61 protein-coding genes, 1 pseudogene and 1 riboswitch (1 of these 63 running past the window's edge) are annotated in these 81366 nt (G+C 71.3%); of the genes and pseudogenes, 39 read left to right on the top strand and 23 right to left on the bottom strand.

Annotated features, from left to right (window positions below; translation table 11 throughout):
- Window positions 1-91: 91 nt before the first annotated feature.
- Window positions 92-2392: a beta-xylosidase/alpha-l-arabinosidase gene (locus tag ACWDAG_RS25805; protein WP_450697930.1), complete on the bottom strand. Its 2301-nt coding sequence runs from the start codon at window positions 2390-2392 to the stop codon at window positions 92-94.
- Between the two features lie 152 nt (window positions 2393-2544).
- On the opposite strand from ACWDAG_RS25805, the gene ACWDAG_RS25800 reads away from it, so the two are divergent.
- The 6 genes from ACWDAG_RS25800 (at window position 2545) to ACWDAG_RS25775 (ending at window position 9519) form a co-directional block, all read left to right on the top strand.
- The gene (locus tag ACWDAG_RS25800) at window positions 2545-3606 is read left to right on the top strand and encodes a LacI family DNA-binding transcriptional regulator (protein ID WP_450697929.1); all 1062 of its coding nucleotides are present in this window, start codon (window positions 2545-2547) and stop codon (window positions 3604-3606) included.
- 111 nt (window positions 3607-3717) lie between these two features.
- The gene (locus tag ACWDAG_RS25795) at window positions 3718-5067 is read left to right on the top strand and encodes an endo-1,4-beta-xylanase (protein ID WP_450697928.1); all 1350 of its coding nucleotides are present in this window, start codon (window positions 3718-3720) and stop codon (window positions 5065-5067) included.
- A 155-nt stretch (window positions 5068-5222) separates the two neighbouring features.
- Complete coding sequence (locus ACWDAG_RS25790) at window positions 5223-6185, top strand: LCP family protein (protein WP_450697939.1); 963 nt, start codon at window positions 5223-5225, stop codon at window positions 6183-6185.
- Between the two features lie 106 nt (window positions 6186-6291).
- Window positions 6292-7707, top strand: a complete 1416-nt coding sequence (locus tag ACWDAG_RS25785) for an FG-GAP and VCBS repeat-containing protein (protein ID WP_450697927.1) — start codon at window positions 6292-6294, stop codon at window positions 7705-7707.
- Window positions 7708-7843: 136 nt separating this feature from the next.
- Window positions 7844-8200: a YciI family protein gene (locus tag ACWDAG_RS25780; protein ID WP_450697926.1), complete on the top strand. Its 357-nt coding sequence runs from the start codon at window positions 7844-7846 to the stop codon at window positions 8198-8200.
- Window positions 8201-8244: 44 nt separating this feature from the next.
- Complete coding sequence (locus ACWDAG_RS25775) at window positions 8245-9519, top strand: RNA polymerase sigma factor (RefSeq protein WP_450697925.1); 1275 nt, start codon at window positions 8245-8247, stop codon at window positions 9517-9519.
- Here the strand turns inward: ACWDAG_RS25775 and ACWDAG_RS25770 are convergent, their stop codons facing one another.
- A complete protein-coding gene (locus ACWDAG_RS25770) occupies window positions 9520-10683 on the bottom strand; it encodes a class I SAM-dependent methyltransferase (protein ID WP_450697924.1) in 1164 nt (387 codons plus the stop codon).
- An 89-nt stretch (window positions 10684-10772) separates the two neighbouring features.
- Between ACWDAG_RS25770 and ACWDAG_RS25765 the strand changes: the two genes are divergently transcribed.
- The 3 genes from ACWDAG_RS25765 (at window position 10773) to groL (ending at window position 14155) form a co-directional block, all read left to right on the top strand.
- The gene (locus ACWDAG_RS25765) at window positions 10773-11705 is read left to right on the top strand and encodes a polysaccharide deacetylase family protein (protein ID WP_450697923.1); all 933 of its coding nucleotides are present in this window, start codon (window positions 10773-10775) and stop codon (window positions 11703-11705) included.
- A 380-nt stretch (window positions 11706-12085) separates the two neighbouring features.
- The gene (groES, locus tag ACWDAG_RS25760; RefSeq protein WP_055493212.1) at window positions 12086-12394 is read left to right on the top strand and encodes a co-chaperone GroES; all 309 of its coding nucleotides are present in this window, start codon (window positions 12086-12088) and stop codon (window positions 12392-12394) included.
- 129 nt (window positions 12395-12523) lie between these two features.
- Window positions 12524-14155: a chaperonin GroEL gene (gene groL / locus ACWDAG_RS25755; protein ID WP_450697922.1), complete on the top strand. Its 1632-nt coding sequence runs from the start codon at window positions 12524-12526 to the stop codon at window positions 14153-14155.
- 75 nt (window positions 14156-14230) lie between these two features.
- Here groL and ACWDAG_RS25750 read toward each other — a convergent pair whose 3' ends face one another.
- The 3 genes from ACWDAG_RS25750 to ACWDAG_RS25740 form a co-directional block, all read right to left on the bottom strand.
- Window positions 14231-14938 carry an ester cyclase gene (locus ACWDAG_RS25750; protein ID WP_450697921.1) on the bottom strand — a complete coding sequence of 236 codons (708 nt, stop codon included), beginning with the start codon at window positions 14936-14938 and terminating at the stop codon, window positions 14231-14233.
- Window positions 14939-15136: 198 nt separating this feature from the next.
- Window positions 15137-15910 carry an SDR family NAD(P)-dependent oxidoreductase gene (locus tag ACWDAG_RS25745; RefSeq protein WP_450697920.1) on the bottom strand — a complete coding sequence of 258 codons (774 nt, stop codon included), beginning with the start codon at window positions 15908-15910 and terminating at the stop codon, window positions 15137-15139.
- 96 nt (window positions 15911-16006) lie between these two features.
- Window positions 16007-16675: an MOSC domain-containing protein gene (locus tag ACWDAG_RS25740; RefSeq protein WP_450697919.1), complete on the bottom strand. Its 669-nt coding sequence runs from the start codon at window positions 16673-16675 to the stop codon at window positions 16007-16009.
- Window positions 16676-16755: 80 nt separating this feature from the next.
- Here ACWDAG_RS25740 and ACWDAG_RS25735 point away from each other — a divergent pair, with 80 nt between their 5' ends.
- On the top strand, window positions 16756-17661 hold the full coding sequence (locus ACWDAG_RS25735; protein WP_450697918.1) for a LysR family transcriptional regulator: 906 nt from the start codon (window positions 16756-16758) through the stop codon (window positions 17659-17661).
- A 62-nt stretch (window positions 17662-17723) separates the two neighbouring features.
- Here ACWDAG_RS25735 and ACWDAG_RS25730 read toward each other — a convergent pair whose 3' ends face one another.
- The gene (locus ACWDAG_RS25730) at window positions 17724-18050 is read right to left on the bottom strand and encodes a WhiB family transcriptional regulator (protein WP_450697917.1); all 327 of its coding nucleotides are present in this window, start codon (window positions 18048-18050) and stop codon (window positions 17724-17726) included.
- 381 nt (window positions 18051-18431) lie between these two features.
- Between ACWDAG_RS25730 and ACWDAG_RS25725 the strand changes: the two genes are divergently transcribed.
- The 4 genes from ACWDAG_RS25725 (at window position 18432) to ACWDAG_RS25710 (ending at window position 22985) form a co-directional block, all read left to right on the top strand.
- Complete coding sequence (locus ACWDAG_RS25725) at window positions 18432-19043, top strand: response regulator transcription factor (protein ID WP_003948568.1); 612 nt, start codon at window positions 18432-18434, stop codon at window positions 19041-19043.
- Between the two features lie 455 nt (window positions 19044-19498).
- A complete protein-coding gene (locus tag ACWDAG_RS25720) occupies window positions 19499-20086 on the top strand; it encodes a sigma-70 family RNA polymerase sigma factor (RefSeq protein ID WP_030930346.1) in 588 nt (195 codons plus the stop codon).
- A gap of 153 nt (window positions 20087-20239) precedes the next feature.
- Window positions 20240-21742, top strand: a complete 1503-nt coding sequence (gene guaB, locus ACWDAG_RS25715) for an IMP dehydrogenase (protein ID WP_450697916.1) — start codon at window positions 20240-20242, stop codon at window positions 21740-21742.
- Window positions 21743-21860: 118 nt separating this feature from the next.
- Window positions 21861-22985, top strand: coding sequence for a GuaB3 family IMP dehydrogenase-related protein (locus ACWDAG_RS25710; RefSeq protein ID WP_450697915.1), 1125 nt, complete (start codon window positions 21861-21863; stop codon window positions 22983-22985).
- Between the two features lie 681 nt (window positions 22986-23666).
- On the opposite strand, the gene ACWDAG_RS25705 is transcribed toward ACWDAG_RS25710, so the two are convergent.
- The gene (locus tag ACWDAG_RS25705; RefSeq protein WP_450697914.1) at window positions 23667-24071 is read right to left on the bottom strand and encodes a hypothetical protein; all 405 of its coding nucleotides are present in this window, start codon (window positions 24069-24071) and stop codon (window positions 23667-23669) included.
- A 188-nt stretch (window positions 24072-24259) separates the two neighbouring features.
- Entirely contained in the window at window positions 24260-25468 is a 1209-nt protein-coding gene (locus tag ACWDAG_RS25700) for a nucleotide sugar dehydrogenase (RefSeq protein ID WP_450697913.1), read from the bottom strand.
- A 272-nt stretch (window positions 25469-25740) separates the two neighbouring features.
- Between ACWDAG_RS25700 and ACWDAG_RS25695 the strand changes: the two genes are divergently transcribed.
- A complete protein-coding gene (locus ACWDAG_RS25695) occupies window positions 25741-27447 on the top strand; it encodes a glycerol-3-phosphate dehydrogenase/oxidase (RefSeq protein ID WP_450697912.1) in 1707 nt (568 codons plus the stop codon).
- Window positions 27448-27541: 94 nt separating this feature from the next.
- Here ACWDAG_RS25695 and ACWDAG_RS25690 read toward each other — a convergent pair.
- Window positions 27542-28261 (bottom strand): annotated as a pseudogene (locus ACWDAG_RS25690) (hypothetical protein).
- A 137-nt stretch (window positions 28262-28398) separates the two neighbouring features.
- Here ACWDAG_RS25690 and ACWDAG_RS25685 point away from each other — a divergent pair.
- The 5 genes from ACWDAG_RS25685 (at window position 28399) to ACWDAG_RS25665 (ending at window position 38806) form a co-directional block, all read left to right on the top strand.
- On the top strand, window positions 28399-30666 hold the full coding sequence (locus ACWDAG_RS25685; protein WP_450697938.1) for a serine/threonine-protein kinase: 2268 nt from the start codon (window positions 28399-28401) through the stop codon (window positions 30664-30666).
- Window positions 30667-30830: 164 nt separating this feature from the next.
- The gene (locus tag ACWDAG_RS25680) at window positions 30831-33605 is read left to right on the top strand and encodes a protein kinase (RefSeq protein ID WP_450697911.1); all 2775 of its coding nucleotides are present in this window, start codon (window positions 30831-30833) and stop codon (window positions 33603-33605) included.
- Window positions 33606-33765: 160 nt separating this feature from the next.
- Window positions 33766-35445, top strand: coding sequence for a protein kinase domain-containing protein (locus tag ACWDAG_RS25675; protein WP_450697910.1), 1680 nt, complete (start codon window positions 33766-33768; stop codon window positions 35443-35445).
- A gap of 73 nt (window positions 35446-35518) precedes the next feature.
- Window positions 35519-37141: a serine/threonine-protein kinase gene (locus ACWDAG_RS25670; protein WP_450697909.1), complete on the top strand. Its 1623-nt coding sequence runs from the start codon at window positions 35519-35521 to the stop codon at window positions 37139-37141.
- A gap of 99 nt (window positions 37142-37240) precedes the next feature.
- Complete coding sequence (locus ACWDAG_RS25665) at window positions 37241-38806, top strand: serine/threonine-protein kinase (protein ID WP_450697908.1); 1566 nt, start codon at window positions 37241-37243, stop codon at window positions 38804-38806.
- A 7-nt stretch (window positions 38807-38813) separates the two neighbouring features.
- Here ACWDAG_RS25665 and ACWDAG_RS25660 read toward each other — a convergent pair whose 3' ends face one another.
- Entirely contained in the window at window positions 38814-39716 is a 903-nt protein-coding gene (locus tag ACWDAG_RS25660) for an AraC family transcriptional regulator (protein ID WP_450697907.1), read from the bottom strand.
- 72 nt (window positions 39717-39788) lie between these two features.
- Between ACWDAG_RS25660 and ACWDAG_RS25655 the strand changes: the two genes are divergently transcribed.
- From ACWDAG_RS25655 to ACWDAG_RS25640, 4 genes are all read left to right on the top strand, one after another.
- On the top strand, window positions 39789-40700 hold the full coding sequence (locus tag ACWDAG_RS25655) for an MBL fold metallo-hydrolase (RefSeq protein WP_450697906.1): 912 nt from the start codon (window positions 39789-39791) through the stop codon (window positions 40698-40700).
- A 49-nt stretch (window positions 40701-40749) separates the two neighbouring features.
- Complete coding sequence (locus ACWDAG_RS25650) at window positions 40750-42495, top strand: protein kinase domain-containing protein (RefSeq protein ID WP_450697905.1); 1746 nt, start codon at window positions 40750-40752, stop codon at window positions 42493-42495.
- A gap of 136 nt (window positions 42496-42631) precedes the next feature.
- The gene (locus ACWDAG_RS25645; protein ID WP_450697904.1) at window positions 42632-44245 is read left to right on the top strand and encodes a succinic semialdehyde dehydrogenase; all 1614 of its coding nucleotides are present in this window, start codon (window positions 42632-42634) and stop codon (window positions 44243-44245) included.
- Between the two features lie 28 nt (window positions 44246-44273).
- A complete protein-coding gene (locus ACWDAG_RS25640; protein ID WP_450697903.1) occupies window positions 44274-46055 on the top strand; it encodes a GMC family oxidoreductase N-terminal domain-containing protein in 1782 nt (593 codons plus the stop codon).
- Window positions 46056-46157: 102 nt separating this feature from the next.
- Here ACWDAG_RS25640 and ACWDAG_RS25635 read toward each other — a convergent pair whose 3' ends face one another.
- A complete protein-coding gene (locus tag ACWDAG_RS25635) occupies window positions 46158-47147 on the bottom strand; it encodes an LPXTG cell wall anchor domain-containing protein (RefSeq protein ID WP_450697902.1) in 990 nt (329 codons plus the stop codon).
- A 295-nt stretch (window positions 47148-47442) separates the two neighbouring features.
- Here ACWDAG_RS25635 and ACWDAG_RS25630 point away from each other — a divergent pair, with 295 nt between their 5' ends.
- Window positions 47443-48576, top strand: a complete 1134-nt coding sequence (locus ACWDAG_RS25630; protein WP_450697901.1) for a hypothetical protein — start codon at window positions 47443-47445, stop codon at window positions 48574-48576.
- A gap of 549 nt (window positions 48577-49125) precedes the next feature.
- On the opposite strand, the gene ACWDAG_RS25625 is transcribed toward ACWDAG_RS25630, so the two are convergent.
- Window positions 49126-49428: a chorismate mutase gene (locus ACWDAG_RS25625; RefSeq protein WP_450697900.1), complete on the bottom strand. Its 303-nt coding sequence runs from the start codon at window positions 49426-49428 to the stop codon at window positions 49126-49128.
- 409 nt (window positions 49429-49837) lie between these two features.
- Between ACWDAG_RS25625 and guaA the strand changes: the two genes are divergently transcribed.
- A complete protein-coding gene (gene guaA / locus ACWDAG_RS25620; protein WP_450697899.1) occupies window positions 49838-51418 on the top strand; it encodes a glutamine-hydrolyzing GMP synthase in 1581 nt (526 codons plus the stop codon).
- Between the two features lie 3 nt (window positions 51419-51421).
- Here guaA and ACWDAG_RS25615 read toward each other — a convergent pair whose 3' ends face one another.
- Window positions 51422-51895, bottom strand: coding sequence for a pyridoxamine 5'-phosphate oxidase family protein (locus tag ACWDAG_RS25615; RefSeq protein WP_450697898.1), 474 nt, complete (start codon window positions 51893-51895; stop codon window positions 51422-51424).
- Between the two features lie 177 nt (window positions 51896-52072).
- Between ACWDAG_RS25615 and ACWDAG_RS25610 the strand changes: the two genes are divergently transcribed.
- Window positions 52073-52882: a class II aldolase/adducin family protein gene (locus ACWDAG_RS25610; RefSeq protein ID WP_450697897.1), complete on the top strand. Its 810-nt coding sequence runs from the start codon at window positions 52073-52075 to the stop codon at window positions 52880-52882.
- An 18-nt stretch (window positions 52883-52900) separates the two neighbouring features.
- Here the strand turns inward: ACWDAG_RS25610 and ACWDAG_RS25605 are convergent, their stop codons facing one another.
- Window positions 52901-53785, bottom strand: a complete 885-nt coding sequence (locus ACWDAG_RS25605) for a DUF4429 domain-containing protein (RefSeq protein WP_450697896.1) — start codon at window positions 53783-53785, stop codon at window positions 52901-52903.
- A 186-nt stretch (window positions 53786-53971) separates the two neighbouring features.
- Between ACWDAG_RS25605 and ACWDAG_RS25600 the strand changes: the two genes are divergently transcribed.
- Window positions 53972-55261 (top strand): hypothetical protein, encoded by a 1290-nt coding sequence (locus ACWDAG_RS25600; protein ID WP_450697895.1) that lies wholly within the window; start codon window positions 53972-53974, stop codon window positions 55259-55261.
- Window positions 55262-55415: 154 nt separating this feature from the next.
- Complete coding sequence (locus ACWDAG_RS25595; protein WP_450697894.1) at window positions 55416-55946, top strand: DoxX family protein; 531 nt, start codon at window positions 55416-55418, stop codon at window positions 55944-55946.
- Between the two features lie 355 nt (window positions 55947-56301).
- Here the strand turns inward: ACWDAG_RS25595 and ACWDAG_RS25590 are convergent, their stop codons facing one another.
- Together ACWDAG_RS25590 and ACWDAG_RS25585 are read right to left on the bottom strand one after the other, a co-directional pair.
- Complete coding sequence (locus ACWDAG_RS25590) at window positions 56302-56550, bottom strand: hypothetical protein (protein ID WP_450697893.1); 249 nt, start codon at window positions 56548-56550, stop codon at window positions 56302-56304.
- Entirely contained in the window at window positions 56537-57976 is a 1440-nt protein-coding gene (locus ACWDAG_RS25585) for a PspC domain-containing protein (RefSeq protein ID WP_450697892.1), read from the bottom strand. The genes ACWDAG_RS25590 and ACWDAG_RS25585 overlap by 14 nt, the downstream gene beginning before the upstream one ends.
- 179 nt (window positions 57977-58155) lie before the next feature.
- On the opposite strand from ACWDAG_RS25585, the gene ACWDAG_RS25580 reads away from it, so the two are divergent.
- Both ACWDAG_RS25580 and ACWDAG_RS25575 read left to right on the top strand, forming a co-directional pair.
- Window positions 58156-59445: an ATP-binding protein gene (locus ACWDAG_RS25580; RefSeq protein ID WP_450697891.1), complete on the top strand. Its 1290-nt coding sequence runs from the start codon at window positions 58156-58158 to the stop codon at window positions 59443-59445.
- Window positions 59445-60170, top strand: a complete 726-nt coding sequence (locus ACWDAG_RS25575; RefSeq protein ID WP_390666104.1) for a LuxR C-terminal-related transcriptional regulator — start codon at window positions 59445-59447, stop codon at window positions 60168-60170. Before ACWDAG_RS25580 ends, ACWDAG_RS25575 begins: the two co-directional genes overlap by 1 nt.
- Before the next feature lie 17 nt (window positions 60171-60187).
- Here the strand turns inward: ACWDAG_RS25575 and ACWDAG_RS25570 are convergent, their stop codons facing one another.
- Window positions 60188-61249, bottom strand: coding sequence for an NlpC/P60 family protein (locus ACWDAG_RS25570; RefSeq protein WP_450697890.1), 1062 nt, complete (start codon window positions 61247-61249; stop codon window positions 60188-60190).
- A gap of 413 nt (window positions 61250-61662) precedes the next feature.
- Between ACWDAG_RS25570 and ACWDAG_RS25565 the strand changes: the two genes are divergently transcribed.
- Window positions 61663-62016 carry a hypothetical protein gene (locus ACWDAG_RS25565; RefSeq protein WP_450697889.1) on the top strand — a complete coding sequence of 118 codons (354 nt, stop codon included), beginning with the start codon at window positions 61663-61665 and terminating at the stop codon, window positions 62014-62016.
- Here the strand turns inward: ACWDAG_RS25565 and ACWDAG_RS25560 are convergent.
- Both ACWDAG_RS25560 and ACWDAG_RS25555 read right to left on the bottom strand, forming a co-directional pair.
- Window positions 61994-62968 (bottom strand): tellurite resistance/C4-dicarboxylate transporter family protein, encoded by a 975-nt coding sequence (locus ACWDAG_RS25560; RefSeq protein ID WP_450697888.1) that lies wholly within the window; start codon window positions 62966-62968, stop codon window positions 61994-61996. The two genes, ACWDAG_RS25565 and ACWDAG_RS25560, sit on opposite strands and share 23 nt — an antisense overlap.
- Before the next feature lie 99 nt (window positions 62969-63067).
- A complete protein-coding gene (locus ACWDAG_RS25555) occupies window positions 63068-64222 on the bottom strand; it encodes an NlpC/P60 family protein (RefSeq protein ID WP_450697887.1) in 1155 nt (384 codons plus the stop codon).
- Between the two features lie 8 nt (window positions 64223-64230).
- Window positions 64231-64402: riboswitch (cyclic di-AMP (ydaO/yuaA leader) on the bottom strand.
- A 479-nt stretch (window positions 64403-64881) separates the two neighbouring features.
- Between ACWDAG_RS25555 and pcrA the strand changes: the two genes are divergently transcribed.
- The gene (pcrA, locus tag ACWDAG_RS25550) at window positions 64882-67368 is read left to right on the top strand and encodes a DNA helicase PcrA (protein WP_450697886.1); all 2487 of its coding nucleotides are present in this window, start codon (window positions 64882-64884) and stop codon (window positions 67366-67368) included.
- Between the two features lie 85 nt (window positions 67369-67453).
- Here pcrA and ACWDAG_RS25545 read toward each other — a convergent pair whose 3' ends face one another.
- Window positions 67454-68890 carry a M23 family metallopeptidase gene (locus ACWDAG_RS25545; RefSeq protein WP_450697937.1) on the bottom strand — a complete coding sequence of 479 codons (1437 nt, stop codon included), beginning with the start codon at window positions 68888-68890 and terminating at the stop codon, window positions 67454-67456.
- 310 nt (window positions 68891-69200) lie between these two features.
- Window positions 69201-70067: a lipase family alpha/beta hydrolase gene (locus tag ACWDAG_RS25540; protein ID WP_450697885.1), complete on the bottom strand. Its 867-nt coding sequence runs from the start codon at window positions 70065-70067 to the stop codon at window positions 69201-69203.
- A gap of 353 nt (window positions 70068-70420) precedes the next feature.
- On the opposite strand from ACWDAG_RS25540, the gene ACWDAG_RS25535 reads away from it, so the two are divergent.
- Complete coding sequence (locus ACWDAG_RS25535; protein WP_030930230.1) at window positions 70421-70837, top strand: cobalamin B12-binding domain-containing protein; 417 nt, start codon at window positions 70421-70423, stop codon at window positions 70835-70837.
- A gap of 209 nt (window positions 70838-71046) precedes the next feature.
- Here the strand turns inward: ACWDAG_RS25535 and ACWDAG_RS25530 are convergent, their stop codons facing one another.
- On the bottom strand, window positions 71047-72666 hold the full coding sequence (locus tag ACWDAG_RS25530) for a DUF5691 domain-containing protein (protein ID WP_450697884.1): 1620 nt from the start codon (window positions 72664-72666) through the stop codon (window positions 71047-71049).
- 64 nt (window positions 72667-72730) lie between these two features.
- Entirely contained in the window at window positions 72731-74086 is a 1356-nt protein-coding gene (locus ACWDAG_RS25525; protein ID WP_450697883.1) for an SWIM zinc finger family protein, read from the bottom strand.
- Window positions 74087-74231: 145 nt separating this feature from the next.
- Here ACWDAG_RS25525 and ACWDAG_RS25520 point away from each other — a divergent pair, with 145 nt between their 5' ends.
- The 5 genes from ACWDAG_RS25520 to ACWDAG_RS25500 all read left to right on the top strand — a co-directional run.
- Window positions 74232-75371 (top strand): ATP-binding protein, encoded by a 1140-nt coding sequence (locus ACWDAG_RS25520; protein WP_450697882.1) that lies wholly within the window; start codon window positions 74232-74234, stop codon window positions 75369-75371.
- Window positions 75372-75578: 207 nt separating this feature from the next.
- Entirely contained in the window at window positions 75579-78254 is a 2676-nt protein-coding gene (locus ACWDAG_RS25515; protein ID WP_450697881.1) for a DUF5682 family protein, read from the top strand.
- A 151-nt stretch (window positions 78255-78405) separates the two neighbouring features.
- The gene (locus tag ACWDAG_RS25510) at window positions 78406-79581 is read left to right on the top strand and encodes a VWA domain-containing protein (protein ID WP_450697880.1); all 1176 of its coding nucleotides are present in this window, start codon (window positions 78406-78408) and stop codon (window positions 79579-79581) included.
- 289 nt (window positions 79582-79870) lie between these two features.
- Entirely contained in the window at window positions 79871-80998 is a 1128-nt protein-coding gene (locus ACWDAG_RS25505) for a hypothetical protein (RefSeq protein ID WP_450697879.1), read from the top strand.
- 261 nt (window positions 80999-81259) lie between these two features.
- Window positions 81260-81366, top strand: partial view of a hypothetical protein gene (locus tag ACWDAG_RS25500; RefSeq protein WP_450697878.1) — the 5' end (the start) only. The gene runs 1978 nt beyond the window's last position; 107 of the gene's 2085 nt are visible here — the first part of the coding sequence; the start codon lies at window positions 81260-81262; the stop codon falls past the right edge of the window.

Raw genomic sequence — 81366 nt, 5'->3', positions numbered from 1 at the left:
TCCGGTCCGGCAGCAACGGCTCGATGCGTGCCCACTGGGCGTCAGTCAACGACACACCAGACCAACGATCCGATGATCTGAAGGAAACGGCCTAGGGCCGGTGGACCCGTGCCTCGCAGCGGAGGCGGCGGTCGGGGCCGAGGACACGTACCGGTCCCGTCAGGTTCAGTCGGGCCGTGTGGCGTACGTCCGCGCTCGATGCCGCCAACCGCAGTTCCAGGGCGCCGGGTTCGACCACCCGGGCTCCCGAGCGGTCGGTGAAGGCCGACAGGTCGGCGTGGAAGGAGAAGGTGACGTCGGCCGACTCGCCCGGCTCCAGCTCCAGCCGCCGGTAGCCGATCAGGCGGACGTCCGGGCGGGTCACCGAGGCCACCGGGTCGTGCAGGTAGAGCTGTACGACCTCCGCGCCCGCGCGCTCGCCCGTGTTGCGGACCGTGACCGTCACGTCGTACGAGCCGTCCGTGCCGATCTCCGCCCCGGTGGACCCGGACTCCCACGCGAAGGTCGTGTACGAGCGGCCGTGGCCGAAGGCGTACAGCGGGGTCGGGTCGAGGTTGCTGACCTCGCCCGCCAGGCCCAGCGGGGGCTGGAGATACGTCCACGGCTGACCGCCCGGGACCCGCGGGACGCTCACCGGGAGGCGGCCCGAGGGGTTCACGCGGCCCGACAGCACTCCCGCGACCGCCGGGCCGCCCTCCTCCCCGGGGAAGAAGGCCTGCACCACCGCGGCCAGCCGTCCGTGCCAGCGGCCCAGGGCGTACGGCCGCCCGGTGAGCAGGACGAGGACCACGGGCACCCCGGTGGCGACCAGCGCGTCCAGCAAGTCGCCCTGCACGCCCGGGAGTCGGAGGTCCGTCACATCGCAGCCCTCGCCCGAGGTGCCCCGGCCGAACAGGCCCGCGCGGTCGCCGAGGACCGCCACGCACACATCCGCCTCCGAGGTCCGCGCCACCGCCTCCTCGATCCCCGACGGGTCCGGGTCCGAGGTGTCGCAGCCCTGGGCGAACGTCACCTTGGCGTCCGGGAGTTCGGTCCGCAGCGCCTCCAGGACGGTCGGGATCTCCACGCGCATGGGAACGTCGGGGTGGTGGGCCAGGACGTGGGAGGGGAAGGAGTAGCAGCCGAGCATCGCCAGCGCGTCGGCCGCGCGCGGACCGACCACCGCGATACGGGTGTCGGGCGCGAGGGGGAGGGCGCCGTCCGGGTTGTCCAGGAGCACCACCGACTCCTCGGCCAGCCGGCGGGCCAGGGCCCGGTTCGCGGCCGAGTCCAGGTCGATCGTGGTGGCGGGCTCGGGGTCCCAGTCCTCGTCCAGGAGGCCCAGCTCGCACTTCTGGAGCAGCACCCGGCGGGCCGCGCGGTTCACCAGCGCCTCGGGTACCGCGCCCGCCCGCACCGCCTCCAGCAGCGGTTTTCCGTAGCACTTGAGCGTCGGCAGCTCCACGTCGATACCGGCCGCCAGCGCCGCGTGCGCCGCCTCGGCGGGGGAGCCCGCCACCCGGTGCAGGGTCTCCAGGAAGCCGATGCCGAAGTAGTCCGCCACCACCGTGCCGGTGAACCCCCACTGCTCGCGGAGGAGTCCGGTCAGCAGGGACGGGTCCGCGGAGGCCGGGATGCCGTCCGTGTCGGTGTACGCCGCCATGACCGAGCGGGCGCCGCCCTCGCGCAGCGCCAGCTCGAACGGCGGCAGGGTCACGTCCGCGAACTCGCGGATGCCGGCCCGGACGGGCGCGAGATTGCGGGCGCCCGCCGAGGACGCGTACCCGGCGAAGTGCTTGAGCGTGGCGACGATCCCCGCGGACTCCAGACCGCGCACATAGGCCGACCCGATGGTGCCCACCAGGTACGGGTCCTCGCCGATCGTCTCCTCGACCCGGCCCCAGCGCGGGTCCCGTACGACGTCCAGGACCGGGGCGAGGCCCTGGTGCACCCCGGCCGCGCGCAGGTCGCCGCCGATGGCGCGGGCCATCTCCTCGACCAGCGGCGGATCGAAGCTGGCGCCCCAGGCCAGCGGGACGGGGTAGGCGGTGGCGCCCCAGGCCGTGAACCCGGCCAGGCACTCCTCGTGTGCGACGGCCGGGATGCCGAACCGGCCCGCCCCGGCGATACGGCGCTGGGCGCGGGCCAGTGCCTGCGCGCCCAGCGCCGGGTCCACGGGGGCGGTGCCGTAGGAGCGGGTGAGCTGGCCCAGGCCGTGGGTGATCAGCTCGTCCCAGTCGTAGTCGGCGGTCATCTCGCTCTGCAGGGGGGCGACTCCGTCGCCGTCCGTGGCGGCGCCCACCCACACGCCGTACAGCTGGGCGGTCTTCTCCTCCAGGGTCATCCGGGAGAGGAGGTCGTCGACGCGGGCGGCGGCGGGCAGGGCGGGGTCACGCCAGGGGGCGGTGGTCATGAAACTCCTGCTCTGGTCGAGTGGGGGTGGCCCTCTCACGGACGCTGGCAAACTCTGGCGACGAATGTTTCGTTATGTATATCGAATGTTCCGGGAACCTAGGCCGGTCCGGAGGCTTCGTCAAGAGGTCGCGCAGGGATACGATCGCCGCCATGACACCCCCGGAGCCCGTTGAAACGCGGACGACAGCCCCGACGACGGGCCGGTCGACACAGACCGCGACGCTCGCCGAGATCGCCCGCGAGGCCGGCGTGTCCGCGCCGACTGTTTCGAAGGTCCTCAACGGCCGCGCCGACGTGGCCCCCGCCACCCGCGGCCGCGTCGAGGCCCTGCTGCGCGCCCACGGCTACCGGCGCAGGCGCGCCGAGGCGAGCCGCTCGCCGCTGATCGACCTGGTCTTCCACGAGCTGGAGAGCGCGTGGGCGATGGAGGTCATCCGGGGCGTGGAGAACGTGGCCCGGGACGCGGGGCTCAGCGTGGTGCTGAGCGAGAGCGCCGGGCGGCTGACACCGGGGCGGACCTGGGCGGACCAGGTCGCCGCCCGCCGCCCGCACGGGGTGATCCTGGTGCTGTCCGGGCTCGACGAGTCCCAGCGGGCGCTGATGACCAGCCGGTCCATCCCGTTCGTGGTGATGGACCCGGCCGGTGACCCCGGCGTCGACGTCCCCTCGATCGGCGCGACCAACTGGCAGGGCGGTCTCGCCGCCACCCGGCACCTGATCGAACTCGGCCACACCCGCATCGGTGCCATAACGGGGCCGTCCCGCATGATGTGCAGCCGCGCCCGCGTCGACGGCTACCGCGCCGCGCTGGAGACCGCGGGCCTCCCGGTCGACCCGGCGCTGATCGCGACCGGGGACTTCCACCACGAGGCCGGCTACCGGCAGGGCCTTCAGCTGCTGCGCCGCCCGGACCGGCCCACCGCCGTCTTCGCCCTCAACGACCTCCAGGCGCTCGGGCTGTACGAGGCCGCGCGCGAACTGGGCCTGCGCATCCCCGAGGACCTGAGCGTGGTCGGCTTCGACGATCTGCCCGTCGCCCGCTGGGTGGGGCCGCCGCTGACCTCCGTACGGCAGCCGCTGACGGAGATGGCGGAGGCGGCGGCCAGGCTCGTCCTCGACCTGGGGCGGGAGGACCAGACGCCCGCGGCGACCCGGGTGGAGCTGGCGACCAGCCTGGTGGTGCGCAGCAGCACGGCACCGCCGCCTGCGTGATGTACGTGTCCTGGGTGGCCGGAAGTTGATGTATTGACGGGTGATGCGGGCGCCCCCACACTCCTCCGAAGCCAATCGGTTACACGACCGAAACTTTCGGAGGCGGCCGCGATGAGATCTCTGAGAACCGGCTCAACCCTGGCGGCACTCGTCACCGGCGCAGCGCTGCTGTTCACGGCGCCCGCGGCACACGCCGCCGACACCCCGCTGCGCGACCTCGCCGCCGCCAAGGGCAAGGTCATCGGCACGGCGGTGACCGGCTCCAAGCTCACCGGGACGTACGGCGACCTCGCCGGGGCGCAGTTCAACTCGCTGACTCCCGGAAACGCCATGAAGTGGGGCTCGATCGAGCCCGCCCGGGGCAGCTTCGACTGGACGGAGGCCGACCGGATCGTCGCCTTCGCGCAGGCCCACAACCAGCAGGTGCGCGGCCACACCCTGGTCTGGCACAACCAGAACCCCAGCTGGCTGACCAACGGCTCCTGGACCTCCGCCCAGCTCAGCAGCCTCCTCCAGAACCACCTCAGCACCGAGGTCGGCCGCTACAAGGGGAAGATCGCCGCCTGGGACGTGGTCAACGAGCCCTTCAACGAGGACGGCACCTACCGCTCCACCCTCTGGTACAACGGCCTCGGCGCCGACTACATCGCGAACGCCTTGACCTGGGCACACGCCGCCGACCCGGCCGCCAAGCTGTACATCAACGACTACAACGTCGAAGGCGTGGGCGCGAAGTCGACCGCCCTGTACAACCTGGTGAAGGACCTCAAGAGCCGGGGCGTCCCGATCGACGGCGTCGGCCTGCAGGCGCACCTGATCCTCGGTCAGGTGCCGTCCTCGTTGCAGCAGAACATCCAGCGCTTCGCCGACCTCGGCGTCGACGTGTCGATCACCGAGCTGGACGTGCGCATGGCGCTCCCGGCGGACAGCACGAAGCTCGCCCAGCAGGCCGCCGACTACAAGTCGGTGCTGAACGCCTGCGTGGCGGTCACCCGGTGCGCGGGCGTCACCGTCTGGGGCTTCGCCGACTCCGACTCCTGGGTGCCGAGCACGTTCCCCGGCTACGGCGCGGCGACGCCGTACGACGAGGACTACGCGCCGAAACCGGCGTACCACGCGATCGCGGAGGCGCTCGGCGGTACGACGACCCCGCCGCCCAGCGGTGCCTGCACGGCGACGTACAGCGTGACGAGCCAGTGGAACACCGGGTTCACCGGCCAGGTGACGATCGCCTGCTCGGGCGCCTCGCTGTCGTCCTGGAAGGCGAACTGGACGTTCGGCGCGGGCCAGCAGATCACCCAGGCCTGGAACGCCACCTGCAGTCAGTCGGGTACGGCGGTGACGTGCACGAACGCTTCCTACAACGGCTCGGTGCCGGACGGCGGTTCGGTGAGTTTCGGGTTCAACGGGTCCTGGAGCGGCAGCAATCCGATCCCGGCGGTGACGCTGGGCGGAGCGTGAGAATTTCCGAAGAAAACCGTTTCACGCCGTCGTCACTAACAATCCCCTAATAATTCGGACTTACGTTCCTGCCCGTGACGGGACACGACGACAGGGCAGACGCGGGCAGACCCAGGGGCCGGCGGTCGACCGTACTGAAGATCGCCGGCCTCACCATGGCGGGCCTGCTGGTGCTGGGCGGGGGCGCGGCGGGCTGGGCGTACTGGCATCTCAACAACAACATCAAGAGCGTCGACATCAACCAGGCGCTCGGCGACGACCGCCCGGCGAAGGCGGTGATCACGCCCTCGCCGTCCGCGTCCCCCCTTCCGACCGGCTCCCTGAACATCCTGGTGCTGGGCTCGGACTCGCGCAGCGGCAAGGAGAACAAGGCGCTGGGCGGGGGCAGCAGCTCCGGCGCCCGCTCCGACACGGCGATGGTCGTGCACATCGACGCGGGCCGTAAGCAGGCCACAGTCGTCAGCATCCCGCGCGACACGCTCGTCACCCGTCCGTCCTGCCCACTGAAGTCCGGCGGGTCGACGGCGGTGGCGTACCACTCGATGTTCAACAGCGCGTACTCGGTGGGCGGCGCGGTGTGCGCCGTGAAGACCGTCGAGTCGATCACCAACGTCCGTATGGACCACTACATCGAGATCGACTTCTCGGGCTTCGCGAAGCTGGTGAACGCACTGGGCGGTGTGACGGTGACGACCGATCAGGACATCAATGACGACGACAGCCATCTGCATCTGAAGGCGGGCACCCACACCCTGAACGGCAAGCAGGCCCTGGCCCTCGCCCGCACCCGGCACGGCCTGGGCGACGGCAGCGACCTCGGCCGCATCGGCCTGCAGCAGAAGCTGGTGAAGGCGCTGCTGGAACAGATCTCCGCGACGAACCTGTTCACCGACCCCGCCAAGCTGTACACGGTGGCCGAGGCGGTGACCAGCAGCCTGACCACCGACACCGGCCTGGACTCGCTGAGCGAGCTGGTCGGCCTCGGCGAGAGCCTGAAGGGCCTTTCCGCGGACCGGGTGAGGACGGTGATGATGCCGGTGGTGACCGCGCCCTCGGACCCCAACAGGGTGGTGGCGAAGGAGCCCGCGGCGAGCGAACTCTGGGAGTCGCTCCGCTGAACTCTCGCTGACGTGTCCACCGAAAAACTGGACGACTGCTGCAACCAGCGGGCGTCCAGGGGTGTCTGTTGCGGTGACCACACTGCAGTAACCAGGGGGAACACCGATGTCCAACTCGCGTTCGTACAAAGCTTGGTCCGTGCCGCTGATCGCCGGAGTGCTCGCGCTCGGCGGGATCCCCGCCCTCGCGGGCAGCGCCGCGGCCGCACCGCAGTCCGTCCACAGCGTCAAGGACGACTTCAACGGCGACGGCTACAAGGACCTCGCCGTCGGCGCCCCGATCGCCACCATTGACGGCAAGCAGGGGGCGGGCTACGTCACCGTCATGTACGGCGGCCCGCACGGACTGACCAAGGACCACCGCACCGTCATCAGCCGCTCCACCAGCGGAATCCCGGGCGATCCCGCCGCGGGCGAGAACTTCGGCTACCAGCTGTCCACGGGGGACCTGGACGGCGACGGGCGCACCGACCTGATCATCGGGCAGGCCTCCTCGACCCGGGACGCGGTCGTCGTCTGGGGCGGCCAGAACGGCCTGTCCGGCGGTGTGTCCGTGCCGGCCGCGACCACCCAGGCAGGAGACTTCGACGGCGACGGCAAGCAGGACCTGGTCCTGTTCCGCGGTGGCCGCGCCTCGGGCGACGACCCGCTCGGCACCAAGGCCACCGTGTGGCGGGGCCCGATCTCCCGGGCCGGGAAGCCGGCTGCCACGCAGGACTTCGGCTCGACCAGGGTGGACCCCTTCGACGTGATGTACGCGGCCGCCGGAGACGTCAACGGCGACGGCCGCGACGACCTCGCGCTGACCGTCTACACCGGTGACGGCGGCATCGGCTCCCAGCTCTACCTGGCAGGCGCCTCCCAAGGAGCCTTCACGTTTGCCGCCTCCCCCGAGGGCAGCGGCCAGGTGGCCTTCGGCGATGTCAACGGCGACGGCTTCGACGACATCGTCCGGGGCGTCCCGAACGACTCCACAGTCACCGTGGCCCTCGGCTCGGCCTCCGGTCTGAAGCCGTCGTCGACCTGGAAGTCGTACAGCCAGGACACCGAAGGAGTCCCCGGCGCCAAGGAGGAGGAGGACGCCTTCGGCTACGCGGTGACCGCCGGTGACGTCAACGGCGACGGCTACGCCGATGTGGCCGTGGGCGCGCCCGGCGAGAAGCTCGGCGACAAGGACGGGGCGGGCATGGTCGACGTCCTCTACGGCGGCCGCGACGGTCTGACCGGCACCGGCGCCCAGGGCTTCAGCCAGGACACCGACGGCGTTCCCGGTGCCGCGGAGGCCGGCGACAACTTCGGTGACGCGGTCAGCCTCCTCGACATCAACGACAACGGCTACGCGGACCTCGCGGCCGCGGCGTCCCGCGAGAACCAGGTCGAAGGCGGGAACAGCGGTGAGGGGGCGGTCTGGTCGCTGCGGGCGCGTCCGACGGGCATCGTGACGGACGCGGCGTTCACCTTCGGACCCCGCACGGTCGGGGCACCGGTCGAGAGGGCGTCGTTCGGCAGCTCGCTGTCGTAGCAGGTCAGGCCCACACGTGAGGGGCCGGGAAAAATCTCCGAAGAAATCCGCGGGGTCTGTCGATCCCGGCCTCTCCCGATCGACGCACTGGTGAGAGGCCGGAACGGACCGGCCCCGTAGCGATCGAGGAGTCACCATGCCGCGTTACCTGTCGCTCGTGAACATCGACGAGAAGACCGCGCCCGCGGAGGGCCCCAGCCCCGAGCTGATGCAGCGGATGGGCGAGCTGATCGAGGAGATCACCAAGGCCGGAGTCATGCTCGACACGGCCGGGCTGACCCCGTCCTCCCAGGGCACCCGCGTGCACTGGGAGGACGGGCAGATCTCCGTGACCGACGGCCCCTTCACCGAGTCCAAAGAGGTCATCGGCGGCTACGCGATCATGCAGTGCAAGGACATGGCCGAGGCCCTGGAGTGGACCAAGCGGTTCCTGAAGGTGCACGAGGAGTTCTGGACGGTGACCTGCGAGGTGCGGGAGATCGCCGAAGGCTGAGCGATCCTTGGCCCGGGGGCGCCGGGGGTGTTGCATGGTGGGCCGTGGAACCACAGCCCACCGCCCCGCACGCCACCGCCGACCCCCGCCACGCCATCGAGACCGTCTTCCGTCTCGAATCCCCTCGCATCATCGCCGCCGTCGCCCGCCTCGTCCGCGACGTCGGCATCGCCGAGGAGCTTGCCCAGGACGCCCTGGTCGCCGCCCTGGAGCAGTGGCCGCGCGACGGTGTGCCCGACAAACCGGGCGCCTGGCTCATGGCCACCGCCCGGCACCGCGCCGTGGACCTGATCCGGCGCCGGGAGAACTACGCCCGCAAGCTGCAGGAGATCGGCCGCACCCTCGAAACCACCGCCCCGCCCGAGGAACCCGCCGACCCCGACGACATCGACGACGACCTGCTCCGCCTGGTCTTCACCGCCTGCCACCCGGTGCTGTCCGCCGAGGCCCGCATCGCCCTCACCCTCCGGCTCCTCGGCGGCCTGACGACGGCCGAGATCGCCCGCGCGTTCCTCACCCCCGAGCCGACGGTCGCCCAGCGCATCGTCCGCGCCAAGAAGACCCTCGCCACCAGGAACGTCGCCTTCGAGGTGCCCTACGGCCCGGAACGCGAGGCCCGGCTCGGCTCCGTCCTGGACGTCATCTACCTGATCTTCAACGAGGGTTACGCCGCCACGGCCGGCGACGACTGGCTGCGCCCCGCGCTCTGCGAGGACGCGCTGCGCCTGGCGCGCGTGCTGTCGTCCCTGATGCCCAAGGAGCCCGAGGTGCACGCCCTGACCTCCCTCCTGGAGTTCCAGACGTCCCGCGCGGCCGCCCGCACCGGCCCGGACGGCGAACCCGTCCTCCTCAAGGACCAGAACCGCCGCCGCTGGAACCGCATGCTCATCGCCCGCGGCATCACAGCCCTCCACCGCGCCGAGGCCACCGCCGTGGGGGCGCCGGGCCCGTACGCCCTCCAGGCCGCCATCGCCGCCTGCCACGCGCACGCCTACACGTACGAGGAGACCGACTGGACGAGCATCGCCACCCTGTACGGCCTGCTCGCCGCCCGCGCCCCGTCCCCGGTCGTCGAACTCAACCGCGCCGTCGCCGTGTCGATGGCCGAAGGCCCGGCGCAGGGACTGGCGATCGTCGACGCCCTCGCCGCCGAACCCGCCCTGCGCGACTACCACTTGCTGCCCAGCGTCCGCGGCGACCTGCTGGCACGGCTCGGGCGCACGGCCGAGGCGCGCGAGGAGTTCGTACGGGCGGCGGGGCTGGCGCGCAACGAACGGGAGCGGGAGCTGCTGCTGCGCCGTGCGGCGGATCCGTCCTGATCAGGCGGGACGCCCGAGGAGCATGGTCGGCGCTCCCGCCACACGGGTCAGGAACACGGTGGCCGAGCCCGGCCCCTGCGGCTTCACTTTCCTCCGCAGCTCCTCCGGCTCGACGGCCGACCCCCGCTTCTTCACGGTCAGCGTCCCGACCCCACGCTCCCGCAGCAGCGCCTTCAACTTCTTCACGTTGAAGGGGAGTTGATCGGTGATCTCGTACGAGTTCGCATACGGCGTCGGCCGCAACTCGTCGGCGGTGATGTACGCGATGGTCGCGTCGACCAGCCCGCCGTCCAACTGCTCGGCCACCTCGGCGACCAGATGGGCACGGATGACGGCGCCGTCGGGCTCGTACAAGTACCGTCCGACTGGCCGGACTTGAGGGTCCGGCAGCCCCTTCCCCAGCAGCGTGCGCGGCCCCGGGAGCAGAGTCGCCCGCACCGCCTCCGGCTCCGTCCCGAACCACAGCACGGCCTCTTTCACATCCCCGCCGTCCGAGATCCACTCGGCCTCGGCGTCGGCGGGCACGGCCTCGTGCGGAATGCCGGGTGCGACCTTCAGCGCGGCGGCGCGGGACGCCTTGCGGGCGGCCCCGACCGCCCACGACAGGGGCGGCGAGTAGGCCTCCGGGTCGAAGATGCGACCCCGCCCGCCGCGCCGGGCGGGGTCGACGAACACGGCGTCGTAGCCGGACGTGTCCACCTCCGTGACGTCCGCCTCCCGCACCTCGATCAGCTCGGCGAGCCCGAGCGCGTCGGCGTTGGCGCGCGCCACGGCCGCGGTCGCCGGATCCCGGTCCACGGCCAGCACCCGGATCCCGGCCCGCGCCAGCGCGATGGCATCGCCGCCGATCCCGCAGCACAGGTCGGCGAGAGAGGTGACGCCCAGCGCCTTCAGCCGCTCGGCCCGATAGGTGGCGACGCTCGCCCGTGTCGACTGCTCCACCCCGTTCGGCGTGAAGAACATCCGCTCCGCGTCCTCGGCGCCGAACTTGGCCGCCGCCCGCTGCCGCAGCCGCGCCTGTCCGAGGGCCGCCGACACCAGCTCGGCGGGGTGTTCGCGGCGCAGCCGGGTGGCGACGGCGAGCTCGTCCGCAGGGGCCGTGCCGCGCACCTCGTCGAGGAGGGCGCGGCCTTCGGGGGTGAGCAGGTCAGCGAGGTCGTTCACCGGCCCATTGTGGGCCAGTCGGTGGACGGTGCGCCTCCGGCCGCGTGGCGGACCGGGATCCGGGCAGTGGCCTGCGATGATCCGGCACCATGCGAGCAGTAGTACAAAACGATAAGAATCGCGCTTATGGGGTGACATGGCTCCGCGGTGGCATCGCCGTGCTCGCCGTCGCGGCCATCGCCTCGGGCTGTGCACAGTTCGGCGGCCCGCCGGTGCGCCCGGCCCCCGGCCAGGAGCAGCCCCTGCATGCGCCCCCGGCCCGCGCCCTCGACTCGTACGCCACGAAGCTGCGCAGCGCGTACATCGCCCGCGCTGCCGCGGCGCGCCACTGGGACCTGGCGAGGGTCCCGCTGACGGCTCCGCCCCCACCCGTGAAGAAGCCGAGGATCAAGGCCCGCAGGGGCTTCGAGGTGGACGACCAGGAGGAGCTGAGGCTCCCGCCCGTCTTCACGACCGTCCCCACCAGGCAGAAGGTCGTCTTCCTGACCATCGACGACGGAGCCGAGAAGGACCCGGCGTTCCTGCGGATGATGAGCGACCTGAAGATCCCGTACTCGGCCTTCCTCAGCGACTTCCTGATCAAGGACGACTACGCCTACTTCCGCCGGATGCAGTCCGAGGGGGTGACCCTCAACAACCACACCCTCACCCACCCGTACCTTCCGGCGCTGTCGTACCGGGAGCAGAAGCACGAGATCTGCGGCATGCAGGCGATCATGAAGAGGCAGTTCGGCAAGGCCCCGACCGTCTTCCGCCCACCCTTCGGCAACTACAACCAGGACACCCTGCGCGCCGCCAGGTCCTGCGGCATCAAGTACGCGCCCATCTGGGACGAGGAGGTCTTCGTCGACCACTGGGAGTACCGCGAGGACGACCGGGACCTGCACCCCGGCGACATCGTCCTCACCCACTTCCGCGGCCGTGACGAGTGGAACGGCACGATGGTCGACGACATGCGCCGCTTCCTGAACAGGGTCACGGCCGACGGCTACGCGGTGGCCCGCCTGGAGGACTACCTGTGAGCCCGAGGGACCTGGCGGCCGGGACATTCGAAGCCCCGGGCGGCAACCCCAGCCCGTCATGGAAGTCCCCCCGCTCGAGCGAAGCCGAGAGCGGGGGAGTTTGAGGACGAGGCCGTTCAGGCCGATAGCGGGGGCCTGGGGGCGGCAGCCCCCAGGACGTTCACAGCCCCCCGGCCGACCGAAAACCCCGCCGACGCGCCGCAGGCATTAGCAGTCCGCTTGACCGAGTGCTAATCACGGTCATAGTCTCGGCTCTGGCACTCCCCACTGGAGAGTGCCAACTACGCGACGGGCAGGTCCGGCACCCGCGACGACGGATCCACCTGGTCGCCACCTCAGACAGTTAACCCCGTGAGATCTCCGAAGGGGGAGGTCGGATCGTGACGACCGCCAGCTCCAAGGTTGCCATCAAGCCGCTCGAGGACCGCATCGTGGTCCAGCCGCTGGACGCCGAGCAGACCACGGCCTCTGGCCTGGTCATCCCGGACACCGCCAAGGAGAAGCCCCAGGAGGGCGTCGTCCTGGCCGTGGGCCCGGGCCGCTTCGAGAACGGCGAGCGCCTGCCGCTCGACGTCAAGACCGGCGACATCGTGCTGTACAGCAAGTACGGCGGCACCGAGGTGAAGTACAACGGCGAGGAGTACCTCGTCCTCTCGGCTCGCGACGTGCTCGCGATCATCGAGAAGTAGTTCACCCGCTTCCTCGAGAAGCACATTGCTTGACGCTGCGCCCCTGGCCCCCGCGACCACATAAGAAGCCGGGCGCCCGGGGCGCAGTGCCTTTTTCACCCACAGATTTCCGAGAGGGCTCCCGCTGTCATGGCGAAGATCCTGAAGTTCGACGAGGACGCCCGTCGCGCCCTCGAGCGCGGCGTCAACAAGCTGGCCGACACGGTCAAGGTGACGATCGGCCCCAAGGGCCGCAACGTCGTCATCGACAAGAAGTTCGGCGCGCCCACCATCACCAACGACGGCGTCACCATCGCCCGTGAGGTCGAGGTCGAGGACCCGTACGAGAACCTCGGCGCGCAGCTGGTGAAGGAGGTGGCGACCAAGACCAACGACATCGCTGGTGACGGCACCACCACCGCCACCGTGCTCGCCCAGGCGCTGGTGCGCGAGGGTCTGAAGAACGTCGCCGCGGGCGCCTCCCCGGCGCTGCTGAAGAAGGGCATCGACGCGGCCGTGGCGGCCGTGTCCGAGGACCTCCTCGCCACCGCCCGCCCGATCGACGAGAAGTCCGACATCGCCGCCGTGGCCGCGCTGTCCGCGCAGGACCAGCAGGTCGGCGAGCTCATCGCCGAGGCGATGGACAAGGTCGGCAAGGACGGTGTCATCACCGTCGAGGAGTCCAACACCTTCGGTCTGGAGCTGGACTTCACCGAGGGCATGGCCTTCGACAAGGGCTACCTGTCGCCGTACTTCGTGACGGACCAGGAGCGCATGGAGGCCGTCCTCGAGGACCCGTACATCCTGATCAACCAGGGCAAGATCGCCTCGATCGCCGACCTGCTGCCGCTGCTGGAGAAGGTCATCCAGACCAACTCCTCCAAGCCGCTGCTGATCATCGCCGAGGACGTCGAGGGCGAGGCCCTCTCCACCCTGGTCGTCAACAAGATCCGCGGCACCTTCAACGCCGTCGCGGTGAAGGCCCCGGGCTTCGGCGACCGCCGCAAGGCGATGCTGCAGGACATGGCGATCCTCACCGGTGCCACCGTCATCTCCGAGGAGGTCGGCCTCAAGCTCGACCAGGTCGGCCTGGACGTGCTCGGCTCCGCCCGCCGCGTCACGGTCACCAAGGACGACACGACCCTCGTCGACGGCGCCGGCAACTCCGAGGACGTCGTGGGCCGCGTCGCCCAGATCAAGGCCGAGATCGAGAACACGGACTCCGACTGGGACCGCGAGAAGCTCCAGGAGCGCCTCGCGAAGCTGGCCGGCGGCGTGTGCGTGATCAAGGTCGGCGCCGCCACCGAGGTGGAGCTGAAGGAGAAGAAGCACCGTCTGGAGGACGCCATCTCCGCGACCCGCGCCGCGGTCGAGGAGGGCATCGTCTCCGGTGGTGGTTCCGCGCTGGTCCACGCCGCCAAGGTGCTCGAGGGCTCCCTCGGCAAGACCGGCGACGAGGCCACCGGTGTCGCCGTCGTCCGCCGCGCGGTCGTCGAGCCGCTGCGCTGGATCGCCGAGAACGCCGGCCTGGAGGGCTACGTCATCACCTCCAAGGTCGCCGAGCTCGAGAAGGGCCAGGGCTTCAACGCCGCCACCGGCGAGTACGGCGACCTGGTCAAGGCCGGCGTCATCGACCCGGTCAAGGTCACCCGCTCCGCCCTGGAGAACGCCGCCTCCATCGCCTCCCTCCTGCTGACGACCGAGACCCTGGTCGTCGAGAAGAAGGAAGAGGAAGAGCCGGCCGCCGCGGGCCACGGCCACGGCCACGCCCACGCCCACTGACATCGGTCAGTAGTCGCAGCGAAGGCCCGGCACCCTTGGGGTGCCGGGCCTTTCGCCGTCCTCCTGCTGTCCCTCCTACTGCTCCAGACCCTCCAGCGCGCCCAGTTGCGCCATCAGCCCCAGCCGGTCGTACTCCCACCAGGCCTCGACGATCTTCTCGTGCTCGCCGTAGCGGTGAATGGTCGTGCCGGTCATGGTGACCTGCTTCCCGGTCGACGGGATCCCCATGAACTCGGCCTTCTGGGTGGCGTTCCAGGTCCACCGGTTGCACACCCGGTCGCCCTGGGCGAACTGGTCGTCGAGGGTGAACGTGAAGTCGAAGGCCCCGCGCCACATCTCGACCTCGCGCCGCAGCGCGTCCATGCCGATGGTGTCCTGCTCGTTGGCGGGATCGTGGTCGTGGTAGTTCTCGGCGACCATGTCGTCGAGCGGAGCCAGCTCGCCCGGTGCGGCGATCGTCTGGAAGAACCGCCGCGAGGTGTCCGTGTTCAGCTGCTCGTCGCGTACGACGTCCAGGTCGGTGAAGGTCGGCATCTCGTCACAGAGAGCCACCATCTCGCGGAAGATCTTGTCGGTCTCGGGCAGGTTGGAGTTCCGCATCGCCTCCTCGTACGACGGGAACTCCACGATCTCGATGAAGTGCGACGCGTCCGACCGGTCCTTGCCGATCACACTGTGCGTCGCGGTCCGCTTCCCCTTGGTCTGTTCGACCCACGTGTCCATCAGCCGGTTGATGTCGTCGAACCGGCTGGTCTTGCAGTCGATGATCTGAACGAAGGTCATGGTCTCGCCTCCGGTCCCCGGGGTCCGGTTACTGCACTGTTCCGGGGGCTGTGACCTCAGCGGCTTCGCCGCGGGCCCCCGGACCCCCAGCAGAAAAGCAGGTCAACAGAGGTGGCCGACGCGAAGCTCGCGAGGCGAACCTCTGTAACAGCACCATTCTCCCACCGGGGCTCCGCGGCGCCCCTTGACGCCGGGAGGCTACTGCGGCCCGTACTTGCGCCCGGTCCGGGAGGTGATCCCGCCCAGCAGCCCCCGGGGCGTCACCTTCACGATCCCCATCAGCGCCTTGTACCGCGCATCCGGAATGGAGAGCGACTTCCCGCGCGCCAGATCCGACAGCGCCGCCGACACCAGCTTGTCGGCATCGAGCCACATCCACCCCGGGATGTTGTCCGTGCCCATCCCGGCCCGCTGATGGAACTCGGTCCGCACGAACCCCGGGCACAGCGCCATCAACCGCACGCCACTGCCCGCCAGGTCCTTCGCCGCCCCCTGCGTGAACTGCACGACCCACGCCTTGGAGGCGCCGTACGTGCCGCGCGGCACGAAGGCGGCCACGGACGCGACGTTGACGACCCCGCCGCGGCCGCGCTCGCGCATCGCCTCGGTCGCCGCCGCCGTGAGGCGCAGCACCGCCTCGCAGTGCACCTTGAGCATCGTCAGTTCGTCGGCCATCGCCACATCGAGGAAACGGCCCTTGTTGCCGAAGCCGGCGTTGTTGATCAGCAGGTCGACGGGGTTCTTGCGGTCGGCCAGGCGCGTGGCGACGGCTTCGATGCCCTCGTCGGTGGCGAGGTCGGCGGTGAGCACCTCCGCCTCGATGCCGTGCCGGTCGTGCAGTTCGGTCGCCTGTTCCTGCAATCGCTTGGTGTCGCGGGCGACGAGCACCAGGTTGTGCCCGTCGGCCGACAGCCGCCGCGCGAACGCGGCGCCGATGCCCGCGGTCGATCCCGTAATCAGAGCCGTTGTCATGGCCCAAGGGTAGTGACCCGGACTGTGGGGATCCGATCTCTGCACAGGGCCCGACGACAGTGAAGCTCCTGGGTGCGGCGCCGAGTAGAGGGCATGTCAGGAGCCGTACGTCTCCAGGTACTTCCGCGCCGCCGCAAGGCTCTCGGGATGCAGCGCCGCCCCGGCGGGCAGCAGGCGCGGCAGCAGCTCCCGCTCCGTCGTCGACGCGCGGAACTGCAGTGCCACCGTCACCTCGTGCTCCGGCCGGTGCACGATCTCGATCGGGTCGCCGGACCGTATCTCGCCCGGCTCGATCACTCGCAGGTACGCACCCGGCGCACCCTTCCGCGTGAACCGCTTCACCCACCCCTGCTCACCCAGATGGCCCTGGAAGGTACCGCAGGGAATCCGGCCGCAGGTCACCTCCAGGACCACTTCCGGGCCCACGCGCCAGCGCTCGCCGATCAGCGCGCCCGAGATGTCCAGGCCCTCGGTCGTGAGGTTCTCGCCGAAGGAGCCGTTGGCCAGCGGGCGCGCCAGCTCGCGCTCCCAGTCGTCCAGGTCCTCGCGCGCCATCGCGTACACGGCCTGGTCGTTCCCACCGTGGTGCTGTCTCTTGCACACCGCGTCCCCCGCCAGCCCGCTCCCGCCGATGCCCTTCGGCCCGGGCGCGGCCACCCGCACCGGCCCGTCCACCGGACGCTTGTCTATACCGGTCAGACCCTCGGGGTTGTCCGTGTACGGCACGGCTTTCGCACGGCCGAGATTCACCGACAGAAGCTTCATGGCTGCACGGTAGGCGACGACTCCTCAAAGCGGCGACGCATTATTCGGCGCACCATCAAAGCCTCGCTTATCCTCGAACGGTGATCGAAGCCCGCCATCTGCGTGTCCTGCGCGCCGTCGCCGCCACCGGCTCCTTCTCGGCCGCGGGGCGCGAACTGGGCTGTACGCAGCCCGCCGTCAGTCAGCAGATGAAGGCCCTGGAGGCGTCTGTCGGCACGCCGCTGCTCGTCCGTGGCGGGCGCGAGATGCGGTTGACCCAGGCCGGTGAGGCGCTGGTGCGGCATGCCTCGGGGATCCTGGCCGGGCTCACGGCGGCGGAGGAGGAGGTGGCCGCCATCGCGGGGCTGCGCGCCGGACGCGTACGGCTCGTCTCGTTCCCGAGCGGCAGCTCGACGCTCGTGCCCACCGCCCTCGCGGCCCTGCGCGCCGCGCATCCCGGCACCCGGGTCTCCCTGGAGGAGGCCGAACCGCCCGCCTCCGTCGAGCTGCTGCGCGAAGGCGACTGCGATGTGGCGCTGGCCTTCCGCTACCAACCGGCGGCGGGCGCGGAGGAGTGGGGCGACCTCGTCGTACGACCGCTGCTGAGCGACCGGCTCGTCGGGCTCGTGCCCGAGCGGCACCCGCTCGCACAGGCCTCGGCCGTGTCCATCGGGGACCTCGCGCACGAGCCGTGGATCGCCGGATGCCCGCGCTGCCGGGGGCAGTTGGTCGAGGTGTGCGAGAGCGCGGGGTTCACGCCGCGCATCGACTTCGCCACCGACGACTATCCGGCCGTCGTCGGCCTGGTCGGCGCGGGCCTCGGCGTCGCGGTGCTGCCGCAGCTCGCCATCGAGTCGGTACGGCCGCGGCACGCGCGCGTGCTGACGCTGGAGCCGGCAGTGCGGCGGGAGATCGTGGCGCTGACACTGCCCGACCTGGCACAGGTGCCCGCCGTCGCGGCGACCCTGGAGCACCTCGGGCGGGCGGCCGCCCGCCGGCAAAAATGATGGGCACGCGTGCGCGTGCCCATCGCAGAGGGATGAAGAAACGTTCCTTCAGGTGTTCGAGTTCAGGCGTTCGAGCCGCCGTCCCCGCCAGTCGCCGCCGCCACCAGCCGGTTGCGTGCCCGTCCCATGAGCTCCTCGCGTTCGTCCTCGGTCAGGCCGCCCCACACGCCGTACGGCTCTCTCACCGCCAGCGCGTGCGCCGCGCACTGCGCGCGCACCGGGCACCTCATACAGACCTCCTTGGCCGAGTTCTCGCGAGCGCTCCGGGCCGCACCGCGCTCACCCTCCGGATGAAAGAAGAGCGAGCTGTCCACCCCGCGGCAGGCGGCCAGAAGCTGCCAGTCCCACAGGTCCGCGTTCGGTCCGGGAAGGCGGGAGAAATCTGCCATTGCGTGACCCCTTGTAGCCGTTCTGAGCGGATACGGTGCCCACGACCGTATATCTACGATCTAAGGAGATGAAAATATGACTCATTGCGAATCTAGCCTCAGACACCAGTAGATGGGAAGAAAAAGGGCTAAATGGGGCATGGGTTGTGATGAAACGTTGAGGGTCCGCCCTGCATGTCTGCACCGTGTCCGTGCCCTCACGTAGAGTGCCGAAGATGGCACACGGCCCCGTAACTCTTTCGAGTGACCATCGTTGAGAGTGCGGAGGCGGTTGAAGCAACAAGTGCTCGGGCAGGCGTCCGAGACGGTCGACCGCACAGGTGACGATTTCGTACCAGCCTGGAGGCTCAAGGTGACGTGCATCAGCTGCGGAGGGCGGCCATGACATCCGTCCTCGTCTGCGACGACTCCCCGCTTGCCCGAGAGGCGCTCCGCCGCGCGGTCGCGACCGTGCCCGGCGTCGAGCGCGTGACGACCGCGGCCAACGGCGAGGAAGTCCTCCGCCGCTGGGGCGCCGACCGTTCGGACCTGATTCTGATGGACGTACGCATGCCCGGACTGGGCGGCGTCGAGACCGTGCGCCGGCTGCTGTCCGCCGACCCCGGCGCGCGCATCATCATGCTCACCGTCGCCGAGGACCTGGACGGCGTGGCCCTCGCGGTCGCCGCGGGTGCCCGCGGCTATCTGCACAAGGACGCTTCGCGCGCGGAGTTGCGCGCGACCGTCACCCAGGCGCTCGCCGACCCGACCTGGCGGCTGGCCCCGCGCCGACTGCGCTCCGCCGAGATGGGCGCCGCGCCCACGCTCACCGCGCGTGAGATCCAGGTCCTGGAGGGCATGAGCCACGGCCGCTCCAACGCGGAGATCGGCCGCGAGCTGTTCCTCTCCGAGGACACCGTCAAGACGCACGCCCGGCGGCTCTTCAAGAAGCTCGGCGCCTCGGACCGGGCGCACGCGGTGGCGCTCGGCTTCCGCTGGGGCCTGGTTCGCTAGGCCGGTCGGGTGTGTTGCAGCGGGGGTTCGAGAACCCGCCCACCGCAAGGTGGGTGGGGCCGAGGGACCCCGAGGAATTTCGGGCACGCCCGCACCCCGTCCGGCACGCGCGTCCTTCGTTGCATCGGTCAAAGGCCCTGGCAGCTGTGCTGCGAGGGCCTTCGTCCGGCATGTCGGGAGCGCGCACTGGCCTCGGCGCCGACCGCTGCCGTGGTGCGCGGGGAACGGCACCCGCACCCCCTCGCAGCCGCTTGGCAAGAGGACCCGCCGGGTGCCCGATGCTCGTTTCGGCGCGGATGCCGCATCCTTGAGGTGTGGAGTCTCTCGGGGACGAGTCGGTCGAGCGGAAGGGGAGGGCGCAAGGGATGAGTTCCGGCGCACCTGCTCATAACGCTTCGGTGCACAACATCGGACACGGTGCCACGGCCCGCGCGGCCGCAAGGCACCATGGACCGATGCGCGACGACGAGGCGGCGAGTGCCGCAGGGGCGATCGGTGCACTCGTCCATCGCGCCGTGGACGGGGACGAGCAGGCCACACACGACCTGCTGGCCCATGTCCACCCCCTGGCGCTGCGCTACTGCCGCACCCGTCTGTCGCGTCTGCCCGGTGATGCCCGGCACTTCGTGGAGGACCTCGCGCAGGAGGTCTGCGTCGCCGTCCTCCTCGCGCTGCCGCGCTACAAGGACACCGGCCGGCCCTTCGAGGCGTTCGTCTTCGCCATCGCCGCGCACAAGGTCGCGGACCTGCAGCGGGCGGCGATGCGGCACCCGGGGTCGACGGCGGTCCCGTCCGACGAGATGCCGGAGCGGCCGGACGACTCGCTCGGCCCGGAGGAGCGGGCGCTGCTCAGCAGCGACGCCGAATGGGCCAAGAAACTGCTGGCCAACCTGCCGGAGAACCAGCGCGAGCTGCTTCTGCTGCGGATCGCGGTGGGTCTCACGGCCGAGGAGACCGGACAGATGTTGGGAATGTCACCCGGAGCGGTGCGGGTCGCACAGCACCGGGCACTGAGCCGGCTCAGGGCGCTCGCGGAGCAGTGACCCCACTGCCGAAGCGCCTTCCTTGAACAGGTCTCTCGACAATTCCGTACGAACATACGAAGCCCAGAGTCATGCGGAACCGTGGAATTCGAGAGCCGTGCTTCCCGTTAGCATGGACATCCGCACCGATCAAGGCCATTTGGGGAAGGTGTCATGACTGCGAACGTCGACGGAGTGCCCGGTAAATTCGCGACACTCGGGCTGACCTACGACGACGTGCTGCTGCTGCCGGGAGCGTCCGAGGTGCTCCCCAACGCGGTCGACACCTCGTCCCGCATCTCCCGCAACGTCAAGGTCAACATCCCGCTGCTCTCCGCGGCGATGGACAAGGTGACCGAGTCCCGGATGGCGATCGCGATGGCCCGCCTCGGCGGCGTCGGCGTGCTGCACCGCAACCTGTCCGTGGAGGACCAGGTCAACCAGGTCGACCTGGTCAAGCGGTCCGAGTCCGGCATGGTCACCGACCCCATCACGGTGCACCCGGAGGCGACGCTCGCCGACGCGGACGCCCTGTGCGCCAAGTTCCGCATCAGCGGTGTCCCCGTCACCGACCCGGCCGGCAAGCTGCTCGGCATCGTCACCAACCGTGACATGGCCTTCGAGTCCGACCGCAGCCGCCAGGTGCGCGAGGTCATGACGCCCATGCCGCTGGTCACCGGCAAGGTCGGCATCTCCGGTGTGGACGCCATGGAGCTGCTGCGCCGCCACAAGATCGAGAAGCTTCCCCTGGTCGACGAGGCGGGCATCCTCAAGGGCCTCATCACGGTCAAGGACTTCGTCAAGGCCGAGAAGTACCCGAACGCCGCCAAGGACGCCGAGGGCCGGTTGCTCGTCGGTGCCGCCGTGGGCGCCAGCCCCGAGGCCCTGGAGCGCGCCCAGGCGCTCGCCGAGGCCGGTGTGGACTTCCTGGTCGTCGACACCTCGCACGGCCACAACAGCAACGCGCTGAGCTGGATGTCGAAGATCAAGTCGAGCGTCTCCGTCGACGTGATCGGCGGCAACGTCGCCACCCGCGACGGCGCGCAGGCCCTCATCGACGCAGGTGTCGACGGCATCAAGGTGGGCGTGGGCCCCGGCTCCATCTGTACGACCCGAGTGGTCGCCGGCATCGGCGTCCCGCAGGTCACCGCCATCTACGAGGCCTCCCTCGCGGCCCGTCCGGCGGGCATCCCGCTGATCGGCGACGGCGGTCTGCAGTACTCCGGCGACATCGGCAAGGCCCTCGCGGCCGGCGCCGACACGGTGATGCTCGGCTCGCTGCTCGCGGGCTGCGAGGAGTCGCCCGGCGAGCTGCTCTTCATCAACGGCAAGCAGTTCAAGTCGTACCGCGGCATGGGCTCGCTCGGTGCCATGCAGTCCCGTGGCCAGGCGAAGTCGTACTCGAAGGACCGCTACTTCCAGGGCGAGGTCGCCTCCGACGACAAGCTCGTGCCCGAGGGCATCGAGGGCCAGGTGCCCTACCGCGGCCCGCTCGCCAACGTGCTGCACCAGCTCGTCGGCGGTCTGCGCCAGACCATGGGCTACGTGGGCGCCGCCACCATCGAGGAGATGGAGACCAAGGGCCGCTTCGTGCGGATCACCTCCGCGGGTCTCAAGGAGAGCCACCCGCACGACATCCAGATGACGGTCGAGGCACCGAACTACAGCCGCAAGTAGTCGCACAAGCGGTCAGCAGGCTCCTTCAAGGGCGGTCCCGGAAGCACCGGGGCCGCCCTTGTCGTACCCGTCGGCGATACTGGAAGACGCTGCAACGCATCAGGGAAAGGCCACAGACGTGACTGAGATCGAGATCGGGCGCGGCAAGCGCGGCCGCCGGGCGTACGCCTTCGACGACATCGCCGTCGTCCCCAGCCGCCGTACCCGGGACCCGAAGGAGGTCTCGATCGCCTGGCAGATCGACGCCTACCGCTTCGAGCTGCCGTTCCTGGCCGCCCCCATGGACTCCGTGGTCTCCCCGGCCACCGCGATCCGTATCGGCGAGCTCGGCGGCCTCGGCGTGCTGAACCTCGAAGGCCTGTGGACGAGGTACGAGGACCCGCAGCCGCTGCTCGACGAGATCGTCGGCCTCGACGCGGAGCGGGCCACGCGCCGGCTCCAGGAGATCTACGCCGCTCCCATCAAGGAGGAGCTGATCGGCGCGCGCCTGAAGGAGGTGCGCGACTCCGGCGTGGTCACCGCCGCCGCGCTCTCCCCGCAGCGCACGGCGCAGTTCTCCAAGGCGGTCGTGGACGCGGGCGTGGACATCTTCGTCATCCGCGGTACGACGGTCTCCGCGGAGCACGTCTCCGGCTCGCACGAGCCGCTGAACCTGAAGCAGTTCATCTACGAGCTGGACGTCCCGGTGATCGTCGGCGGCTGCGCCACCTACACGGCGGCCCTGCACCTGATGCGCACGGGCGCGGCGGGCGTGCTCGTCGGCTTCGGCGGCGGCGCCGCGCACACCACGCGCAACGTGCTGGGCATCCAGGTCCCGATGGCGACCGCGGTCGCGGACGTGGCGGCGGCCCGCCGTGACTACATGGACGAGTCCGGCGGCCGGTACGTGCACGTGATCGCCGACGGCGGCGTCGGCTGGTCCGGCGACCTGCCGAAGGCGATCGCCTGCGGCGCGGACGCCGTGATGATGGGCTCCCCGCTCGCCCGCGCGACGGACGCGCCCGGCAAGGGCAACCACTGGGGCATGGAGGCCGTCAACGAGGAGCTGCCGCGCGGCAAGAAGGTCGACCTCGGCACGGTCGGCACCATCGAGGAGGTGCTGACCGGCCCGTCGCACACCCCTGACGGCTCCATGAACCTCTTCGGTGCGCTGCGGCGGGCGATGGCCACGACCGGGTACAGCGAGCTGAAGGAGTTCCAGCGGGTCGAGGTGACGGTGGCGGACTCGCAGCACAAGCGGTAGGGCTTACGGCGTAAAGGGGGCCGGTCACCTGGTGGGGTGACCGGCCCCCTTCGTATGCCCTGGGCTTGCGCGGGGCGCGTGGGGTGGTGCGGGGGCGTGCGGTTGTGATCGGGGCGGATACGGGCTGGTCAGCCGGGCCGAGGGCGATAACGTCCGTGTCGGCGCCCCAGGTTGCTGGAGCGCCCCCTTCCAAGGACTTGGTTCCGGACCCCGCTCCTCGGGGCCCGGCCCGATTTCCAACGGACCGTCCACCGGGCACTGGGCGGCCTCGTGGAAGGGGGCGCCCATGGGACGTCACCGCAAGCCCACTCGCTGGGACCGGATCCGTCTGTGGACGGTGAAGTGCCGGAGGAGGTGGATCTTGCGGATTTTCGGATGGTGAGCGGCCGCCCCCAGGCAACTTAGGGGCGGACACTCCGTGAACCATCCAGGAGCCTGCCGCAGTGCCATCTGCGGCGGGCTCCACCTAGTGGGTGTGATGGTGAGCGGCCGTCCCTGCGGAAACCAGGGGCGGACACTCGGGATCCATCCACGAGCCTGCCGCAGTAGCCGCTGCGACCGACCCCACCTGTCTCCGTAAGGTACCCGCGCCGCGCCCCGCATGCCACCAGCCCCGGAGCCCTCCGCGCCCGCGCGCCCCCCTTCACAACCGACGCGCCGCACCGCCCCGCACCGGCAGCGTCAGACCGCCGCCTTCTTGGCCCCCGTGAACGCCACATACGCGGCGATCGCGAAGAACACGAACGTCAGCGGGTCGGCGTCCGCCTTCCAGGCCTCCTGGACCACGCTGAGGTGCTGGAAGAAGACCTCGTTGAAGCCGACCTTGACCTGGTCCGCGATGAGCATGGCCTCGCCCACCAGCTGGCCGAGGTAGACGGCGGCCAGGGACAGGACCGCGCTCGCGACCGGCAGGACCGGGTTGCGGCCGCCGAGCCGGCCCGCGGCGAGGCCGATCAGGAAGCCGACGCCGACCGCCGCCCACCCGATCTCGTGCTTGGTCAGGCCGATGATCACGCCGTAGACACCGGCGACGACGACGGCGGCAGCGAACGCGGCGCCCAGACCGAGCCCGATGTTGTTCTTCACGGGAGCGGGCACCGGAGCGGGCGCGTACGGAACGTCCGGCGCCGGAGGCTGCGGTGCCGCGTCCGGCTACGGGGCCTCCGGAGTGCCGTCGGCCTGCTGGGGCTGCTGCGGCGGCGTTGGAGCTGACTGGCTCATGACAGAGATCCCCCCACGGGATGGAACGAGCGGATGGCGACGCGAATATGCGCTCAGAGGCGGTGGGCGGCCCCTGTCGGCACGGCTCCGCGCGTGTCCAGCAGCAACTGCGCCTTCACCGACAGGCCTTGGAGGTCGTACGTCCGGTGCTGCTGGAGCAGGATCGTCAGATCGGCCTCGGCCGCGGCCTCGTACAGGGCGTCCGCGCGCGGGACCGGGCGGCCCTGGACGCTCCAGGACGGGACGTGCGGGTCGTGGTAGCTGATCGAGGCGCCCAGTTCCATCAGGCGGACGGCGATCTCCGGGGCGGTGGTGCCCTGTTGGTCGGCGAGGTCCGGCTTGTAGGTGACGCCGAGGAGCAGCACGCGTGCGCCCCGCGCCGACTTGCCGTGCTCGTTGAGGAGGGCTGCGGCGCGCTGGACGACGTAACGGGGCATCTGGCTGTTGACCTGCTGGGCCAGTTCGACCATGCGCAGGGTGCGGCCGGGGAGGCCGGTCAGGTCCTGGGGGACGGCGTGGCCGCCGACGCCGGGGCCGGGGCGGAAGGCCTCGAAGCCGAACGGTTTGGTCTCCGCGCAGCGGATGACGTCCCAGACGTCGACTCCGAGGTGGTTGCAGAGGACGGCCATCTCGTTGACGAGCGCGATGTTGACGTGCCGGAAGTTGGTCTCCAGGAGTTGCACGGTCTCCGCCTCGCGCAGTCCACGGGCGCGTACCACCTTGTCGGTGAGGCGGCCGTAGAACGCGGCGGCGGACTCGGTGCAGGCTGAGGTGAGGCCGCCGATCACCTTGGGGATGTTGGCCGGGGTGAAGGCGCGGTTGCCGGGGTCGACCCGGCTGGGGGAGTAGGCGAGGTGGAAGTCGCGGCCCGCCTGCAGGCCGGAGCCCTCCTCCAGGAGGGGGCACAGGAACTCCTCCGTGGTGCCCGGGGGGACGGGCGACTCCAGGATGACCGTGGTGTGCGGGCGCAGCTGCGCGGCCAGGGCGCGGGCGGCTGCCTCCACCTGGCCGAGGTCGAGCTTGCCGTCGGCGCCGCGCGGGGTCGGCACGCAGATGACCGCGGTGCGGACGCGGCCGAGCTCGGCGGGGCTGGTGGCGTGCCGGAAGCCCCCCGAGAGCATCCGGCGCAGTTCGGCGGGGCTGAGGGAGCCCTGCTCGGGCCCGGTCCGATAGCCGAGTGTGGGGATGCCGGCCGCGACGGCTGCCTGGGCCAGGGGCAGGCCGAAGGGGCCGAGTCCGATGACGGCGAGATCTGCGGGCATGGGGTGGGCCGTCCTCCCAGTAACCGAAGCGGGGCAGGTGCGCAAGTCCTGTGGACAGGACAGGCGAAGTGCAATGTCACACTAGGAGTAAATATGACCGATTTGCGGGATTGGTTGTCCGTGTTTTCCGCAGGTCTCGGGAATGTTGTCCACAGGCTGGGGGCGACTGGTGGCTGAAGTCGGGCAAGCCGGTCAGAATTTGGGCATGGGGGGATAGGAACCGGGCTTCGCCCGACGGGTGCGGCCGACGCTACTGATAGCGGGAGGCAGCGGTGAGGACAGCGACACTGGGGCCGGCGCAGCGAGCCGAGTCACTGGCGGGAATGGCCGAGCGCGAGCTGGACGTGCTGGTGGTGGGCGGCGGCGTGGTCGGCGCAGGCACCGCCCTGGACGCCGTGACGCGCGGTCTGTCCACGGGCCTGGTCGAGGCGCGTGACTGGGCGTCGGGCACCTCCAGCAGGTCCAGCAAGCTGATCCACGGCGGACTGCGCTATCTGGAGATGCTCGACTTCGCGCTCGTCCGGGAGGCGCTGAAGGAGCGCGGCCTGCTGCTGGAGCGGCTCGCCCCGCACCTGGTGAAGCCGGTGCCGTTCCTCTACCCGCTGCAGCACAAGGGCTGGGAGCGCCTGTACGCCGGTTCGGGCGTCGCGCTCTACGACGCGATGTCGATGGCCCGCGGACACGGCCGCGGCCTGCCCACGCACCGCCATCTGACCCGCCGCCACGCCCTGCGAGTGGCACCCGCCTTGAAGAAGGACGCGCTGGTCGGGGCCCTGCAGTACTACGACGCCCAGATGGACGACGCGCGCTATGTGGCCACCCTGGTGCGCACGGCGGCGGCCTACGGCGCGAGGACCGCCAACCGCGCACGGGTGACGGGCTTCCTGCGGGAGGGCGAACGCGTCGTCGGCGCGCGCGTGCAGGACGTCGAGGGGGGCGGCGAGTACGAGATCCGCGCCAAGCAGATCGTCAACGCGACCGGCGTGTGGACCGACGACACCCAGGCGATGGTGGGCGAGCGCGGCCAGTTCCACGTGCGGGCGTCCAAGGGCATCCACCTGGTCGTACCGAAGGACCGCATCAGCTCCTCGTCGGGACTGATCCTGCGCACCGAGAAGTCCGTGCTGTTCGTCATCCCCTGGGGCCGGCACTGGATCGTCGGCACCACGGACACCGACTGGGACCTCGACAAGGCGCACCCGGCCGCGTCCAGCGCGGACATCGACTACCTGCTGGAGCATGTGAACTCGGTCCTCGCGGTGCCGCTGACGCGGGACGACGTGCAGGGCGTGTACGCGGGGCTGCGCCCGCTGCTGGCCGGCGAGTCGGAGGCCACCAGCAAGCTGTCGCGCGAGCACACCGTCGCGCATCCCGTGCCCGGCCTTGTCGTGGTGGCGGGCGGCAAGTACACGACGTACCGGGTGATGGCCAAGGACGCGGTGGACGAGGCGGTCCACGGCCTCGACATGCGGGTCGCCGAGTGCGTGACGGAGGACGTGCCGCTGCTGGGGGCCGAGGGGTACCGGGCGCTGTGGAACGCGCGGGCGCGGATCGCGGCGCGGACGGGTCTTCATGTGGTGCGCGTGGAGCATCTGTTGAACCGGTACGGGTCGATGGCGGAGGAGGTCCTCGACCTCGTCGTCGCAGACGCCTCCCTCGGGGAGCCGCTGCACGCCGCCGACGACTATCTGCGCGCCGAGGTCGTGTACGCCGCCTCGCACGAGGGCGCCCGGCACCTGGACGACGTGCTGACCCGGCGCACCCGCATCTCCATCGAGACCTTCGACCGGGGGACGCGCAGCGCACGGGAGGCGGCCGAGCTCATGGCACCGGTGCTCGGCTGGGACAAGGACCAGATCGAGCGCGAGATCGAGCACTACGAGAAGCGGGTGGAGGCCGAGCGGGAGTCGCAGCGGCAGCCGGACGACCTGACGGCGGACGCGGCGCGGTTGGGGGCGCCCGACATCGTGCCGTTGTAGGAAGCCGGGAGTCCGGGAGTCCGGGCATGCAGGCGTCCGCAGATCACTCGAACGAGTGGCGGGATCCGGGATCTTCGTTCGGAACCCGGCCGTTCTACGGAGTGCGAGGGCAGAACTCGGCGGCGAGCAGGGCCGGTTCGAGGCCGGGTTCTGCGATCGCTGTCGTGTTCACGCGGTAGGTGAGGACACGCCGGCCGTCGACGGTGGCTGCGGTGCGCACGTAGCTGCCGGTGATGCGTCCGTTGTGTCCCCACACCGTGATGCCGCACGGCAGTTTCTCGGGAATCAGGCCCATGCCGTACAGGCCGTGTGCGGTGCGGTGTCGCGCATCTCGCGCAGCCGGCGCGAGGGCAGCAGTTCGCCGCCCGGCAGGGCCGCGTAGAAGCGGTCCAGGTCGGCGAGTGTGGTCACCAGCTCGCCCGCGGCCCCGGCCACCGCGGGTCGGGTTCGGTGACGTCGGTTCCGCCGGTGGCGTACGAGTGGCCGGTGACCTGCTGGATGACCATGCCGAGCACCACGTGGTCGGTGTTCGAGTACGAGTAGCGGCCGGGGGGTGGGTGAGAGCGATGCGTACGGCTTGACGAGGGGAGAGCAGGGTCATCGTGCGGCCGTTGTGCCGGCTCCGCAGCGCGACCGTCGCGATGAAGGTCTTCATGATGCTGCCGGCGCGGAAGTGGTCGGCACGGGTGACGCCGCGGTCGGTCCGGGCATGGCGGGTGTCGGAAGGTGAGGAGGACAAGGGACACGGGCGCGGCCGGTAGCGTCCTGAGCGGCGGCATCGCGAGGTTCTCCCTTGTCGCGGCCCATCATCCAGGGTGGCGCGACGCGCCGTCGGGCAGAGTCCCGGGTGCACGGGCTCCTCGTACGGTGCCACGGGCACCCTGGGCGTCGGGCACTTGTCGGGTGAGGGACAATGGAGGCTCTGTCAGGGCGGGTTGCATGAGGGGACGCATGTCGGAGGCGGAGCGGGCGGGGACATCTCGTCAGGACACTCGTCAGGACAACAGCGAGCGTCTTCTCGCCGGGCGGTACCGGCTGGGGAGGGTGCTCGGCCGCGGCGGCATGGGCACGGTGTGGCGGGCCGAGGACGAGACCCTGGGCCGGACGGTCGCCGTCAAGGAGCTGCGGTTCCCGTCGAACATCGACGAGGACGAGAAGCGCCGGCTGATCACGCGGACGCTGCGCGAGGCCAAGGCGATCGCGCGGATCCGCAACAACAGCGCGGTGACGGTCTTCGACGTGGTCGAGGAGGACGACCGGCCGTGGATCGTGATGGAGCTCGTCGAGGGCAAGTCGCTCGCCGAGGTCATCCGGGAGGACGGCCTGCTGGAGCCCAGGCGGGCGGCCGAGGTCGGGCTGGCGATCCTCGACGTGCTGCGCTCGGCGCACCGCGAGGGCATCCTGCACCGTGACGTGAAGCCGTCCAACGTCCTGCTGGAGTCCGACACCGACCGGGTCGTGCTCACCGACTTCGGTATCGCCCAGGTCGAGGGCGACCCGTCCATCACCTCGACCGGCATGCTCGTCGGCGCCCCCTCCTACATCTCCCCGGAGCGGGCCCGCGGACACAAGCCGGGCCCCGCGGCCGACCTGTGGTCGCTCGGCGGACTGCTGTACGCGGCGGTCGAAGGAGTGCCGCCGTACGACAAGGGCTCCGCGATCGCCACCCTCACCGCGGTGATGACCGAGCCGATGGAGGAGCCGAAGAACGCGGGGCCGCTGAGGGACGTCATCTACGGCCTGCTGACCAAGGATCCCGCCAAGCGGCTCGACGACGCGCGTGCGCGGGCGATGCTCAACCGAGTGATCCACGCGCCCGAGGCGAAGGAGTCCGAGCCGGAGCCGCCGATGGACGCGACGCGGGTGGTGCCGTTGCCGGTGCAGCCCGACGGGTCCAAGGGCAAGGGGAGTTCGGGCGGCTCCGGCGGCAAGCGGGGCGAGGAGGCCGCGGAGAAGCTGCGCGGGGCGCTGCGTTCCGTGCGGAAGGCTGCCGTGGCGGCGGGAGCGGCGGCCGGTTCGGCGGCTGCGGCCCGCGGCAAGTCGGCCGGCGGTACGGGCGATTCGGCGTCCGGCGGCACCAAGTCCGCCGGGGCGGCCGGGACCGGGGCGCCGGGTGCGGCTGGTTCTTCGGCTCCGCCGGCACCTCCTGCTCCTGAGGCCCCGCCCGCTCCGACGACTCCGATGCCTGCGGTGCCTCCGGCGCCACGGGCCGCCGCGTCGCCGTCGGCTCCGGTGCAGTCCTCGGCCTCGTCGGCGGCTTCGGGAGCCAAGGCGTCTTCCGGTGCCTCTGCCGGTTCCGGTTCAGCGGCGGCCTCGGGTTCCGTGGGTGCCTCGGCCTCGTCGGCCGGTGCAGCCTCCGGGGGCCGGGAGAGCGGGGCGCAGGGGGCGAATGCGCAGGCCGGTGGGCGCAGTTCGGGATGGCCGGTCGTGCCGCCGCCGGACCTGCCGCCGCGGCCCGTGCCGAGGGCGCCGCTCACCGACGTGGTGCCGAAGCGGACGCTGGTGATCATCGCGGTGGTGGTCGTGCTCGCCGTGATCGGGACCGTGCTGGCCTTCACACTCGGCGGCGGCGACGGCAAGAGCTCGAACGGCAGCAAGCACAGCGGCGGGAAGGCCGTGGCCAGCGCGTCCGCAGGTGCCCGTACCAAGGAGGACTCGAGCGGCGGCACCCCTGCGGACGGAGGCGACTCGCAGTCCGCGTCGAAGGACGGCGCCACCCCCAGCAACAGCCCGACCGCGTCCGGCGGCAGCGGTGCGGGAGTGGGCGGGTCGTCCGGGGGCGACAGCGCGGTGGAGACGACGCACAAGGGGAGCCAGGGGTACTCGATAGGGCTGCCCAAGGGGTGGAAGTACGAGTCGGCGAGTGCCGCCGGGGACCGGTTCACCGGGCCCGACGGGCAGAAGCTGCTCGTCGCCTGGACGTCCACACCCAAGGGCGACCCGGTGGCCGACTGGAAGAACCAGGAGCGCTACATGACGCGCTCGCAGTACCAGAAGATCCGGATAGAGCAGGTGGACTACCGCGGCTGGAACACCGCCGACTGGGAGTTCACCTATGTGGAGAGCGGGACGGAGTACCGGACGATCGACCGCGGGTTCGTCGTCAACGACCATCTCGGATATGCGCTGATGTACACGGCGAAAGCCGCGAACTGGGACAGTGACCTGCGTAGGGACACCTGGAACACCCTCGCGAAGACATTCGAACCCAAGTCGTGAGGTGACCGAACCCGTGTTTGGACCGTGAGATCTGGCATCCCCTCATTGCGGGTTGCCTCCGGCACGTATCGTGAGTGTTTGCGGACCGTACGCATCCAGGTATGGGTTCGGAACGGGGCGCAAGGCGAACGGAATTGACCAACCGGGCGGCCGGGGGAGGCAACGTGGACGACTATGCGGGACGGGTTCTTGCCGACCGCTACCGCCTGCCGCTGCCACCCGCCGACGAGTACGAACTCACCGACACCCGCGCCTTCGACACCTACAGCGGCCAGGAAGTCCTGGTCAGGCAAGTGCCGTTGCCCGAAGTCGTCGAGGCGGAGGTGCTTGACGCGGAGGGGCTGCCGGACGGTTTCACGGCGCGTGACCCGCGGCAGCGGGGGAGCGGGCGGCCCGCGGCGCGCACCGGGGTGCGGCGGCCCACCGATCCGGCGGTTCGGCGGGCGGTCGAGGCCGCGCAGGCCGCGGCGCAGATACCCGACCATCCACGGCTCGACCAGGTCTTCGACGTGTTCGCCGAGGGCGGTTCGCTGTGGATCGTCAGCGAGTTGGTCTCGGCGCGGCCGCTCGCGGCCCTGCTCGCCGAGAAACCGCTCACGCCGTATCGGGCGGCCGAAGTGGCCTCCGACGTCCTCATGGCGCTGCGTGTGCTGCACGCCCATGGCTGGGTGCACCGGAACATCACGGCCCGTACGGTACTGGTCTGTGACGACGGCCGGGTGATGCTGACCGGGCTCGCGGTCGGGGCGGCGGAGGAGGCGCTGTGCGGGTACGACCCGGTGCCGGCTCCGGAGGGTGACGAGGGCGGTGCGTTCGGACCCGCGGGCGGTTCCCCGGGTGAGCCGGGCGGGCAGGGCGGCCCAGGTCGGCCCGGTATCCAGGGTGCACACAGTGTCCAGGACCCCACTGGATTCCAGAGCACTCAGGGCAGTCCCGGAGAAGCCGACCCCGAGGCCGCCCGGCGTGCCGCCATCCGGGCCCGTACGGCCGGGGGGCTGCCGAGCGCCGGCGCGGACCCGGCGAACGGGACGGGGACGCCGGGGGCGAACGCGCCCAAGGCCCTGGAGAGCGGCGGGGACATCCGGGCCGCGCGGGCCGGGGCGATCGCCGCGTACCGGGCGGGCGCCCGGGCCGCGGCCAGGGTTCAGGAGGCGCAGCAGAGCGGGCGGGCGGCGCTGCCCGGTGCCCGTACCGCGCCCGAGGGCGGTCCCGCCGCGCAGGCCAACGGCACGGCACAGACGCATACGGCCGGCGACGGCGTCGAGGCCTCGCCGCGCACCATGACCCCTCCGGGGCAGATCGCCGACCCGTACGGCGTGAGCGCCTGGCACGGGGCCGCGCCCCGGAGCGGAGTCGGTGGGGCACCGGCCGTCGAGAGCAGTGACGCGGCCGGTCTCGCGGGCCAGGGCGGTCGTACGGCACTCCCGCCGGGCGACGGCGGCTCGTATGCCGGCGCAGGCCCCTACGGCAACGGCGGCACCTACGCGGCGCAGCCCGGCACATCCCCCGGCCCCAGTGCTCCCTCGACCTCCGGCTTTCCTGCGCCCCGCCTCGACAAGGCTCCCCCGACGGGCGTTCCGGCACCCGGCCCCCACCCTCCCGTCCCGCCCCCGCCCGGCGCCACGCCCCCCAGCCGCTGGGACGACCTCGTGGCCGGCACCCCCGCCCCGCGCGGTCCCGCCACACCGCTCGCCGCCGAGCGGGCCAGGCAGGCGCGGATGGCCGTGGTGGGGCCCGTGACCGAGCGGTGGGCGCCGGAGCAGGCCGGGCCCGTGCACGAGAACTGGCAGCTGGCGGCCCCCATCGGACCCGCGACCGACCTGTGGGCGCTCGGGGCGCTGCTCTTCAGGGCCGTACAGGGGCATGCGCCGTATCCGGAGGAGTCGACGGCCGAGCTGGTGCAGATGGTGTGCGCCGAGCCGCCCGCCTTCGCCGAGGAGTGCGGGCCGTTGCGGCCGGTCGTGGAGTCGTTGCTGCGTCAGGACCCGACCGAGCGGCTGGACTTCGAGGAGCTCAGGGGCTGGCTGCGGTCCCTCGTGCGGTCCGCTCCCGAGCCCGACGCCGGTACGCATGTCATCGCGGCGCCCCCTGCCGACCCGAACCGGCTGCCGATCGTACGGCGGCGGGGCGAGCTGGTGCGCAGGCGACGTGCCGGGCTGCCCGCGACGAGCGCGCACGGACGGCACAAGCGGGCCAAGGAGCAGGCGCGTTCGCCGCGCAGCCTCGGCCGGACCCTGCTGGTGCTGATCCTGCTCCTGCTGGCCGCGGCGGTCGCGTACGCCGTGCTCTTCATGCCGAAGGCCGGAGACAAGGGCGCGGCGGGCAGCGACCGTACCGGCAGTGCGGGGGAGGTCAGCCCCGCCCCCGAGCAGTCGGACAAGGGGGCGAGCAGCCAGCCACGCCCCGACCAGACCTCGCCCAAGTCCGAGGACAGCCCCTCGAATTCGGCGACCGCGACCGAGAGCCAGACCAGCGGGCCCGCCGTCGCGGACGGTTTCACGCTGCGCAAGGACCCGGAGGGCTTCCAAATCGCCGTGGCCAAGGGCTGGTCCCGGGCCGGAAAGAACAGCTGGAACCAGGTCGTGTACTCGCACGGCGACTTCGAGCTCATCGTCGTGAAGGGACGCGACGGCGCGGTCACCTACGGCAGCGACCCGATGGCGTACCAGCGGGACACGGAGCACGAGTTGCAGCCGTACCGCAGCTCCAGCTGGGCTACCGCGACCGGGCTGCGCACCGTCACGGTGGGGACCCGGACCATGGCCGAGGGGCAGTTCACCTGGACCGACAGCAGCGGCAACGACCTGTATGTGCGCAACCTCGCGATGCTCATCGACGGGCGGTACCACATCGTGCAGGTGCGCGGTCCCGAGTCGCAGCGGGACGAGGTGACGAGGTTGTACGAACAGGCGTCGGCCACCTATCAGGTGACCGGCTGACCTCACCCGTGAACGGTCCGTGAAGCGAAAACGGTTGCTGTCCGGGCCCCTGAGCGACAACCGTCACAGTGCGGTCTCCTTGGGACCCCCGTTGTTCCCTGTTGACGGGCCGGTCCTTAGTCTGACCCTGTCAAGAGCATTGCGGGGCAACGTGAATCAGATGCAGGGCCAGCTTGTCGCGGGCCGCTATCGGCTTGCCGACTCGATCGGCAGCGGCGGCATGGGCCGCGTGTGGCGAGCACACGACGAGGTGCTGCACCGCGCCGTCGCGATCAAGGAGTTGACCGCCGCGCTCTATGTGTCCGAGAGCGAACAGGAGCGGCTGCTCGCGCGCACCCGGGCGGAGGCACGCGCCGCCGCACGCATCAACCACTCGGCTGTGGTCACCGTGCACGACGTGCTCGAACACGACGGCCGCCCGTGGATCGTGATGGAGCTCGTCGAGGGCTACTCGCTGGCCGACGCGGTCAAGGAGCGGGGCCGCCTCGAGCCCGCCGAGGCCGCCCGCATCGGGCTGTGGGTGCTGCGGGCGCTGAGCGCCGCGCACGCCGCCGGCGTCCTGCACCGTGACGTGAAGCCCGGCAACGTCCTCATCGGCCACGACGGCCGCGTCCTTCTCACCGACTTCGGCATCGCCCAGATCGAGGGCGATACGACGATCACCCGCACCGGCGAGGTCGTCGGCTCCGTCGACTACCTCGCCCCCGAGCGCGTCCGTGGCCACGACCCGGGCCCCGCCTCCGACCTGTGGGCGCTCGGCGCCACGCTGTACACGGCGGTGGAGGGCAGGTCGCCGTTCCGCCGCACCTCGCCGCTGTCCACCATGCAGGCGGTCGTGGAGGAGAACGCCGCCGATCCGCAGCACGCCGGTCCGCTCGGGCCCGTCATGGCCGCGCTGCTGCACAAGGACCCCGCCGTACGGCCGTCCGCGGCCGAGGCCGAGCAGATGCTCGCCGAGGTGGCGGAAGGACGGCGGTCGAACGCGGCACAGGCGTACGTGCACACGCAGCACGGCTTCGACACGGGGAGCACCGGTGCGGGGTCGCACACCGGCTCCCGTACGGGGCCGCAGCCGGGCTCGGCCGCGCCGTATCCGCCGATGACCGGGCCGACCTCGATCGGGCCGACCGGCATGGGCCCGGGGCAGCCCACCGGACCCGTCCCCGCCCCGCCCGCCCGCAAGCGCCGACGCCTGCGCACCTTCGTCCTGGTGGTCGCCCTCGCGGCGATCGTCGGCGGCGGTGCGGCCGTGGCACTGCAGCAGCAGGACCACGGTGGACAGCCGGACTCCGACAGGACGGCCTCCGAGTCGCAGAGCCCGTCGCCGAGCAGCTCGCCGAGCCGGGGGGCCAACGGGACCGTTCCCGCCGACTGGCAGGCGTACCACGACCCCTGGGGCTTCACCGTGTACCTGCCCAAGGGCTGGTCGCGGAAGGTCGTCGGCATCGACGGCGACCTGAGGCAGGTCGACTACACACCGGACCACCAGAAGCACTACGTCCGGATCGCCATCGACACCTCGCCGGACTTCACCAACGCGTACGACCACCAGAAGAGACTGGAGCAACTGCTCCAGTCCCGGCTGCTCGACTTCCGGACCGTGCGGATGGAGAAGAACAACTACCGCGACTACGACGGCTCCCTGTGGGAGGCCACCTGGACCGCGCAGTCCAACGGCACCAAGTTCCCCGGGCCGTGGCGCTCGATCGAGGAGACCTACTTCTCGGGGGCGGGTACCGAGTACGCGATCTACATGGCCTCGCCGGCGGCCGACTGGGCGAAGACGAGCAAGCAGTTCAAGTCGGTGCTGCAGGGCTGGCAGGAGAAGACCTCGCAGTAGCGGGTCGTGATCCGGCCGGGTTGGCCGGTCGGCGCCCCGGAGCCGGGTCGTCCGGTGCGGCATGATGGGGCGCATGGGGACCGAGGGGGAAGGCGTCCGTGTCATAGCGGGCCGTTACCGGCTTGAGGCGAGACTCGGGCGCGGTGGCATGGGCGTGGTGTGGCGGGCGACCGACGAGCTGCTCGGCAGGCAGGTGGCGGTCAAGGAGATCCCCCTCGACCTGGACGAGACACTCACCGCCGAGGAGGCCCGGCGCCAGCGCGACCGCGCCCTGCGCGAGGCCCGCGCGGTGGCCCAGTTGCGCCATCCGCACATCATCGTCGTGCACGACGTCGTGGAGCACGACGAACGCCCGTACATCGTCATGGAGTTGATCGACGGCGGCTCGCTCGCCGACCGTATCTCCGCGCGCGGGCCGGTCGACGTCGCCGAGGCCGCCCGGATCGGCGTCGGCCTGCTGAGCGCGCTGCGCACGGCGCACGACGCCGGGGTGCTGCACCGCGACATCAAGCCCGCCAACGTGCTGCTGGAGTCCGGCACGGACCGGGTCGTCCTCACCGACTTCGGCATCGCCCAGGTCGCCGGCGCCACCACCCTCACCGAGACCGGCTCCTTCGTCGGCTCGCCCGAGTACACCGCGCCGGAGCGGATGTCCGGGGCCAGGACCGGCCCCGAGTCCGACCTGTGGTCGCTGGGCGCGCTGCTGTGCACCGTGCTGAGCGGCGAGTCCCCGTTCCGGCGCGACTCGCTCGGCGGCATCCTGCACGCGGTCGTGTTCGACGACATACGGCCGCCCGCGCAGGCCGAGCCGCTGCTGCCCGTCGTACTGGGCCTGCTGGAGCGCGATCCGGACCGCCGGCTGACGGCGGAGCAGGCCGAGCGGATGCTGCGCGCCTACCGTGACACCGGCCGTACCCCGGCCCTGCCCCCCGGCTACACACCGACCGAGCGGGACATGCCCCGCCCGCCCGCACCGCTGCCCGCGCCGGCTCCTGCGCCCTCGCCGTCGCCCACCGTGGAGACCAGGCACTCCACCCGGGGCGTGCTGGTGGCCGCGCTGCTGGTCGCCGCGATGGCCGGGGCGGGGGTCTCGGCGGCGGCGCTGCTCATGAACCGGGGCGGCGAGGGGGGCGGCGGCACGCCGACGAGTTCGGCACCCCGGACTTCGGTGAGTGCATCGCCGTCGCACCCCTCCAGTACACCGAGCCCGTCGCGCCCGTCGTCCAAGCCGCCCGTCACCGCGACCCGTCCCTCAGCCCCCTCCGGCTACCGCGTCGCCGACGACCCGGCCGGTTTCTCCCTCGCCGTACCGGAGGACTTCACCCGCACACCGCAGGGCGAGCGCGTCTTCTACCTGTCATCGGGAGAAACCTTCCGGCTGGGTATCAAGGCCACCGACCCCGAGACGGGCGGCCCGCTCGCGGTGATGCGGCGCGCCGCCGCCAAGGGCTCCGACACCAACCCCGGCTACCACGACGGCCGGGTCACCCCGACCACCCAACACCGACACCCCGCCGCCCTCTGGGAGTTCACCTGGAGCGGCTTCAGCGCGGCCGAGGGCCCCCGGCACACATACGACCTGTGCTGGGAGGAGGGCGGCCGCATGTACGACGTGTGGGTGTCGGCGCCGGTCGGGAAGGTGCGGGAGGCGAAGGAGTACTTCGATGTCGCGGTGGACACGTTCATGGCCGGGTGAGGTGCGGGCCCGGGGATTCCCCGGGGGATACGTCACGGGTGTGTGACCGGAATGCGCCAACCCTGGATGCGTGGGTGTCTGGCGCGATATGGATGGTCCATGAGCAGCAGCGGGGGAGTCGGCCACGAGTCCGACGACACGACGAGTTTCGTTCTGCAACCTCCCAGACCTCGGCAGCCGGAGCCCGGCGCCGGGCGCCTCGTCGCGGGTCGTTACCGGCTGCTGGCCAAGCTCGGGCACGGCGGCATGGGTACGGTGTGGCGAGCGAAGGACGAGACCGTCGACCGCGAGGTCGCCGTCAAGGAGCCGCGCGTCCCGGAGCATCTTCCTGAACGTGAACGTGGCAACGTCTACGAGCGCATGCGTCGCGAGGCCCGCGCCGCGGCCCGTCTCGATCATCCGGCGGTGGTCGGTGTCCACGATGTGGCGGTCGTCGACGGCCGCCCGTGGATCGTGATGGAGCTGGTGCAGGGCCGTTCGCTCGGCAGCGCCCTGCAGGAGGGCACGCTGGACGCCCGCGAGGCCGCGAGGATCGGCCTGGAGGTGCTCGGTGCGCTGGAGGCCGCACACGCGGCCGGAATCCTGCACCGGGACGTCAAGCCGGACAACGTGCTCCTCGGCCGCCACGACCGCGTCGTCCTGACCGACTTCGGCATCGCCCAGATCGAGGGCGAGACGAGCCTGACGGACACGGGCGGCTTCGTCGGCTCGCCCGAGTTCATCGCCCCGGAACGGGTGTTGGGCCAGCGCCCCGGCCCGGCCTCCGATCTCTGGTCCCTGGGTGTCGTCCTCTACGCGGCCACGGAGGGCGTCTCCCCCTTTCGCCGCAGCAACACGCCGGCCACCCTTCAGTCGGTCCTCAACGCCACGCCGTCGCCGCCCGCCTCGGCTTCGGGACCGCTGGCCGAGCTGATCGCGGGCCTGCTGCAGAAGGACCCGGCGAGACGTCCGAACGCCGCACAGGTCCGGGCGCTGCTGGAACAGGCCGCGAACCCGCCGGCACCCGCGCCCACGGAGCCTGTACGGATCGTCACCCGAGGGTTCCGGCTCGGCCGCAAGGCCTGGTTCGGGGCCGGTGCGGGCGTCCTCGCGGCGGTGGTGGCGGCGTACCTGGTGATCGCGAATCCCTTCGCGGGCCCGTTGCCCGACGGCTGGGAGACGCACCACGTGGGCGACGTGGCCGCGACGCTGGCGGTGCCGGGCGGCTACGACCGGCAGCTGCCCGACCGGAAGACCGACAAGAACCACTGGGTCACGTACAGCGACCCGAGCGGCGCGATCGGGATCACCCTGAGCCTCCAGAAGAAGTCCGAGGACACCGGCGGCACCATCAAGGACTCCGCGGCCGCCCAGATGTACGACGACAACGGCACGTTCAAGCAGAGCGGCGCGTACGAACTCAACATGCCCGGCGGCCCGGACACGAAGACGAAGACCAGGCTGACGACGTACAGGAACAAACCCTCCGCCGAGAACACGGTGGTCTACAAGACCAACGACAGTCAGCACCCGCTCCCGCGCGAAGTGCGGATCTTCTACTACAAGTCCTCGGCCGGCGACCTGTACAAACTGATCGTCAGCTACCCGGGCAAGGGCGACTTCACCGCGCGCGGACGCGAGGTGGCGCAGACCGCGATCGCGAATGTGGACATCGACAGTCTCTGACCTGCCGTCAGCGCCGCACCTCCGCCCGATACCTGCCGGGCGTCACCCCGAACTCCCTGCTGAACGCGTGCGACAGGGCGTACGGGCTGCTGTATCCCGTCTCCCGGGCCACCGAGGCCAGCGGGGCGTCGGTGTCGCGCAGGAGCGCGGCCGTGCGGGTCAGCCGCCACCAGGTCAGATACGCCATGGGCGGGCGGCCGACCAGGGCGGTGAACCGGCGGGCCAGCGTCGCACGGGAGACGCCCGCCTCGGCGGCCAGACGGTCGTTGGTCCAGGGGGCGGCCGGGTCCGAGTGCAGGGCGCGGAGGGCGGAGGTGGTCACCGGGTCGCTGAGCACGGCCGGCCAGGCACCCTTCGCGGTGTCGGCCTCCGTCGTCCACGCCCGCACCATGTAGATCAGCAGCAGGTCGAGCAGGCTCGGCAGGGCCAGGCAGGAGCCCGGGCGGCGCTCGTCGAGCTCACGCGCCAACAGGTCCACGGCGGCCCGCAGTTCGGGGTGGGAGCCGACCCGGTTCGGCAGATGGACGACCTGTGGCAGCTCCGCCAGCAGCGGGTGCACCCGGCTGCGGTCGAGGCGGTACTTGCCGCACAGCAGCTCCACCTCCCGCCCGCCCGGCGCCCCCGTCGGCCGGCTCATCTCCTCGAACGGCACGGCCCGCGCCGTATCGCCCGGTGCGTCCGCCAGCACATGCCCCGCCCCGTGCGGCAGCAGTACGACGTCCCCGGCGCCCAGCGTCACCGGCTCACCGCCCCCGTCGGGCAGCAGCCAGCAGCCGCCCGCGAGGACCACATGGAACCCCGCGCCCTCGTACGGGGCGAGCCGTGTGCACCAGGAGCCGGAGACCCGCAGCCGGTTCGAGGAGGGCTGTCCGATGCGTACGGCGGAGATCGCATCACTCACCACGTCCATGAGACGCAAGCGTATCCGAATGAGCAGGATAGGCATTGGAATGCTCACCGCAGCGCTTCTAGTGTTCCTGACATGGCTGATGAAAACGATGGAAGCGCGCAAGGTTTCATGATCGGTGACGTCGAGGTACTCCGCGTCGTGGAGTGGCGGGCGCCCTACGCCCCGGTCCGGGACCTCGTTCCGGGCGTCGGCCCCGAGGTGTGGCAGGACAACCGGGAGGCGCTCGTCCCGGACCACTGGGAGCCCGGCAGCGACCGTGCCGTGGTCGCGCTGCAGACCTGGGTGGTCCGCAGCGCCGGCCGCACCGTCCTCGTCGACACCGGCGTGGGCAACGGCCGCGAGCGGCCCGGCAACGCCCTCTTCCACCAGCGGCAGGGCGACTTCCCGGAGCGGCTCGCGCAGGCCGGAGTGCGGCCGGAGGACGTCGACGTCGTCGTCAACACCCACATCCACGGCGACCACGTCGGCTGGAACACCCATGATGTGGAGGGCAGTTGGGTTCCCACCTTCCCCCGTGCCACGTACCTCCTCCCGGCCGCCGACGATCACCATTTCGGCCCCGACGGCGGATACGGCGGCGGCGTACGCCCGGACGACCGGCTGATCCACGAGGACAGCATCGCGCCGGTGCACAAGTCAGGGCAGGCCGTGCTGTGGGACGGCGAGTACCGCATCGACGAGCACCTCACCCTGGAGTCCGCTCCCGGCCACACCCCCGGTTCGTCCGTCCTGCGCGTCGCCTCGCGCGGTGAACGGGCGGTGTTCGTCGGTGACTTGCTGCACAGCCCGGTCCAGATCCTGCACCCCGAGTGCAGCAGCTGCTTCTGCCTGGACCCCGGGCAGGCGGTCACCAGTCGCCGCCGCGTTCTTGAACGAGCCGTGGACGAGGGCGAGTTGGTGATCCCCGCGCACTTCGGTGGATCGGGGGTCGTGGAGGTGCGGCGACGGGGCGACGCGTTCGCCTTCGCCCGCCGGACGCCGTGACGCAGGGCTCACGTCGACAAGTCCCCGTTCCGCAAGGTACTCATGAGGCATGAGTGCAGGCGGCGAACGGACGCGCGAAGGTCGGTTGCTCGGTGGGCGCTACCGGCTGACCGAGCGCATCGGCTCCGGCGGGATGGGCACCGTCTGGCAGGCGTACGACGAACTCGTGGAGCGGGACGTCGCCGTCAAGCAGCCGCGGCTGCCCGGCGACCCGGAGGACGAGCACCACCGGCGGGCCGCCCACCGCCTCTACCGCGAGGCCCGCGCCGCCGCCCGCGTCGACCACCCCGCCGCCGTCTCCATCCATGACGTCGTGGTCGAGGAGGACGGACTGCCCTGGATCGTCATGGAGTTGATCCGCGGCGAGTCCCTCCACGAGGTCCTCCAGCGCGGTCCGGTCGACGCTTCCGAAGCCGCCCGTATCGGCCTCGCCGTCCTCGGCGCCCTGGACGCGGCGCACGCCGTCGGCATCGTGCACCGGGACGTCAAGCCCGCCAACGTCCTCCTCGGCGCCCACGGCCGTGTCGTCCTCACCGACTTCGGCATCGCCCATGTCCAGGGCGAGGAATCCCTCACCGTCAGCGGGGAGTTCGTCGGCTCCCTGGAGTTCGTCGCGCCCGAGCGGATGTCGGGCCGGGGCGCCGGACCGGCCTCCGACCTGTGGTCGCTGGGCGTGCTGCTGTACGCGGCCGTGGAGGGAGTCTCCCCGTTCCGGCGTACGACGGTGGAGTCCACCCTCGCCGCGGTCATCGCCTCCGACCCGCCCGAACCGAAACAGGCCGGACCGCTCGGCCCGCTGATCGCCCGGCTGCTGGTGAAGGACCCGGAGCAGCGGCCCGGCGCGAAGGAGGCCGGGGCGGTGCTGGAGGCCGTGGCGGAGGGCTGGCCGGTACCGCAGTTCGATGCCGGTTCGACGGTGGCCCAGGGCACGGCAGGGCTGCGGGAGTTCGCCGACGACAGGGGGACCGTACGACTGGGGGCTGCGCCCGTGCCGGACCCGCCGGCCGAGGCGGCGGCCCCCGTGGTCGTACCGGAATCCGACACCGCACCCACCTCCGGGCCCCGGCCGGCACCCGAGCGGTCCGAGCCCCACCCCTCCGACCCCGAGCCGCCCGCTGAACCCACGACGGCGAGCGTCCCGCACCCCGACCCGGCCCCGAAGCGCGCTCTCCTGCTCCGCCGCACCTCCCTTGCCGCGCTCGCCGTCCTGCTGGTCGGCGGGGCCTGGCTCGGCACCCCCTACTTCGTCGAGTCCGACAGCGGAGGCGTCACCGAACGGGCCGCCACCCTCACCGAGACTCCGGGCCGCGAGGCGACCTCCAGCCCCGGTGCCACCGTCTGGACCGCACACCGGGAGCAGGGCATGAACGCCGTGCTGACCCTGCCGAGCCGCTACCGGCAGTCCGCCAGGGAAGGCGGCGCCGCGAGGCCGCCCCGCCTGGTCGAGTACGACGGGCCCGACGCCAGGGTCACCATCCGCCTCACCCAGTGGGACCGGGCGCCCCGCTCCCCGATGGCCCAGGCGCAGCAGGCGCACGCCGTCTGGAACAGGTACAACGGGGACGCCCGCACCCAGTACACCCGCACCACCTTCCACGGCTACGAGGCCGTCCAGACCGACACGACCTACAGCCCGGGCGGCACCCGGGTCCGGGTGATGCAGCTGATGATCCGCACCGACGACGGGCGTATGTACGAACTGCGTGTGGACATGCCCAAGGGCACCCCGGCCGAGAAGAAGGGCACGACCCTCTTCAAGGGCGCACGTGACCGCCTCGTGATCGGAAAGGACTGAACCGCTCCCCGTCGTCCCCGCACAACGCCTGATCAGCGCAAACCTTGCCAGTGAGCACTGGCGGCGTGTGTGTACTCGGTGAAGCCGCGTTACCGACGGGTACCCAAAGCCCCCGAGCCGTCATACCCTGCGCCTCATGACGGAAGCGCATGCCGAGGCCAAGACCGGCACGAACCCTCTCGCCCCAGCCCCCGAAGGCGCCCGCACCGCCGCCGACGTGGTCACCCCCGAGCTGATCGCGCAGCTCACCAAGGGCGTGGTCGGCTCCGGACGCACCGCCAACCACACGCCGTTCACCGGCGAGAAGCTGGCCGACCTGCCCGAGTCCACCCCCGAGGACGTCGCCAAGGCCTTCGACGCGGCCCGCGCGGCACAGGCGGTCTGGGCGCAGACCCCGGTCCGGCAGCGCGCGGCCGTCCTCCTCCGCTTCCACGACCTGATCCTCGCCCGCCAGGCCGAGGTCCTCGACCTCATCCAGCTGGAGACCGGCAAGGCCCGGCTGCACGCCCACGAGGAGGTCCAGGCCGTCGCCGTCGCGGCCCGCCACTACGGCCGCCGGGCCGCCGCGTACCTGAAGCCGAAGCGGCACGCGGGCGCCATGCCGACGCTGACGAAGGTCACCGAACTCCGTCACCCGCGCGGCGTGGTCGGCCAGATCGCCCCGTGGAACTACCCCCTGGAACTCTCCGTCGGCGACGCGCTCCCGGCCTTCGTGGCGGGCAACGCGGTCGTCATGAAGCCGGACACCGAAACCTGCCTGACCGCCCTGTGGGCCCGCGACCTGCTCATCGAGGCCGGTCTGCCGGCCGACGTCTTCCAGGTCGTCCTCGGCGAGGGCCCGGTCGTCGGCCCCGAGGTCGTCAAGCACGCCGACTACGTCTCCTTCACCGGCTCCACCCGCACCGGCCGCGAGGTCGCCCAGGGCGCCGCCGCCCGCCTGGTCGGCGTCTCCCTCGAACTCGGCGGCAAGAACGCCATGCTGGTCCTGGAGGACGCCGACATCGAGAAGGCGGCCGCGGGCGCGGTCCGCGCCTGCTTCTCCTCCGCCGGCCAACTCTGCATCTCCATCGAGCGGTTGTACGTCCACGAGTCGATCGCGGACACCTTCCTGGAGCGCTTCGCCACCCGCACCAAGGCCATGCGCCTCGGCACCTCCCTCGCCTACGGCGCCGACATGGGCTCCCTGGTCGGCGAACGCCAGCTGGAGACCGTCACCCGGCATGTCGAGGAGGCCGTGGCGAAGGGCGCGAAGGTCGTCGCCGGCGGTGTCGCCCGCCCGGACATCGGCCCGTACTTCTTCGAGCCGACCATCCTCGACGGTGTCACCGAGCCCATGTCGGTCTGCACCGAGGAGACCTTCGGCCCGGTCGTCTCGATCTACCGCTTCAAGACCGACGAGGAGGCGATCGAGCACGCCAACTCCACACCGTACGGCCTGAACTCCTCGGTCTGGACGAAGAACGGCAGCCGCGGCCGCGAGGTCGCCTCCCGCCTCCGCACGGGCACCGTCAACGTCAACGAGGGCTACGCCCCCGCCTACGGCAGCGTTCAGTCCCCCATGGGCGGCATGAAGGACTCCGGCCTCGGCCGCCGCCACGGCTCCGAGGGCATCCTCAAGTACACGGAGGCCCAGACGGTCGCCCAGCAGCGGCTGCTCCCCATGGCGCCCTCGCTGGGCATGAACGACGAGAAGTACGCGGAGTTCATGAGCCGCAGCCTGAGGTTGATGAAGGCTCTGCGCTTCAAGTAGAAACACCCGTTCTCAACGAGGAGAGCACGTGTCACAGGACACCTACGACTACGACGTCATCGTCGTCGGCTCCGGCTTCGGCGGCTCGGTGACCGCCCTGCGCCTGACGGAGAAGGGCTACCGCGTAGGTGTCCTGGAGGCCGGCCGCCGCTTCACCCGGGAGTCCCTCCCCAGGAACTCCTGGGACCTCAAGAACTACCTCTGGGCGCCGAAACTCGGCATGTACGGCATCCAGCGCATCCACCTGCTGGGCAATGTCATGGTCCTGGCCGGTGCGGGCGTCGGCGGCGGCTCCCTCAACTACGCCAACACCCTCTACGTACCGCCGAAGCCGTTCTTCGACGACCCCCAGTGGCGTGACATCACGGACTGGCAGGAGGAGCTGAAGCCGTACTACGACCAGGCGCAGCGCATGCTCGGCGTACGGCTGAACCCGACGATGACCCCCTCCGACGTCCACCTGAAGGCCGCGGCCGAGCGGATGGGCGTCGGCGACACCTTCCACATGGCTCCCGTCGGAGTCTTCTTCGGCGACGGGAAAGACGCCGAGGGCAAGTCGAAGGCGGCGCCCGGCGGGCAGGTCGACGACCCCTACTTCGGCGGCGCGGGCCCGGCCCGCAAGGCCTGCACCGAGTGCGGCGAGTGCATGACCGGCTGCCGGCACGGCGCGAAGAACACCCTCAACGAGAACTACCTCTACCTCGCCGAGAAGGCGGGCGCGGTCGTGCACCCGATGACGACGGTCGTGTCCATCACGGACGACTCGCAGGGCGGCTACGCGGTGGCGACCCTCCCGACCGACGACCGCCGCAAGTCGTCGAAGGGCCGCACCTTCAAGGCCCGCCGGGTGGTGCTGGCGGCCGGCACCTACGGCACCCAGACCCTGCTGCACCGTATGAAAGCGGGCGGTCAACTCCCATACATCTCCGACAAGTTGGGCGAGCTGACCCGTACCAACTCCGAGGCGCTGGTCGGCGCGCAGACGGACAACCGCCGCTACCGCAAGGCGACCGGCGAGCCGAAGGTCGACTTCACCAAGGGAGTCGCCATCACCTCGTCCATCCACCCGGACGAGAACACCCACATCGAGCCGGTCCGCTACGGCAAGGGCTCCAACTCGATGGGCGGCCTGTCCATCCTTCAGGTGCCGTACGCGGAAGGCTCGTCGAGGGTCATGGGCTGGCTCGCGAACGCGGCCCGCCACCCTCTCCTCGTGCTGCGCTCCCTCTCCAACCGCCGCTGGTCGGAGAAGACCATCATCGGCCTGGTGATGCAGTCGCTGGACAACTCCCTGACGACGTACCTGAAGCCGGACGGGGTCGGGAAGGGCCTGCTCACCGCCCGCCAGGGCCACGGCGCCCCCAACCCCAAGCAGATCAGGGCCGCTTCGGAGAGCGCGTCCGCCATCGCCGCCGACATCAACGGCTTCGCGGGATCGAACGTCGGCGAACTCATGGGGACCCCCCTCACCGCCCACTTCCTCGGCGGCTGCCCGATCGGCAGCTCGCGCGAGACCGGCGTGATCGACCCGTACCACCGCCTCTACGGCCACCCGGGCATCTCGGTGGTGGACGGCGCGGCGGTCTCCGCCAACCTCGGTGTGAACCCGTCCCTCACGATCACCGCCCAGGCCGAGCGCGCGATGTCGTACTGGCCCAACAAGGGCGAGGAGGACCCGCGTCCGGCACAAGGAGCGGCGTACGAACGCCTGAAGCCGGTGGAACCGAACGCCCCCGCGGTCCCGGCGGACGCCTTCGGCGCACTGAAGCTGCCGTTCCTTGGGATGCCGGCGGTGCCGCCGAAGAAGTAGCCGCTCAGACACAGAAGCCGCTCAGACACAGCGAAGGACCCGCACCCCCCTCCGAGTGCGGGTCCTTCTTTTCTTGCAGTGAGCTGTTGCAGTCAGGTGTTGTTACGCGCCCGCGCCGGTCCGACGGCGACGCACCGCGAACACCGCACCGGCACCGGCGACGACGGCGACACCGCCGACGAGACCGATCACCGGCAGTGCGGAGCTCGAACCGGTCGCGGCGAGGCTGCCGGTGACCTTCGGTGTGTCGCCGGACGGCTTCGTGGCCGTGACCGGAGCCTCGCCGCCTTCCTGCGGCTTGGTGCCGGACGTGTCCGTGCCGCCGGACACGATCTGGAACTTGTAGGCGACGTCGCCGTAGCCGGTGCACTCGCCGTCGCTGTCGCCGTAGATCGTGGCGCCGAGCGAGAAGCCGGCGCCCACCGGGGCGGACGAGGTGACGTTGACACGGAGCGGGATGTCGACCTCGTAGTCGGGCTTCAGCTCGTCGGCGTAGCCGACGTAGCCGACCGCGTAACCGCCCTCGTCGAGGTCCTCCCAGACCTTGTCGTCCGGGTTCCACGCCTGGAGCCGGACCTGCTTGCTCTTGAACAGGTCCTCGCCGTTCTTGTCGGGGGAGGCCCCCGCGAAGAAGTCGAGGTCGTTCAGCGTGGAGTCGGAGTTGTTGAGGACGTTCAGCGAGAACTTGTGCCAGCCGCTGCCCGCCGCGATCTTGCCCGGCAGACCGGTGATGCTGACGTCGACCTTGGAGTCCTTGCACTCGTCGACCGGTCCGTCGGAGGGCGACGGGTCCTCGCTCGGCTCGGCCGACGTGGAGGACGTGGGCTTGCCCGACTCGCTCGCGGGGGCGCTGGTGGTCGGCGCCGAGCTGGACGCCGGGGCGCTCGGCTTGGCCGTGTCGGTCGGTTGACCGGTGTCGGTCGCCGTCGCCGAGGCCGTGTCGCTCGGCGTTTCGGTCGGCGTCTCGGACACGGTCTCGGTGGCGCTGGTGGCCGGCGTCTCCTCCGCAAACGCGGGGGGCGCGGACAGCAGCGCAAGGGGTGCGAGGACCGCGGTGGCGGCCGCAACGCCCATGGCACGACGAAGCTTCATGACGACCTCAAGGGAGTCCAGTCCGATGGGAGGGCTTCGCGTGTGGGGCGCGGGTGTGGCCCTAGGTTCGCCTGGTTGGATCCGTGAAGCCTGTGAATGGTTGTGCCGGCACTCACAGAATTCTTATGTGGCCTACGTCACTCACTCGCGACGGGTGGCAGTTCACGGGGGTCGGATTTTTTACGTGTCCGGGTCACGTACGCTCTGCTGCTCGGTAGGCGATGCACATGACAGCCGTCGACGAGCAGCACCTCGACGAGCCCCCAAGAACCCTGAGCAGAAAGGCGTCCGCGCCGTGGTCGACAGACCGTCCGAAGAGCGGAGTTCCGGTTCCGGCGAGGAGCCTTCCATACCCGACGACGTGTGGGACAAGTTCCTCAAGGACACCGAGGCAGAGCTCGCTTCCGCCCCCAAGGAGCCCTCCGCCCGCGCCCGCATGGTCGCCGAGCGGCTGCGGCAGCAGGACGCGCGCGGCGAGAGCCCGGAGAGCTGGCGCGCCGGCCCGGCCCGCCCCGAACGGCGCCGCCGCGTCTGGCCGGTGCTCGGCGTCCTCCTCGCCGCCGCCGTGGCCGTCGTGGCCGTGAAACCGTCGGTCATCCCCGGCGACCCCTTCGCCACGAAGGCCCACGAGGGGCCCTCCGCCTCCCCGCTCCCGGCGGAGACCGCGGCCCCCACCGCCCCGCCCTCCCCGGCCGACTCCAAAACCCCCTCCCTCGCCCGGCCGTTCGCCGGCTCCCCGGCCGAGCGCTGGGCCGACGGCGCGGCGGGCATCGTCCTGCCGAAGGCGACCCCCGTGGGCACGCTCTCCAAGGCTCAGGTCGAGCAGGCCCTGCAGCAGACCAGAACCCTCCTGGTCGACGCGAACCTCAACTCGGCCACCCTGCGCGGCGAACGCCCCGCCACCGCGCTCGGCGTGATCGAGCCACGGCAGACGGAACTCCTCACACGGCTCGACACCGCCTTGGCCAAGCCGGACGAGAAGCACGACCCGCTGTCCATGTTCAGCCGCTTCGACCCGGCGGAGATCAAACTCGTCGGCGACGTGATCAAGACCCGTGGCCGCATCACCTTCAAAGCCGGCGAACAGTCCTCCGTCGCCGTGCACGCCGACTACACCTTCGTCTACCCGGTCGTCCGCACCGGCGGCTCGAAGGAGGTCACCCGCACCATCGTGCGCCGCGTCCTCGACATCCAGATGTCCGACCCGGCCCGCTACAAGGTGACCCCCGGCAAGATCACCATCCGCCGCTACGACCGCGACATCGGCAACTCCGCCTGTGACGTCTACGACGGCTACCTGCACCCGGAGTTCACGTCGGACACCCCGACAGGCGCCCCTCCCACGGGCCCGACCACGGACCCGTACGACCGCAGCAAGGGCATCGACGACGACCGCACGAGGGGCTGCGGGACGGTGTCCAGGGTCTGACCGCTGCCCGGACATGCGAAGGGCCCCGCGGGCTTTGGGCCGCGGGGCCCTTCTCCGTCAGCACCGACGTCAGGGCAGCGTCGGTGCCTGGGGAGCGGCGCCGGGGGGTTGCGCCGCTTGTCCGTTGTGCCCTGGGTCGCCGCCCCGGCGCATTCGGGGCGCGCGGATGGTCTCGACCTCTGACGGTACGGAAGTGCAAGCAATGCAGGTGTCTGTGGCGGGACTTGGGGCTTTCTACGCATCGTGCTGGATGGACGGGGCGTACGCAACCGTTTGACCCAGGGTTGTGCATTTTTGCATTTTCCGCCGGTCGGCCCCGGGCGTCCCCGGGGCCGACCGTTTACTTGGGTGACCGGGCTGCTGTCCCCTGCCGTCCGGCCACAACCCTGGAGTGAGGTCCCACGACGTCCGGCACGACCCGTACGTCTCATCACTCCAGCAAGCCACGCGTGGTTCTTTCGGGCCCGCCCCTGGCTGGCACGGACACCACCACCAACGAAGGGGTTCGCCGGGCGGTCACGCGCCGTACGGGTTAAAGGGGCTGCGAACTCAGATGCGACCGCGGCACAGTTCGAGCAGCGTCATGGCGAGGGACGTACCGGGCTTGCCGAGGGCCTCGCTGTAGTGGCCGAGGACCTCCATCTCGCGGGACAGGTTCACGCGCCGCCCGCCGGAGGCGATGCGGGCCTCCTGGATGACGGCGGAGACGGCCATCCGTTCCTGGATCAGACCGATGATCCGGTCGTCGAGCGCGTCGATGCGCTCCCGCGCACCGGTGATCACACCGGCGGCCTCGGGAGTACGGGCACCGGTCTTGTCCGAGGCGTTCGTCTCAGCTGCGGTGGCGGTCATGTCGGGGGCTCCTCGTCGGGTGGGTCGGATGCGGTGCCCCGGAGCGGCAGGACCCGGAAAACGACAGGCGCCCCGGGCCTTGTCGGCCCGGGGCGCCTGGGAAGTCGCTTGTCAGTAGCTCAAGCAGCACGACCATGGCAGCCGGCGGGCCGGTTGCCATAGGTAAAGACGAAGGTCTGGTGCGTGAGCATGGGGCCAGTATGCCGGGCATGACGGTGTGGTCCAACCTGGTTCGCATCGTGAGACTTGGGCGGGTGATGTCAGCCTGTCCGGCGTTTGAGGACGAGGCCGTTCAGGCCGAAAGCGGGGGTCTGGGGGCGGCAGCCCCCAGCAGACGGCGAGGTCACCGCGCGGCCACCCCGGTAGACTCGGCAAGCAAAGACCCCGCCCAACCGCCGGAAGGCACCCCGTGTCATCAGCGACCCCCGCCGCCGCCGCTCCCGACACCGTCCTGGTCGTCGACTTCGGCGCGCAGTACGCCCAGCTCATCGCCCGTCGCGTCCGCGAGGCCCGGGTCTACAGCGAGATCGTGCCGAGCACCATGCCGGTCGCGGAGATGCTCGCCAAGAACCCGGCGGCGATCATCCTCTCCGGCGGCCCCTCGTCGGTCTACGCGGAGGGCGCCCCGCGCCTCGACCGCGAGATCTTCGAGTCCGGCGTCCCCGTCTTCGGCATGTGCTACGGCTTCCAGCTGATGGCCACGACCCTCGGCGGCACCGTCGACAACACCGGCGCCCGCGAGTACGGCCGTACGCCTCTGCACGTATCGAAGTCCGGCTCGACGCTCTTCGAGGGCACCCCGGACGAGCAGTCCGTCTGGATGTCGCACGGCGACGCCTGCTCCGCCGCCCCCGAGGGCTTCACCGTCACGGCCTCCACGGACGTCGTCCCGGTCGCCGCCTTCGAGAACGACGAGAAGAAGCTGTACGGCGTCCAGTACCACCCGGAGGTCATGCACTCGACGCACGGCCAGCAGGTACTGGAGCACTTCCTGTACCGGGGTGCCGGGCTCACGCCCTCCTGGACCACCGGGAACGTCATCGACGAGCAGGTCGCCGCGATCCGCGAGCAGGTCGGCGACCGGCGCGCCATCTGCGGTCTGTCCGGCGGCGTCGACTCCGCCGTGGCCGCCGCCCTCGTGCAGAAGGCCATCGGCTCCCAGCTGACCTGCGTTTACGTCGACCACGGTCTGATGCGCAAGGGCGAGACCGAGCAGGTCGAGAAGGACTTCGTGGCCGCGACCGGCGTCCAGCTGAAGGTCGTCGACGCGGAGGAGCGGTTCCTCAAGGCGCTCGCCGGGGTCTCCGACCCCGAGGAGAAGCGGAAGATCATCGGCCGCGAGTTCATCCGGGTCTTCGAGCAGGCCCAGGCGGAGATCATCGCGGACGCGGGTCCGGCGGTGGAGTTCCTGGTGCAGGGCACGCTCTACCCGGACGTGGTCGAGTCCGGCGGCGGCACCGGCACCGCCAACATCAAGTCCCACCACAACGTCGGCGGCCTCCCCGAGGACCTCGAGTTCCAGCTCATCGAGCCGCTGCGCAAGCTCTTCAAGGACGAGGTCCGGATGGTCGGCCAGGAGCTCGGGCTCCCGGACGAGATCGTCCAGCGTCAGCCCTTCCCGGGCCCCGGCCTCGGCATCCGTATCGTCGGCGAGGTGACGAAGGAGCGTCTGGACCTGCTCCGCGAGGCCGACGCCATCGCCCGCGAGGAGCTGACGGCGGCCGGCCTCGACCGCGACATCTGGCAGTGCCCGGTGGTCCTGCTCGCGGACGTCCGCTCGGTCGGCGTCCAGGGCGACGGCCGGACCTACGGCCACCCGATCGTCCTGCGCCCGGTCTCCTCCGAGGACGCCATGACGGCGGACTGGTCGCGCCTGCCGTACGACGTCCTCGCGAAGATCTCGACACGGATCACGAACGAGGTCGCGGACGTCAACCGGGTCGTCCTCGACGTGACGTCGAAGCCGCCGGGCACCATCGAGTGGGAGTAGAACCTAGGTGCGCTTGATCGTGCGCACGGGTTCACCGGGCTTCCAGACCTGGACGACGAGGTACTTCTCGTCCTCCACATAGGTCCGCACGACCTCGGTCAGCTCGGTACGGAAGAGGTGGAACGGCTCCGGCGGTTCCACCTCTTTGCTGTACGCCGCCTTCGCCTCGCCGTCCTCGACGCCGATCGCCCGCCCGCTGATCCGCACGTCACCGCCGCCCATGGTGGTGCCCGGCCCCGGATTCGCCTGGAGCGCGAAGCGCGGGTCGCGGTTCAGGTCGAGGGCCTTGAGCGAGTCGGGCATCATGCCGAGCCACAGCTCACCGTCGAGAAAACGCACCTCGAGACCGGTGGTGCGCGGCGACCCGTCCTTGCGGAGGGTGGCGAGAACGTGGTGGGTGAAGGCGCCGAAGCGTTCCTCGACGGTCCGGGCCAGATCCGGTTCGGCGGCGAGGAAAGCCGCCCAGTTCGCTGTCATACGGCGAGTGTGACGCCGATACCCGACACCTTCTGTCGGGTATCCGTGGGGGCACCACACCTGTCCGCGCGCGCCCCCGCAACGGTTGCGCGCGTCATCTTTACAGAACATCTCTGTTCTCCTGGGCTGACCGACGGTAACTTCCGCCCCGTAGAGCAACCCAGTGCTGGAGGACACATGCACGGGACCCCCGGGACCGGGCCCACCCCGCCGCCCGCCCTTCCGAGTGACCGGCTGCAGTTCGCGATGCCGCCGATGCACGACTCGGTCGACGACGAGCGCCGCCATCGCAAGGAGCGGCTCGCGGGCGCGCTGCGGGTCTTCGGGCGGCTCGGCTTCGAGGACGGCGTCTCGGGGCACATCACCGCCCGTGACCCGGAGTACAGCGACTGCTTCTGGGTCAACCCGTTCGGGATGCCGTTCAAGCACGTCACCGTGAGCGACCTGGTGCTCGCCAACTCGGAGGGCCAGGTGATCGAAGGGCGCTACCACGTCAACCAGGCCGCCTTCACCGTTCACGCCCAGGTCCACGCGGCCCGCCCGGACGTCGTGGCCGTCGCCCACTGCCACTCGGTGCACGGCAGGGCCCTGTCCGCACTCGGCGACCTGCTCGACCCGATCACCCAGGAGAGCTGCGCCTTCTACGAGGACCACGCCCTCTACGACGCCTACACCGGCGTCGCCGTCGACGCCGAGGAGGGCCGCCGTATCGCCTCCGCGCTCGGCTCCCGCAAAGCGCTGGTGCTGCGCAACCACGGGCTGCTGACGGTCGGCGACTCGGTGGACGCGGCGGCCTGGTGGTTCCTGTCCATGGAACGCTCCGCCCAGGTGCAGCTGACCGCCAAGGCCGCCGGACGCCCCCTGCTCATCGACCACAGGGCGGCGGTGGCGACCCGCGAGCAGCTCGGCGGCGACCTGGTGGCATGGATCAACTACCAGCCGCTGTGGCAGGACATCAGCCGCAGCGAGCCGGATCTGCTGTCCTAGGGCTGCTGTCCTGGGGGCTCAGAAGCCCCGTAGCACCGCTGCCTTCGTCATCGCGAACTCCTCGTCCGTGAGCACCCCCTCACGGTGCAGCTCGCCCAACTCCCGCAGCCGCCGCAGGAGTACGTCGTGGTGGTCGGCCGCGGGCGGCACGGCCGCCGTCGGCTGCCGCCTCTCCGCGTACTGGCCGCCGCCCCGGGTGGACGGATGCGGCAGGCGCGCGGTGATCGCCGTGGCGACGAGCGCGGTGAGCAGGTCACGGCGGGCGCTGCCCCACAGGTCCAGGGCGTACGGGTCCTTCTCCGGCGGCAGTTTGGAGAACACCGTCTCGCGGGTCACGAAGCGCAGGAAGCCGTCCTCGTAACCGGAGTTGGGCAGCCACTCGACCTGCACGAGGTCGCCGACGGCGATGATGCGCGGCCCGGTCGCCCGCTTCACGCGGTCGGAGGTGTCGGCCCAGTCGATGCGCACCTGCGTGCCGTCGAAGGAGACGGTGCCGTCGGAGGACCGTACCGACACCGGGACGGGCGGCCCCGGCAGCAGATACGCCTTGGTCGGCTCCTTCGGGATCTCGTCGAGCAGCAGGGCCTGGCGGATCTCCTCGGCGACATACTCGGCGACCCCCGCCCGGTCCACGTCCACCACCAGCCGGTACGGGTCGGCCGGATCCGGCAGCCGGCCGCCGGTCGCCTGGAGCAGCGGGTCGGCGCCCTCACGCAGCCGTATCCGCAGCCGTCCGCGCTTGCGCTCCGGTTCGAAGACCACGCCCGCGACGGCTTCGAGGGGCACCGCGACCTCCCCGTACGTCTGCCGGAACAGCGGCACGGAGCGGTGGAGACCCGGCGTGATCCTGACCGTGGTGCCGTCGAAGGCCCAGGTCCCGTCCCGCTGGATGATCTCGGCCATGGAGAAATTCTCGCAGCCGGGTCAACACGGTGGCTGCACTTCACTCCGGGCTGACCAGACCTGCCGGGCGGGGGTGGCGTGGCGTAGGGCACAATTCGCTGTCATCACACGGGTGGTACAGGGCGGCGGCCGACTGCTGGGCAGGGCCGCGGGCCGCAGGGGTTGCGGGGAAGGCGGGCGGCGGGCGTGGCGGTGCAGGAGGCGAGAGGCGGCGCGGACGCGGGCGCCCGCAGAGGTGCGCACGGGGGCGGCTGCACCTGCGGGGACTGCCCGCACGGGGCGCGCGAGGGGCACCGGCGTGCGGTCGCCGAATTCCTGCTGATGCGCGACGGTTTCGCGGCCGGGCAGGGGCTGCCCGCCGCGGTGGCGCACTCGGCCTCGGCCTCCCGCCAGTGGGTCTCGGAGGAGCTCACCCAGTCCGCGGAACTCGTCGCCGAACGCGGCCGCGCCGAGGGCGAGGCCTGGCTGTCCCGTCTGTGGCAGCGGACGGTGTGGGTGGTGTGGGCACTGGTGGTGGTGTTGCTGCTGGTGCAGTCGCTCACGGCCATCGGCGCGGGCTGGACGACGGCCCGCACGGCGGGGCTGCTCGCAGCGGTGGTCGTGGGCGGGGTGCTGACCGCCGCGTCCTGGTTCCACCGGGCGCGCGGCGGTGTGCTGGCTCCCGTCGTCGGTGAGGACAACCGCCTGTCCACGTCCCGCACGGTGGCGGCGGCCTGGGTGCTGTTCGTCGCCTACGCCGTGCTGCTCCTGGCCGGCCGCCTCGCCGCTGCCTCCGACCACGCGGAGCGCGACGCCGTGATCTCCGGTCTCGAACTGGCCCGCGGCGCCGGCCTCGTCACCGTCCTCGCCGTCGTGTGCGGCATCGCGGTGCTGGTGCGGCGTGTGGTGGGGCTGCGGATCCTGGGGCAGCGGCTGCAGAAGGTACGGGCTGACCGGCCCCGGGCGGCGGACCTGCTGACCGACGACTCGGGGCGGGGCACCTTCGCCGACATCCAGTACGTCGTGATCAGCGCCGTCGCCGTCCTGTTCGCCGCGGTACGGCTGGCCCGCCGCCCGGACCAGCTGCCGGACCTTCCCTGGGGTCTCGCGGTGGTGGTGCTGGTGTCGGCGGCGACCTATGTGGCCGCCAAGTACGCGGAGGGCGGCCGCCCGGTGATCCTCTCCGTGGTGCGCGCCCGGGAGGCCGGCGACCTCGACGCGCCCATCCGCACGGGCGACGACATCGAGATCCGCGGCGCGGGCTTCGTCCCGCCGGGCGCCCAGGGCGCCGACCGGCTGACGCGGATGGTGGTCCGCATCGGCGCGGTGAACGTCCATGTGCCCCTCGTCCCGGTGACCGGCGGCTTCAGCAACCCGACGGACGCGGCACTGACCGTGCCCGTGCCCGCGGAGGTGGAACCCGGGAGGGTCGAGGTGCAAGTAGTGACGGCAGCGGGGGTAGAGACGAATAGGTACGCGATTGATGTGACGGACTGAACTGATCCTGACGACGACCGTGACGGACCGAATGGGACACCCCTCTCGACGCGGGCACCGGTGCTGAAATCGGCACGAACGCATTGAGCGCACCGTCCTTGACGTACGTATCGTCTTGTGAGGGTCCCGGCACCGCGGGCGAGAGGCGACAGCGATGACTCACGGCATGCGCACGGACACGCACACCCCGTACCTCGACGGCGACCGGAGCTGGCGCGATTCCGCCACCCGACACGCCCTCCTTCCGCTCCGCGTCTTCCTCGGCGTCACCTTCATCTACGCCGGGCTGGACAAGCTCACCAACAGCGCGTTCATGAAGAGCTCCGGTTCCGGCTCCATCGGCGAGATGATGCGCAACGTCCGCGACTCCTCCGCCATCCCGGCCATGGTCGACATGGCCCTGAAGAACCCCGTGGGCTTCGGCTACGCGATCGCCCTGGGCGAGTTGGCGGTCGGCATCGGCACCCTGATCGGCCTGTTCGCGCGCCTGGCAGCGCTCGGCGGCGCACTGATCTCCCTCAGCCTGTGGCTGACCGTGAGCTGGCAGTCCGACCCGTACTACTACGGCAACGACCTCGCCTACCTGATGGCCTGGCTCCCCCTCGTCCTCGCGGGCGCCGCCACGTTCTCCCTGGACGCCGCACTCCGCGCGCGGCGCAGGCAACGGGCGGCAGGTTACCGGTAGCTCCTGGTCGGCGGGGGCTACCGGCGACGAAGCACTCCGCCCCGACCTGAGCCGAGCCGCCTTGGGGTGCGGTGTGACGGCTCCGGACGGGGCGGCCGTGCGGCTGCTTGCCTGGTCATGGCTCCGGACGGGGCGTCGGGGTTGTGGCTGTTGGCTTGCAGTCGGTGCCGCCGCGTCTGGGGGCCATGTCTTTGGGTATGGCGGCCGTGCCCTCCGTCTGCCCGCGCCGCGTCCCCCCTGGCTTGCAGCCGACGGCCGCCCGCATGTCCGGCCATGTGTCTGGGTGGGGGGCGTGCCGTCCCTGTGCCTGGTCATGTTTCTGGGCGTGGAGCCGCCGCCACCTCCGGAGCCCGGGTCATGTCCCCGGTGCGTTCAGCTCTGCCTCACTCGCCCCCTTTCCGGGCACCGCCGCCCGGCGACGCCGTATGCCCCGGGCCACTGCTCCCGCCACGCCGGCCAGGCAGAGGCCGACCGTGACGACCGGGATCACCGCGAACCACGGTGTCTCCCACAGGCCACCCGCGTCACCGGCGTACATGGCGCCCGCGAGGGCGAGGAAGGCGCCGGCGACCAGCTTCCCCGGCTGGAACTCATGACGCAGCACGGCTCACCTCCGCCTGTCCGAGACCGACCTGGAGCTCGAGGTCGAGCGTGCCGGTGTTCTTGCCGCCCGAGACCGGCGGCAGGGTCACTTCCTTGTGCTTGCCCGGCTCCACGTCCACGTCTCCCGGCTTGTCGCCCGGCAGCTGGATGTCGCCCACCCCCACATCGATGCTCAGCTTCACGGTCACGTCCTTCGGCACGATCACCTTCAGTCGGCCCATGCCGACATCGGCCCTCGTCCTCACCGTCTGCCCCCGGGCCGGGTGCAACCGGCTCAGGTCCAGGGTGCCGACGCCACTGCCGACGTCGTATTTCTTCTGCACGTCCGCCACCGCGGCCGGCTGCCAGGTCGTGCGTATCCAGTGCGTGCCGACGTCCTTGGGCAGGGCCGCCGAGCCGGCGAGCAGGGCCGCCGTGATGATGGCGAGGAAGACCGACCCCGCGCCCGTACGCCCCAGGAACGCGCTGACCGCGATGCCCAGGCCGAGGACCAGAAGCGCGCACGACAGACCGGTCTGCAGGCTGGTGCCGAGCGCATGGTCGTCCCAGGTCAGTCCGGTGCCGAGGCCGCCGGCGAGCAGGGCGAGCAGGAAGACCCAGCCGCCGATCCAGCGGGGGCCGCGCGGTCTGGGCGCCGGGGAGCGCGGTGTGCGGATGTCCGCGCGGTTGTTCCAGGACGTGCCGAGGCTGATGTTGACCGCCGCCGCGATGTCCCGGTCGCGGGAGTCCTGGGGGCCCCACAGATAGCCCGTGCCGCCGACATGCGTGCCGTCCTTGACGATGGGGTCGCGCCACCAGGAGGGGTAGGTGATCATGACCGGCGGTGCCTGGGCCTCCGGCGGGGCGTCGGCGACTGCCTGCGCGGCCAGCGGGTCGGGGTCGGGGGCGCCGCGCTGCCGCGACCAGTACCCGGCGCCCGCGAGGAGCAGGGAGAGGACGACGGCGAAGGCCAGCACCCCGCCGTTCTTCAGCAAGGTCAGGAACACCCCGCAGCCGACCAGCGCGAACATCACCGCGGTCAGCGCCTGGCCGTCGACGCGTCCGGTGAGCAGCTTGCGGACCTCGTTCTCCTCCTCGTCCTCGTACGGGATGAGGAGCCAGGCGAAGCCGTAGAAGAGCAAGCCGATGCCGCCGGTCGCGGAGAGCACCGCGAGGGTGATCCGGAAGATCACCGGATCCATGTCGCACTGCCGCCCGAGCCCGGCACAGACCCCGGCAAGCACCTTGTACCGGCGGTCGCGGCGGAACCTGCGGGGAGCCTCTGTGCCCTCCGCGCCCGCAACCCCCTCTTCCTGCGCGCCCGCCCGCCCGTGCGCGCGCGAGCCCGCGTCCGCGGCGGGCGCGGCATCCTGCGGCCCGGCGCCCGGAGCGGGGCGCGGGCCGGAGCCGGGTCCCGGACCCGTCGCGGCGCGCTCGTGATCTGTCATGGGTCCATGGTGACGGCCGAGCCGCTCCGACGGGAGTCGGTACGACCCTGGCCGGACCCTGATATCGCCCCTGAGCCGCCGCCCGGGAACCGTTCGACGGGGCCTCGGTTCGAAGATCAGGGGTGTCTCGGGGGTCGACCCTGATGCCCCCGTCCTCCGCCCGTGTGAGTATCGATGGCATGCCGGAAGCCGCTGCAGCGCCACTCGTCGAACCGCGGCCGCCGCGCAAGCTCTACCGCAGCAGCGACGGACGCTGGCTCGGTGGCGTGGCGCGGGGGCTCGCCGGGCATCTCGGGCTGCCGGTCATCTGGGTGCGGCTCGTGTTCGTCGGCCTGTTCATGGCGGACGGCCTCGGTGCGCTGCTGTATGCCGCGTTCTGGTTCTTCGTGCCGCTCGGCGTCGGAGGCGTCGGCGGTCAGAAACCCCCGTCGCTGGTCAGCACCGAAACCTCGCCGGACGGCCGGCGCAGACTGGTCGCCCGCAAGCCGGACAAGGGCCAGATCGTCGCCCTGCTCCTCATGGTCGTGGTGGCCATGGTCTTCGTGGGCAATGTGAAGGTGGGCGGCGGAGCCAAGGCCTACCTCTGGCCCGCCGTCCTCGTCGGCGCGGGCGTCGCCCTCGTCTGGCGCCAGGCGGACAACGCCCGCCGGGCCCGCTGGGTCGAGGTCGGCAGCCGCCGCCGCACGCTCACCCTGCTGCGCGCGGCGGGCGGTGTCCTCCTCGTCACCGCCGGCGTCTCCGGCATCTTCGTGCTCCAGGGCTCCGCCGCCCACCTCGGCTCCGTCCTGCAGGCGGCCCTCGCGGTCCTCGTCGGGATAACGCTCCTCGCGGGGCCCTACCTCGTCCGCATGACCCAGGACCTCTCCGAGGAGCGCCTGATGCGCATCCGTGCGCAGGAGCGCGCCGAGGTCGCCGCCCATGTCCACGACTCCGTGCTGCACACCCTGACCCTGATCCAGCGCAACGCGGAGAACGCGAACGAGGTGCGCCGCCTCGCTCGCGCCCAGGAGCGCGACCTGCGCACCTGGCTCTACAAGCCGGAGGGCACCGGCAAGGACGAGGCCGACGAACCCACCGACCTGGCCGACGCGGTGCGGCGCAACGCCGCGGAGGTGGAGGACAAGCACGGCGTCCCCATAGAGGTCGTCATCGTCGGCGACTGCCCGCTCGACGAGAGGATCTCCGCGCAGATGCAGGCCGCGCGCGAGGCGATGGTGAACGCCGCCAAGTACGGTGGCGAGGGCGGCGCCGTACAGGTCTACGCCGAAGTCGAGGGAAGGACCGTCTTCGTGTCGGTCCGGGACCGTGGCCCCGGCTTCGACCTGGACTCGATACCCGCCGACCGCATGGGCGTCAGAGAATCGATCATCGGCCGCATGGAGCGCCACGGCGGTACGGCGCGGCTGCGCGCGGTGCCGGACGGCGGCACGGAGGTCGAGCTGGAGATGGAGAGGGCGGAGAAGACGTGATGAGCGACCCGACCGAGGCGAACGCGGAGCCTGTGGAGCCGACGGCCGGCGGTGGCGCGGGCGAGCGGCACGTGCGTGTGGTCCTCGTCGACGACCACCGTATGTTCCGTACGGGCGTCCAGGCCGAGATCGGCCAGACCGAGCAGACCGGAGTCGAGGTCGTCGGTGAGGCCGCCGACGTCGACCAGGCGGTCACGGTCATCACCGCGACCCGTCCCGAGGTGGTTCTCCTCGACGTCCATCTCCCGGGTGGTGGCGGCGTCGAAGTCCTGCGCCGCTGCGCCGCGTTGATGGCCGACGCCGAGCAGCCGGTCCGATTCCTCGCGCTGTCCGTGTCGGACGCGGCGGAGGACGTGATCGGCGTGATCCGGGGAGGCGCGCGCGGCTACGTCACCAAGACGATCACCGGCACGGACCTCGTCAACTCCATCTTCCGTGTGCAGGAGGGCGACGCCGTCTTCTCGCCGCGCCTGGCCGGCTTCGTCCTCGACGCCTTCGCCTCCACCGACGCCCCACCGGTCGACGAGGACCTCGACCGTCTCACCCAGCGTGAGCGGGAGGTGCTGCGTCTGATCGCCCGGGGGTATGCGTACAAGGAGATCGCCAAGCAGCTGTTCATCTCCGTGAAGACGGTCGAGTCCCATGTCTCGGCGGTCCTGCGGAAGCTGCAGCTGTCGAACCGGCACGAGCTGACCCGGTGGGCGACGGCGCGGCGGCTGGTCTGAGAGCGTCTGCCCGCAGCTCACACCACCCGCGTGGCCCCCGCGAACGGCATCTCGTCGATCGGCGCGATCCGCACCGGCGCCGACGGGTTCGGGGCGTGGATCATCATGCCGTTGCCGACGTAGATGCCGACGTGGCTGATGCCGGAGTAGAAGAACACCAGGTCGCCCGGGGCAAGTTCGGCGCGGGAGACGCGGCGTCCGGCGCCGATCTGGGCGTAGGTCGTGCGGGGCAGGGAGATGCCCGCGGAGCGGTAGGCGGCCTGGACGAGGCCCGAGCAGTCGAACGCGTCCGGGCCGGTCGCCCCCCACACATACGGGCTGCCCAGCTTGGAGTACGCATACGAGAGGGCCGCCGCGGCACGCGAGTCGGGCGCCTCGGCGGTCGCGGAGCCGAGGGACGCGAGGCCGTCCCGGCCACCCGCCGCGGAACGTGAGGCGCGGTCGGTGCCGTCCCCGAGCCGAGCGCGCTCCGCGGCCGACAGCCGGGCCACCAGCCGCCGCGCCGTATCCAGCTTCCCGGTGATCGTCTTCTCGTCCTGCTTCAGCTCCGCCTGCCGCGACCTGAGTCCGGCCAGCTCGATGCGAGCGGCCCCGCGCAACTGCTCGATCTCCCGCAGCTGTTCCCGTACGTCCGCCACGGCCGCCGCCTGCCGGGTGCCCGCCCGGTCGACGAACTCGGCGCCCTCGAGATAGCGGTCCGGGTCGTCCGACAGCGCGAGTTGCAGGGCCGGGTCGAGACCGCCGTCCCGGTACTGCGCCGCGGCCATCGAACCCAGCTCGTCCCGCGCCGAGTTGAGTCTGTCCGTCTTGCGCGCCGCCTCGTCCCGCAGTGTCGACAGCCGCCGCTCGGCGGCATCCGCCTGCTCCTTCGCCCCGTCGTACTTCTCGGTGGCGGCCTCAGCCTCCTGGTACAGCTTGTCCACCTCGGCCCTGACCTGCGTCGGCGTCAGGTCCGGCTCGGCGTGCCCGGTCCCGTCGAAGCCCGTCGCGGTCGCAGCGCCCGCCACGGCGATCGTGAACGCCGTCCGGGCCGAACTGCCGTTGAACGAGCGCCGACTGGGCCTGCGGTGCGCTGCCACGTGGACTGCCCGTCCTTTCGTACGACCACCCGTTCCGGGGCGGTTTACGCGTCCGGCGGCGGCCTGCACAGGGGGAGCGGGCCGCCGCCGGACCTTCTCGGCGGTGGTGGCCGACTGCCGCCCCTGGCCCGGGCGGCGGTGGGGAGCCGGTCACCTGGTGGAGGACGCTAAACCTGTCTGTGTCGGCTCGGTAACGCGATGTGCGGAAGTGCCCCGGGCGGATCGCCGAGTGACCGTATGCGGGCGTGATCCAGGACTCGCGCCGTCGACTTCACGCAGGGCGCTGACCGATGTGGCCGTTCCGGAACACGGGTGGGTGGCGGAGTGCTACGGGCCGCATATATGCAGGGGCCACCTGTGAAGGACGGGTCGGTGTCGGGCGCCCCATGGGCCCCTGTCTAAGCTCCGGCCCCATGGACGTACTCATCCATCTCTTCGTCGGCCTGCACATCATCGGCATCGCCGCGCTCCTCGGCGGCTTCCTCACCCAGATGAAGGCGATGGGCCGCGGAGAGGCCCGCTTCGTCCCGGCGATGCTGCACGGCGCGCTGACGATGCTGGTCACCGGCGCGATCCTGGTCGGCCTCAACCAGGCCGACGACCATCACGTCAACAACATCAAGATCGGCGTGAAGCTGGCCCTGCTGATCGTGATCCTCGGCCTGGTCTATGTGAAGCGGGACGACGAGAAGATCGACAAGAGCCTGTTCGGACTGGTGGGCCTGCTCACCACGGCGAACGTCTTCATCGCGGTGCTCTGGACCTGATGCCGGCGCGGGCCGCGGCCACGGCGCCCGCGGCGACGGCCAGCCAGGCCGCCACCGCGATCCACAGCAGTACCTCCCCGGGCCCTTCGAGTCGCGGGGCGTCGAGGGCGGCGGCGACGGACAGCACGGCCGCAGCCGTCATCCCCAGCGGGAAAACGGTCGCCCAGCGCCGCACGTCGTAGCCGCGCCGCGGCCGCACCGCCTCGGCGACGAGCAGTACGGCGTACCAGGCCAGGTCGAGCACGAGCAGCGCCAGGGTGACGGCGCGCAGGACGCCGCGGTCGTCGTCGTTCCAGAGGTACAGGCGCGCGCTGTCCGCCGCGACGAGCTCCGATCCGGCGAGGGCCGAGATGGCGAGCGCGCCGCCCGCCACCCACTGGTCGCCCAGCCCTTCCGTCACCTGTCGCAGATCGAAGAGGGCCAGCGCGCAGCCGTAGAGGACGAGCCCGAGCCAGAACAGCACGAGTGCCGCACGGGCGAGCCATGCCGTCGCCTGGGCTCCGGCGAGCGTGGCGCCGAGCACCGCGAGTCCCTGAGTGGCCACGCAGCACAGGAACACCCCGCCCGGCATACGACGCCGCCAGTGCCGTGCGACCTGCACCAGCAGCAATGGCCACAGCACGGCCGCCAGCGCGAGCAGGGCCTCGGCGAGGGTCTGCCGCCCGAGGGCCGAGAACCGGGTCCCGAGCACGGCGGTCGCCGCCACGGCGGTCAGCGCCCCCGGCGTCCCCGCCTCCGCCCGCCACCTCTCCGGTTCCCGCACCAGACGGACGCCGAAGCCCGCCGCAAGCACCGCCCAGGCGACACAGGCCAGGCCCAGGACGACCCGCGACAGCGCCTCGTACCCCGTCAGATGCAGCCCGACCGACACGATGCCGGTCGCCAGCACGGCGGCCCCGGCCGCCGGCGAACGCTGCGCCCACCAGGCGCGGAGGAAGGTCGGGACGGACATGGGGCCGATGCTAGGGAGTGCCGCGCGGGTTGGGGACGGGCCACGCGCGCGTGCCTCGCAAACTGCCCCGCACGCGCGCGTGCACTGCTCTCCGGTGCCTCAGGCCGGCCGCACCACGCTGTGGATGATCGATGCGCCGCCGTAGTAGATCGACTCCTCGCGGACGTACGCGCCGGGCTTCGGGGCGTGGATCATCATGCCGTTGCCGATGTAGATGCCGACGTGGCTGATGTCGTCGTAGAAGAAGATCAGGTCGCCGGGCTGCGCGTCGGTGAGGGAGACCGTGGTGCCGGCGTTCACCTGGTCGTAGGTGGTGCGCGGGAGGTCGACGCCCGCGGCCTTCCAGGCGGCCTGGGTGAGGCCGGAGCAGTCGTAGGAGCCGGGGCCGGTGGCGCCCCAGACATACGGCTTGCCGATCTGCGCACGGGCGAAGGCGAGCGCCTTCTCGGCCTTGGTGGCGTACGAGGAGTCGCTGGTGGAGGTGGATCCCGAGCCCGAGGAGGAGCCGCTGTCCTGGGCCGCGGCCTCTTCCTTGGCCTTCTCCGCCGCCGCCTGCTGTTTCGCCAGCTCAGCGGCCTTGCGCGCGGCCTCCTCCTCCTTCTGCTTCTGGATCGCCGCGAGCCGCGCCTTCTCCTCGGCGGTCAGCTTCGACAGCAGTTCGCGCGCGTCGGAGAGCTTCTTCTGCACCGTGGACTTGGCGGTCTGCAGGTCGCTCTGCGTCTCGGTGAGCGTCTGAAGGCTCTTGGACGCCTCCTGGCGCTTCGTCATCGTCGCGGACTGCTCGGTGAAGTAGTCGTCGACCGCGCTCTTCTGACGTGAGGTCAGCCGCCCCATCAGCTGCGTCTGGTCGAAGTAGTCCTGCGGGGAGTCCGCGAGCAGGAAGGTCGCCGTGTCGGGGGCGGCGGCGCCCGTCCGGTACTGGGCCGCGGCGAAGGAACCGAGCTGCTCCCGCTCCGCGTTGAGCTTCTGCGTGCGCTTGGCGACGTCGTCGAGGAGGGTGTCGACGTTCTTGCGCTGCTTCGTGGTCTTCTCTTTGGCCGCGTTGTACTTCTCGGTGGCCGACTCCGCCTGGCGGTAGAGGTCGTCGACCTTCTTCTCGACTTCTTCGAGGCTGGGGTTGCCGTCGGCGGCGGGGGCGGCGTTCGCCGACTGGGACAGCAGGGCCACCGAGGTGAGGGCGGCCGTGGCGAGGGCGGGGGTGCGTATGCCTGCTACGCGTGTACCCGCGGGGCGCGACTTGCGGTGCGACGCCAAGGGAGGCGACTCCTTCCATGTTCCGCCTACCGAGTTAGCTGTCGGGTTCGGGCGGGTGGTTCGGAAGGGTTGCCCTACGGTCCGTACCCCGAAAGGGAGGAGGACCGATTCACCCCAAGGTCGGTGTGGGTCCCCGGCTCCGGATGCGCGGCGGCGCCCCGGACTCGGCGGAGGCAGCGCGGCCCGGCGACGTTCGCCGGTGGGGGTCGTGCGGCCTGCCGGAACGGTAGCCAACTCGTGTGGCCTCTGTGAAGGTTGATGTTCGATATGCCCGATACGTTTTCGTGACCTTTGGTCAGGGAGCCGCGCGCAGTCGTCAATCCGGATGGATCTGCTGCGACGTGGGCGCATTTCAACCGGAGTGATGGCGTCCGCCCGCTTCCACCTGGTTGCTGCTCGGGGGTGGTAGTCCATGAGGGGCTGTCCTCGGGGGAGCCCCTGGGGCGTGAACCTCTACCTCTCGACCTGGGTGATTGCGGACTGTGACGGCACGTTCTCGGAGGGAGAGCGGACGACAGGGGTGGCCGGCTCTGGATGATTCGGGGGTTCTGAAGATTCAGGGGTTCTAAGGCCGGGGAGGCCCGGGGAGCCCGCGGATTCCCGCGATGTTCTCAGGGCGGCGGCGGGCTGTCAGTGGGGCACCCTAGACTCGGAGAGCGATGAGCAGCCTCTTTGACGACAGCTTCCTGGCGAACCTCCAGGCCCCCCGCGGGCACGAGGAGGACCCTCCGCCGCCGCCCGAGGACGATCACGGACCGGAGCCGGTTCCGGACGATCTGTTCGGCGGGAAGTTCGACGTGCCCCCGGACCGGGAGGCCTACTACCGCAACGGCGCCCCCCGCCCGGCGATCGACCCGGCCGCGCTCCTGGACGGGCTGAACGAGAACCAGCGCGCCGCCGTCGTCCACTCCGGCACCCCCCTGCTCATCGTGGCCGGCGCAGGCTCCGGCAAGACCCGCGTGCTCACCCACCGCATCGCCTACCTCCTGGGCGAGCGGAACGTGCATCCGGGCCAGGTCCTCGCGATCACCTTCACCAACAAGGCCGCGGGCGAGATGAAGGAGCGCGTCGAGCAGCTCGTCGGCCCGCGCGCGAACGCGATGTGGGTGATGACCTTCCACAGCGCGTGCGTGCGCATCCTGCGGAGGGAGTCGAAGAAGCTCGGCTTCACCTCCTCCTTCTCGATCTACGACGCGGCCGACAGCAAGCGCCTGATGGCCCTGGTCTGCCGAGACCTGGACCTCGACCCCAAGCGCTACCCGCCGAAGTCCTTCAGCGCCAAGATCAGCAACCTGAAGAACGAGCTGATCGACGAGGAGGACTTCGCCGCCCAGGCCGCCGACGGCTTCGAGAAGACCCTCGCCCAGGCCTACGCCATGTACCAGTCGCGGCTGCGCGAGGCGAACGCCCTCGACTTCGACGACCTGATCATGACGACGGTCAACCTGTTGCGCGCCTTCCCGGACGTCGCCGAGCACTACCGCCGTCGCTTCCGGCACGTCCTGGTCGACGAGTACCAGGACACCAACCACGCCCAGTACGCGCTCGTACGGGAGCTCGTCGGCACCGGCGCGCACGACGAGGACGTACCGCCGAACGAGTACGACCTCCAGCCCGCCGAACTGTGCGTCGTGGGCGACGCCGACCAGTCGATCTACGCCTTCCGCGGTGCGACGATCCGGAACATCCTCCAGTTCGAGGAGGACTACCCGAACGCGACGACGATCCTGCTGGAGCAGAACTACCGCTCCACGCAGACCATTCTGAGCGCGGCGAACGCGGTCATCGAGCGCAACGAGTCCCGCCGCCCCAAGAACCTGTGGACGAATGCGGGCGCGGGCGCGCGCATCACCGGCTACGTCGCCGACACGGAGCACGACGAGGCCCAGTTCATCGCCGACGAGATAGACCGTCTCACGGACGCCGGCGAGACGAAGGCCGGGGACGTCGCCGTCTTCTATCGCACCAACGCCCAGTCCCGTGTCTTCGAAGAGGTCTTCATCCGGGTCGGTCTGCCCTACAAGGTCGTCGGCGGCGTCCGCTTCTACGAGCGCAAGGAGGTCCGGGACGTCCTGGCCTACCTCCGGGTGCTGGCCAACCCCGAGGACTCGGTGCCGCTGCGCCGCATCCTCAACGTCCCCAAGCGCGGCATCGGCGACCGCGCGGAGGCGATGATCGACGCACTCGCGCAGCGCGAGAAGATCAGCTTCCCGCAGGCGCTGCGCCGCGTCGACGAGGCATACGGCATGGCCGCGCGGTCGGCCAACGCCGTCAAGCGGTTCAACACGCTGATGGAGGACCTCCGCACGATCGTCGAGTCCGGCGCGGGCCCGGCGACCGTCCTGGAGGCGATCCTCGAACGCACCGGCTATCTGGCCGAGTTGCAGGCCTCCACCGACCCGCAGGACGAGACCCGCATCGAGAACCTCCAGGAACTCGCCGCCGTGGCACTGGAGTTCGAACAGGAGGCGGGCGAGGGCGAGGAGTCTCCCGGGCTCGCCGACTTCCTGGAGCGCGTCGCGCTGGTCGCCGACTCCGACCAGATCCCCGATGAGGACGAAGACGGCTCCGGAGTCATCACCCTGATGACCCTGCACACCGCCAAGGGCCTGGAGTTCCCGGTGGTCTTCCTCACCGGCATGGAGGACGGCGTCTTCCCGCACATGCGCGCCCTCGGCCAGGCCAAGGAGCTGGAGGAGGAGCGGCGGCTCGCGTACGTCGGCATCACGCGCGCGCGTGAGCGGCTGTATCTGACACGGTCGTCGCTGCGCAGCGCCTGGGGGCAGCCGTCGTACAACCCGCCCTCCCGGTTCCTGGAGGAGATTCCGGCGCAACACGTCGACTGGAAGCGGACGGGCGCTGTTGCCCCGGTCTCCTCCGGCCCGGCGTCGGGCGTGGCGGCCTCCTTGTCGTCCACCCGCTCGCGCTCGTCGGCATCGGGCGCGTCCGGCTTCGCCACGAGCCGGGCCTCCGAGAAGCCCGTGGTCTCGCTGGCCGTGGGCGACCGGGTCACACACGACCAGTTCGGCCTCGGCACGGTCGTGGCGGTGAAGGGCACGGGCGGCAACGCCGAGGCGACGATCGACTTCGGCGACACCAAGCCGAAGCGCCTGCTGCTGCGGTATGCACCGGTGGAGAAGCTGTAGGAGTAGCTACAACAGCCTGTCCGGCGTTCGAGGACGAGCCCGTTCAGGCCGAAGCGGGGGTCTGGGGGCGCAGTCCCCAGGTCTCCTACGTCGGGTCGAGCCCATGACTCCGCAGCCACGGCAGCGGGTCGATCGCCGAGCCCCCGCCCGGCCGGACCTCGAAGTGCAGGTGCGGGCCGGTCGAGTTGCCCGAGTTCCCGGAGTACGCGATCGGCGTGCCGGCCTTCACCGTCGTACCGGAGGCGACGCGATAGCTGGAGAGGTGGCAGTACCACGTCTCCGTGCCGTCCTTCGCGGTCACTATCATCATGTTCCCGTACGCACTGTTCCACTGAGTGCGGACGGTGCCGTCGGTCGCGGCCATCACCGTCGTGCCGTACGAGACCGGGAAGTCGATGCCGGTGTGCACGGACATCCAGTTGATGCCGGCCTGGCCGAAGTACGCGCTGAGCCCCTTCTGGGTGACAGGAAGGACGTACTTCGGGCGCAGCCGCTCCTTGCGGGCCGCTTCCGCTGCCGCCTTCTTCTTCTCGGCCTCCTGCTGGGCCTTGAGGTCGATGCGTTCCTGCGTACGGCTGGCCCGGTCGGCGAAGTCGTCGGCGCCGGCGGAGAGGCTCTGGATCTGGGTGTCCAGCTTGTTGTTGGCGGCGGATGGTTTCACCGCATGCGCGTCCGACGCCGTCGTCGAGGTGTCGTTGTCGCCGGTGAAGGTGCCCACGGAGGCAGCGGCGATACCGGCCACGCCCATCACACACGCCGAGGGTACGGCGATGGTCAGCAGCGCGGACCGCTTGGCGGGCGCGCGACGGCGGGAACGGGCCCCGCTGCGGGAGCCCGCGCGCGACGCCGGAGCCGGCGTGACCTCTTCCTGCTCGTCGAGGAGCGGGGCCACCGCGGGCAGCTCTCCGGTGGCGTTCGACTGGCCGCCGTCCGGGACGGATTCGTCGTACGAACCGTGGTCGGCCTGCTGCTCGTAGTCGTCGGCGGGTCCGGCGGTCGCGGCGGTGTCGCCGGCCTCGGGGCTCTCGGAGTTCCACTGCGTGGCGTCGTACGCGCCGGTGTCGAAGGCCTGGGTGCCCCATTCCCACTGCTGGGTCTGGTCGGCGGGGCTGCCCGAATGGTCGGGCTGCAGCCAGGCGTTCGCATCCCACTGGCCTGACACATCGTGCCCGGTGGCCTGCGGCGGGATGGCGGAGAGCGGCTGGTAGTCGGCGGTCCAGGCGGTCGTGTCGTACCCGCCGGTGTCGTAGGCGGCATGGTGCTGTGCCGCGTACGCGTCGTAGTTCAGGGTGTGGTGGCCGCCCGTGGCCCAGTGGCCGGAGTCGTACGAACCCGTGCTCTCGCCCGGGAGGCTGCCGAACAGGGGGTCTGCGGCGAAGGTCGAGGTGCCATGGCTGCCGGTCGCAAAACCGTTGGAGTCGTAGCCGCCGTACGTGGTGAAGTCGCCGTACTGGGCTTCCTGCGTGCCGTACGACGCGTAGTGCGCCGAGGCGGCGTCGGAAGCCGGAGCCGGGGTGGTCATGGTCCCCGACGGGTGACGGTCGTTCACCAACTTCTCTTTCGCCTCGACAACAGGGGCTGCCAGAGCAGTGCGGTGACTGTACCCGGCGGTATGCGGGCTCGACAATCTTCAACAGGTTTCGTGCGCGCAGGAAACGGGCATTCGGCCGTGTTTCGGGGGACGGCGGGCACGGCTTTGGCCCTGTGTTCGAAGAATGTTCGAGGCCAAATGGCTGGCGGAAAGCCGTGCGGGTGCTGTCCGGGCGCCGTCCCAGGGCTGCAAGCAGGCTGTGTGGGATGCGGCTGCACCGGATGCAGCCGCAAGGATGGGGTCAGGCCACTGTCAGGCCGCCGGCGTGGGCGGCGGCTTCGGCTCCTGTCCCTTCGGCGTCGAGGGCCTGGCGTATCCCGGTCGCGACGGCGGGGTGCACGGGCAGGGCGAGATGTCCGATCCCGCTGACCCTTACGTTCTGCACCAGCAGGTCGGGGTGGTCGATACAGGCGGTCTCCAGCGGGTCCATCAGGTGATCGAGGTCGCTCCAGAAACTCACGAAGTGCGTACGGCAGCCCGGTGCGGGCCGGGTCAGCTCCTCCAGCAACTCGGAGCCGGGGCGCATCTGGCGGACGATCGGGTGGGCGTTCGCCAGCGGCACCACCCGGGTGCCGGAGTGCGGGGTGCCGAGCGTCACCAGCGTGCGGACACGGATGTCACCGCCCAGCCGCTGCACGTAGTACCGCGCTATCAGTCCGCCGAGGCTGTGTCCGACGATGTCGACCTGCCTGCTGCCCGTGCGCTCGCAGATCTCTTCTATGTGCCGGCTCAGCAGCTCGGCCGCGGTGCGGATGTCACAGGTCAGCGGCGAGTAGTTGAGCGACTCGACCTGGTGCCTGCCGTGCTGGGCGAGGCTGCGGCGCAGCAGCACGAAGACCGAGCGGTTGTCGATGAAGCCGTGCAGGAGGACGACCGGGGGTTTGGTCTCGGTCGGCAGCTGTGCGGCGCCGTCCGCCGACGGGAGCGGGGTGGATGGTCCTCGGCGTTCCTGTGTGACGCCGGAGGGATAGAGGAGGAGGTGTCCCGCGAGGATCGCGAGTTCCAGAGCGGTCGCCTTCAGCAGCGCCAGGGAGAGTCCCGCCAGTCTGCTCGGGAGCAGTCGCTGACAGAGCGGAAGAAAGGGCAGCGCCGCCCTCGTGACCTTCATGGCCGACCTCCTGTCGGCACGCAGGAGGACGCCTCTGTCCCCCGTGTGCCCTCGTGGGAGGCCGCGGGGAAGGCGGTCGACGGCCCCTCATGGCATCGTCGACACGCCGCATCGCCACGGCGCGCGGCCTGCGGCGCGGTGGTGCGGCGACCTCTTTGCGGCTCCCGTTGCGCGTGTTCCCACCGGAACGGTGCGCGGTGAACGTGTCCCATCGTGTGATTTCCCCCTCGGTCTTCACCGCGAAACTGCCGGTTGCGGGATGCTGGCGATAACGTTCGTTCACTTCCCCCGGCCGGTTCGGGTACCCAGTACTTGTCGGTTGGGATGGATGCAGTCGCTTCATGGAGGCAGTGATGGGTGTGGCAGCCGGTCCGATCCGCGTGGTGGTGGCCAAGCCGGGGCTCGACGGCCACGATCGCGGGGCCAAGGTGATCGCGCGTGCGTTGCGCGACGCCGGTATGGAGGTCATCTACACCGGCCTTCACCAGACCCCCGAGCAGATCGTCGACACCGCGATCCAGGAGGACGCCGACGCGATCGGGCTGTCGATCCTCTCCGGTGCCCACAACACGCTCTTCGCCGCGGTGATCAAGCTGCTCAAGGAGCGGGACGCGGAGGACATTCTGGTCTTCGGCGGTGGGATCATCCCCGAGGCGGACATCGCTCCGCTGAAGGAGCAGGGCGTCGCGGAGATCTTCACGCCGGGCGCCACGACGCAGTCGATCGTGGACTGGGTCCGGGCGAATGTTCGGCAGCCGGCCGGGGCGTAGGCCTTCGGCGGTGCGACCGACGTGTGGTGCGGGTGAGATGGGGCGACCGGCCCTGGGGGATTCGCCCCCAGAACCCCTTTCGGCCTGAACGGCCTCGTCCTCAAACTCCCCCACTCTCGGCTTCGCTGGAGCGGGGGGACCCCCACGACGGGCTGAAATGCGCTGACCGGCGCCGAAGCAGTGCCGGAGAGCGCCGCAACAGACAGGCCCTACGCCCTCAGCTCGTCCGCCATCGCCGCCCGCAACCGGAGTGTTGTGACCAGGCGCTGGAACGCCTCCGCCCAGTAGCCGCCCGCCCCTGGTGACGCGTTCTCCGTCTCGTCGGGTATCGCCAGCAGGCCGTCCAGGCGGCTCGCCTCGGAGGGGTCGAGGCAGCGTTCGGCCAGGCCCATCACTCCGCTGAAGCTCCATGGATAACTCCCCGCGTCCCGCGCGATGTTGAGCGCGTCGACCACCGCCCGCCCCAGCGGCGCGGACCAGGGCACCGCGCACACCCCGAGCAGCTGAAACGCCTCGGACAGGCCATGAGCCGCTATGAACCCGGCCACCCAGTCGGCCCGTTCGGCGGCGCTCAGCGTGCCGAGCAGCTTTGCGCGCTCGGCCAGTGACACCGCGCCCGGCCCGCCGGCCTCGGGGGGGGACGGGGTTCCGAGGAGCGCCCGGGCCCACTCGGGATCTCGCTGCCGCACGGCGGCCCGGCACCAGGCCGCGTGCAGTTCGCTCTGCCAGTCGTCCGTCACCGGCAGCGCCACGATCTCCCGGGGCGTACGCCCACCCAGACGCGTGGACCATGTCCCGAGCGGTGTCGCCTCCACCAGCTGGCCCAGCCACCACGACCGTTCACCCCGTCCCGCCGGAGCCTTGGCCATGACACCGTCGCGTTCCATGCTCGCGTCGCACTCGAGCGGAGCCTCAACGGTGATCACCGGTGAGCCGCCCGTGCGGTCGACGGCCACGCACGCCGCGGCTCTGGCGGCCATCCGCGCGGCGAGCGCCGAACCCGGCAGTGCGGAAAGCAACTCTGCTGCTGTCGCCCGCACATTGCGGCTGCGGTCGGCCAGTGCTTGTTCCAGGAAGGGCTCGTCCTGGGGGCCGAGTCCCGTGCGCAGCGAGTCGAGGAACATCAGGCGGTCCTCGGCCCGCTCCGTAGACCAGGTGGTGGTGAGCAGTTCGCGGGCGGCGGCGGGCTCGCGGGCGCGTATGGCGGACAGGAGCGCGACCCGCTCGGCGAACAGGCCTTCCTCCCACAGGCGCCGGGTCCGCTCCGTGTCCTCCGGGTGCGGCAGGGCGGCGCCTCCGCCCGGTGTCGCACGCAGGGCGAACCGCCAGTCGGGGTTCAGCCGGGCGAGCCACACGGCGCGCGGCCCCGCGAACGCCAGCGCCGCCGGCCGCAGATCCGTACGCCCCCGGGCCGCGTCCAGCAGGGCGGGCAGCGCCTGAGGGGGTGCCGCGAAACCGCGGGCGTTCGCTGCCTGGAGCCACTGAGGCAGCAGTTCCATGAGGTCCGGCGCCGTGCCCCTACGGCCGCCGCCGCCCGTGCCCGGCCGGTCGGCCAGCAGCAGCGCGAGTCTGCGGGCCGCCGCGGGCGGGAGCACCGGCCGAGGGTCCTCGGCAGCCGGCTCGGGCCGTCCGGCCGCCGGCGCCGCCCGCAGTCCGGCCCGCCGCCGAACGGTCTCCGCGGCCGCCGCGTCCAGCAGCGCCACCGGCGCCTCCCGCCCCGGCGCGCCGCCAGGCGGGGTGCGCCGCTCCGTCCCGAGCAGTGCCGCCGTGACGAGTTCCTCCCAGGCGCCCGAGGCGGGCGCATCCACCGGCGTGGACGTCCTGTTCATGCCGTTCCTTTCCGTGAAGCTCCTGTCCCTGTGGGCGTCGTACGGTGGTCCTTCGACTGATGGGTCAGCACAGCCGCACCGCCTCTCCCATCCCTTCCGGCCACGCCGTCAGCGGCGTGAACCCCCGGTGGCCGCACTCGCCGAAGACCTTGACCGGGGCGCCGCCCGAGAGGGCGACCAGGCGCCAGAGGCCGGGGCGGGCACGGGCGGCCGGAGTCAGCGGCAGCGCCGCATCCTCGTCGGCGTCCGCCAACTGCCAGGAGTCGCCGTCCGGGATCGGTATGACCCGGTCCAGGGTGACCGGGACGGAGTCCAGCCAGGGGTCGTCCCGCAGCGCCTCGCCGTAGCGGGCGGCCGCCTGGGCCGTCGTCACTCCCGGCGGCCGAGTCACCGACGGGGCCGGCGGTGCGAACTGCTCGCCCAGGGCCGCCCGCAGTTGCCCGGCACCGGGATAGGCGGCCACCTCGGCGTCCAGGGTCAGTCCGACGGGTAGCGCCAGCTCCGGGGCGCGCCCCGCGGCGCCGTAGGAGAGGAGCAGTGCGGTGCGGTCCGAGTCCGTGCCGTGCAGCCAGATTCTGCGCGTCGTCAGGCGTGTGTCCGCCGTGTCGTACTGGGCGAGGACCAGCCAGCGGTCACGCAGTGGCGGGCCGTCCGCCGTGCCGGGCAGGCCGATCCGTGAACGGACCGTCGCCGCCAGGCCGTCCGGCAGCCGTTCGCGGTGCAGCCAGCCCTGGTCGAGGAGATGGAGCAGGGCGCACTCCTCCAGCAGACGCACCGGCCAGCCCGGACCCGACGACGGAATAGCCCCCAACTCCCGCACCCGCCCGGCCAGTCCAGGTGCCTGGGCGTCGACCATGCGGGCCGCAGTCTCCTCCCACAGCCCGTACCCCGCCTGCTCCGCGCCCGCGAGGCCGCCACGCAGCAGATCTGCCAGGCGCTGCTCCAACTCGGTCGCGCCCGCGGTGATCCGCTCGGCCCTGCGCTCCGCCCGGCGCCGCGCGGCCTCCGGATCACCGGACCCGGACGAGGAATGAGGCGCCCCCGCCGTCCGCCTCTGCTCGGCGCGCTGCCTTCTCCCCTCTATCCACGGCTCCGCCCAGTCCGGCGCCTGCCCCGACGGCACCGCACCATCCCCGCTCGCCCAGAGCAGCAGCAGTCCGAGTGCGTGCTTGCACGGGAACTTGCGGCTCGGACAACTGCACTTGTACGCGGGACCCGCCGCATCCGCGATGTCCACGATCGTCTGATACGGCTTGCTGCCACTGCCCTTGCACTGCCCCCACACCGCCCCCTCGTCGGAACTCCCCGCCTCGGACCACGGCCCCGCCGCGCCGAGTTTGCTGCCCGCTTTGCGTGACGCGACGTCAGGCGCCAGTGCCAGCACCTGATCCGCGCTCCAGCGCACCCCCTGCTGAGTCATGACATCGAAGGTAGATCCCGGCACTGACAATCGGCCCGGCGAGCACCCTCGCACAGGAGTTTCCGCAGGTCAGAACGGATTGTCAGTGGCGTAGTGCAACGTGGATGCCAGATCCGAACCGGCCGAGCTGGAGGGGGCCTCAGCCATGTCTGTGTCCGTGGAACCGACGATCGTCGAAGCAGCCGAAGTACTCGCGAAGGAGCCGGCCGAGGCGTTGCGGCCGCACGCCGAGGACGCCTTCGCCGATGAACTCGCCGCGCTGGCCGCGCAGGACGACCGCCCGCGCCCGGCCCGCTGGAAGCTGTCGCCGTGGGCGGTGGCGACGTACCTGCTCGGCGGTACTTTGCCGGACGGCACGGTGATCACACCGAAGTACGTGGGCCCGCGGCGTATCGTCGAGGTCGCCGTCACCACCCTCGCCACCGACCGCGCCCTGCTTCTGCTCGGCGTACCCGGCACCGCGAAGACCTGGGTGTCCGAGCACCTGGCCGCGGCGGTCAGCGGCGACTCGACGCTGCTCGTGCAGGGCACCGCGGGCACGCCGGAAGAGGCGATCCGGTACGGCTGGAACTACGCGCAGCTGCTGGCGAACGGCCCGAGCCGGGCCGCCCTCGTGCCCAGCCCCGTCATGCGGGCCATGGCGGAGGGGATGACGGCGCGGGTGGAGGAGCTGACCCGTATCCCCGCCGACGTCCAGGACACGCTCATCACGATCCTCTCCGAGAAGACGCTGCCGATACCGGAGTTGGGGCAGGAGGTACAGGCCGTACGGGGCTTCAACCTGATCGCCACGGCCAACGACCGGGACCGCGGGGTCAACGACCTCTCCAGCGCCCTGCGCCGCCGCTTCAACACGGTGGTGCTGCCGTTGCCGGAGAGCGTCGAGGCCGAGGTCGACATCGTCTCGCGCCGTGTCGACCAGATCGGCCGCTCGCTCGACCTGCCGGCCGTGCCCGACGGCATCGACGAGATCCGCCGGGTCGTGACCGTCTTCCGCGAGCTGCGCGACGGGGTCACGTCCGACGGGCGTACGAAGCTCAAGTCGCCGAGCGGCACGCTGTCGACGGCGGAGGCGATCTCGGTCGTCACCAGCGGCCTCGCCCTGGCCTCCCACTTCGGCGACGGCGTGCTGCGAGCCGGAGACATCGCCGCCGGCATCCTCGGCGCCGTCGTCCGCGACCCGGCGGCCGACCGTGTCATCTGGCAGGAGTACCTGGAGGCGGTCGTCCGCGAGCGTGACGGCTGGAAGGACTTCTACCGGGCCTGCCGGGAGGTGAGCGCGTGAACGACCTGGGGTGGGGCCGCTCGGGCGGGAACGGCGGGAACAAGGGATCGGGCGGGGGCCAGGGATCGGGCGGCTCGGTGTGCACGGCTCACGGGGACGGCCTGTACGCCGGGGATTGCGGCGGCCCGGAGGGCGCCAGGCAGGCCTCCGGCTGCTGCATTCGAGGGGCGCGATGACCAGGACGACGAGGGGGACGGTGTGACAGGGATGGCGAGGGGCGGAGGCGGCGCGGCCGATGGCGGGCCGCTGCTGCTCGGTGTACGACATCACGGACCCGGCTCGGCGCGAGCAGTACGGGCGGCGCTGGATGCGGCCCGGCCGCGGGCCGTACTGATCGAGGGGCCGCCCGAGGCCGACGCACTGATCCCGCTGGCCGCCGAGGAGGACATGCGGCCGCCGGTCGCTCTCCTCGCCCATGCCGTGGACGAGCCCGGCCGCTCGGCCTTCTGGCCGCTCGCCGAGTTCTCCCCGGAGTGGGTCGCGATCCGATGGGCCCTGGAGCACGAAGTACCAGCGCGCTTCATCGACTTGCCGGCCACACACACCCTCGCGTGGAGCAAGGAGACGGAGGGCGAGCCCGGAGGGGGAGCAGAGAACGGGCGTGGGGACGACGCCGGTTCGGCCGGGGTCGGCGCGGCTGACGGCGGGCGCGGGGGTGTCGCCGAGCACGGGGGCATGGGTGGCGACAGCGCACAGCTGGGGCGCGGCGCCGACTCCGGCGCTGGGACAGGTGCCGGGGCCGGAGCCGACACAGGGGGCGGCTCCGGCCCCGGCACCGAGACAGAGACCGGAGCCGATTCCGGCGTCGACACCGCCACCGACAATGACCCCGACGGCGACCGCAGCCCCGACACGGGCACCGATGCCAATGCAGCCGCCGATGCGGAGCCCTCTGCCGACACGTCGGCCGTGGAAGCCGACGTCCGTATCGACCCCCTCGCCGTGCTCGCCGAAGCCGCAGGGTACGACGACCCGGAGCGGTGGTGGGAGGACGTCGTCGAGCACCGGGGGCTGGGAGGGGGAGACGCGTTGGCGCCGTTCCTCGTGCTCGAAGAGGCCATGGGGGCGCTGCGGGAGGCGTACGGCAGCGGGGGGCATGACCGAGACCTCGTACGGGAGGCGTACATGCGGCTCCAGGTGCGGGCTGCGCAGCGGGAGTTCGGGGACATGGTGGCTGTCGTGTGCGGGGCCTGGCATGTGCCTGCGCTGCGACAGAAGACGGCCGTCGCCGCGGACCGGGCGTTGGTGAAGGGGCTGCCCAAGGTCAAGACGGACATGACGTGGGTGCCGTGGACGTACCGCAGGCTGTCGCGGCTCAGCGGGTACGGGGCGGGCATCGACTCGCCGGGCTGGTACGGGCATCTGTTCGCCGCCCCGGACCGGCCGGTCGAGCGATGGATGACCAAGGTGGCCGGACTGCTGCGGGACGAGGACCGGATCGTCTCCTCGGCGCATGTCATCGAGGCGGTGCGGCTGGCGGAGACGCTCGCCGCGATGCGGGGCCGCCCGTTGCCGGGGCTCGGCGAGACCACCGATGCCGTGCGCGCGGTGATGTGCGAGGGCTCGGACGTGCCGCTGGCGCTGGTGCACGACCGGCTGGTCGTCGGGGACGTGCTGGGGGAGGTGCCGCGGGCTGCGCCGGCGGTGCCGTTGCAGCGGGACCTGGACCGGATCCAGCGTCGGCTTCGGCTCAAACCGGAGGCGCTGGAGCGAGAGTTGGAGCTCGACCTGCGCAAGGAGACCGACGCAGGGCGCAGCAGGCTGCTGCACAGGCTGCGGTTGCTCGGTGTGGCGTGGGGCGAACCGGTGGCTTCGCGGGGCAGTACGGGCACGTTCCGGGAGACATGGCGGCTGCGCTGGGAGCCGGAGCTCGCCGTGCGGGTGGCGGAAGCCGGGGTGTGGGGCACAACGGTGCTCGCCGCCGCGACGGCCAAGGCCGAGGCGGACGCCGTCGCCGCACAGGCCCTGGCCGACGTCACCGGACTCGCCGAGCGCTGCCTGCTGGCCGAACTGCCTCGAGCGCTGCCGGTGGTGATGCAGGTCCTCGCCGACCGGGCGGCGCTCGACACGGACGTCGGCCACCTCGCGCAGGCACTGCCAGCCCTGGTGCGCTCCCTCCGGTACGGCGACGTACGCGGCACGGACACAGGAGCGCTGGCCGGAGTAGCCGCGGGCCTCGCCGAGCGGATATTCGTCGGCCTGCCCCCGGCCTGCGCGGCCCTGGACGCGGACGCCGCCGAGGAGATGCGACGTCATGTGGACGCGGTGCACGGGGCGGTGGGACTGCTGGGCGACGCCCCCGCACCGGACCATCGCGACCTGCGGGGCCGCTGGCACTCGGTGCTGCGCGTGCTGTCCGTGCGGGACACCGTGCCCGGTGTGGTCCGGGGGCGGGCCGTGCGGCTGTTGCTGGACGACGGGGAGTTGGGGCAGGACGAGGCGGCACGGCTCATGGGTCTCGTGCTGTCGCCGGGGACCCCGCCCGGGGATGCCGCCGCCTGGATCGAGGGTTTCGTCGGCGGAGGGTCCGGCGGCGGAATGCTCCTCGTGCACGACGAGCGGCTGCTCGGGCTGGTCGACTCCTGGCTGACCGGGGTACCTACGGAGGCGTTCACGGACGTACTGCCCCTGCTGCGGCGCACGTTCTCGGCGTATGAGCCGGGGGTGCGCCGGACGCTGGGCGAGCTGATCCGGCGCGGACCGGAAGAGCGGGGGAGCGTGACGGCCGCCGGCCCCGGAATACCGGGCTTCGCGGCCGATCTGGACCCGGGGCGCGCGGACGCGGTGCTGCCGGTGGTCCGGATGCTTCTGGGCCTGGACGGAACGGCAGAGGACGCCGGGGACGACGGCGTCGACAACAACCTTGTGGGGGTGGCGGGATGACAGCCGAAGAAGTGCGGGAGCCGAGGCGGCGGGGGAGTACCGGCGACGCTGTCCGGGGTGTCGCGCAGAAGCTCCGGGAGGGCGGCCCGGTGCCGACGACGACCGTGCCGGTGATGCCGCTCTGGGACCGGCCCGGCGCGGGGGTGTGCCGATGACGGCCGGGGCGATGGACCCGGCAGCCCCGGCGCAGGAGCGGCTGCGGCGCTGGCGGCTGGTGCTCGGGGGTGACGCCGCCGACGGCACGGGTTGCGCGCTGTCGGGGCAGGACAGCGCGATGGACGGGGCGTTGACGGCGCTCTACGGGAAGGGCGACAAGCAAGGGCAGGCGGGGCGGGACCGGTCGGCGGGGCTCGGGGCGTCGGCGCCGTCGGTGGCGCGCTGGCTGGGGGACATCCGGACGTACTTCCCGTCCTCCGTCGTCCAGGTCATGCAGCGCGACGCCATCGACCGACTCGGGCTGTCCGCGCTGCTGCTGGAGCCGGAGATGCTGGAGGCGGTGGAGGCCGACGTCCACCTCGTCGGCACGCTGCTCTCGCTCAACAAGGCGATGCCGGAGTCGACCAAGGAGACGGCACGGGCCGTCGTGCGCAAGGTCGTCGAGGACCTCGAGAAGCGGCTCGCCACCCGCACTCGGGCCACCCTCACCGGCGCCCTCGACCGCAGCGCGCGGATCAACCGGCCGCGCCATCACGACATCGACTGGAACCGCACCATCGCGGCCAACCTCAAGCACTACCTGCCCGAGTACCGGACGATCGTGCCGGAGCGGCTCATCGGCTACGGGCGGGCGTCCCAGTCCGTGAAGAAGGAAGTCGTCCTCTGCATCGACCAGTCGGGGTCGATGGCGGCATCCGTGGTCTACGCGTCCGTGTTCGGGGCGGTGCTCGCGTCCATGCGGTCGATCAACACCCGACTCGTCGTCTTCGACACGGCGGTCGTCGATCTCACCGACCAGCTCGACGATCCGGTGGACGTGCTGTTCGGCACGCAGCTCGGCGGCGGTACGGACATCAACCGGGCACTCGCCTACTGCCAGTCGCAGATCACCAGGCCCGCGGAGACGGTGGTCGTGCTCATCAGCGATCTCTACGAAGGCGGGATACGGAACGAGATGCTCAAGCGGGTTGCCGCGATGAAGGCGTCCGGAGTGCAGTTCGTGACACTGCTTGCGCTCTCGGACGAAGGGGCGCCGGCCTACGACCGTGAGCACGCGGCCGCCCTCGCCGCGCTGGGGGCACCGGCGTTCGCGTGCACGCCCGATCTCTTCCCCGAAGTGATGGCGGCGGCCATCGAGAAGCGACCGCTGCCCATACCTGACACGGCGTGACCCGACAGGACCCGGCATGACCGGAAACAGCGCGACCGGGCAGACAGGAAACGGTCACTGACGATTTGTCGATGCATCGTCGTCCGACTTCGCCCAGCAAAACGGACATGCCTACCCATCAGTAACGAGGGGCTTGCGCAACCTCGGGAGGGCCGTGCAAGGATCGACGCCTCATCAGCGGCGCGCCGTTGCTCCGCCTCGTCCGCATCGCACCGCACCGCGCCGACTCGTAGCTCGTCTCGGCTCGTCACGTGAAGTTCGTTCCGCCGCACGGGAGGACCACCCCGTCTTGACCTGGCCAGCAGCCTTGCCCGGTGCCGCTCTGCGCGTGATGCGCACGGCGGCCGGACGGCGTGCGCTGCAAGTGGTCCTGCTGGTCAGCGGGTTGTTCGTGCTGGGGTTCCTCTGCGGGGAGCAGGCACACGCGGCGGAGGGGGTGCCCGCCACCTCCTCGTCCGAGGCCGCGCCGGCTGCTCCGGCGGGCGTCGTACGGGCGTCGTCGACGAGCGACACGGCCGCCACGGTCACCGGGCTCACGAACACGTCGGGCGCTACGGTCGGCCGGCTGGCGAACGCTTCGGCCGCACTCTTGGCGCAGGCGCACGATGCGGCGCCCGCTGCCCAGTCGAAGCCGGGCACTCCGTCCGCGCACGAGCCCCGACGCCGTCCGGCCGCTCCGGACAAGCCCAAGGCGACGGCTCCCGTCGCACCGGCCCCCGCCCCGGCACCGACCGATCCCAAGCCCGCCCCGAATCCCGAAACCAGTCTCGCGACCCGGGGCGCAGCCGGTCAGGTCCTCGCTCCGTCGATCGGTGAGCTCGTCCGCTCCGTGGGCGATCGCGTCGTGCAGCCGGTCCATGGTCTGGTGGAGACCGTGACCGCCGGGCTGGGCAGGGTGACGGCGCAGATACCGCCGTTGTCGTCGTTGCCTTCCCTGCCGGGGCTGCCCGGGGCGCCGTCGATGCCGGGCCTGCCCACTCTGCCCGGCTTCATTTCGTCGCCGGGCCGGATACTTCCCGCGCCGGTCGCGCAGGAGCCGCAGCCGGGTGTCGCAGGGCACTCGGGGACGGAAGGGGCCGTCGACGACAGGCGCTCCGCGGCAGCCGCGAGCGGTACGGCGTACGGGCCGCGGTTCGTCGTGGATGTGACCGCGGGCGCCGCCACCGCCGTGCAGGGCGGCGGACGGCGGGCCGCCGGTGCAGGGTACGCCCCGGCGCAGCCGGCACCCGACGGCGACCCGGCCGGAGTTCCGGCCAACCGGGCCGCGGCCGACAACGGCACCTCGAGACACGGGGACGCGCACGCCGTCGCCGTGAACCACCGGCGGTTCGTGCGGCTCGTGCGCGGCGTCGCCGTCAGCGCAGCCGCGGCCGGTACCCGGGACAGGCACCGGGACATTCCCGTATTCCCCGGCTAGGGCAGGCCCTTCCCCCGCCACGGACCTGCCGCGCGGGGGCGGAGCAGGTCTGCCCGCCGGTCCGGACACCCCTTGGTTCTCCGGACGCAAGCCGCCGCACTTCCGCTGGTCCCGACTCCCCGGACCAGGACCGGAAGCGGCGCCGGAATTGTCCCCGAGCCTTTCGAACCCAAGCCTTTCGAAGAAGCCCCGGAACTCCCCGGATCTCCCTTGAGATCAAGGAGCGCGGAGCTTCGACGGATCTAAGGATCTGACGCACGCATGAACAAGAACATCCGCCGCTCCATCGTCATAGCCGCCGGTGTCACCGGCGCGTGGGCGCTCGGTTCCGCCGTCGCCAACGCTGACGAGTTGCCCTCCTCCTCCCT

This window comes from Streptomyces sp. NPDC001157 (assembly GCF_053598255.1).
The sequence above is the reverse complement of the archived record's forward strand: the minus strand, read 5'-3'. Positions and strand labels throughout refer to the sequence as shown.

Excerpts from the sequence above, each read along its gene's own strand:
- ACWDAG_RS25805 (WP_450697930.1), bottom strand. The coding sequence starts at position 2,392 with ATGACCACCGCCCCCTGGCGTGACCCCGCCCTGCCCGCCGCCGCCCGC.
- ACWDAG_RS25800 (WP_450697929.1), top strand. The coding sequence starts at position 2,545 with ATGACACCCCCGGAGCCCGTTGAAACGCGGACGACAGCCCCGACGACG.
- ACWDAG_RS25795 (WP_450697928.1), top strand. The coding sequence starts at position 3,718 with ATGAGATCTCTGAGAACCGGCTCAACCCTGGCGGCACTCGTCACCGGC.
- ACWDAG_RS25790 (WP_450697939.1), top strand. The coding sequence starts at position 5,223 with ATGGCGGGCCTGCTGGTGCTGGGCGGGGGCGCGGCGGGCTGGGCGTAC.
- ACWDAG_RS25785 (WP_450697927.1), top strand. The coding sequence starts at position 6,292 with ATGTCCAACTCGCGTTCGTACAAAGCTTGGTCCGTGCCGCTGATCGCC.
- ACWDAG_RS25780 (WP_450697926.1), top strand. The coding sequence starts at position 7,844 with ATGCCGCGTTACCTGTCGCTCGTGAACATCGACGAGAAGACCGCGCCC.
- ACWDAG_RS25765 (WP_450697923.1), top strand. The coding sequence starts at position 10,773 with ATGCGAGCAGTAGTACAAAACGATAAGAATCGCGCTTATGGGGTGACA.
- groL (WP_450697922.1), top strand. The coding sequence starts at position 12,524 with ATGGCGAAGATCCTGAAGTTCGACGAGGACGCCCGTCGCGCCCTCGAG.
- ACWDAG_RS25750 (WP_450697921.1), bottom strand. The coding sequence starts at position 14,938 with ATGACCTTCGTTCAGATCATCGACTGCAAGACCAGCCGGTTCGACGAC.
- ACWDAG_RS25745 (WP_450697920.1), bottom strand. The coding sequence starts at position 15,910 with ATGACAACGGCTCTGATTACGGGATCGACCGCGGGCATCGGCGCCGCG.
- ACWDAG_RS25740 (WP_450697919.1), bottom strand. The coding sequence starts at position 16,675 with ATGAAGCTTCTGTCGGTGAATCTCGGCCGTGCGAAAGCCGTGCCGTAC.
- ACWDAG_RS25730 (WP_450697917.1), bottom strand. The coding sequence starts at position 18,050 with ATGGCAGATTTCTCCCGCCTTCCCGGACCGAACGCGGACCTGTGGGAC.
- ACWDAG_RS25725 (WP_003948568.1), top strand. The coding sequence starts at position 18,432 with ATGACATCCGTCCTCGTCTGCGACGACTCCCCGCTTGCCCGAGAGGCG.
- ACWDAG_RS25720 (WP_030930346.1), top strand. The coding sequence starts at position 19,499 with ATGCGCGACGACGAGGCGGCGAGTGCCGCAGGGGCGATCGGTGCACTC.
- guaB (WP_450697916.1), top strand. The coding sequence starts at position 20,240 with ATGACTGCGAACGTCGACGGAGTGCCCGGTAAATTCGCGACACTCGGG.
- ACWDAG_RS25700 (WP_450697913.1), bottom strand. The coding sequence starts at position 25,468 with ATGCCCGCAGATCTCGCCGTCATCGGACTCGGCCCCTTCGGCCTGCCC.
- ACWDAG_RS25685 (WP_450697938.1), top strand. The coding sequence starts at position 28,399 with ATGTCGGAGGCGGAGCGGGCGGGGACATCTCGTCAGGACACTCGTCAG.
- ACWDAG_RS25675 (WP_450697910.1), top strand. The coding sequence starts at position 33,766 with ATGCAGGGCCAGCTTGTCGCGGGCCGCTATCGGCTTGCCGACTCGATC.
- ACWDAG_RS25670 (WP_450697909.1), top strand. The coding sequence starts at position 35,519 with ATGGGGACCGAGGGGGAAGGCGTCCGTGTCATAGCGGGCCGTTACCGG.
- ACWDAG_RS25665 (WP_450697908.1), top strand. The coding sequence starts at position 37,241 with ATGAGCAGCAGCGGGGGAGTCGGCCACGAGTCCGACGACACGACGAGT.
- ACWDAG_RS25660 (WP_450697907.1), bottom strand. The coding sequence starts at position 39,716 with ATGGACGTGGTGAGTGATGCGATCTCCGCCGTACGCATCGGACAGCCC.
- ACWDAG_RS25655 (WP_450697906.1), top strand. The coding sequence starts at position 39,789 with ATGGCTGATGAAAACGATGGAAGCGCGCAAGGTTTCATGATCGGTGAC.
- ACWDAG_RS25650 (WP_450697905.1), top strand. The coding sequence starts at position 40,750 with ATGAGTGCAGGCGGCGAACGGACGCGCGAAGGTCGGTTGCTCGGTGGG.
- ACWDAG_RS25645 (WP_450697904.1), top strand. The coding sequence starts at position 42,632 with ATGACGGAAGCGCATGCCGAGGCCAAGACCGGCACGAACCCTCTCGCC.
- ACWDAG_RS25635 (WP_450697902.1), bottom strand. The coding sequence starts at position 47,147 with ATGAAGCTTCGTCGTGCCATGGGCGTTGCGGCCGCCACCGCGGTCCTC.
- ACWDAG_RS25625 (WP_450697900.1), bottom strand. The coding sequence starts at position 49,428 with ATGACCGCCACCGCAGCTGAGACGAACGCCTCGGACAAGACCGGTGCC.
- ACWDAG_RS25615 (WP_450697898.1), bottom strand. The coding sequence starts at position 51,895 with ATGACAGCGAACTGGGCGGCTTTCCTCGCCGCCGAACCGGATCTGGCC.
- ACWDAG_RS25610 (WP_450697897.1), top strand. The coding sequence starts at position 52,073 with ATGCACGGGACCCCCGGGACCGGGCCCACCCCGCCGCCCGCCCTTCCG.
- ACWDAG_RS25605 (WP_450697896.1), bottom strand. The coding sequence starts at position 53,785 with ATGGCCGAGATCATCCAGCGGGACGGGACCTGGGCCTTCGACGGCACC.
- ACWDAG_RS25595 (WP_450697894.1), top strand. The coding sequence starts at position 55,416 with ATGACTCACGGCATGCGCACGGACACGCACACCCCGTACCTCGACGGC.
- ACWDAG_RS25585 (WP_450697892.1), bottom strand. The coding sequence starts at position 57,976 with ATGACAGATCACGAGCGCGCCGCGACGGGTCCGGGACCCGGCTCCGGC.
- ACWDAG_RS25580 (WP_450697891.1), top strand. The coding sequence starts at position 58,156 with ATGCCGGAAGCCGCTGCAGCGCCACTCGTCGAACCGCGGCCGCCGCGC.
- ACWDAG_RS25575 (WP_390666104.1), top strand. The coding sequence starts at position 59,445 with ATGAGCGACCCGACCGAGGCGAACGCGGAGCCTGTGGAGCCGACGGCC.
- ACWDAG_RS25565 (WP_450697889.1), top strand. The coding sequence starts at position 61,663 with ATGGACGTACTCATCCATCTCTTCGTCGGCCTGCACATCATCGGCATC.
- ACWDAG_RS25560 (WP_450697888.1), bottom strand. The coding sequence starts at position 62,968 with ATGTCCGTCCCGACCTTCCTCCGCGCCTGGTGGGCGCAGCGTTCGCCG.
- pcrA (WP_450697886.1), top strand. The coding sequence starts at position 64,882 with ATGAGCAGCCTCTTTGACGACAGCTTCCTGGCGAACCTCCAGGCCCCC.
- ACWDAG_RS25545 (WP_450697937.1), bottom strand. The coding sequence starts at position 68,890 with ATGACCACCCCGGCTCCGGCTTCCGACGCCGCCTCGGCGCACTACGCG.
- ACWDAG_RS25540 (WP_450697885.1), bottom strand. The coding sequence starts at position 70,067 with ATGAAGGTCACGAGGGCGGCGCTGCCCTTTCTTCCGCTCTGTCAGCGA.
- ACWDAG_RS25535 (WP_030930230.1), top strand. The coding sequence starts at position 70,421 with ATGGGTGTGGCAGCCGGTCCGATCCGCGTGGTGGTGGCCAAGCCGGGG.
- ACWDAG_RS25530 (WP_450697884.1), bottom strand. The coding sequence starts at position 72,666 with ATGAACAGGACGTCCACGCCGGTGGATGCGCCCGCCTCGGGCGCCTGG.
- ACWDAG_RS25525 (WP_450697883.1), bottom strand. The coding sequence starts at position 74,086 with ATGACTCAGCAGGGGGTGCGCTGGAGCGCGGATCAGGTGCTGGCACTG.
- ACWDAG_RS25520 (WP_450697882.1), top strand. The coding sequence starts at position 74,232 with ATGTCTGTGTCCGTGGAACCGACGATCGTCGAAGCAGCCGAAGTACTC.
- ACWDAG_RS25515 (WP_450697881.1), top strand. The coding sequence starts at position 75,579 with ATGGCGAGGGGCGGAGGCGGCGCGGCCGATGGCGGGCCGCTGCTGCTC.
- ACWDAG_RS25510 (WP_450697880.1), top strand. The coding sequence starts at position 78,406 with ATGACGGCCGGGGCGATGGACCCGGCAGCCCCGGCGCAGGAGCGGCTG.